This is a genomic window from Pseudomonas sp. URMO17WK12:I12 (genome assembly GCF_000514395.1).
GTDB classification, from domain to species: Bacteria; Pseudomonadota; Gammaproteobacteria; order Pseudomonadales; family Pseudomonadaceae; genus Aquipseudomonas; species Aquipseudomonas mucoides.
This window is the reverse complement of sequence record NZ_AZVV01000014.1, coordinates 1-115,343: the sequence shown is the minus strand read 5'-3', so window position 1 is coordinate 115,343 and position 115,343 is coordinate 1. Positions and strand designations below refer to the sequence as shown.

The 115,343-nt window shown below is 59.7% G+C and carries 101 protein-coding genes (1 of these 101 running past the window's edge); 53 read left to right on the top strand and 48 right to left on the bottom strand.

The window, feature by feature from the left end; all coding sequences use genetic code 11:
• The 5 genes from D882_RS0120285 to D882_RS0120265 all read left to right on the top strand — a co-directional run.
• Positions 1 to 840: the 3' portion of an ABC transporter ATP-binding protein gene (locus D882_RS0120285; protein WP_027924925.1), read on the top strand. The gene continues 198 nt to the left of window position 1, outside the view; 840 of the gene's 1,038 nt are visible here — the last part of the coding sequence; its start codon lies beyond the left edge, outside the window; it ends in the stop codon at positions 838 to 840.
• 1 nt (position 841) lies between these two features.
• Positions 842 to 1,789 (top strand): ABC transporter permease, encoded by a 948-nt coding sequence (locus D882_RS0120280; RefSeq protein ID WP_027924924.1) that lies wholly within the window; start codon positions 842 to 844, stop codon positions 1,787 to 1,789.
• Positions 1,779 to 2,588, top strand: a complete 810-nt coding sequence (locus D882_RS0120275) for an ABC transporter permease (RefSeq protein ID WP_027924923.1) — start codon at positions 1,779 to 1,781, stop codon at positions 2,586 to 2,588. The genes D882_RS0120280 and D882_RS0120275 overlap by 11 nt, the downstream gene beginning before the upstream one ends.
• 165 nt (positions 2,589 to 2,753) lie before the next feature.
• Positions 2,754 to 4,178 carry a gamma-aminobutyraldehyde dehydrogenase gene (locus D882_RS0120270; RefSeq protein WP_027924922.1) on the top strand — a complete coding sequence of 475 codons (1,425 nt, stop codon included), beginning with the start codon at positions 2,754 to 2,756 and terminating at the stop codon, positions 4,176 to 4,178.
• Between the two features lie 242 nt (positions 4,179 to 4,420).
• The gene (locus D882_RS0120265) at positions 4,421 to 5,905 is read left to right on the top strand and encodes an APC family permease (protein ID WP_027924921.1); all 1,485 of its coding nucleotides are present in this window, start codon (positions 4,421 to 4,423) and stop codon (positions 5,903 to 5,905) included.
• 101 nt (positions 5,906 to 6,006) lie between these two features.
• Here the strand turns inward: D882_RS0120265 and D882_RS0120260 are convergent, their stop codons facing one another.
• Entirely contained in the window at positions 6,007 to 6,192 is a 186-nt protein-coding gene (locus D882_RS0120260) for a hypothetical protein (protein ID WP_027924920.1), read from the bottom strand.
• Positions 6,193 to 6,584: 392 nt separating this feature from the next.
• Here D882_RS0120260 and D882_RS0120255 point away from each other — a divergent pair, with 392 nt between their 5' ends.
• The gene (locus D882_RS0120255; RefSeq protein ID WP_027924919.1) at positions 6,585 to 8,210 is read left to right on the top strand and encodes a glucan biosynthesis protein D; all 1,626 of its coding nucleotides are present in this window, start codon (positions 6,585 to 6,587) and stop codon (positions 8,208 to 8,210) included.
• A 206-nt stretch (positions 8,211 to 8,416) separates the two neighbouring features.
• Here the strand turns inward: D882_RS0120255 and D882_RS0120250 are convergent, their stop codons facing one another.
• The 3 genes from D882_RS0120250 to D882_RS0120240 form a co-directional block, all read right to left on the bottom strand.
• Positions 8,417 to 9,523: an NADH:flavin oxidoreductase/NADH oxidase gene (locus D882_RS0120250; protein ID WP_027924918.1), complete on the bottom strand. Its 1,107-nt coding sequence runs from the start codon at positions 9,521 to 9,523 to the stop codon at positions 8,417 to 8,419.
• A 251-nt stretch (positions 9,524 to 9,774) separates the two neighbouring features.
• Positions 9,775 to 11,484, bottom strand: a complete 1,710-nt coding sequence (gene recJ, locus D882_RS0120245) for a single-stranded-DNA-specific exonuclease RecJ (RefSeq protein WP_027924917.1) — start codon at positions 11,482 to 11,484, stop codon at positions 9,775 to 9,777.
• A 55-nt stretch (positions 11,485 to 11,539) separates the two neighbouring features.
• Positions 11,540 to 12,082 (bottom strand): YaeQ family protein, encoded by a 543-nt coding sequence (locus D882_RS0120240; protein ID WP_027924916.1) that lies wholly within the window; start codon positions 12,080 to 12,082, stop codon positions 11,540 to 11,542.
• 147 nt (positions 12,083 to 12,229) lie between these two features.
• Between D882_RS0120240 and D882_RS0120235 the strand changes: the two genes are divergently transcribed.
• On the top strand, positions 12,230 to 13,429 hold the full coding sequence (locus D882_RS0120235) for a CaiB/BaiF CoA-transferase family protein (protein ID WP_027924915.1): 1,200 nt from the start codon (positions 12,230 to 12,232) through the stop codon (positions 13,427 to 13,429).
• Positions 13,410 to 14,336, top strand: coding sequence for a TIGR02285 family protein (locus D882_RS0120230; protein WP_027924914.1), 927 nt, complete (start codon positions 13,410 to 13,412; stop codon positions 14,334 to 14,336). Before D882_RS0120235 ends, D882_RS0120230 begins: the two co-directional genes overlap by 20 nt.
• 170 nt (positions 14,337 to 14,506) lie before the next feature.
• On the opposite strand, the gene D882_RS0120225 is transcribed toward D882_RS0120230, so the two are convergent.
• The 6 genes from D882_RS0120225 to xerD all read right to left on the bottom strand — a co-directional run bounded on the left by D882_RS0120225 (position 14,507) and on the right by xerD (position 21,224).
• Positions 14,507 to 14,794 carry a DUF3509 domain-containing protein gene (locus D882_RS0120225; protein WP_027924913.1) on the bottom strand — a complete coding sequence of 96 codons (288 nt, stop codon included), beginning with the start codon at positions 14,792 to 14,794 and terminating at the stop codon, positions 14,507 to 14,509.
• A 163-nt stretch (positions 14,795 to 14,957) separates the two neighbouring features.
• On the bottom strand, positions 14,958 to 16,310 hold the full coding sequence (locus D882_RS0120220) for a transporter substrate-binding domain-containing protein (protein ID WP_027924912.1): 1,353 nt from the start codon (positions 16,308 to 16,310) through the stop codon (positions 14,958 to 14,960).
• Positions 16,311 to 16,431: 121 nt separating this feature from the next.
• Complete coding sequence (gene thrC, locus D882_RS0120215; RefSeq protein WP_027924911.1) at positions 16,432 to 17,841, bottom strand: threonine synthase; 1,410 nt, start codon at positions 17,839 to 17,841, stop codon at positions 16,432 to 16,434.
• 109 nt (positions 17,842 to 17,950) lie between these two features.
• On the bottom strand, positions 17,951 to 19,255 hold the full coding sequence (locus tag D882_RS0120210; protein ID WP_027924910.1) for a homoserine dehydrogenase: 1,305 nt from the start codon (positions 19,253 to 19,255) through the stop codon (positions 17,951 to 17,953).
• A 133-nt stretch (positions 19,256 to 19,388) separates the two neighbouring features.
• Entirely contained in the window at positions 19,389 to 20,120 is a 732-nt protein-coding gene (gene dsbC / locus D882_RS0120205) for a bifunctional protein-disulfide isomerase/oxidoreductase DsbC (protein WP_010462985.1), read from the bottom strand.
• Between the two features lie 207 nt (positions 20,121 to 20,327).
• Entirely contained in the window at positions 20,328 to 21,224 is an 897-nt protein-coding gene (gene xerD / locus D882_RS0120200; RefSeq protein ID WP_027924909.1) for a site-specific tyrosine recombinase XerD, read from the bottom strand.
• Between the two features lie 106 nt (positions 21,225 to 21,330).
• Between xerD and D882_RS0120195 the strand changes: the two genes are divergently transcribed.
• The gene (locus D882_RS0120195; protein ID WP_027924908.1) at positions 21,331 to 23,142 is read left to right on the top strand and encodes a sodium:proton antiporter; all 1,812 of its coding nucleotides are present in this window, start codon (positions 21,331 to 21,333) and stop codon (positions 23,140 to 23,142) included.
• Positions 23,143 to 23,200: 58 nt separating this feature from the next.
• Here the strand turns inward: D882_RS0120195 and rplS are convergent, their stop codons facing one another.
• The 5 genes from rplS to ffh form a co-directional block, all read right to left on the bottom strand.
• The gene (gene rplS / locus D882_RS0120190; protein WP_003175895.1) at positions 23,201 to 23,551 is read right to left on the bottom strand and encodes a 50S ribosomal protein L19; all 351 of its coding nucleotides are present in this window, start codon (positions 23,549 to 23,551) and stop codon (positions 23,201 to 23,203) included.
• Positions 23,552 to 23,596: 45 nt separating this feature from the next.
• Positions 23,597 to 24,370, bottom strand: coding sequence for a tRNA (guanosine(37)-N1)-methyltransferase TrmD (gene trmD / locus D882_RS0120185; protein WP_154503229.1), 774 nt, complete (start codon positions 24,368 to 24,370; stop codon positions 23,597 to 23,599).
• Positions 24,352 to 24,888: a ribosome maturation factor RimM gene (rimM, locus tag D882_RS0120180; protein WP_008014731.1), complete on the bottom strand. Its 537-nt coding sequence runs from the start codon at positions 24,886 to 24,888 to the stop codon at positions 24,352 to 24,354. The genes trmD and rimM overlap by 19 nt, the downstream gene beginning before the upstream one ends.
• Positions 24,889 to 24,893: 5 nt before the next feature.
• Positions 24,894 to 25,145 (bottom strand): 30S ribosomal protein S16, encoded by a 252-nt coding sequence (gene rpsP, locus D882_RS0120175; protein ID WP_007944872.1) that lies wholly within the window; start codon positions 25,143 to 25,145, stop codon positions 24,894 to 24,896.
• Between the two features lie 251 nt (positions 25,146 to 25,396).
• Entirely contained in the window at positions 25,397 to 26,773 is a 1,377-nt protein-coding gene (ffh, locus tag D882_RS0120170; RefSeq protein ID WP_027924907.1) for a signal recognition particle protein, read from the bottom strand.
• Between the two features lie 195 nt (positions 26,774 to 26,968).
• On the opposite strand from ffh, the gene D882_RS0120165 reads away from it, so the two are divergent.
• The 3 genes from D882_RS0120165 to D882_RS0120155 all read left to right on the top strand — a co-directional run bounded on the left by D882_RS0120165 (position 26,969) and on the right by D882_RS0120155 (position 30,553).
• Positions 26,969 to 27,781 (top strand): inner membrane protein YpjD, encoded by an 813-nt coding sequence (locus D882_RS0120165; protein WP_027924906.1) that lies wholly within the window; start codon positions 26,969 to 26,971, stop codon positions 27,779 to 27,781.
• Positions 27,782 to 27,793: 12 nt separating this feature from the next.
• Positions 27,794 to 29,029: a transporter associated domain-containing protein gene (locus tag D882_RS0120160; protein ID WP_027924905.1), complete on the top strand. Its 1,236-nt coding sequence runs from the start codon at positions 27,794 to 27,796 to the stop codon at positions 29,027 to 29,029.
• A 210-nt stretch (positions 29,030 to 29,239) separates the two neighbouring features.
• Positions 29,240 to 30,553 carry an MFS transporter gene (locus tag D882_RS0120155; RefSeq protein ID WP_027924904.1) on the top strand — a complete coding sequence of 438 codons (1,314 nt, stop codon included), beginning with the start codon at positions 29,240 to 29,242 and terminating at the stop codon, positions 30,551 to 30,553.
• 86 nt (positions 30,554 to 30,639) lie between these two features.
• Here the strand turns inward: D882_RS0120155 and purT are convergent, their stop codons facing one another.
• From purT to D882_RS0120130, 5 genes are all read right to left on the bottom strand, one after another.
• Complete coding sequence (purT, locus tag D882_RS0120150) at positions 30,640 to 31,821, bottom strand: formate-dependent phosphoribosylglycinamide formyltransferase (RefSeq protein WP_027924903.1); 1,182 nt, start codon at positions 31,819 to 31,821, stop codon at positions 30,640 to 30,642.
• Between the two features lie 99 nt (positions 31,822 to 31,920).
• The gene (locus tag D882_RS0120145; RefSeq protein WP_027924902.1) at positions 31,921 to 32,388 is read right to left on the bottom strand and encodes a VUT family protein; all 468 of its coding nucleotides are present in this window, start codon (positions 32,386 to 32,388) and stop codon (positions 31,921 to 31,923) included.
• Positions 32,389 to 32,485: 97 nt separating this feature from the next.
• Complete coding sequence (locus D882_RS0120140) at positions 32,486 to 32,701, bottom strand: DUF1289 domain-containing protein (protein WP_027924901.1); 216 nt, start codon at positions 32,699 to 32,701, stop codon at positions 32,486 to 32,488.
• A complete protein-coding gene (locus D882_RS0120135) occupies positions 32,698 to 33,222 on the bottom strand; it encodes a gamma carbonic anhydrase family protein (RefSeq protein ID WP_027924900.1) in 525 nt (174 codons plus the stop codon). The genes D882_RS0120140 and D882_RS0120135 overlap by 4 nt, the downstream gene beginning before the upstream one ends.
• A gap of 53 nt (positions 33,223 to 33,275) precedes the next feature.
• The gene (locus D882_RS0120130) at positions 33,276 to 33,875 is read right to left on the bottom strand and encodes a CoA pyrophosphatase (RefSeq protein WP_027924899.1); all 600 of its coding nucleotides are present in this window, start codon (positions 33,873 to 33,875) and stop codon (positions 33,276 to 33,278) included.
• Positions 33,876 to 34,021: 146 nt separating this feature from the next.
• On the opposite strand from D882_RS0120130, the gene D882_RS0120125 reads away from it, so the two are divergent.
• From D882_RS0120125 to nagE, 7 genes are all read left to right on the top strand, one after another.
• Positions 34,022 to 34,573 carry an NUDIX hydrolase gene (locus tag D882_RS0120125; RefSeq protein ID WP_027924898.1) on the top strand — a complete coding sequence of 184 codons (552 nt, stop codon included), beginning with the start codon at positions 34,022 to 34,024 and terminating at the stop codon, positions 34,571 to 34,573.
• 46 nt (positions 34,574 to 34,619) lie between these two features.
• Complete coding sequence (locus tag D882_RS0120120) at positions 34,620 to 35,123, top strand: murein L,D-transpeptidase family protein (RefSeq protein WP_027924897.1); 504 nt, start codon at positions 34,620 to 34,622, stop codon at positions 35,121 to 35,123.
• Between the two features lie 313 nt (positions 35,124 to 35,436).
• On the top strand, positions 35,437 to 36,168 hold the full coding sequence (locus D882_RS0120115) for a GntR family transcriptional regulator (protein WP_027924896.1): 732 nt from the start codon (positions 35,437 to 35,439) through the stop codon (positions 36,166 to 36,168).
• A 30-nt stretch (positions 36,169 to 36,198) separates the two neighbouring features.
• Positions 36,199 to 37,305, top strand: a complete 1,107-nt coding sequence (gene nagA / locus D882_RS0120110) for an N-acetylglucosamine-6-phosphate deacetylase (protein WP_027924895.1) — start codon at positions 36,199 to 36,201, stop codon at positions 37,303 to 37,305.
• Positions 37,286 to 38,308 carry an SIS domain-containing protein gene (locus D882_RS0120105; protein ID WP_027924894.1) on the top strand — a complete coding sequence of 341 codons (1,023 nt, stop codon included), beginning with the start codon at positions 37,286 to 37,288 and terminating at the stop codon, positions 38,306 to 38,308. The genes nagA and D882_RS0120105 overlap by 20 nt, the downstream gene beginning before the upstream one ends.
• A 152-nt stretch (positions 38,309 to 38,460) precedes the next feature.
• Positions 38,461 to 40,977: a phosphoenolpyruvate--protein phosphotransferase gene (gene ptsP, locus D882_RS0120100; protein ID WP_027924893.1), complete on the top strand. Its 2,517-nt coding sequence runs from the start codon at positions 38,461 to 38,463 to the stop codon at positions 40,975 to 40,977.
• Positions 40,978 to 41,023: 46 nt separating this feature from the next.
• Positions 41,024 to 42,739 carry an N-acetylglucosamine-specific PTS transporter subunit IIBC gene (gene nagE, locus D882_RS0120095; RefSeq protein WP_027924892.1) on the top strand — a complete coding sequence of 572 codons (1,716 nt, stop codon included), beginning with the start codon at positions 41,024 to 41,026 and terminating at the stop codon, positions 42,737 to 42,739.
• 304 nt (positions 42,740 to 43,043) lie between these two features.
• On the opposite strand, the gene D882_RS0120090 is transcribed toward nagE, so the two are convergent.
• Both D882_RS0120090 and purL read right to left on the bottom strand, forming a co-directional pair.
• On the bottom strand, positions 43,044 to 43,355 hold the full coding sequence (locus D882_RS0120090; protein WP_027924891.1) for a YqfO family protein: 312 nt from the start codon (positions 43,353 to 43,355) through the stop codon (positions 43,044 to 43,046).
• 5 nt (positions 43,356 to 43,360) lie between these two features.
• On the bottom strand, positions 43,361 to 47,257 hold the full coding sequence (gene purL, locus D882_RS0120085) for a phosphoribosylformylglycinamidine synthase (RefSeq protein WP_027924890.1): 3,897 nt from the start codon (positions 47,255 to 47,257) through the stop codon (positions 43,361 to 43,363).
• A gap of 273 nt (positions 47,258 to 47,530) precedes the next feature.
• Here purL and mltF point away from each other — a divergent pair, with 273 nt between their 5' ends.
• Complete coding sequence (gene mltF, locus D882_RS0120080) at positions 47,531 to 48,991, top strand: membrane-bound lytic murein transglycosylase MltF (protein ID WP_027924889.1); 1,461 nt, start codon at positions 47,531 to 47,533, stop codon at positions 48,989 to 48,991.
• 63 nt (positions 48,992 to 49,054) lie between these two features.
• Here the strand turns inward: mltF and pdxJ are convergent, their stop codons facing one another.
• The 8 genes from pdxJ to lptF all read right to left on the bottom strand — a co-directional run bounded on the left by pdxJ (position 49,055) and on the right by lptF (position 57,478).
• Positions 49,055 to 49,798 carry a pyridoxine 5'-phosphate synthase gene (pdxJ, locus tag D882_RS0120075; protein WP_027924888.1) on the bottom strand — a complete coding sequence of 248 codons (744 nt, stop codon included), beginning with the start codon at positions 49,796 to 49,798 and terminating at the stop codon, positions 49,055 to 49,057.
• Positions 49,799 to 49,845: 47 nt separating this feature from the next.
• Positions 49,846 to 50,535: a DNA repair protein RecO gene (recO, locus tag D882_RS0120070; RefSeq protein WP_027924887.1), complete on the bottom strand. Its 690-nt coding sequence runs from the start codon at positions 50,533 to 50,535 to the stop codon at positions 49,846 to 49,848.
• A 171-nt stretch (positions 50,536 to 50,706) separates the two neighbouring features.
• Positions 50,707 to 51,609 (bottom strand): GTPase Era, encoded by a 903-nt coding sequence (era, locus tag D882_RS0120065; protein WP_027924886.1) that lies wholly within the window; start codon positions 51,607 to 51,609, stop codon positions 50,707 to 50,709.
• On the bottom strand, positions 51,602 to 52,291 hold the full coding sequence (gene rnc / locus D882_RS0120060) for a ribonuclease III (protein WP_027924885.1): 690 nt from the start codon (positions 52,289 to 52,291) through the stop codon (positions 51,602 to 51,604). Before rnc ends, era begins: the two co-directional genes overlap by 8 nt.
• A gap of 184 nt (positions 52,292 to 52,475) precedes the next feature.
• Positions 52,476 to 53,330 carry a signal peptidase I gene (gene lepB, locus D882_RS0120055; RefSeq protein ID WP_027924884.1) on the bottom strand — a complete coding sequence of 285 codons (855 nt, stop codon included), beginning with the start codon at positions 53,328 to 53,330 and terminating at the stop codon, positions 52,476 to 52,478.
• A 5-nt stretch (positions 53,331 to 53,335) separates the two neighbouring features.
• A complete protein-coding gene (gene lepA, locus D882_RS0120050) occupies positions 53,336 to 55,135 on the bottom strand; it encodes a translation elongation factor 4 (protein ID WP_027924883.1) in 1,800 nt (599 codons plus the stop codon).
• A gap of 170 nt (positions 55,136 to 55,305) precedes the next feature.
• On the bottom strand, positions 55,306 to 56,367 hold the full coding sequence (lptG, locus tag D882_RS0120045) for an LPS export ABC transporter permease LptG (protein ID WP_027924882.1): 1,062 nt from the start codon (positions 56,365 to 56,367) through the stop codon (positions 55,306 to 55,308).
• Complete coding sequence (gene lptF / locus D882_RS0120040) at positions 56,360 to 57,478, bottom strand: LPS export ABC transporter permease LptF (protein ID WP_027924881.1); 1,119 nt, start codon at positions 57,476 to 57,478, stop codon at positions 56,360 to 56,362. The genes lptG and lptF overlap by 8 nt, the downstream gene beginning before the upstream one ends.
• Before the next feature lie 308 nt (positions 57,479 to 57,786).
• Here lptF and D882_RS0120035 point away from each other — a divergent pair, with 308 nt between their 5' ends.
• From D882_RS0120035 to rlmF, 5 genes are all read left to right on the top strand, one after another.
• Positions 57,787 to 59,277, top strand: coding sequence for a leucyl aminopeptidase (locus D882_RS0120035; protein ID WP_027924880.1), 1,491 nt, complete (start codon positions 57,787 to 57,789; stop codon positions 59,275 to 59,277).
• Positions 59,278 to 59,337: 60 nt separating this feature from the next.
• The gene (locus tag D882_RS0120030; protein WP_027924879.1) at positions 59,338 to 59,766 is read left to right on the top strand and encodes a DNA polymerase III subunit chi; all 429 of its coding nucleotides are present in this window, start codon (positions 59,338 to 59,340) and stop codon (positions 59,764 to 59,766) included.
• A gap of 8 nt (positions 59,767 to 59,774) precedes the next feature.
• Positions 59,775 to 60,164, top strand: a complete 390-nt coding sequence (locus D882_RS0120025) for a hypothetical protein (protein WP_027924878.1) — start codon at positions 59,775 to 59,777, stop codon at positions 60,162 to 60,164.
• A 223-nt stretch (positions 60,165 to 60,387) separates the two neighbouring features.
• Positions 60,388 to 63,234, top strand: coding sequence for a valine--tRNA ligase (locus D882_RS0120015; protein ID WP_027924877.1), 2,847 nt, complete (start codon positions 60,388 to 60,390; stop codon positions 63,232 to 63,234).
• A gap of 266 nt (positions 63,235 to 63,500) precedes the next feature.
• Positions 63,501 to 64,523 (top strand): 23S rRNA (adenine(1618)-N(6))-methyltransferase RlmF, encoded by a 1,023-nt coding sequence (gene rlmF / locus D882_RS0120010; RefSeq protein WP_027924876.1) that lies wholly within the window; start codon positions 63,501 to 63,503, stop codon positions 64,521 to 64,523.
• A gap of 110 nt (positions 64,524 to 64,633) precedes the next feature.
• On the opposite strand, the gene D882_RS0120005 is transcribed toward rlmF, so the two are convergent.
• Positions 64,634 to 64,915: an HU family DNA-binding protein gene (locus D882_RS0120005; protein ID WP_007905514.1), complete on the bottom strand. Its 282-nt coding sequence runs from the start codon at positions 64,913 to 64,915 to the stop codon at positions 64,634 to 64,636.
• A 394-nt stretch (positions 64,916 to 65,309) separates the two neighbouring features.
• Between D882_RS0120005 and yejK the strand changes: the two genes are divergently transcribed.
• Together yejK and D882_RS0119995 are read left to right on the top strand one after the other, a co-directional pair.
• Complete coding sequence (gene yejK / locus D882_RS0120000) at positions 65,310 to 66,314, top strand: nucleoid-associated protein YejK (protein WP_027924875.1); 1,005 nt, start codon at positions 65,310 to 65,312, stop codon at positions 66,312 to 66,314.
• Positions 66,314 to 66,664: a glutaredoxin family protein gene (locus tag D882_RS0119995; RefSeq protein ID WP_027924874.1), complete on the top strand. Its 351-nt coding sequence runs from the start codon at positions 66,314 to 66,316 to the stop codon at positions 66,662 to 66,664. The genes yejK and D882_RS0119995 overlap by 1 nt, the downstream gene beginning before the upstream one ends.
• A gap of 99 nt (positions 66,665 to 66,763) precedes the next feature.
• On the opposite strand, the gene D882_RS0119990 is transcribed toward D882_RS0119995, so the two are convergent.
• From D882_RS0119990 to D882_RS0119975, 4 genes are all read right to left on the bottom strand, one after another.
• Positions 66,764 to 67,699: a glutathione S-transferase family protein gene (locus D882_RS0119990; RefSeq protein WP_027924873.1), complete on the bottom strand. Its 936-nt coding sequence runs from the start codon at positions 67,697 to 67,699 to the stop codon at positions 66,764 to 66,766.
• Positions 67,700 to 67,787: 88 nt separating this feature from the next.
• On the bottom strand, positions 67,788 to 68,108 hold the full coding sequence (locus D882_RS0119985; protein ID WP_027924872.1) for a GIY-YIG nuclease family protein: 321 nt from the start codon (positions 68,106 to 68,108) through the stop codon (positions 67,788 to 67,790).
• 39 nt (positions 68,109 to 68,147) lie between these two features.
• Positions 68,148 to 68,618: a nuclear transport factor 2 family protein gene (locus D882_RS0119980; RefSeq protein ID WP_027924871.1), complete on the bottom strand. Its 471-nt coding sequence runs from the start codon at positions 68,616 to 68,618 to the stop codon at positions 68,148 to 68,150.
• Between the two features lie 110 nt (positions 68,619 to 68,728).
• The gene (locus tag D882_RS0119975) at positions 68,729 to 69,361 is read right to left on the bottom strand and encodes a response regulator transcription factor (protein WP_027924870.1); all 633 of its coding nucleotides are present in this window, start codon (positions 69,359 to 69,361) and stop codon (positions 68,729 to 68,731) included.
• A gap of 352 nt (positions 69,362 to 69,713) precedes the next feature.
• Between D882_RS0119975 and D882_RS0119970 the strand changes: the two genes are divergently transcribed.
• The 7 genes from D882_RS0119970 to D882_RS0119940 all read left to right on the top strand — a co-directional run bounded on the left by D882_RS0119970 (position 69,714) and on the right by D882_RS0119940 (position 76,958).
• Complete coding sequence (locus D882_RS0119970; protein WP_017340646.1) at positions 69,714 to 70,343, top strand: DUF1120 domain-containing protein; 630 nt, start codon at positions 69,714 to 69,716, stop codon at positions 70,341 to 70,343.
• A gap of 66 nt (positions 70,344 to 70,409) precedes the next feature.
• Positions 70,410 to 71,030, top strand: a complete 621-nt coding sequence (locus D882_RS0119965) for a DUF1120 domain-containing protein (RefSeq protein WP_027924869.1) — start codon at positions 70,410 to 70,412, stop codon at positions 71,028 to 71,030.
• Between the two features lie 50 nt (positions 71,031 to 71,080).
• Positions 71,081 to 71,797, top strand: a complete 717-nt coding sequence (locus tag D882_RS0119960) for a fimbria/pilus chaperone family protein (protein WP_027924868.1) — start codon at positions 71,081 to 71,083, stop codon at positions 71,795 to 71,797.
• A gap of 120 nt (positions 71,798 to 71,917) precedes the next feature.
• A complete protein-coding gene (locus D882_RS0119955; RefSeq protein ID WP_027924867.1) occupies positions 71,918 to 74,383 on the top strand; it encodes a fimbria/pilus outer membrane usher protein in 2,466 nt (821 codons plus the stop codon).
• Between the two features lie 10 nt (positions 74,384 to 74,393).
• A complete protein-coding gene (locus D882_RS0119950; protein WP_027924866.1) occupies positions 74,394 to 75,530 on the top strand; it encodes a DUF1120 domain-containing protein in 1,137 nt (378 codons plus the stop codon).
• Positions 75,531 to 75,612: 82 nt separating this feature from the next.
• Positions 75,613 to 76,233, top strand: coding sequence for a DUF1120 domain-containing protein (locus tag D882_RS0119945; RefSeq protein ID WP_027924865.1), 621 nt, complete (start codon positions 75,613 to 75,615; stop codon positions 76,231 to 76,233).
• A 74-nt stretch (positions 76,234 to 76,307) separates the two neighbouring features.
• Positions 76,308 to 76,958, top strand: a complete 651-nt coding sequence (locus D882_RS0119940; RefSeq protein ID WP_027924864.1) for a DUF1120 domain-containing protein — start codon at positions 76,308 to 76,310, stop codon at positions 76,956 to 76,958.
• A 1-nt stretch (position 76,959) separates the two neighbouring features.
• Here the strand turns inward: D882_RS0119940 and D882_RS0119935 are convergent, their stop codons facing one another.
• Positions 76,960 to 78,270, bottom strand: coding sequence for a CynX/NimT family MFS transporter (locus tag D882_RS0119935; protein WP_027924863.1), 1,311 nt, complete (start codon positions 78,268 to 78,270; stop codon positions 76,960 to 76,962).
• Complete coding sequence (locus D882_RS0119930; RefSeq protein WP_027924862.1) at positions 78,260 to 78,919, bottom strand: FadR/GntR family transcriptional regulator; 660 nt, start codon at positions 78,917 to 78,919, stop codon at positions 78,260 to 78,262. The genes D882_RS0119935 and D882_RS0119930 overlap by 11 nt, the downstream gene beginning before the upstream one ends.
• 324 nt (positions 78,920 to 79,243) lie before the next feature.
• Here D882_RS0119930 and D882_RS01000000131285 point away from each other — a divergent pair, with 324 nt between their 5' ends.
• The gene (locus D882_RS01000000131285) at positions 79,244 to 79,654 is read left to right on the top strand and encodes a type II toxin-antitoxin system MqsA family antitoxin (protein ID WP_081743984.1); all 411 of its coding nucleotides are present in this window, start codon (positions 79,244 to 79,246) and stop codon (positions 79,652 to 79,654) included.
• Between the two features lie 57 nt (positions 79,655 to 79,711).
• Here the strand turns inward: D882_RS01000000131285 and D882_RS0119920 are convergent, their stop codons facing one another.
• The 4 genes from D882_RS0119920 to D882_RS0119905 all read right to left on the bottom strand — a co-directional run bounded on the left by D882_RS0119920 (position 79,712) and on the right by D882_RS0119905 (position 83,873).
• Complete coding sequence (locus D882_RS0119920; RefSeq protein ID WP_010463090.1) at positions 79,712 to 80,476, bottom strand: amino acid ABC transporter ATP-binding protein; 765 nt, start codon at positions 80,474 to 80,476, stop codon at positions 79,712 to 79,714.
• A gap of 10 nt (positions 80,477 to 80,486) precedes the next feature.
• Complete coding sequence (locus tag D882_RS0119915) at positions 80,487 to 81,584, bottom strand: amino acid ABC transporter permease (protein WP_027924861.1); 1,098 nt, start codon at positions 81,582 to 81,584, stop codon at positions 80,487 to 80,489.
• Between the two features lie 10 nt (positions 81,585 to 81,594).
• Entirely contained in the window at positions 81,595 to 82,776 is a 1,182-nt protein-coding gene (locus tag D882_RS0119910) for an amino acid ABC transporter permease (RefSeq protein ID WP_027924860.1), read from the bottom strand.
• A 65-nt stretch (positions 82,777 to 82,841) separates the two neighbouring features.
• Positions 82,842 to 83,873 carry an amino acid ABC transporter substrate-binding protein gene (locus D882_RS0119905; protein WP_027924859.1) on the bottom strand — a complete coding sequence of 344 codons (1,032 nt, stop codon included), beginning with the start codon at positions 83,871 to 83,873 and terminating at the stop codon, positions 82,842 to 82,844.
• Positions 83,874 to 84,340: 467 nt separating this feature from the next.
• Here D882_RS0119905 and D882_RS0119900 point away from each other — a divergent pair, with 467 nt between their 5' ends.
• The 5 genes from D882_RS0119900 (at position 84,341) to D882_RS0119880 (ending at position 89,647) form a co-directional block, all read left to right on the top strand.
• Positions 84,341 to 84,997 (top strand): alpha/beta hydrolase, encoded by a 657-nt coding sequence (locus tag D882_RS0119900; RefSeq protein WP_027924858.1) that lies wholly within the window; start codon positions 84,341 to 84,343, stop codon positions 84,995 to 84,997.
• Between the two features lie 84 nt (positions 84,998 to 85,081).
• Positions 85,082 to 86,569 (top strand): ATP-dependent RNA helicase RhlB, encoded by a 1,488-nt coding sequence (rhlB, locus tag D882_RS0119895; RefSeq protein ID WP_027924857.1) that lies wholly within the window; start codon positions 85,082 to 85,084, stop codon positions 86,567 to 86,569.
• 138 nt (positions 86,570 to 86,707) lie between these two features.
• Positions 86,708 to 87,655 (top strand): ornithine cyclodeaminase family protein, encoded by a 948-nt coding sequence (locus tag D882_RS0119890; RefSeq protein ID WP_027924856.1) that lies wholly within the window; start codon positions 86,708 to 86,710, stop codon positions 87,653 to 87,655.
• A gap of 147 nt (positions 87,656 to 87,802) precedes the next feature.
• Complete coding sequence (locus D882_RS0119885) at positions 87,803 to 88,930, top strand: FAD-binding oxidoreductase (RefSeq protein ID WP_027924855.1); 1,128 nt, start codon at positions 87,803 to 87,805, stop codon at positions 88,928 to 88,930.
• A gap of 90 nt (positions 88,931 to 89,020) precedes the next feature.
• Positions 89,021 to 89,647: a transcriptional regulator gene (locus tag D882_RS0119880; protein ID WP_027924854.1), complete on the top strand. Its 627-nt coding sequence runs from the start codon at positions 89,021 to 89,023 to the stop codon at positions 89,645 to 89,647.
• Positions 89,648 to 89,774: 127 nt separating this feature from the next.
• Here the strand turns inward: D882_RS0119880 and D882_RS0119875 are convergent, their stop codons facing one another.
• The 6 genes from D882_RS0119875 to D882_RS0119850 all read right to left on the bottom strand — a co-directional run bounded on the left by D882_RS0119875 (position 89,775) and on the right by D882_RS0119850 (position 95,126).
• Entirely contained in the window at positions 89,775 to 90,551 is a 777-nt protein-coding gene (locus tag D882_RS0119875) for an ABC transporter substrate-binding protein (protein WP_027924853.1), read from the bottom strand.
• Between the two features lie 307 nt (positions 90,552 to 90,858).
• Entirely contained in the window at positions 90,859 to 91,311 is a 453-nt protein-coding gene (gene moaE, locus D882_RS0119870) for a molybdopterin synthase catalytic subunit MoaE (RefSeq protein WP_027924852.1), read from the bottom strand.
• A gap of 3 nt (positions 91,312 to 91,314) precedes the next feature.
• A complete protein-coding gene (moaD, locus tag D882_RS0119865) occupies positions 91,315 to 91,557 on the bottom strand; it encodes a molybdopterin converting factor subunit 1 (RefSeq protein WP_027924851.1) in 243 nt (80 codons plus the stop codon).
• Positions 91,554 to 92,027, bottom strand: a complete 474-nt coding sequence (moaC, locus tag D882_RS0119860) for a cyclic pyranopterin monophosphate synthase MoaC (protein WP_027924850.1) — start codon at positions 92,025 to 92,027, stop codon at positions 91,554 to 91,556. The genes moaD and moaC overlap by 4 nt, the downstream gene beginning before the upstream one ends.
• A gap of 234 nt (positions 92,028 to 92,261) precedes the next feature.
• Entirely contained in the window at positions 92,262 to 93,656 is a 1,395-nt protein-coding gene (locus D882_RS0119855) for a PhoH family protein (protein ID WP_027924849.1), read from the bottom strand.
• Between the two features lie 345 nt (positions 93,657 to 94,001).
• The gene (locus tag D882_RS0119850) at positions 94,002 to 95,126 is read right to left on the bottom strand and encodes a polysaccharide deacetylase family protein (RefSeq protein WP_027924848.1); all 1,125 of its coding nucleotides are present in this window, start codon (positions 95,124 to 95,126) and stop codon (positions 94,002 to 94,004) included.
• A 238-nt stretch (positions 95,127 to 95,364) separates the two neighbouring features.
• Here D882_RS0119850 and yaaA point away from each other — a divergent pair, with 238 nt between their 5' ends.
• The 13 genes from yaaA to D882_RS0119785 all read left to right on the top strand — a co-directional run bounded on the left by yaaA (position 95,365) and on the right by D882_RS0119785 (position 113,634).
• Positions 95,365 to 96,144, top strand: a complete 780-nt coding sequence (gene yaaA, locus D882_RS0119845) for a peroxide stress protein YaaA (RefSeq protein WP_027924847.1) — start codon at positions 95,365 to 95,367, stop codon at positions 96,142 to 96,144.
• Positions 96,145 to 96,969: 825 nt separating this feature from the next.
• A complete protein-coding gene (locus D882_RS0119840; protein WP_027924846.1) occupies positions 96,970 to 98,286 on the top strand; it encodes a nucleotide sugar dehydrogenase in 1,317 nt (438 codons plus the stop codon).
• A 152-nt stretch (positions 98,287 to 98,438) separates the two neighbouring features.
• Positions 98,439 to 99,920, top strand: coding sequence for a mannuronan synthase (gene alg8 / locus D882_RS0119835; RefSeq protein WP_032833612.1), 1,482 nt, complete (start codon positions 98,439 to 98,441; stop codon positions 99,918 to 99,920).
• 35 nt (positions 99,921 to 99,955) lie between these two features.
• Positions 99,956 to 101,125 carry an alginate biosynthesis protein Alg44 gene (locus D882_RS0119830; RefSeq protein WP_027924844.1) on the top strand — a complete coding sequence of 390 codons (1,170 nt, stop codon included), beginning with the start codon at positions 99,956 to 99,958 and terminating at the stop codon, positions 101,123 to 101,125.
• Positions 101,126 to 101,140: 15 nt separating this feature from the next.
• Positions 101,141 to 102,646: an alginate biosynthesis TPR repeat lipoprotein AlgK gene (algK, locus tag D882_RS0119825; protein ID WP_305809466.1), complete on the top strand. Its 1,506-nt coding sequence runs from the start codon at positions 101,141 to 101,143 to the stop codon at positions 102,644 to 102,646.
• Positions 102,643 to 104,130 carry an alginate export family protein gene (locus tag D882_RS0119820; protein ID WP_027924842.1) on the top strand — a complete coding sequence of 496 codons (1,488 nt, stop codon included), beginning with the start codon at positions 102,643 to 102,645 and terminating at the stop codon, positions 104,128 to 104,130. Before algK ends, D882_RS0119820 begins: the two co-directional genes overlap by 4 nt.
• Positions 104,131 to 104,156: 26 nt before the next feature.
• Positions 104,157 to 105,746 (top strand): mannuronan 5-epimerase AlgG, encoded by a 1,590-nt coding sequence (gene algG, locus D882_RS0119815; RefSeq protein ID WP_027924841.1) that lies wholly within the window; start codon positions 104,157 to 104,159, stop codon positions 105,744 to 105,746.
• Between the two features lie 10 nt (positions 105,747 to 105,756).
• Positions 105,757 to 107,205 (top strand): alginate O-acetyltransferase, encoded by a 1,449-nt coding sequence (locus D882_RS0119810; RefSeq protein WP_027924840.1) that lies wholly within the window; start codon positions 105,757 to 105,759, stop codon positions 107,203 to 107,205.
• 8 nt (positions 107,206 to 107,213) lie between these two features.
• Entirely contained in the window at positions 107,214 to 108,338 is a 1,125-nt protein-coding gene (locus D882_RS0119805; RefSeq protein WP_027924839.1) for a mannuronate-specific alginate lyase, read from the top strand.
• 211 nt (positions 108,339 to 108,549) lie between these two features.
• Positions 108,550 to 110,115 (top strand): MBOAT family protein, encoded by a 1,566-nt coding sequence (locus D882_RS0119800; protein WP_027924838.1) that lies wholly within the window; start codon positions 108,550 to 108,552, stop codon positions 110,113 to 110,115.
• Between the two features lie 11 nt (positions 110,116 to 110,126).
• Positions 110,127 to 111,302 carry an alginate O-acetyltransferase gene (locus D882_RS0119795; protein WP_027924837.1) on the top strand — a complete coding sequence of 392 codons (1,176 nt, stop codon included), beginning with the start codon at positions 110,127 to 110,129 and terminating at the stop codon, positions 111,300 to 111,302.
• Between the two features lie 14 nt (positions 111,303 to 111,316).
• Positions 111,317 to 111,973, top strand: coding sequence for an alginate O-acetyltransferase AlgF (locus D882_RS0119790; protein WP_027924836.1), 657 nt, complete (start codon positions 111,317 to 111,319; stop codon positions 111,971 to 111,973).
• A 209-nt stretch (positions 111,974 to 112,182) separates the two neighbouring features.
• The gene (locus D882_RS0119785) at positions 112,183 to 113,634 is read left to right on the top strand and encodes a mannose-1-phosphate guanylyltransferase/mannose-6-phosphate isomerase (RefSeq protein WP_027924835.1); all 1,452 of its coding nucleotides are present in this window, start codon (positions 112,183 to 112,185) and stop codon (positions 113,632 to 113,634) included.
• A 94-nt stretch (positions 113,635 to 113,728) separates the two neighbouring features.
• Here D882_RS0119785 and D882_RS1000000133225 read toward each other — a convergent pair.
• Positions 113,729 to 115,343: RHS repeat-associated core domain-containing protein (locus D882_RS1000000133225; protein ID WP_256218439.1), on the bottom strand; the 1,615-nt coding region annotated here is incomplete at its 5' end.

Here is a 115,343-nt window from a genome sequence, read left to right as displayed (position 1 = left end):
GAAGCCGCCGGGCTGCCGCCGTATGAGCGTGACGTCAACACGGTATTTCAGGATTACGCGCTGTTCCCGCACATGAACGTCCTCGACAACGTCGCCTACGGTTTGAAAGTCAAAGGCGTTGGTAAAGCCGAACGGCAGAAACGCGCCGAAGAAGCCCTCGACATGGTCGCCCTCGGCGGCTACGGCGAGCGCAAACCGGTGCAACTGTCCGGTGGTCAGCGCCAGCGTGTGGCTCTGGCCCGCGCGCTGGTCAATCGCCCGCGTGTGCTGCTGCTCGACGAGCCGTTGGGCGCCCTCGACTTGAAGCTGCGCGAGCAGATGCAAAGCGAGCTGAAGAAACTGCAACGCCAACTCGGCATCACCTTCATCTTCGTCACCCACGACCAGACCGAAGCGCTGTCGATGTCTGACCGCGTAGCCGTGTTCAACAAGGGCCGCATCGAACAGGTCGACACCCCGCGCAATCTCTACATGAAACCGGCCACGACCTTTGTCGCCGAATTCGTCGGCACCTCGAATGTGATTCGCGGCGATCTGGCGAAGCAGTTGAGTGGCAACCCACAGCCGTTTTCGATTCGCCCGGAACACGTGCGATTTGCCGAAGGCCCGTTGGCCAGCCACGAGATAGAAGTCAGCGGTTTGCTCCACGACATTCAGTACCAAGGCAGCGCCACGCGCTACGAGATGAAACTGGAAAACGGCCAGACCCTGAACATCAGCCAGGCCAACAACCAATGGCTGGACGTCAGCGCCCAGCACCAGACCGGGCAACGCATCAGCGCTCGCTGGGCACGGGAAGCGATGATCCCGCTGCACGACACCGTTGTCGGCGGGGTGTGAGATGAACACCGTGGCTATCCCTCAAACCCCGGCCAACGGTTCGCCGTTGCGCAGGTTTTCCAACCTGTTGTATCGCCGGCCGAACCTGTACCTGTCGATGCTGCTGGTGCCGCCGCTGCTATGGTTCGGCGCTATTTACCTCGGCTCGTTGCTGGTGCTGTTGTGGCAAGGTTTCTACACCTTCGATGACTTCACCATGGCGGTCACACCCGACCTGACCCTGGCGAACTTCGCGGCGCTGTTCCAGCCGTCGAACTTCGACATTATCCTGCGCACCTTGAGCATGGCCGTCGTCGTCTCCATCGCCAGCGCCATCGTCGCGTTCCCGATCGCCTACTACATGGCGCGCTACACCACCGGCAAGACCAAGGCGTTTTTCTATATCGCGGTGATGATGCCGATGTGGGCCAGTTACATCGTCAAGGCGTATGCCTGGACCTTGCTGCTGGCCAAGGGCGGTGTCGCACAGTGGTTCGTTCAGCACTTGGGGCTGGAGCCGGTGTTGCAGTTTGTGCTGGGCATTCCGGGCGTGGGCGGCAGCACCTTGTCGACCTCGCATCTGGGTCGCTTCATGGTGTTTGTCTACATCTGGCTGCCGTTCATGATCCTGCCGATCCAGGCGTCGCTGGAACGTCTGCCGCCATCGCTGTTGCAAGCCTCGGCAGACCTCGGCGCCAAACCGCGCCAGACCTTCATGCAAGTGATTCTGCCGCTGTCGATTCCGGGCATTGCCGCCGGTTCGATCTTCACCTTTTCCCTGACCCTGGGCGACTTCATCGTGCCGCAACTGGTCGGCCCACCGGGCTACTTCGTCGGCAGCATGGTGTACGCCCAGCAAGGCGCGATCGGCAACATGCCAATGGCGGCGGCCTTCACCCTGGTGCCGATTGTGTTGATCGCCATCTACCTGACTATCGTCAAACGACTGGGGGCCTTCGATGCACTCTGAGAAAGCCTCTTTGGGCCTGAAAATCGCAGCCTGGGGCGGGTTGGTGTTTCTGCACTTCCCGATCCTGATCATCTTCCTCTACGCCTTCAATACCGAAGACGCCGCGTTCAGCTTTCCTCCCAAGGGTTTCACCCTGAAGTGGATCGGCGTGGCGTTCTCGCGGCCGGACGTGCTGGAAGCAATCAAGCTCTCGCTGGAGATCGCCTCCATCGCGACCTTGATCGCCATGGTCCTTGGCACCCTCGCTTCAGCGGCGTTGTACCGCCGGGACTTCTTCGGCAAACAAGGCATCTCGCTGATGCTGATCCTGCCGATTGCGTTGCCGGGGATCATCACCGGGATCGCATTACTGGCGACCTTCAAGACGCTGGGGATCGAGCCCGGGATGTTCACCATCATCGTCGGCCACGCGACCTTCTGCGTAGTGATCGTCTACAACAACGTCATCGCCCGTTTGCGCCGCACTTCGCACAGTTTGATCGAAGCCTCGATGGACCTCGGTGCCGATGGCTGGCAGACCTTCCGCTACATCGTCCTGCCGAACCTCGGCTCGGCGTTGCTGGCTGGCGGCATGCTCGCGTTTGCCCTGTCGTTCGACGAAATCATCGTCACCACCTTCACCGCCGGCCATGAACGCACCCTGCCGCTGTGGCTGCTCAACCAGCTCAGCCGCCCTCGGGACGTGCCGGTGACCAACGTCGTCGCGATGCTGGTGATGATGGTGACCATGCTGCCGATCCTTGGCGCCTATTACCTGACCCGGGGTGGCGAGAGTGTTGCCGGGAGCGGCGGTAAGTAAACAACTCACAGACAACAATTATCTCTGTGGGAGCGGGCTTGCCCGCGATGACTGACTGACATTCAACACATGTGTCGACTGTAAAACCGCTATCGCGGGCAAGCCCGCTCCCACAGGGCCTGATTTCCACAGAAGAACAACAATAGTTTTGAAGAGGACAGAACCATGCAAACCAAACTCTTGATCAACGGCCAACTGATCGACGGCGAAGGCCCCGCCCAACCCGTATTCAACCCGGCCCTCGGTCGCGTGTTGGTGGAAATCAATGAAGCCAGCGAAGCCCAGGTCGATGCGGCCGTGCGCGCCGCCGATGCTGCCTTCGACAGCTGGTCGCAAACCCCACCGAAAGAACGTTCTCTGCTGCTGCTCAAACTCGCGGACGCCATCGAAGCCCATGGCGAAGAGCTGGCCAAACTGGAATCGGACAACTGCGGCAAACCCTACAGCGCCGCGCTGAACGACGAGATCCCGGCCATTGCCGACGTGTTCCGTTTCTTCGCCGGCGCCAGCCGTTGCATGAGCGGTTCGGCGGGCGGGGAATACCTGCCGGGCCACACCTCGATGATCCGCCGCGACCCGGTCGGCGTGATCGCCTCCATCGCGCCGTGGAACTACCCGCTGATGATGGTCGCCTGGAAAATCGCCCCCGCCCTGGCCGCCGGTAATACCGTGGTGCTCAAGCCGTCGGAGCAAACCCCGCTGACCGCCCTGCGTCTGGCCGAACTGGCGTCGGACATTTTCCCGGCCGGCGTACTCAACCTGGTGTTTGGTCGTGGTCCATCGGTTGGCAGCCCATTGGTCACCCACCCGAAAGTGCGCATGGTGTCGCTGACCGGCTCGATTGCCACGGGCTCGAACATCATTTCCAGCACCGCCGACAGCGTCAAACGCATGCACATGGAATTGGGCGGCAAGGCCCCGGTGATCATCTTCGATGACGCCGACATCGACGCCGCCGTGGAAGGCATCCGCACCTTCGGTTTCTACAACGCCGGCCAGGACTGCACCGCCGCGTGCCGCATCTATGCGCAGGCTGGCATCTACGAAAAATTCGTCGAGAAACTCGGCGAGGCGGTCAGCAGCATCAAGTACGGTTTGCAGGATGATCCATCGACCGAACTGGGGCCGCTGATCACCGCGCAACACCGCGACCGTGTGGCCGGGTTTGTCGAGCGCGCTATCGCGCAACCGCACATTCGCCTGATCACCGGCGGCAAGGTTGTGGAAGGCAACGGGTTCTTCTTCGAGCCGACCGTGTTGGCCGATGCGCATCAGGATGACGAAATCGTTCGCCGCGAAGTGTTCGGGCCAGTGGTGTCGGTGACCCAATTCACCGATGAAGCGCAGGTGCTGGGCTGGGCCAACGATTCGGACTACGGCCTGGCGTCGTCAGTCTGGACCGCGGATGTCGGCCGCGCCCATCGGATGTCTGCTCGCTTGCAGTACGGGTGCACGTGGGTGAATACGCATTTCATGCTGGTCAGTGAAATGCCGCATGGCGGTCAGAAACTGTCCGGTTACGGGAAGGACATGTCGATGTATGGCCTGGAGGACTACACCGTCGTCCGGCATGTGATGTTCAAGCACTAAAAGCATCGCAGGCAAGCCAGCTCCCACAGGGATTGCGCAAGACCTGTGGGAGCCGGGCTTGTCGGATCGCCGCACCGCCGCGATGGCATCACCGCAAACTCAAGGAAGAAACCGGCACTTAGCATCACCCAGGTTCCACCCCAAAGAAGCCAAAACAATAACCACCGATCCGGGCAGCGCCTCACGGCTCCGCCACGGTTTCGGACATCCGAAATCTGCCGATTTTCCGGAGCTGACACACTATGAGTACAACACCCGAACTCGCTGTAGCCGTCGCCGACAGCGACGCCGAGCAGTTACGCAAACTGGGTTACACGTCGAACTTCAATCGCAGCATGAGTCTGTGGGAAAACTTCGCCCTGGGCTTCACTTACCTCTCGCCGGTCGTAGGGGTTTATACCCTCTTCGGCCTGTGTCTGGCCGCAGGCGGGCCACCGATGTTCTGGGCCTATTTGCTGGTCGGTTGCGGCCAGTTGCTGGTGTGCCTGATCTTCGGTGAAGTGGTTTCGCAATTCCCGATTTCCGGTGGCGTCTACCCGTGGGCCCGCCGCTTGGTGGGCAAACGCTGGGCGTGGATGGTCGGCTGGATCTACTCCATCGCCCTGTGCGTCACCATCGCCGCCGTTGCCGTCGGTGCCGGTCCGTACCTGGCCGCCATGATGGGTTTTGAGCCGAGCAACAACACCAACATCATCATCGCCCTGTTCCTCACGCTGTTCGCCACCCTGGTCAACCTCAGCGGCACCAAGGTACTGGCGCGTATCGCCATGTTCGGTTTTCTGTGCGAGCTGGTCGGCGCGGTGATCGTCGGCGTTTACCTGCTGGTGTTCGAGCGTCATCAGCCGCTCAGCGTGTTGTTCAACACCTTCGACATCAGCGTCGACGGCTCGTACTTGCCCGCCTTCCTCACCGCTTCGCTGGCGGGGATGTTCCTGTACTACGGCTTCGAGGCCTGCGGCGATGTGGCCGAAGAAACCCCGAACCCGAGCAAGAAAATCCCGGTGGCCATGCGCATGACCATCTACATCGGCGGCATCGCAGCGATGTTCGCCTGCCTGGCGCTGATCCTCGCCGTGCCGGACATGCAAGCCGTGATCAACGGCACCGACAAAGACCCGGTCACCACCATCCTCAACAACGCCTTCGGCCCGGTCGGTTCGAAAGTGGTGATGGGCGTGGTGATGATTTCCTTTATCTCCTGCGTCATCAGCCTGCAAGCGGCGGCGAGCCGTCTGCTGTACTCCTACGCACGCGATGAAATGATCATCGGCAGCTCACTGCTGAAAAAGATCTCTACAGCCACTCAGGTGCCGGTAGCGGCGCTGTTCGTCTCCGGTGTCCTGCCGGCGCTGATCATCATCCTCGGCTTCTTCCTGCAGGATGCAGTGGCAACCATCGTCAGCTTCGCGGCGATCGGCATCTACCTGGCCTTCCAGATGATCGTGCTCGGGGCCCTCTATGCCCGCATGAAAGGCTGGAAACCGAGCGGCAAATTCACCCTCGGTGCCTGGGGCTGGCTGGTAAACATCGGCGCGCTGGCCTACGGCGTCGGCGCGATCGTCAACATGGCCTGGCCACGCACACCGGATGCAGCGTGGTACATCAACTACGCCATGGTGCTGAGCACGGCGATCGTGATTGGTTTGGGCTTGTTGTACATGTGGATGGCCAAGCCGTATGACCACGGGACTGCGCCTTCGGGGGACGCTTGGAAGGCTAGTCGGTAAACATACTTGCTCAGCCCGCAGCGATGCGGGGTAAAAGATGAAAAAGGGGCAGACTTCACAGTCCGCCCCTTGGCTTTCCAACAAGACTTAATCTCCAACCCTCAAAACCGCGAAACAGTCCGCATCGCATCCACCAGATACCGCATCGCAATCCGGTCGCTCTCCGACAGCTCTCGATACCGTTCCAACAACTTCATTTCGTCCGGGCTGAGTCGGCGCCTTCGCCGGCCGCTGGCCAGGCAAGGAAGAATGCCTAACATTTCGGTGATGCCTTGTACTTTTGTCATCGACGATGTCCTTCTATAAGACCGAGAAAACTTCAAAAACCGCATCGCCCTCTCCTTTTTGTTTGTCGCCGGCCTTAAGGGCTGAAGCCGGTCATGAGCACAGAATAGGAACATTCCCGGCACTGAAAAGCGGTTTTTAGAGTAATTAGTCAAAAAAAGCAGAAATGCCCTATAAATCAGAAGGCGCTGTCAGAAAAATGAACCGAAATGTCTTGTTTCATTGCCGAACCATCAAAGTGCTATCCATCAATTTTGGTCTGTGATCGAACGGTTTAAGCTATTTGGCATCTCTTTACAGTCCGTTGCGTTTGGTCGAAGGCATGTCCGAACCGTTATTTTTGATCCAGCACGTGCCAGGAACGGCGCGGGATTGCTCACGACAGGTTGTACTTATGCATCGCAGGAATTTGCTCAAAGCGTCCATGGCCATCGCGGCCTACACCAGTTTGTCCGCCACCGGCCTGTTGGCCAGCCGTGCCTGGGCGGGCAACGGTACGGCGGATGGCGAGGCTCAAGCGTTCGATTTTGAAGCGCTGAAGATTCAGGCCAAGCAGCTCGCCGGCAACCGCTATCAGGACACCAAGCAGGTGCTGCCGCCGACGCTGGCGACCATGACGCCGCAGAACTTCAACGCGATCCGCTACGACGCGAATCACTCACTGTGGAAGGATTTGAACGGTCAGCTGGACGTGCAGTTTTTCCACGTCGGCATGGGGTTCAAGCAGCCGGTGCGCATGTACAGCGTCGATCCCAAGACGCGTCAGGCGCGGGAGGTGCATTTCCGCCCTTCACTGTTCAACTATGAAAAAACCACGGTCGACACCAAGCAGCTGACGGGCGACCTGGGGTTTTCCGGGTTCAAGCTGTTCAAGGCTCCGGAGCTGGACCGGCACGATGTGTTGTCTTTCCTCGGCGCGAGTTACTTCCGTGCGGTAGACGCCACCGGCCAGTACGGTCTGTCGGCGCGCGGGTTGGCGATTGATACGTACGCCAAGAAGCGCGAGGAGTTTCCGGACTTCACCAAGTTCTGGTTCGAGACGCCGGACAAGGACAGCACCCGTTTCGTGGTCTACGCCCTGCTGGATTCGCCGAGCGCGACCGGTGCTTACCGTTTCGACATCGATTGCCAGGCCAGTCAGGTGGTCATGGCTGTCGATGCCCACATCAACGCGCGTACCGCCATCGAGCAACTGGGCATCGCGCCGATGACCAGCATGTTCAGCTGCGGCACCCATGAGCGGCGCATGTGCGACACCATTCACCCGCAGATCCACGACTCGGATCGTCTGGCGATGTGGCGCGGCAACGGTGAGTGGATCTGCCGCCCGCTGAACAACCCCGCGACACTGCAATTCAATGCCTTTGCCGACACCGATCCGAAAGGTTTCGGCCTGGTACAGACCGACCATGAGTTCGCCAGCTACCAGGACACCGTCGATTGGTACAGCAAGCGTCCGAGCCTGTGGGTAGAACCGACAACGGCGTGGGGCGAAGGCTCTATCGATCTGCTGGAAATTCCTACCACCGGCGAGACGCTGGATAACATCGTCGCGTTCTGGACCCCGAAAAAACCGGTCGCGGCCGGTGATTCCCTGAATTACGGCTACAAGCTCTACTGGAGCGCGCTGCCTCCGGTCGGCACGCCGCTGGCGCGGGTCAATGCGACCCGTTCGGGCATGGGCGGCTTCACCGAAGGCTGGGCGCCGGGCGAGCATTACCCGGAAGTCTGGGCGCGGCGCTTTGCGGTGGACTTCACCGGTGGCGGTCTGGATCGCTTGCCGGAAGGCGCAGGGATCGAGCCCGTGGTGACGTGCTCGAACGGGCAGGTGAAGGATTTCAATGTGTTGGTGCTGGACGACATCAAGGGTTATCGCATTACCTTTGACTGGTTCCCGACCAATGACAGCGTGGAGCCGGTAGAGCTGCGGTTGTTCATCCGGACCAATGACCGGACGTTGAGTGAGACCTGGTTGTATCAGTACTTTCCGCCGGCGCCGGATAAGCGTAAGTACACCTGAAGTTAAGGGTTGTCTGGGCGGGCCTCTTCGCGGGCAAGCCCGCTCCCACAAGGATCGGCTGTGTTGCACAAAAGGAGTGAACTCTACTGAACCCTGTGGGAGCGGGCTTGCCCGCGAAGACGGCCTGACAGGCGACAAATGTTCCCGCCCAGAAACGCAAAAGCCCCGATCACATCGATCGGGGCTTTTTGGTTTTACAGCCGCATTCAGTCACGCAAATCCGACTCATGTATCGGCTGATCCCGGTGCGTCGCCCGCTGGTATTGCGCAGGCCAGATAGCCTTGCGCCCGCCTAAATCATCATCGGCATGCAGCGGCCAATACGGATCGCGCAGCAGTTCTCGCGCCAGGAAGATGATGTCCGCCTGGCATGTGCGCAAGATATGTTCGGCCTGGGCCGGCTCGGTGATCATGCCGACCGTGCCGGTGGCAATGCCCGACTCCTTGCGCACGCGCTCGGCGAAGCGGGTTTGATAACCGGGTCCTGTCGGAATTTCGGCATTGGCCGCCGTACCGCCCGAGGACACGTCGATCAGGTCCACGCCCAGCCCTTTGAGGCGGCGCGCCAGCTCCACGGTTTCATCCGGGTTCCAGCCATCTTCCACCCAATCGGTGGCCGATACCCGCACGAACAGCGGCAGTTCTTCAGGCCATACCGCACGCACCGCTTCGGTGACTTGCAGCACCAGTCGGATGCGATTCTCGAATGAACCACCGTATTGATCGCGGCGCTGATTGCTCAGGGGCGACAGAAATTGATGCAACAGGTAACCGTGGGCGGCGTGGATTTCGACCACTTTGAATCCGGCGGTCAATGCACGCTGGGCAGCAGCGACAAAAGCCTGAATGACCTCAGCGATCTCGCTTTCTTCGAGTTGCCTTGGGTGCGTGTGCTGCGGGTCGAAAGCAATAGTCGACGGGCCTACCGGCACCCAGCCGCCGTCTTCGGGTTTAACGCTGCCATGTTTGCCGAGCCACGGCCGATGAGTGCTGGCCTTGCGCCCGGCGTGTGCCAACTGGATGCCGGCCACAGCGCCCTGAGCGGCGATGAAGCGGGTAATGCGTTGCAGGGGTTCGATCTGCTCGTCAGTCCACAGGCCAAGGTCTTGAGCGGTGATGCGCCCGTCGGCGGTGACGGCGGTTGCTTCGGTAAACACCAGGCCGGCGCCACCGACCGCACGACTGCCGAGGTGGACAAGGTGCCAGTCATTGGCCAGCCCATCGACGCTGGAGTACTGGCACATCGGGGAGACCGCGATACGGTTGAGCAGGGTCAATTGACGCAGGGTATAGGGTTCAAGCAGCAGACTCATGGGGCACCTCTCGAATCAGTGGGCAGGCTCCAGGGTTCTGTTTGAAAAGTCGACGAGTGACAGGAAAAAGGCGCAGCACCCGCCCCCGCGGGCAAAAAATTCGACAAGACGTCACAAGGATAATCAAGCAGTGCTTAGAGCCTAGTCGACATCGGGGGATGAGGGAGGGTTCCTGGGATATTTGGCGCCAGGAAGATCGCTATCGCGGGCACGCCATGCGCCTGTAGGAGCAAGGCTTGCCCGCGATGGGGTCACCGCGGTTCGATGTGGGCAATCATCAACTGCACGGTTTCGTTACCGCGAAACTCGTTGAGGTCGAGTTTGTAGGCCAGTTCCACCCACTTGATGGTCGGGTTCGGCCAGATATCACGGTCGATGCCGAAAGCGATGCCGTCGAGTTTCACCGAACCGCATTCGCTTTTCAGTACCACTTTCAGGTGGCGTTCACCGACAACGCGCTGCTCAACCAGTTGGAACACGCCATGGAACAGCGGCTCCGGAAAGTGCTGCCCCCAAGGACCGGCATGACGCAGGGCCCGCGCCAGTTCGAGGTGGAACTCTTCGACCGCCAGCGTGCCGTCCGACAGCAGCCGGCCGGTCAGGTCTTCTTCACGCAATTGCCGACGCACTTCCGCATCAAAGGCCTCGGCAAACAGCGGAAAATTCGCTTCCGGTAGCGTCAGCCCGGCCGCCATCGCGTGGCCGCCGTACTTGCTGATCAGGTTGGGATGTTGCGCGGCCACCACGCTCAGCGCGTCGCGAATGTGGAACCCCTGAACCGAACGCCCCGAGCCCTTGAGCAAGCCGTCACCGGCATCGGCAAAGGCGATGGTCGGGCGGAAATAGCGCTCTTTCATCCGTGAAGCAAGGATGCCGATGACACCCTGGTGCCACTCGGGATCGAACAGGCACAAACCGAACGGCATCGACTCGACCGGCAAATCCTTCAGTTGCGCCAGCGCTTCGCGCTGCATGCCCTGTTCGATGGATTTGCGGTCCTGGTTCATGCCGTCGAGTTGCACGGCCATTTCCCGCGCCAGCCCCGCGTCGTCGGTGAGCAGGCATTCGATGCCCAGGCTCATGTCGTCCAGCCGCCCTGCCGCGTTAAGGCGCGGGCCGACAATGAAGCCCAGATCGGTAGAGGTGATGCGCGCCGGCTCACGCTTGGCGACTTCGAGAATCGCCTTGATCCCCGGCCGCGCACGCCCGGCGCGAATCCGTTCCAGACCTTGATGGACCAGAATCCGGTTGTTGGCATCCAGCGGCACCACGTCGGCGACGCTGCCCAGCGCCACCAGGTCCAGCAACTCGCCAATGTTCGGCTGCGGCTTGCTCTCGTACCAGCCAAGGCTGCGCAAACGCGCACGCAGCGCCATCAGTACATAGAAAATCACCCCGACACCGGCCAATGCCTTGCTCGGGAAATCACACCCTCGCTGGTTCGGATTGACGATGGCATCGGCCAGCGGCATTTCATCGCCGGGCAAGTGGTGGTCGGTGACCAGCACGTTGAGACCGGCCTTTTTCGCCGCCGCCACGCCTTCGACACTGGAAATTCCGTTGTCCACGGTGATCAGCAATTGCGGCGTACGGGTCAACGCGACTTCGACAATTTCCGGCGTCAGGCCATAGCCGTACTCAAACCGGTTTGGCACCAGATAGTCGACGTGAGCCGCACCCAGCAGGCGCAAGCCCAACACGCCCACGGTACTGGCCGTGGCACCATCGGCGTCAAAGTCGCCGACGATCAGAATGCGCTGGCGCTGTTCCAGCGCCGTCACCAGCAAATCCACGGCGGCATCGATGCCCTTGAGCTGCTGGAACGGAATCAGCCGCGCCAGGCTCTTGTCCAGTTCAGCCTCGGTCAGCACGCCCCGCGCCGCGTACAGGCGGGTCAGCAGCGGCGGCAAATCACCGAGAAATGGCAGGGTGTCGGGCAACAGGCGAGGTTCGATACGCATGGGGTGACGGAAGCTTCTCTTGATTACGTGGGATGAGTCTGTTGCCAGCGCAGTATTAGCCGCGCTCGCCTTGCAGCCATTGCAACTGGACTTCGTGCTGACCACGGTCGTCGGTGACGAAAATCGTCCCTTCGCTGATCATCACGTCCCACTTGATCACCCGTGGCATGTCTTTGGCCAGGGTTTCCAGGATTTCCTGAGGCACGGCAGCAATGTGCACGTTCTTCAGGTTTTTGATCGCAGGGATCACTTTGGTTTCCCAGACGCGCAGGCTGCCATAAGCCAACAGGCTGGTGCGTTCGGTGCGACGCGAGCACCAGGTCAGGCGATCGGCGTCTGGCTGGCCGACTTCGATCCAGTGCAGGACGCGGTCGTCCAGGCTCTTTTCCCACAGGGCAGGTTCATCCACGTCTGACAGACCACGACCGAATGACAGCTGCTCGTTGTACCAGAAGGCGTAGGCCAACAGCCGCACGGTCATGCGCTCTTCGGTTTCCGAAGGGTGACGGGCGATGGTCTGCTTCACGGTCTCGTAGATGCTGCGGTCGAGGTCGGTGAGGTTCAGTTCAAACTTGTAGGTCGTGGACGGCTGGGCCATGAACGGGCTTCTTGATACGAGGAAAGGCGGCAAGTCTAACCGATGCTGTAGGCAATCATCGAACTGAAGGCGATTCTGCTTGCTCGTCTGACGTTCGGCTATGTTAAAACGCTATCTCTGCTCAGCCTTTGTCCTACAGGATCCCGCATGCCGCTCACCGGAAAACCGCTCTCAGGTCTGAAAGTCATCGAATTGGGTACGTTGATCGCCGGGCCGTTTGCCTCGCGCATTTGCGGCGAGTTTGGCGCCGAAGTGATCAAGATCGAATCCCCCGACGGTGGCGATCCATTGCGCAAATGGCGAAAACTGTACGAAGGCACCTCGCTGTGGTGGTTCGTCCAGGCGCGCAATAAAAAGTCCCTGACCCTGAACCTGAAACACCCGGATGGCCTGGCGATTCTGAAAAAACTGCTCGCTGAAGCGGACATCCTGATCGAGAATTTTCGCCCCGGTGTGCTGGAAAAGCTCGGCCTGGGTTGGGACGTCCTGCACGCGTTGAACCCGAAACTGGTGATGGTACGTCTCTCCGGTTTTGGTCAGACCGGGCCGATGAAGGACCAGCCAGGTTTCGGCGCGGTCGGTGAGTCCATGGGCGGCTTGCGCTACATCACCGGTTTCGAAGACCGACCACCGGTGCGCACCGGGATTTCCATCGGTGACTCGATTGCAGCACTCTGGGGCGTAATCGGCGCGCTGATGGCCCTGCGTCATCGCGAAGTGAACGGCGGCCTCGGCCAAGTGGTCGACGTGGCGTTGTACGAAGCCATCTTCGCCATGATGGAAAGCATGGTGCCGGAGTTCGATGTGTTTGGTTTCATTCGCGAACGCACCGGCAACATCATGCCGGGCATCACACCCTCTTCGATCCACACCAGCGCCGACGGCAAACATGTGCAGATCGGCGCCAACGGTGATGCGATTTTCAAACGGTTCATGCTGATCATCGGCCGCGAAGACCTGGCCAATGACCCGGTACTGGCCAGCAACGACGGACGTGACAGCCGTCGTGACGAGATTTACGGCGTGATCGATCGCTGGGTCAATTCACTGCCGCTGGATACCGTGATCGAACGGCTGAATCACGCTGACGTGCCGGCCAGCCGGATCTTCAGTGCCGAAGACATGTTCAGCGACCCGCAATACCTGGCCAGGGAAATGTTCCTGCAGGCCAAGCTTCCGGACGGTAAAGATTTCAAGATGCCGGGCATTGTGCCGAAACTCTCAGAGACACCTGGCACTTCGGAATGGGTCGGGCCGCAGTTGGGCGAACACAATGCGCAGGTACTGCACGATCTTGGTTACGACAAGGTACAGATCGAAAAGCTGCGTGAAGACGGAGCCATCTAAGCTGAAGCGCCTGCTTTCATCAGCCCTCCACGCCCCCCGCAACGGGTGCGCAATGGCGGCTTTCTGGCTGTTGGCCGGGCTGGCACTCCCCGTCTCGGCGCAACCTAAAGAGACGCTGATCTGGTTGCTGCGTGATTTGCCACCGACGATGATCTTCGAGGGCCCGAAAAAAGGTCAGGGGATCATCGATCAGATGCTGCCGCTGTTGATTGCCGGCATGCCGCAATACGAACACATCCTGATGCGGGTCAACCGCGCCCGCGGTATGCAGATGCTTCACGAACCGTCGTTTACCTGCGATCCCTCGCTGGTCTGGACCAAGGAGCGGGAACAGTGGATCGCCTTTTCGATTCCAGCCTTCCGCGCCGTGAGCAATGGACTTGTGGTTCGCAAGGAAAATCGACCCGTGCTGGAACCGTTTCTGAGCGATGGTGAAGTCGATTTGGCAGCGCTGTTGGCCGGCAGTGGCAAGAAAGTCGGCGTGGTGGCCGAGCGCAGTTACGGACAAGTCCTCGATGCATTGCTAAAGCAGGCACCGGCCGGTGCTCTGACGCCTCACTACGGCAACGATGCGCTCGGCAGCCTGTTGCAGATGCAACGTCTGGGACGATTGCAGGTGGTGCTGGGTTACTGGCCAGAAATTCGCTACCTGGCTCGTCAAGAGCACATTTCCGATGATGAACTGGCGTTTTATCCGATCAAGGGCACGGGCAAATACATGTCCGGGCACATCGGTTGCACCAATACAGACCAGGGACGCCAGGCGATCAGCAGAATAAACCAGCTATTGCGCACACTGCCTCATGAGCGACTGGACCCGTTGTATGCCGACTGGCTCGATCCCGAAAGGCGTAAGGATTATCTGGCAGAAACCAAGGCGTTTTTCGAGCATCAGGCCGAGCACTGACAAATCGCGGGCAAAAAGAAACCCCGAGAAGTGGGGAGACGACTCGGGGTTAAACGTGGCCTACATAAAGACCAGTAGCAGCAAGCTACAAGCACCGGAGCACAATGCTTGATCCTGCTGTTACATGGTCTGACTGACCTAAGCGCAGGAAGGTTCCCACAACAATCACGTCAATTTCTGCGAGCCAGCATTTTCTCCTGGGCTGCATTACGCAACGCCGCGATAACACAGGGCTCCAGCCGTCCTTCGGCAATGAGCACGTCGCGGTGCAATCCGTCGACGACATCGGTCAGCAGACGCTTGTCGGTCAACTGAGCCTGATTGAAGGCGCGTTCCACCACTATCGCGCCGGTCGCATTCTTCAACGTCACCAGGCATTCGCCATGGGCACCCGACGGGGTCAGCGTGACCTGATACGGGCTCAGTGCCTCACCGAGCAATAGACTGATACTTTCCATCTCGATCACCACTCAATAGTCCGAAAACAAAGTGCCTGGGGCGTGCTCACAGTTAATGACCACTGGCCCGAGAAGAAAGTTCTGGATTTCCAGGCGCAGGCGCGTCGGCGCCTCTGGTCGATAGAGCATGCACGGCAAAGATGACAGGGAAAAAACAGCCGCATCACTTACCCCGCCGCCTGTCTTTATCCGTCCAGCCTCCGAGTAGACCGCGCAATTGGCCATCGCCGCTGTAGAACGGCACCGTCCACTGATAGATATCCCTGACACCGTGCTTGAACTCCAATTGACGCTCAACGAACCGGGGCTTGCGTGTACTCAACAGGGTAATGAACTCTGCATGCAAGCGCTCTGCCGTCACTTTGGGCAGGAGATCGAGTTCGATCAACTGTCGCCCCTGAATCTGGTCGAAACGGGTTGCCAGACTCTCTTCATAACTTTTGTTGCACATGATCAAACGCCCTTGCAGATCACGTACAAACACCGGATCGGGCATGGCATCCATCAAGGCATGCTGGAAGGCGAGTTGATCGTTGAGGTTCATCTCGTCGTTCAGGTGTTGCTGGTTCAAGCCGGCCAGGCGTCGGTTCCAGAGCAATGAAAGCAGACCAAAAAGACCGACGACAACCAAGCCCCAACACCCCCAATCGCTAAGCCGCTGCCAGAGGGTGGGCGTCTTCATTGATCCGATTCCGCTGAGCCACGTCAAGCGAATGGCCCGCAACTCGGCAGGTGGAAAGGCCTCAAGCGCCTTGTTGAGGATGCTCAGCAACGGCGACTGACCTTTGCGTACGGCCAGATGATCGGCCTCCCATTTGCCCTCCACCGCACGCCCGACCTTGAGTTGCCCCAGCGGATACAGCTGCGCCCCGATTTCATTTTCGATGGTGGCAAAGGCTTCACCGCTTTCAACCAATGCCCTGGCTTCGGCATAGGTTTTGACCGAGCGCAGTTCGATCGCCGGATAGTCGTGGCGAATCGTACCTTCGAGTGCATGCCGGGTCGGCAGCACCAGGACTTTTTTCGACAACTGCTCGAGGGACTGCACCAGAGGTTCTTCTGCCCGCCCCACGAACACCCAGCCAGCACCACCAAAGGCATGACTGAAATCCAGAAAGCCTTTGCGTTCGTCATTCACTGCCAGTGTCGTGCTCATGTCCGCGGCGCCGCTTTCCAGACGCCCGAGCATCTGATCAGTGGAAAACGATTCTTCGTGAACAAACTTCAAGCCTGTCATGGCACTGATGCGATTGAGCAGATCGTTGTTCAAGCCACTCCATCGGCCGTGCTCATCCTTGAACAGATACAACGGGTACTGCACCGATGCGACGGTGACTTGCGGGTGCTCGGCAATCCATCGCAATTCCTCTGCGTCGAGTTTGATCGTCGCATCGACAACCGCCTCCTTCGCCTCGGAATTCACCCATTGCGCTGCCAGCGCCGCGTGGGTAAAGCCCATGACACTGACTAAAAACATCCAGCACACGGCTGGTCCGAGCCTTTTGAAAAACTGCATTACCACTTCCTTCGCGATCAACTCGCCCGTCCTTCATGGGGCGAAAACGCAACAAGTGTGGCACGCAGAAATGAGAAAGCCCGTCAGGAGACGGGCTTCAAAATGTGACAGCTTTTAGCGGTTACAACGGCTTGCCACGGTTGCCATGCTGACTGACAAAGGCCTGCACGGCTTTCAGGTCGTTTGGCAACACGGTGCAACGCTCATCTCTCTCAAACAAATCAGAAAGATGTGTAGGGAGTTCAAGCGCTTTTCCTACACCCGCTTTCTGCACGGCATCCGGGAATTTGACCGGATGGGCCGTCCCAAGGATCACCATTGGAATGTCCAGACTGCGACGGCACTCGCGCGCAGCCTTCACGCCGATGGCGGTGTGCGGGTCCAGCAGCTCGCCAGTTTGTTCGTACACTTCGGCGATGGTTTCGCAGGTCTGTGCGTCATCCACGGCCAGGGAATCGAACAGCTTGCGGGCTTCGGTCCAGCGTTCCTGTTCGACGCTGAAACCGCCACCCTGCTTGAAGCTGTCCATCAGCCCGGCAATCGCTGCGCCGTTGCGACCGTGGAGGTCGAACAGCAGGCGCTCGAAGTTCGACGAGACCATGATGTCCATCGACGGCGACAGCGTGGCGTGCAGGGTTTCCTTGACGTACTGATTGCCGCTCATGAAGCGGTGCAGGATGTCGTTGCGGTTGGTGGCGACGATCAACTGATTGATCGGCAGGCCCATGTTGCGCGCCAGGTAACCGGCGAAGATGTCGCCGAAGTTACCGGTCGGCACCGAGAACGATACCGAACGCGCCGGGCCACCCAGTTGCAGCGATGCATAGAAGTAGTAAACGATCTGGGCCATGATCCGCGCCCAGTTGATCGAGTTCACCGCGACCAGGCGTGTGCCTTTGAGGAAGCTCTGGTCGGCGAAGCTCGCCTTGACCATTTCCTGGCAGTCATCGAAGTTGCCTTCGATGGCGATGTTGTGGATGTTCTCGCCGAAGATGGTAGTCATCTGGCGACGCTGCACTTCGGACACACGGTTGTGCGGGTGCAGGATGAAGATGTCGACGTTTTCGCAGTGCTTGCAGCCTTCGATGGCGGCCGAACCGGTATCACCGGAGGTGGCGCCAACGATTACCACGCGTTCCCCGCGCTTTTCCAGCACGTAGTCGAGCAAACGACCGAGCAGTTGCAGGGCAAAGTCTTTAAACGCCAGGGTCGGGCCGTGGAACAGCTCCAAAACCCATTCGTTGCCGTTCAGCTGACGCAGCGGCGCAACGGCGCTGTGCGAGAACACACCGTAGGTTTCTTCGAGGATTTTTTTGAAATCGGCGTCCGGGATGCTGCCGGTAACGAACGGGCGCATCACCCGGAAAGCCAGCTCGTGATACGGCAGGCCGGCCCACGAAGCGATTTCTTCCTGGGTGAATCGTGGCAGGTTTTCCGGGACGTACAGACCGCCTTCGGTGGCGAGACCGGCCAGCAGGACGTCTTCGAAATTCAGGGCCGGTGCCTGGCCGCGGGTACTGATATAACGCATAGGGGCAAACCTTTGGTTTGAGCTTCAAGTTTCAAGCTACAAGCTGCAAGTAAAAGCCGGACTGCCTTTGACTTGCCGCTTGGAGCTCGCAGCTTGCCGCTGCTTTTGTTTAGTTCAGGTGCTCGACGCGGATCCGTACAACCGGACCGACCACACCCGTCAACGCTTCAAGGGCGGCAATCGCGTCGTTCATGTGCTGTTCCAGCACACGGTGCGTCAGCAGGATCATCGGCACCAGACCGTCATGCTCTTCCACTTCTTTCTGCATGATCGATTCGATGTTGATGCCGCGCTCCGAGAGGATGCTCGCCACCTGGGCCAACACGCCCGGATGGTCCTTGGCCTGAATGCGCAGGTAGTAGGCGCTTTCGCAGGCTTCGATCGGCAGGATCGGATGCGCCGACAACGAATCCGGCTGGAAGGCCAGGTGCGGTACGCGGTTTTCCGGGTCGGAGGTCATGGCGCGAACCACGTCCACCAGGTCGGCGATCACCGACGAAGCAGTCGGCTCCATGCCGGCACCTGCGCCGTAGAACAGGGTCGAACCGGCAGCATCGCCATTGACCATGACGGCGTTCATCACGCCGTTGACATTGGCGATCAAACGATCGGCCGGAATCAGCGTCGGATGCACACGCAACTCGATACCGGCCGCAGTGCTGCGAGCCACGCCGAGGTGCTTGATGCGGTAGCCCAGCGCTTCGGCGTAATTCACGTCAGCGGTGGTCAGCTTGGTGATGCCTTCGGTGTAAGCCTTGTCGAACTGCAGCGGGATACCGAACGCGATGGACGCCAGGATCGTCAGCTTGTGAGCGGCATCAATACCTTCAACGTCGAAGGTCGGATCGGCTTCGGCGTAGCCCAGGGCTTGCGCCTCGGCCAGCACGTCTTCGAAGGTGCGACCTTTCTCACGCATTTCAGTGAGGATGAAGTTGCCGGTGCCGTTGATGATGCCGGCGACCCAGTTGATGCGGTTGGCGGACAGGCCTTCACGGATCGCCTTGATCACCGGAATGCCACCGGCCACAGCCGCTTCGAACGCCACGATCACGCCTTTCTCGCGAGCCTTGGCGAAAATTTCATTACCGTGAACGGCAATCAATGCCTTGTTCGCGGTGACCACATGCTTGCCATTCTCGATGGCCTTGAGTACCAGCTCGCGGGCAACGGTGTAGCCGCCCATCAGCTCTATAACGATGTCGATCTCAGGGTTCGTGGCCACTTCGAAGACATCGTTGGTAATCGCAATACCGGTCGTCTGGAACTGAGGCTTTGGCGTGCGCATGGCAATTTGTGCCACTTCGATTCCACGCCCGGCACGACGAGCAATTTCCTCGGCGTTGCGCTGAAGTACGTTGAAGGTACCGCCACCGACGGTTCCTAACCCACAGATGCCTACTTTGACCGGTTTCACTGTGAACTCCCCATAAAACGGCCGACTCAAGGTCGGCCGTGAAAACAGCCGCGTGCTCGCGGCTCTCTATTAATGGCCTGGCGATGACGCTGCCGGACCACGATCGTCAATGGCTGACCGTGACGATGCGAATTTACTTCGCGCCCAATGCCAGTTTGGCGACTTGTGGCGCAGGCTGGTAGCCCGGAATGACCTGACCGTCGGCCAAAACGATGGCCGGTGTGCCGTTCACGCCGATCGACTGACCGAGGGCGAACTGTTTGGAAACCGGGTTATCGCACTTGGCGGCCTTGATTTCCTTGCCGTCGACCATTTTGTCCATGGCCGCTTTCTTGTCTTTCGAGCACCAGACCGCTTGCAGTTGCTCGTCACCCGGCGAGCCCAGGCCCTGACGCGGGAACGCGACGTAGCGCACTTCGATGCCGCGCTTGTTCAGCTCAGGCACTTCGGCGTGCAGTTTGTGGCAGTACGGGCAGGTGGTGTCGGTGAACACGGTAATGTGCGACTTGGTTTCACCGATGGCCGGGTAGACCACAGTTTCCGCGACAGGGATTGCGTTGACCAGTTTGGACACGCCCAGGCGTTCGGTCTTCTCGGTCAGGTTGACCGGTTTGCCGTCCTTGAGCTGGAACAGGTAGCCCTGAACCACATATTGGCCATCGGCGCTGGCGTAGAGCACGCGGCTGCCTTGCAGTTTGACTTCGTACAGGCCCGGCAGCGGACTGGCAGAGATGCTTTCTACCGGTACTTCGAGCTGGAGGTTTTCCAGGCTTTTACGAATGGCTTTGTCGGCCGCGTCATCGGCGACGGCAAAGGTGCTGACCAACGCAATGGCGGCGGCGGCGAAAATCTGGGTCAGACGCATGAGAACTCCTGAAGGCGGACAAATGGGACGATCAGAACGCCCGTGCCGAAACACCGGGTCATAACCGCCCATCGTACAAACCGGCAAAGCCTACCACATAAGGTCCGTGTGGCCGAATGCGCCTGATGCACGACATTTCGCTCACGGTGCACGACGCTTTATGTAGCGGCTGGCGCAGCCTGCGTCCGGCTGCTACAGAGTCCTGTGTTAACCGCGGGGGTGATGTTTGGCATGCAGGTCTTGCAAGCGCGCCCGGGCGACGTGGGTGTAGATCTGGGTCGTCGACAAATCGCTGTGGCCGAGCAGCATTTGCACCACACGCAGGTCGGCGCCGTGGTTGAGCAGATGCGTGGCGAAGGCATGGCGCAAGGTGTGGGGCGACAGCGACTTGCCGATCCCGGCGACCTTGGCCTGGTGCTTGATGCGGTGCCAGAAGGTCTGGCGGGTCATTTGCTCGCCGCGCTGACTGGGAAACAACACATCACTGGGACGACCACCGAGCAGCTCGCCACGGGCGTCGCGCATGTAGCGTTCGACCCAGACAATCGCCTCCTCCCCCATCGGCACCAGTCGCTCCTTGCTGCCCTTGCCCATCACCCTGAGCACACCCTGGCGCAGGTTGACTTGCTCCAGCGTCAGGCTGATCAGCTCGGTCACTCGCAAACCACAGGCGTAAAGCACTTCGAGCATGGCGCGGTCACGCTGGCCGATGGCCTCGCTTAGATCCGGCGCCTTGAGCAAGGCTTCTACGTCGGCTTCCGACAGGGATTTAGGCAACGGCCTCCCCAACTGAGGCATGTCGACGCGCAAGGTCGGGTCGACGGCGATCAGTTTTTCCCGCAGCAGATAGCGATAAAAGCCACGCACACCTGAGAGAAATCGCGCGGTGGAACGGGGTTTGTAGTTCTGCTCGAGACGCCAGGCCAGGTGATCGAGGATCAACTCGCGACCGGCATTGACCAACTCCAGGCCCTTCTCCTGCAGCCAGCCGTTGAACAGGGCCAGGTCACTGCGGTAGGCATCGCGGGTGTTGTCGGAAAGACCTTTCTCCAGCCACAGGGCGTCGAGGAATTGGTCTATCAGGGGATGATCGATAGCAGGCATGATCGCTCTAGACACGCAGTCTTGAGACAGCGTGCGAAAAAAGGGTGAACGGAATAAATGGCCGCTAGTCTTTCATAGCCCGCTACTTCAAGGAACAGGAGCTTCAATGAACGAACAGCAGATTCTGTTGGCGATTGGCGGTATCGGCGCAGCGGCGTTGGGTTGTCAGTGGCTGGCGTGGCGCCTGAAATTGCCGGCGATTCTTTTCCTGCTGCTCACCGGCATTCTGGTGGGGCCGATTCTGGGCTGGCTCGACCCGCAGGCCATGTTCGGGCCGCTATTGATGCCGCTGGTGTCGCTGGCGGTGGCGCTGATCCTGTTTGAAGGCAGCCTGACGCTGCACCTGTCGGAATGGCGCGAGATAGGTAGCGTGGTGCATCGACTGGTCACCATCGGCGCGCTCTCGACCTGGGTGGTCATCGCCGTCGCGACCCATTACCTGCTGGGTTTCGACTGGTTGCTCGCCATCTTGTTCGGCAGCCTGACGCTGGTCACCGGCCCCACGGTGATCGTGCCGATGTTGCGCGTGGTGCGGCCCAAAGCGTCGATCGCCAACATCCTGCGCTGGGAAGGCATCGTCATCGACCCGATTGGTGCCTTGCTCGCCGTGGTGGTCTACAGCTTCATCATCGCCAGCGCCGCGGGTGAAGGCTTGAGCCATAGCTTGCTGACCTTTGGCGGCGTGATTCTGTGCGGCGGCGTGTTCGGGGTGGCCGGTGGCTGGGTGCTCGGCATGATCATTCGGCGCCAGTGGCTGCCGGAGTACCTGCACAATCTGGCCGCGCTGGCCGCGGTGCTGGGCATTTTCATTACCGCCAACGAAGTGATGCACGAGTCCGGACTGCTGGCCGTGACCTTGATGGGCATGTGGCTGGCCAACATGAAAGGGGTGGATGTGCGGCATATCCTGCACTTCAAGGAAAACCTCAGCGTGCTCCTCATTTCGGGGCTGTTCATCTTGCTGGCGGCGCGCCTCGATCTGAACGCCATGATCGGCCTCGGGCCGCTGGTGCTGATTCTGCTGCTGATCATTCAGTTCATCGCACGTCCCTTGAACGTGACGCTCTCCACCCTCGGCTCGAATCTGAGCTGGCGCGAACGGGCGCTGCTGTCGTGGATAGCCCCGCGCGGGATTGTCGCGGCGGCCGTGTCAGCGATTTTCGCGATTCGCCTGCATGAGGCCGGTCACCAAGGTGCCTTGCTGCTGGTGCCGCTGACGTTTGCCGTGATCATTGGCACGGTGGTGCTGCAAAGTGCCACAGCGCGACCGTTGGCGCGCTTGCTGAAAGTGGCTGAACCGGCGCCCAGCGGCTTTCTGATCGTCGGGGCCAACGCTCCGGCGCGAACCTTGGGCAAAGCCTTGCAACAACTGGGCAGTCGAGTGCTCCTGACGGACTCGAGCTGGGAAAATATTCGAGCGGCGCGCATGGAGGGCTTGCCGACGTACTTCGGCAATCCGGCGTCGCAGCATGCGGACGCGCACCTGGACCTGGTCGGACTGGGACATTTGCTGACGCTATCGCCGTCCGGCGAACTGAACACACTGGCGTCGATGCGCTTTCGTCATGACTTTGGTCATCAACGCTTGTTCGGGCTGGCCAGCGGTCAGGAGAGCCGACGCACCGACAAGCATCGCGCCAGCCATGAGCATCGCGGGCGTTTGCTGGGCAATGAGGAGTTAACTTACGTAAAACTGGCCAATCAGCTGCATCAGGGGGCGGAGCTGTACAGCACGCATCTGACCGAGGGCTTTGGCTGGGAGGAGTATCAGGCGTTGCATGGTGAGCGGGCGACGTTACTGTTTGCTCGCGATGACAGCGGCTGGGTGCATGTGGTGACGCCGGACAGTGCGCTTAAACCTTCGGCAGGGTGGACGGTGTTGGCATTGATTCAGCCTGAAGATAGCGCGGCAGCGTAAATCGCAGGCAACAAAAAAGCAGCCCGAAGGCTGCTTTTTTCTGCATCGGAAGCTGGACTTAAGCCAGTTTTTCCTTGATGCGAGCTGCTTTACCGGACAGGTCACGCAGGTAGTACAGCTTGGCTTTACGTACGTCACCGCGACGTTTAACGGCCATGCTGTCGATTTGCGGGCTGTAGGTCTGGAAAGTACGCTCTACGCCAACACCGTTGGAGATTTTACGAACGGTGAATGCACTGTTTACGCCGCGGTTACGCTTGGCGATAACAACACCTTCGAACGCTTGCAGACGCGAACGGTCGCCTTCCTTCACTTTCACCTGAACGACAATGGTGTCGCCCGGGGCAAAGGTAGGGATCTCTTTGGTCATCTGCTCTGCTTCGAGTGCAAGGATGATTTTGTTAGTCATGCTGTGCTCCTAAGGTAAATCGTCGGATCTACCATCGATACGTTGTTAACTATCGTCCCGCTCGCGGATGTATTCCTCGAGCAGCTTCTTCTCTTCTCCAGAAAGCGAGCGGCTTTCCAGAAGATCGGCGCGTCGTTCAAAGGTCCTACCAAGGGACTGCTGTAAACGCCAACGCCGGATATGCGCGTGATTGCCACTTAGCAACACGTCGGGAACACGCTGATCCGCATACACCTCCGGTCGGGTGTAGTGCGGGCAATCCAGCAAACCATCCGTAAAGGAATCTTCCTCAGCGGAGTCCGCATGCCCTAAAGCTCCAGGCAGCAGTCGTGTAACCGCATCGATCAGGACCATCGCCGGCAGCTCGCCGCCAGACAGTACATAGTCGCCAATCGACCACTCTTCATCGACATGAGCTTCAATAAATCGCTCGTCAATGCCTTCATAGCGGCCGGCAATCAGGATCAATGCATCCAGATTCGCCAACTCGCGCACCGCCGACTGAGTCAGTTGACGGCCTTGGGGGGACAGGTAAATTACCTTCGCCGCCTCCCCGGCTGCTGCTTTGGCCTGAACCAGAGCATCTTCCAGGGGCTTGATCTTCATCACCATGCCCGGACCACCGCCAAATGGGCGATCATCCACAGTGTGATGTCGATCCGTCGTGTAGTCTCGCGGGTTCCAACAGGTGAGCTGCAAGAGCCCCTGTTTCACCGCCCGACTGGTGATGCCGTACTCGCTGATGGCGGAGAACATCTCGGGAAACAAACTGATCACTTCTACGCGCAAGTTAGCCACGCTTAGAAGTCCGCATCCCATTCCACCTTCATCTCGCCTGCGGCAAGGTCGACGGCCAACACGCATTGCTCCGTATAGGGCAACAGGCGTTCGCGATCATCCAGGCTGCCAGCGCAAGGCTTGACCACCATTACATCATTGGCGCCGGTTTCCAGAAGATGATCGATTTTCCCGAGCAATTGCCCGAGTTGATCAATAACCTTCAGACCTTCCAGCTGGTACCAGTAGTACTCGCCGTCGGTCAATTCAGGGAACAGGTTGCGCGGCACACAGATCTCGTAACCGGCCAGAAGACGAGCTTCTTCACGATCATCAAGACCCTTGAGCTTCGCGACCAGGAACTTGTCGTTCCCACGTCCGCTGACCAGCTCGACCTGTTTCACATTGCCTTCGCGCTTGAGCGTCCAGGTTTTGTACTGCAACAGGTTTTCTGTCGGATCAGTAAAGGAATACACCTTCACTTCGCCGCGAACGCCATGAACCGAATAAATTTTGCCGATAACGATCAAATCATCAGCAACAGCTGGCGTCGCGTTCATATTGCTCAGGCCGCAGCCTTAGCCGCGTCCTTCAACAACTGAGCAACACGCTCAGAAGGTTGTGCACCAACGCTCAGCCAGTAGGCTACGCGCTCTTGGTTCACGGACAGACGGACTTCTTGACCACGAGCAACAGGGTTGAAGAAACCAACCTGTTCCTTGTGCGAACCGTCGCGCGGGTTGCGGCTGTCGGTTACGGTCAAGTGGTAAAACGGGCGCTTTTTGGAGCCGCCAAGGGCAAGACGGATTGTTAGCATGTGAACATCGTTCCTGTAGTCGGTGCTGCAAATCTAAAGGCACAGCGGGCATAGGTGCCCGAAAGGCCGCATATTCTAAGGAATATCCGGACTTTTGCAAATGACTTTTTCCGGCGGCCTATCGGACGCCATCCAGATTTGCTATAGAGCCGTCGTTGAAAACGGCCAGTCAGCTCCCGCCAAGTGCGGGTTTGCTGGAGATCCCACTTCCGTGTGGGGGTTGCGCCGACATGACTGCCGACGCGAATTCTTTACATCTTTGGCATGCCGCCGCCGGGCAACATACCGCCCATGCCGCGCATCATCTTGGCCATTCCGCCTTTCGCGGAGAATTTCTTCATCATCTTCTGCATCTGCTTGTGTTGCTTGATCAAGCGACCAATGTCCTGCACCTGAGTGCCGGAACCCATGGCAATCCGGCGCTTGCGCGAACCGCTGATCATCTCAGGGTCGCGGCGCTCGGCCGGGGTCATGGAGTTGATGATGGCTTCCATCTGCTTGAATTGCTTTTCTGCCGCACCCTGGGCATTGCCCATTTGCGCCAGGTTGACGCCGCCGATGTTCGGCAGTTTGTCCATGAGGCCGCCGAGGCCGCCCATGTTTTTCATTTGCTGCAACTGATCGCGGAAGTCTTCGAGGTCGAAGCCTTTGCCTTTCTTCAGTTTCTTGGCCAGTTTGTCGGCCTTGTCCTTGTCGAGGGTGGCTTCGGCCTGTTCGATCAGGCTGAGCACGTCGCCCATGCCGAGGATGCGCGAAGCAATACGCTCAGGGTGGAACGGATCGAGCGCGTCGCTCTTCTCGCCCATACCGATGAACTTGATCGGCTTGCCGGTGATGGCGCGAACCGACAGTGCGGCACCGCCACGGGCATCACCGTCGACCTTGGTCAGGATCACGCCGGTCAGCGGCAGTGCATCACCAAACGCCTTGGCGGTGTTGGCAGCATCCTGGCCGGTCATGGCGTCAACCACGAACAGCGTTTCGACCGGGTTGATCGCGGCGTGCAGCGCCTTGATCTCGCCCATCATCTCTTCGTCGATGTGCAGACGACCGGCGGTGTCGACGATGACCACGTCGATGAATTTCAGTTTTGCTTCTTTAATAGCCGCTTGCGCGATGTCGACCGGCTTCTGGCTCAGGTCGGACGGGAAGAAGGTCACACCGACTTCACCGGCAAGCATTTCCAGCTGTTTGATCGCCGCTGGACGGTAAACGTCCGCGGACACGACCATGACCGACTTCTTCTTGCGCTCTTTAAGGAAGCGCGCCAGCTTGCCGGCGGTGGTGGTTTTACCGGCGCCCTGCAAACCGGCCATCAGGATCACGGCAGGTGGAACGGCGCTCAGGTTCAGGTCTTCGTTGGCTGCGCCCATCAGGCTTTCGAGCTCGGCCTGGACGATCTTCACAAAGGCCTGGCCCGGCGTCAGGCTGCGCGACACCTCGGTGCCGACAGCGCGCTCCTTGACCGAATTGACGAAGTCTTTGACCACTGGCAAGGCGACGTCGGCTTCGAGCAACGCCATGCGCACTTCGCGCAGGGTGTCTTTGATGTTGTCCTCGGTCAGCTTGGCCTTGCCGGTGACATGGCGCAGCGTCTGCGAGAGACGGTCGGTTAAGTTTTCAAACATTGCGCGATCCTTTCAGGCCCTGTGTAGACCGGGATAATGGCGGCCCAGACCGGAATAAACATGTGCTCGGCGAGCCTGCGGCGTGGGCAGGTCGCGGATTATAGCGAAGACTGCGTCTGGCGGACACCTCACACTTTCGTGCAGCGGGGGTTCTATGCCAAACTCAGCGCCTTTCGGGCTTGCCTAACAGGATTTATGCTCCCCTTGTCACCCAGTTTGCTTACCACTCTCGCCGCCGCCTGCTTATATGCCGCTGCGACTCTATATCAGGGCTCTCGTCTGGCCACCGGCGCCAAGGCGAACAAGCGCCTGCTGGTCACGCTCGGCGTGCTGGCCGTACTGGCCCACAGCGCCAGCCTGTTCACCCACCTGCTGACGCCGATCGGCCTGGGCCTGGACTTTTTCAGCGCCGCCAGCCTGATTGCCGCAGCGGTCATCGCATTGACCCTGCTGGCCTGCTCGCGAATCCCGGTGGAAAACCTGCTCATATTGCTGTTCCCGTTGGGGGCCGCGACCGTGCTGCTGGCGCAGTTTGCGCCGGCCGGCACCGTACAGGTCATTGACGAAGAGCCGGGCATCCTCGCCCATATCCTCTTGTCGATCCTCGCTTATGGCATGTTCACCATCGCGGTGTTCCAGGCGCTGCTGCTGCTGGTTCAAGACCACCAGCTCAAGCACAAGCATCCCTCAGGGCTGATCAAGAACTTCCCGCCGCTGCAAACCATGGAAAGCCTGTTGTTCGGTTTCCTGTGGGCCGGCTGGACCCTGCTATCGTTGTCATTGATCTCCGGCTGGCTGTTTGTCGACAACCTGTTCGCCCAGCATCTGGTGCATAAAACCTTGCTGGCGTGCCTGGCCTGGATTGTCTTCAGCGTGCTGCTGTGGGGCCGTAACCGACTCGGCTGGCGTGGACACAAGGCGATTCGCTGGACTCTCGCCGGTTTCTGCCTGCTGATGCTGGCGTATTTCGGCAGCAAGCTGGTTCGTGAATACATCCTGCATATCTGACGAGCGGCATTAATGGACGACTTGCCCATAGGGCCGATGCTCGCTGTATTGGCCCTGCTGATTTTATGGTCGGGGCTGTTTACCGCCATCGAAGTGGCACAACAGCATTTGCTGGCCCAGCGCACCGCCTCGCGCTCAAGCGACAAACCGGTGGCGAAGCTGAGCTTTCCGCTCAACAGCCTGATTTTCTGCAATACCCTGTGTCGCGCGCTGGTCATGGTCATCAGCACCTTGCTGGCGATTTTCACTTGGTCGGCCAATGGTCCGTGGGCTGCCTGCATCGGTGCTGGCGCCGCACTGCTGATATTCGCCGACTACCTGCCGCGCACCTTCGCGACTCGCTACCCTGACGCCGTGCTGAACCTGGGCAACACCTTGCTCGGTGTTCCTCTGAAAATCATCTACCCGGCCGCCTGGCTGCTCAACGCCATCAGCCAATTGCTGATGCGACCGTTCGCCCGCAAAGTCAAAGTGGTGCAGCAGAGCGAAGATGAAATACCCGGGGATCGCCACGACGATCACGACCACAGTGTCTGCCGCCCGCACCCGCTGTCCGGCATCCACGCGCTGGACAACATCACGGTTAACGACATTCTGGTGCCGCGCAGTGACGTCGACGGCATCAACCTCGACGACCCGATCGAGGAAATCATCGAGCAATTGCGCCACAACAAGCGCACGCGCCTGCCGGTCTTCCACAGCGACATCAACCAGGTTGAAGCGGTGCTCAATACCCGGCACATTCGTCATTTGCTACCGGATGCCAGCCTGACCATGGAGGCGCTGATGGCGGCCAGCCATGACCCTTATTTCGTCCCGGAAAGCACCCCGCTGCAGCTGCAATTGCTGAATTTCCACAAGCAGCAGCGCCGCTTGGGCATGGTGGTCGACGAGTACGGCGAAGTGCTTGGCATCGTCACCCTGGAAGACATTCTGGAAGAAATCGTCGGCGAATTCGAAAGCCAGCACAGCCTGGACAATCCGCACATCCATCCGCAGGCCGACGGGCGCCTGGTGATCGATGGTGCGGCGTCAATTCGCGATCTGAACAAGAGCCTCGGTTGGCATCTGCCTAGTGACGGTCCGAAAACCCTTAACGGGTTGGTGACCGAAGCGCTGGAAACCATTCCGGACAGCGCGGTCTGCCTGAAGATCGGGCGCTACCGGCTGGAGATTCTGGAAACCGAAGATAATCGCGTCACGCGGGTGCTGATCTGGCATACCAGCTCGGTGCCAGCCATCCTCTAATCACCCCGCCCTCCCCCTGTAGCAGCTGCCGAAGGCTGCTACAAGGATTTGCGCTTGTTTGATCGTTAGGCGCCTTCCTATAATCGGAGCGCTTACCCAAGCCCCGCCCCACCCCTGTGCTACCCGCACTCCGCATCAAAACCCACATCCCTGGGTGTTCGACCATAATAATTCGCTCCACTGGGGCACATGACTGTCAGGGATAACCGCATGACGACCAGCACGACTTATACCGAAACCACGCCTGCGCCGACGAACTCCGCCACTCGGGTGGCCACCGCGAGCTTCATCGGCACCGCCATCGAGTTTTACGACTTCTACGTCTATGCCACTGCGGCCGCACTGGTGATCGGGCCGGTGTTTTTCCCGCAGACCTCCGGCACCGCGCAAATGCTGTCGGCGTTCCTCACCTTCGGCATCGCCTTTCTTGCGCGACCGCTGGGTTCAGCGTTATTCGGCCATTTCGGTGACCGTATCGGGCGAAAATCCACCCTCGTGGCCTCGCTGCTGCTGATGGGCGTCTGCACCACGTTGATCGGCGTGTTGCCGGGTTACGACAGCATTGGCGCCTGGGCACCGATCCTGCTGTGCGTGCTGCGCTTTGGCCAAGGCCTGGGACTGGGCGGTGAATGGGGCGGTGCGGCGTTGCTGGCGACCGAGAATGCGCCCAAGGGCAAACGCGCCTGGTTTGGTATGTTTCCGCAGCTTGGCCCTTCGATTGGTTTTCTGGCGGCAAACGGGCTGTTCCTGACCCTGGCCATGACCCTCAATGACGAACAATTCCGCTCGTGGGGCTGGCGGATTCCGTTCCTGCTCAGTGCCGTCCTGGTGATGGTCGGGTTGTACGTGCGCCTCAAGCTCCACGAAACCCCGGTATTCGCCAATGCCATGGCCCGTCAGGAACGGGTGAAAATCCCGCTGGTCGAGCTGTTCAGCCAATACTGGGCACCGATGCTGCTGGGCGCCGGGTCGATGGTGGTGTGCTACGCGCTGTTCTACATCTCGACGGTATTTTCGCTGAGTTATGGTGTGTCGACCCTCGGCTATACCCGTGAAACCTTCCTCGCCCTGCTGTGCTTCGCCGTGCTGTTCATGGCCGCCGCAACGCCGCTGTCGGCATGGGCCAGCGACCGTTATGGACGCAAACCGGTACTGATCATCGGTGGCGTGTTGGCGATTCTGTCCGGGTTCTTGATGGAACCGCTGCTGACTCACGGCTCGACCTGGGGTGTAGCGCTGTTCCTGTGCATCGAACTGTTTCTGATGGGCGTGACGTTTGCGCCGATGGGTGCGTTGCTGCCGGAGCTGTTTCCAACTCACGTTCGCTATACCGGTGCGTCGGCTGCCTACAACCTGGGCGGGATCGTCGGGGCCTCGGCGGCGCCATTCTTTGCGCAGAAACTGGTAGCGATGGGGGGTTTGAGTTATGTCGGAGGGTATGTGTCGGGGGCGGCGGTGCTGAGCTTGATTGCGGTGCTGTGCCTGAAGGAGACGCGTCACAACGATTTGAATCGGGTGGCCTGATAGATCGCCATCGCGGGCAAGCCCGGCGCCTACAGGAACCGCGTTCCCTGTAGGCGCCGAGCTTGCTCGCGATAGTCGCGCCTCGGTTACAGCTCTACAACAACAGCCTGAGCAGCACGGGTCGCTTTAGCCCGAGCCAATTCAATCGACTCATCCCGCGCCAACGCCACACCCATCCGGCGCTGACCATTCACTTCAGGCTTGCCGAACAAACGCAACGCCGTGTCCGGCTCGCTCAATGCCGCACCCAGGTTAGCGAAAGCGGTCTGGGTCGATTGCCCCTCCACCAGAATCACCGCCGAAGCCGAAGGCCCGAACTGACGGATCAACGGGATCGGCAGGCCCAGAATTGCCCGCGCGTGCAGCGCGAATTGCGACAGGTCCTGGGAAATCAGGGTCACCAGGCCGGTGTCATGCGGACGCGGCGAGACTTCGCTGAACCACACCTGATCCCCTTTGATGAACAATTCAACGCCAAACAGCCCACGACCACCCAAGGCTTCGGTCACGGCTTTGGCAACGCGCTCGGACTCAGCCAAGGCAACCGGGCTCATGGCTTGCGGCTGCCAGGATTCCTGATAGTCGCCCTTCTCCTGACGGTGACCGACCGGCGCGCAGAACGTGGTGCCGCCGACATGGCGTACGGTCAGCAGGGTAATTTCGTAGTCGAAGTCGATGAAGCCTTCGACGATCACGCGACCTTTGCCGGCACGACCGCCTTCTTGCGCGTAGTCCCACGCGGTTTTGACGTCATCGGCGCTGCGCAACAGGCTCTGACCCTTGCCCGACGAGCTCATCACTGGCTTGACTACGCACGGGAAGCCGAGGTCTTCAACGGCTTTGCTGTAGTCCTCGAAGGTGTCTGCAAAGTGGTACGGCGAGGTCGGCAGGTCCAGCTCTTCGGCGGCCAGGCGGCGGATGCCTTCGCGGTTCATGGTCAGTTGCGCGGCGCGCGCGGTCGGGATCACGTTGAAGCCTTCGGCTTCCAGTTCAACCAGGGTGGCGGTGGCGATGGCTTCGATTTCCGGCACGATGAAGTGCGGCTTCTCGGCTTCGATCACGGCACGCAGGGCAGCACCGTCGAGCATGTTGATCACGTGGCTGCGATGGGCGACTTGCATGGCCGGCGCGTTGGCGTAGCGATCCACGGCAATCACTTCAACGCCCAGGCGTTGCAGCTCGATCACCACTTCCTTGCCCAACTCACCACAGCCACACAGCAATACGCGGGTCGCGGTTGGCGACAATGGAGTTCCGATACGGGTCATCTCAGGTCCTCAAGAAGCGGATCATCGAGGGATGCGGCGCCTGGCGCGCTTCCCATGGGGAGAAAGCGCGGCATTTTACATGAACCGAAGGCTTTGGCTTCAGCTGACGACGGCCTGTTTGCGCAAGCGCCAGGCCATGATCAGCCACACGGCGGTCACGCCGGCGAACTTCGAGCCCATGGCGGTGAGGATCACGCCCGGGGTGAAGGCGTCGATCATGCCGAAGAAGATGAAGGTATCGAGAGGAATGCTCAGCGCCGAACTTATCCACAGGCGATCGTGCAGCGGGCGCTTGGTGATGCTGAACACCAGCCAGTCGATGCACTCGGACACCGCGAATGCCGTGGCGCTGGCCAATGCGATGGACGGATCGGAAGTGACGTAGGACAGCACCAGCGCGGCCAGCATCGCGGCGATGGCGCCGTGGCCGAAGCGGGTTTGCACCATGTCGCGCAGCACGAACACCAGCCCACCCCAGGCCGACCAGATAATGTCGAGGTGCGGGGCAGTGGAAAAGGCGTAGTTGATCAGCACGACGCTGCAGATGTAGGCGATCAGGAAGAGCATGGGGCGTGGGGATACCTGTCAATTTGGCGCACAGATTACTTCAGCCCTGCCCAACAACCAAACCCGACGCAAACCCTGTAGCAGCGGCCGAAGGCTGCTACAGGTCTGGGGTTTTGCCGATCATCCAGAGCAGGCCGCTGGATTTGGCCCGCTCATGACACAACCCCAACACCGCGCGGCGCTCGTCGTTGGTCATTCGGCTCCAGCGGGTGATCTCTTCCACCGTGCGCTGACACCCGGTGCAAATGTCATCGTCGTCCAACGCGCAAATATTCACGCAGGGCGATAGCACCGGCCGTTCTGTGGCGCTCATTCTTCCTGCTCGGCCAGATCGCGGGCGTAGCGCTGCGAGTTATGCACATAGTGGGCGGCGCTGGCCTCGAGCATCTTTTTCTGCGGTTCGGTCAATTCCCGCACCACTTTGCCCGGCGACCCCATGACCAGCGAACCGTCCGGGATTTCCTTGCCTTCGCCGATCAGCGAATTGGCGCCGATGATGCAGTTCTTGCCAATCTTCGCGCCGTTCAAAATGACCGCATTAATACCGATCAAGCTGTAATCGCCCACGGTGCAGCCATGCAGCATGGCGTTGTGGCCGATGGTCACGCCGGTGCCGATGGTCAGCGGGTAGCCCATGTCAGTGTGCATCACGGTGCCGTCCTGGACGTTACTGTTCTTGCCGATCAGGATCAGTTCGTTGTCGCCGCGCAGCACGGCGTTGAACCAGACGTTGGCGCCCTCCTCCAGTTTGACCTTGCCCACCAGCACGGCATTGGGTGCGACCCAGCTCTGCGGATGGGTTTCGACGCGGGCGTCGCCCAGGCGATATTTCATCTTGTTGTCCTCAAGGCCAGGCAGGCTCGGTTCACGCCATACGAACGATGGCTTCAGGTGTTGATAAAACTCTTGGGCGGTTGATGCAGGCTGATTTTGGCGTCATAGAGCAGGTTGATCAACTCGACGATCATAATCGCCGTCAGGCCCCAGATCTTGTATTCGCCATAACGATAACTCGGCACGTACCAGCTACGGCCCTGGTAATCGATGCGGTGGGTGTGTTCGCGTGGATCTTTACGGAAGAATTCGAGCGGCACGCTGAACACCGCGGCGATCTCGGCATCGTTGGCCCGGTACTCGACGAAGTCCGGAATCACGCCGACATAGGGCGTGACCTTGATGCCGTGCAGGGAGATCAGCGGGCTGAGCGGGCCGATGACTTCGACCAGGCCCGGCGGCAGGCCGATTTCTTCTTCGGCTTCACGGAGCGCGGTGAAAATCAGGTCGGGGTCTTCGGGGTCTCGGCGTCCGCCGGGGAAGGCGACTTCGCCGCCATGGGTCGAGAGCCCGCTGGCGCGCAGGGTCAACAACAGTTCCGGTTCATCACTGCGAGTGATGGGCACCAGAACCGCGGCTTCGGGGAAACGTTTATCGGTTTCCAGCGTTGTCGGCGTGTGGTTGCTTACCCGATGAAGTAGCTCGTCCAGCATGAGTGTTCTCGATCTGTGCCTTACCCTGCATCATGCACCAATCGAACCGACCGCCCAACCCCATAAACACGGCATGTCGCTAAACGACAACTTGCCGACAGACACCGCCGCACGCCAAGATAGGCGCAGCATTCAGGAACCCAAGCATGAAATTTTGCAGTCAGTGCGGCAACCCGGTGACCCAGCGCATTCCCGAAGGCGATTCACGCCTGCGGTTTGTCTGTGACAGCTGCGATACGATTCATTACCAGAACCCCAATATCGTCGCCGGCTGTGTCGCGACCTGGGGTTCGAAGGTGTTGCTGTGTCGACGCGCCATCGAGCCACGGCGCGGTTACTGGACCCTGCCGGCCGGTTTCATGGAAAACGGCGAAACCATCGAGCAGGCGGCCATTCGTGAGACGGCCGAAGAAGCCTGCGCCCGGGTACGCAACCTGAGCATCTATACGCTGATCGACGTGCCGCACATCAGTCAGGTGCATGTGTTCTTTCGTGCCGAGCTTGCGGACCTGGACTTTTCAGCCGGCCCCGAGAGCCTGGAAGTGCAGCTTTTCGAAGAAGCCGACATCCCTTGGTCCGACCTGGCTTTCCGCACCGTGGGTCGTACCTTAGAATGCTTCTTCGCTGACCGGCGGACCGAGGATTACCCTGTGCGGTCCGAGTCGATCCCGCCACTTGCTCAGCCTGCCATCACTTAAAACATCTATAACTAAAATAGCCGACACCTCTAGGGATATCGTTTCAATGCGCTGGTTGCTTGCCGTGTTCTGTTTGTCGTTCGTCGCAATGTCGCAGGCTTCCGTAGCGGAAACCCTGGACGGCAAAGCCATCGAAAAAGTCCTGATTCTCAAGTCCGCCCACCAATTGCAATTGATCAATGGCGGCAAGCCGCTCAAGACCTATCGCATTTCCCTGGGCAAACATCCCAAGGGGCCGAAGCTGATGGAGGGCGATAAACGCACGCCAGAAGGCCTCTATTGGGTGGACTGGCGCAAAGTCAGCGACCGCTTCAATCTGGCGATGCACATCTCCTACCCGAACATCAGCGACTCCGCCCGTTCGCGGCGTGAAGGTGTCGATCCCGGTGGCATGATCATGATCCACGGCACCCCGGACACGGAAGATACCCCTGAAGACCTGTTCCACACCCTGGACTGGACCGACGGCTGCATCGCCATGCGCAACATGGACATGCGCGAAGTCTGGAACCTGGTACCGGACGGCACGATGATCGAAATCCGCCCGTAAACTCCGCCCCCCTCGCCACAAACGGCTACCTTCGGTCGCCAGCAAAAAATAATCTCAAAAGATCGCAGCCTGAGACAACGCCTGCCGGGGTGATACCAATTCCCCGCGCAAGCGTCACCACAGACTGCGATCTTTGCGTTCAAAAGCCCCCTCGTTAATACCACTTCAATCCACCCGCCTATAAGTCCGCCTATCAGGGCAGGTTTTTCCACGCCCACAGCCAAGTACTGGCATTGACATGGTATTTAAGTGGTATTAATTTTCAGCCCATTCACGGGCGACAACATTCCAATATCCGCCCCGGACTCCTGCCATGAACGATCTCCAGGCCCTGCGCCCCGACGACACCCAACCCACGCCGTTGTACCTGCAACTGGCGCGCAATCTGGAAGCGGCCATCCATGCCGGCCAGTGGAAAGCCGAACAGGCCATGCCGTCGGAGCGAAGCCTCAGCGAAAGGCTCGGCATCTCCCGCGTCACCGCACGCAAGGCGCTGGAAGTGTTGTTCGAGCAAGGCCTGATCCGCCGCCATCAGGGTTCCGGCACGTTCATTACCCCACGCCTGGAACAACCGCTGTCGCGTCTTTCGGGATTCAGCGAAATGCTCCGGCTCAAGGGCTTCGTTCCGGGGTCGCAATGGCTGGAACGTGAAATCACCCCGCCGACCCACGAAGAACTGATCCGCCTCGGTCTGTCGCCCAACGACAAGGTCGCGCGTCTCAAACGCCTGCGCAAAGCCGACGACACCGTGATGGCGATCGAGATGAGCACCCTGCCCGCCTCGATCATTCCCAAACCGCAGGCCGTGGGCGACTCCCTCTACGAATACCTCGACGGCATCGGCAAACCGGTCGTGCGCGCGCTGCAACACATCCAGGCGATCAACGCCTCGGACGAATTCGCCGCCCTGGTCGGCATCGCCCCTGGCACCGCCATGTTGTTGATGACGCGGGTCGGTTACCTGGAAGACAACACCCCCATCGAAGTCACCGACACCTATTGCCGCAACGATTACTACGACTTTGTCGCAGAGCTTCGTCGATAAAGAACTGCGTCACCAAGACCGAGAACCGAAATGTCCGAAGACAACATCCTCACCGCCCACGGCTGGGTTCGCGGCCGGCTGATTCACCAACACGGCAAGGTCGTGTCGATCGAAGGCCAACCGTGCGATCCGGCAGATAACGACCTGCCTTATCTGCTGCCGGGTTTCATCGACCTGCATGTGCACGGCGGCGGTGGCAAAGACATCATGGAAGGCGCCTCGGCCTTCGAAACCATCACCAAAACCCACGTGCGTTTCGGCACCACGTCGCTACTGGCGACCACCATGACTGCGCCCAGCGCAGAGATTTCCAGCGTGCTCAAAGCGGTCGGCGAGTTCTGCGAGACGCGCCCGAAAGGCAGCGCCCGGGTACTCGGCGTGCACCTCGAAGGCCCGTACATCAACCCTGGCAAACTCGGCGCCCAACCGAATTTCGCCCACACCGCGCTGATGGCCGAAGTCGAAGAATATCTGGCGCTGGCGCCGATCCGCGTGATCACCATCGCCCCGGAAATCGCCGGCCATGACGCCTTGATCCGCGCCCTCAGCGCTCGGGGCGTGCGCATGCAAATCGGCCATACCCTCGGCAGCTACGAGGAAGGCGTCGCAGCGCTGGCGGCGGGTGCGAGCAGTTTCACTCACCTCTACAACGCCATGAGCCCGTTGCATCACCGCGAGCCGGGCATCGTCGGCGCAGCACTGGCCCACGCCAAATACGCCGAGCTGATTCCGGACCTGCTGCATGTGCACCCCGGCGCGATCCGCGTGGCCCTGCGCTCGATCCCGTGCCTGTATTGCGTGACCGACTCCACCGCCGCCGCCGGCATGCCCGACGGTGAATACAAACTCGGCAGCCACACCGTGACCAAATGCCTGGGCGGCGTACGCTTGCCCGACGGCACCCTCGCCGGCAGCACCCTGACCATGGATCAAGCGTTGCGCAATCTGGTGAAGATCGGTCTGCCGATTGCCGAGGCCTCGCAACGCCTTTCGCAATTCCCCGCCGATTACCTCGGCCTTGAAGAACGCGGCCGCCTCACACCGGGCAGCTGGGCCGACTGCGTGCGGCTGGATCGCTCACTCACACTGACCGCCGTCATGGTCGAAGGAGAAGACATTGACTTCAAAAATGCTTGAAGAGGCGCTGTCCTCGTTCGAGGCCGTGCAGGCCCAATTGCAACAGCTCGACCCGCAGATGATCGAGATCGCCGGACGCCTGCGCCGTCAGCCGCCGCAAGTGGCAATGACCGTCGCCCGTGGCAGCTCCGACCATGCCGCCAGTTACTTCGCCTACCTGACCATGCAACTGCTGGGCATTCCGGTGGCGTCGTTGCCGATGTCAGTGGTGACCATGCAGCAAGCGCCGCTGAAGGTCAGCGGCCAGGCGGCGTTTGCCTTCTCGCAGTCCGGGCAGAGTCCTGATCTGGTGAACAGCCTGCGCCTGCTGCGCAAGCGTGGTGCCCTGAGCATTTCCATGGTCAATGCCGAAGGTTCGCCACTGGAAGCAGCCTGTGAATTCAGCCTGCCGCTGTTGGCCGGCACCGAAAGCAGCGTCGCCGCGACCAAGAGTTTTATCGCCACGCTCAGCGCCAGCGCTCGTCTGATCGCGCACTGGAAAGAAGATGTAGAAATGCTCGAAGCCGGCAACGCCCTGCCGGAAGGTCTGCGTGACGCCGCGCAACAGGATTGGAGCATGGCCATCGACGCCCTGCGCGATTGCCAACGCTTGATGGTGATCGGTCGCGGCGCCGGTTTCGCCATCGCCCAGGAGGCGGCGCTGAAATTCAAGGAGACCTCGGCGATTCAGGCGGAGGCGTTCAGCAGCGCCGAAGTCCGCCACGGCCCGATGGCCTTGATCGATGAACACTATCCATTGCTGATCTTCGCCCCACGCGGTGCCGAACAGGCCGGTTTGCTGAGCCTCGCCGCCGACATGCGCCAACGCGGCGCCTGTGTATTGCTGGCCGCGCCTGATGACATCGCCGAACGCGACCTCACCCTGACCCGCGCCGAACACCCGGCCCTTGATCCGATCCTGGCGATCCAGAGTTTCTACGTGATGGCTGCCGGTTTGGCCGTCGCTCGTGGCATGGACCCGGACCAACCGCGTCATTTGAGCAAAGTCACGCGTACCCATTGATCGAACGGCAACGAATAACCCCGTAGCCGCTGTCGAGCGCAACGAGGCTGCGGTCTTTTGATCCTGCTTTGAACTGATCGCAGCCTCGTTGCACTCGACAGCGGCTACAGGGCGAGATGATCCGAACTGTTGTTTTTTAATGAGACCGAGCCATGCAGAACAACAATAAAGAGCTGACCCTCAGCGCCCCGCTCAGCGGCCCGGTGCTCACGCTCGCCAAGGTCCCGGACCCGGTGTTCGCCAGCGGCGCCATGGGCGACGGGATCGCCATCGATCCACTGAACGACACCCTTCATGCCCCTTGCGCTGGCCTCGTTGTGCACGTGGCCCGAACCGGTCATGCGATCACCTTGCGCGCCGACAACGGCGCCGAACTGCTGCTGCACCTGGGCCTCGACACCGTCGAGTTGCAGGGCGAAGGCTTCTCGATGCTGGTCAAGGAAGGCGCGCGGGTCAGCAATGGCCAGCCGCTGTTACGCTATGACCTGGACAAGGTTGCGCAGCAGTGCAAAAGCCTGGTCAGCCTGATGATCCTGACCAACAGCGGGGATTTTCAAGCACGGCCGATCACTCTGAAATCGGTCAAGGTCGGCGAGCCTTTGCTGCACATCATTCGCCGGCAGGCTTGCGGAGCCCAGGTCGAAACCGACGCCTCAGGCATCGAAGTTAACGGGCATGTTCAGGTCGCCTTTCGCGGAGGATTACATGCGCGTCCTGCGGCGCTGATTCGCCAGACCGCGCAAGGTTTCAAGAGCAAATCGCAGCTGCATTTCGGTGGTAAATCGGCGACCTGTGACAGCCTGATCGGGCTGATGGCGCTGGCGGTCGGCGAGCAGGATGAAGTGCAAGTCAGTTGCCGGGGCGTGGACGCCGAAGCGGCGCTGCAATCTTTGTTGACCGCGCTGTCCACCGCCCTGGCCGAAGACAGCCACGCTGCCGCGCCAACGCCGATTGCCCAACGCAATCGTCCGGCCGAAGCCGGTGTGCTGCACGGTGTTTGTGCCGCGCCAGGTCTGGTGGGTGGGCCACTGTTTCGATTGCACGCCATCAGCCTGCCGGTTGACGCCGGCGGTCATGATTCCGAGCAGCAACAAGATGCGCTCGATACCGCGCTGATCCTCGTGCGCAGCGAAATCGAGCACACCCTGGCCCAGGCCAAAAAGCACAAGAACACCGACGAAGAAGCGATTTTTGCGGCACACCTGGCGCTGCTTGAAGATCCGGCACTGCTGGACGCGGCGAATACCGCCATCGTCCAAGGCGCCGCCGCGACCCACGCCTGGAGCCAGTCAATCGACGCCCAGTGCGAAGTCCTGCAACAACTCGGCAGCCCGTTGCTGGCCGAGCGAGCCAATGATTTGCGCGACCTCAAACAACGCGTGTTGCGCGCCTTGCTCGGCGAAGCCTGGCAGTACGACGTGCCGGCGGGCGCCATTGTCGCGGCGCACGAACTGACCCCATCCGACTTGTTGCAACTCAGCCAGCAAGGCGTCGCCGGGTTGTGCATGGCCGAGGGCGGCGCGACCTCCCACGTGGCGATTCTTGCGCGTGGCAAAGGCTTGCCTTGCATGGTGGCACTGGGCTCGACGCTGCTGAATCTTGAGCAAGGTCAATCGGTGGTGCTGGACGCTGACGGTGCTCGTCTCGAACTGGCACCGACAGCCGAACGCCTGGCCGACGTGCGTCAGGCGCAACTCGATCATCAGCAGCGCCGCGCTTTTCAACAGTCTCAGGCGCACACCCGTGCACTGACGCTCGATGGACTGCACATTGAGGTGGCCGCCAACGTCGCGTCCAGCACAGAAGCGGCCGACGCGCTGGCCAATGGCGCCGATGGCGTCGGCCTGCTGCGCACCGAGTTTCTGTTCGTGGATCGCAACACCGCGCCGGATGAACAGGAACAGCGCCTCGCCTATCAGGCCGTGCTCGATGCGATGGGCGACAAATCGGTGATCATCCGCACCATCGACGTCGGCGGCGACAAGCAACTCGATTACCTGCCCCTGCCGGTCGAGGCCAATCCGGTGCTTGGCCTGCGCGGCATTCGCCTGGCTCAAGTGCGCCCGGAATTGCTCGATCAGCAGCTGCGCGCACTGCTGCATGTTCACCCGATATCGCGCTGCCGGATCCTGCTGCCAATGGTCACCGAGGTCGACGAGCTGCTGCACATTCGCAAGCGCCTTGAGGCGTTGTGTTCTGAACTCGGCGTGAGTGAAGGCCCGGAGCTTGGGGTGATGATCGAAGTCCCGGCCGCCGCATTAATGGCCGAGCACTTGGCCGAACATGCAGATTTCCTGTCCATCGGCACCAACGACTTATCGCAATACACCCTGGCCATGGACCGCGACCACGCGGGCCTCGCTTCACGCGTCGACGCCATGCACCCGGCGCTGCTGCGCTTGATCGCACAGACCTGCGCGGGCGCGGCGGTGCATAACCGTTGGGTTGGCGTCTGCGGTGCACTCGCGTCCGACCCGCTGGCGACGCCGGTGTTGATTGGCTTGGGGGTCAGCGAGTTGTCGGTGAGCCCGGTGCAAATCGGCGAAATCAAAGACCGCGTGCGCCACCTCGACGCCGCCGAATGCCGACGCATCAGCCACGACCTGCTCAAACTGAGCAGCGCTGCGGCCGTGCGTCACACCTGCCACCAGCAATGGCCTCTGAGCTGAACAACAACTACAACTCTCAAATAAAAAGAGCACAGGGAGAACCGCCATGTACCAACACTTCATCGAAGGCCTGCAGCGCCTCGGGCGCGCATTGATGCTGCCGATCGCGATCCTGCCGATTGCCGGGTTATTACTTCGCTTGGGCGATACCGATTTGCTGAACATCGCGATCATCCACGACGCCGGCCAAGTGATCTTCGCCAACCTGGCGATGATCTTCGCCATCGGCATCGCGGTCGGTTTCGCCAAGGACAACAACGGCACCGCAGGCCTGGCCGGGGTGATTGGTTACCTGGTGATGATCTCCACCCTCAAGGTGCTGGATGCGAACATCAACATGGGCATGCTCGCCGGGATCGTCAGCGGCTTGATGGCCGGTGCTCTGTACAACCGCTTCAAGGACATCAAGCTGCCGGAGTATCTGGCGTTCTTCGGCGGCCGGCGCTTTGTGCCGATCGTCACCGGGTTTGCCGCCGTCGGCCTGGGCGTGATCTTCGGGTTGATCTGGCCACCGATCCAGCAAGGCATCAACAGCTTCGGCGCACTGATGATGGAGAGCGGCAGCTTCGGTGCTTTCGTCTTCGGCGTGTTCAACCGCCTGCTGATCGTCACCGGCCTGCACCACATCCTCAACAACATGGCGTGGTTCGTCTTCGGCAACTTCACCGACCCGACCACGGGCGCCATGGTCACCGGCGACCTGTCACGCTACTTCGCCGGCGACCCGAAGGGCGGCCAGTTCATGACCGGCATGTTCCCGATGATGATCTTCGGCCTGCCCGCCGCCTGCCTGGCGATGTACCGCAACGCCCTGCCGGAGCGGCGCAAGGTCATGGGCGGGATTTTCCTGTCGATGGCCCTCACCTCGTTTCTGACCGGCGTGACCGAACCGATCGAATTTGCCTTCATGTTCCTCGCGCCATTCCTGTATTTACTGCATGCGCTGTTGACGGGGTTGTCGATGGCAATCACCAACGCGCTGAACATTCACCTCGGGTTCACCTTCTCCGGTGGGTTCATCGACATGATTCTCGGCTGGGGGAAATCCACCAATGGTTGGTTGGTGGTTCCTGTAGGGCTGGCTTATGCGGTGATCTACTACGTGGTGTTTGATTTTTGTATTCGCCGTTTCAATCTCAAAACGCCGGGGCGTGAAGAAGTGCCGACGGGCGACAAGGTGGTGGTCGCCGAGAACGAACGGGCCGGGGCTTACATCAAGGCGCTGGGCGGCGCGCAGAATTTGATCACGGTGGGCGCCTGCACGACACGGTTGCGACTGGACATGGTGGATCGCAACAAAGCCAACGATGCCGAGTTGAAAGCGCTGGGGGCGATGGCGGTGGTGCGTCCGGGGAAAGGCGGAAGTTTGCAGGTGGTGGTTGGGCCAATGGCGGACAGCATTGCGGATGAAATTCGCTTGGCGATGCCGGCGTTGGGGCGAGCGATTGTGTCTTCACCGGCTGCGGTAATCGATGCTCCGAAGCCTGCTGCTGTGGCGACTTCAGAGGCGCAGCAATGGCTGAATGCCTTGGGCGGAGGCGAGAATGTGCTGCAGATGGACTGCATTGCCATGACCCGGATTCGGTTGCAACTGGCCGATGGCAAGGCGTTGTCGGAATGTGATTTGAAGGCGCTGGGGTGTCAGGGGGTTAGCCAACTTGAGGGCGGCGTTTGGCATCTGCTGATCGGCGACAAGGCATCGAGTTTGGGTGATGCGCTGGAGGTGTTGGTGAATCGTAGTGAGGTGAGTGCCAAGGTTTAGATCGTTGGTACCTGATAGTCAGTCTTCGCGAGCAGGCTCGCTCCCACATTTTTGATTGGGCACATCTGGTAGAGATAGGTCGGCTATCAGGCCGCCATCGCTGGCAAGCCAGCTCCCACAGTTGGATTGGGTGTATCTGGTGGAGATTGGTCGGCTGACAGGCCGCCATCGCTGGCAAGCCAGCTCCACAGTTGGATTGGGTGCATCTGGTAGGGATCGGTCGGCTATCAGGCCGCCATCGCAGCCAACAAAAAACCCGCTGAACGCAAATTCAGCGGGTTTCTCATTTCAGCAGCCAGGAAGATCAGAAATCCTCCAACCGCCACACCTCATAAGCCGGCGTCTCATAGGGATGGCTCTCTTTCAAAGCCACCAACACCGCGCGAATCAACTCATCGCTGACCACAAGCTCAACCTTCCATTCCTCAACCTGCTCGACCTGCCCCGCTTCGCCAATGAACGGCTGACTGCCATCCAACGGGCGAAACTGGCCTAGGCCGAGCACCTGCCACGCGCAATGATCATAAGCGCCGATCCGTCCGCCACCGGCGGCGAATACGGCACTCTTGACCTGCTCCACATGACTGGCCGGAACAAAAAAGCTCAGCTTGTACACGACGCTTAGTTCACCCACACGCGAGCGTTACGGAACATACGCATCCAAGGTGCGTCCTCGTTCCAGTCTTCTGAACGCCACGAGTTCTGCACAGCGCGGAACACGCGTTCCGGGTGCGGCATCATGATCGTTACGCGACCGTCGCGGCTGGTCAAACCGGTGATCCCGCGCGGCGAGCCGTTCGGGTTGGCCGGATATTTTTCGGTGACCTTGCCGTGGTTGTCGACGAAACGCATCGCCACGCAACCCGACAGATCCGCTTCCAGCAACGCTTCTTCGCTGGCGAACTCGGCATGGCCTTCACCGTGAGCGATAGCGATTGGCATGCGCGAACCGGCCATACCCTGCAGGAAGATCGAGTTCGACTCCTGGACCTGAACCATCGCCACGCGCGCTTCGAACTGCTCGGAGCGGTTACGTACGAAGTGCGGCCAGAATTCGCTGCCCGGGATCAGCTCGTGCAGGTTGGACATCATCTGGCAACCGTTGCACACGCCGAGGGTGAAGCTGTCGGTACGTTCGAAGAAACCCTGGAACGCATCGCGAGCACGGCTGTTGAACAGTGCGGACTTGGCCCAGCCTTCGCCGGCACCGAGGACGTCACCGTAGGAGAAACCGCCGCAAGCGACCATACCTTTGAAGTCGTTCAGGTCGACACGGCCGGCCAGAATGTCGCTCATGTGCACGTCGATCGCGTTGAAACCGGCGCGGTCGAACGCGGCCGCCATTTCCACCTGACCGTTGACGCCCTGCTCACGCAGTACGGCAACCTGTGGGCGAATGCCTTTCTTGATGTAAGGCGCGGCGACGTCCTGGTTGACGTCGTAGCTGAGCTTGACGCTCAGGCCCGGGTTGTCTTCTTCCAGCAGCACGTCGAACTCTTGCTCGGCGCAGTCGGCGTTGTCACGCAGACGCTGGATCTGGTAGCTGGTTTCGGCCCACTGACGTTGCAGCAGACGACGCTGACCTTCGAACACGGTTTCGCCGTTGAAGGTGATGTTGATCTGGCCGTTGTTCATCGGCTGACCGATCACCGACACGCAGTCGCCCAGGCCGGCCGCGCTGAACTGCGCAAGGATGTCCGGGGTCGCGTCCTGACGAACCTGGATCACAGCACCCAGTTCTTCGTTGAACAGGATCGCGGCGATGTCGGCGGAAGTTTCTGCCAGGCCATCGAGGTTCAGGCTCAGACCGCAGTGACCGGCGAAGGCCATTTCCACCACACTGGTCAGCAGACCACCGTCGGAACGGTCGTGGTACGCCAGCAGGTGACCGTCGGCATTCAGGCCTTGGATCACCGCGAAGAAGGCCTTGAGGTCTTCGGAATCATCGACGTCCGGCGCTTGCGAGCCGAGCTTGCCGTGCACCTGGGCCAGGATCGAGGCGCCCATGCGGTTCTGGCCACGGCCCAGATCGATCAGGATCAGGTCGGTGGTGCCCTTGTTCATGCGCAGTTCCGGGGTCAGGGTCTGACGGATGTCAGCCACTGGCGCGAAACCGGTCACGATCAGAGACATTGGCGAAGTGACCGTCTTGTCGACGCCTTCGTCGCTCCAGCGCGTGGCCATGGACATGGAGTCCTTGCCCACCGGGATGGTGATACCCAGCTCAGGGCACAGTTCCATACCGACCGCTTTCACGGTGTCGTACAGACGCGCGTCTTCACCCGGGTGACCGGCAGCGGACATCCAGTTCGCCGACAGTTTGATGTCAGAGATCTTGTTGATGCGCGAAGCGGCAATGTTGGTCAGGGTTTCGCCGATGGCCATGCGGCCCGACGCCGGAGCGTCCAGCAGTGCCAGCGGAGTACGCTCGCCCATGGCCATGGCTTCACCGGTGTAGACGTCGAAGCTGGTGGCGGTGACGGCAACGTCGGCCACCGGAACCTGCCACGGGCCGACCATTTGGTCACGGGCCACGAGGCCGGTGATGGTGCGGTCGCCGATGGTAATCAGGAAGCTTTTGCTCGCCACGGCCGGGTGATGCAGAACGCGCTCTACGCAGTCTGCAATCTCGAGCGTCGACGGATCGAAGTCGTCGCCCAGTTCGTTTTCACGAACGGCCGAACGGTGCATGCGCGGGGCTTTGCCCAGCAGCACTTCGAGTGGCATGTCCACCGGACTGTTGCCGAAGTGGCTGTCGGTGACGGTCAGTTGCGGCTCGGCAGTGGCTTCGCCAACCACGGCGAACGGGCAACGCTCACGTTCACAGATCGCCTGGAAGCGTTCGAAGTCGGCCGGGCCGACCGCCAACACGTAGCGTTCCTGGGATTCGTTACTCCAGATTTCGTGCGGGGCCATGCCCGGCTCGTCGTTTGGAATGTTGCGCAGTTCGAAACGGCCACCACGGTTGCCGTCGTTGACCAGTTCCGGGAAGGCGTTGGACAGACCGCCCGCACCCACGTCGTGGATGAAGCTGATCGGGTTTTTGTCACCCAACTGCCAGCAACGGTCGATGACTTCCTGGCAGCGACGTTCCATCTCAGGGTTTTCACGCTGTACGGAAGCGAAGTCCAGGTCAGCCGAGCTGGTGCCGGTGGCCATGGAGGAAGCCGCGCCGCCGCCCAGACCGATCAACATCGCCGGGCCGCCGAGCACGATCAGCTTGGAGCCAACAGTGATCTCGCCTTTCTGTACGTGTTCGGCACGGATGTTACCCATGCCGCCGGCCAGCATGATCGGCTTGTGGTAACCACGAACTTCGTCGCCACGCGGGGTGGTGATCGACTGTTCGAAGGTACGGAAATAACCGGTCAGGGCCGGACGACCGAATTCGTTGTTGAACGCGGCGCCACCCAGTGGGCCTTCGATCATGATGTCCAGCGCGGTGACGATGCGCTCAGGCTTGCCGTATGGCACTTCCCACGGCTGTTCGAAGCCCGGGATTTGCAGGTTGGACACGGTGAAGCCGGTCAGGCCAGCCTTCGGCTTGGCGCCACGACCGGTCGCGCCTTCGTCACGAATCTCACCGCCACTGCCGGTGGATGCGCCCGGGAACGGGGCAATCGCAGTCGGGTGGTTGTGGGTTTCGACTTTCATCAGGATGTGCACCGGTTCCTGCACCGCGCCGTACTGGCGGGTTTCAGGGTCCGGGAAGAAACGGCCGGCGACGTTGCCGACGATCACTGAGGCGTTGTCCTTATAAGCCGACAGAACGCCTTCGCTGTGCATCACGTAGGTGTTCTTGATCATGCCGAACAGGCTTTTTTCCTGGCTCTGACCGTCGATGTCCCAACTGGCGTTGAAGATCTTGTGACGGCAGTGCTCAGAGTTCGCCTGGGCGAACATCATCAGTTCGATGTCATGCGGGTTGCGCTTCAAGCCGACGAAGGCATTGACCAGGTAGTCGATTTCGTCTTCGGCCAAGGCCAGGCCCAGCTCGGTGTTGGCTTTTTCCAGCGCGGCGCGACCGCCACCCAGCACGTCGATCGCAGTCAGCGGCTTCGGTTCGGCGTGGCTGAACAGGCCGGCGGCCTGTTCGAGGTTGGCCAGAACGATTTGCGTCATGCGGTCGTGCAGACCGTCCGCAATCAGTTGCGCGTCGGCGTCGCTGAACTGACCGGCTACATAGAACGCGATGCCGCGTTCCAGGCGCTGGATCTTGCTCAGGCCGCAGTTGCGAGCGATGTCGCTGGCTTTACTGGACCACGGCGAGATGGTGCCGAACCGGGGCAACACCAGGAACAGACGACCGGTCGGCTCTTGTACCGGAACACTTGGGCCGTACTTCAGAAGGCGCGCGAGCACCTGCTGTTCGTCGCCGGTCAGGACGCCGGTCACTTCGGCGAAGTGAGCGAATTCAGCATACAAGCCACTGACAGCCGGAACTTTCTGGCTCAGTTGCTCAAGGAGTTTGCTGTGGCGAAAGGCAGAAAGGGCAGGAGCGCCGCGCAGGATCAACATCTTCGGGACAGCCTCGGGAGGGGTGTGCTTTGAGGCCGTGCATTCTAGCCTAAACCGCCCGCGACATCACCCGAAACGGTACAGGCGGCTGCACCCAAGTGTCGGACCGGGGATCCAGGCCTGAGAATGGCGCTCAAAAAGGGTTATTTTTTCTGTCACAAAATGCGGTTCGGGCCCATTCCTGCGGGCTCCGGAGCGGTTTTCAATTGCCTAGCAGACAAGCCCTCCTCTGTCGAGATATGGCGGCCGTGGTCCTTTGCGTATACTGCGCAGATGTTTTCCCCAACGGCTTTGCGTCCGCGGTACGCCAAATGGCTGATCGCAACCGGACTCTTCCTGATGCTCAGTGGCTGTGTTGATAAACCCAACACGCTGGAGCGCGTAAAGGAGGATGGCGTGCTGCGGGTGGTTACCCGAAACAGCCCCGCTACCTACTTTCAGGATCGTAACGGTGAAACCGGCTTCGAATACGAGCTGGTGAAGCGCTTCGCCGACGATCTGGGGGTGGAACTCAAGATCGAGACCGCCGACAACCTCGACGACCTGTTCAATCAGGTGGGCAAGCCTAACGGCCCGGTGCTGGCTGCTGCCGGCCTGGTCAGCAGTGAGGAACGCAAAAAGCAGGTGCGGTTTTCCCACTCCTACCTGGAAGTCACCCCACAGATCATCTACCGCAACGGCCAGTCACGGCCGACCGATGCGGGCGACCTGGTCGGCAAGAAGATCATGGTGCTCAAGGGCAGCACCCACGCCGAACAGCTGGCAGAGCTGAAAAAGAAATACCCCGGCATTGAATACGAAGAATCCGACGCGGTTGAAGTCGTCGACCTGCTGCGCATGGTCGATGAAGGCCAGATCGACCTGACGCTGGTCGATTCCAACGAAGTCGCGATGAACCAGGTGTACTTCACCAACATACGGGTCGCCTTTGACCTCGGCGACGCCAGCAACCAGAGCTGGGCCGTGGCCGCCGGCGAAGACAACAGCCTGCTCAACGAAATCAACGCCTACCTCGACAAGGTGCAGAAAAATGGCACCCTGCAGCGCCTCAAGGATCGCTATTACGGGCATGTCGACGTCCTCGGCTACATGGGCGCCACCACGTTCGCCCAACATTTGCAGCAGCGGCTGCCCAAATACGAACAGCACTTCAAGGCGTATGCCAAGAAGGAACAAGTCGACTGGCGCCTGCTGGCCGCGATCGGCTATCAGGAGTCGTTGTGGCAACCGGCGGTGACGTCCAAGACCGGCGTGCGCGGCCTGATGATGCTGACCCAGAACACCGCACAGGCGATGGGCGTGTCCAACCGCCTCGACCCCAAGCAGAGCATCATGGGCGGCGCCAAGTACCTGGCCTATATGAAGGATCAACTGGACGAGTCGATTCAGGAGCCGGATCGCACCTGGTTTGCCCTGGCGGCTTACAACGTTGGCAGCGGCCACCTGGATGACGCGCGCAAACTGGCGGCGAAGGAAGGGCTGAACCCGGACAAATGGCTGGACGTGAAGAAAATCCTGCCGCGCCTTTCCGAGAAAAAGTGGTACAGCAAGACACGCTATGGCTACGCCCGAGGCGGCGAGCCGGTGCATTTCGTGGCGAACATCCGTCGTTACTACGACATCCTGACGTGGGTCACGCAGCCACAGCTTGAAGGTGACCAGGTGGCCGAAGGCAATCTGCATGTGCCGGGGATCGACAAGTCGAAACCGGCTCAGGAACCTGCGCCGCTCTAACAGCCCCCCAAACCAATGTGGGAGCGAGCAAGCTCGCTCCCACATTGGTTTTGTGTCTGGGCTTTAGGCTTTTGCGGCGGCCAGGATCAGCGCTTTCATTTCCGACACCGCCGACTTGAAGCCAACAAACAACGCATGCGCCACCAGCGCGTGGCCAATGTTCAGCTCGTTGATGCCTTTGATCGCCGCCACGGCTTCTACGTTGTGGTAGTGCAAACCGTGCCCGGCGTTGACGATCAACCCCTGAGCCAGGCCAAACGCTACACCATCGGCTACGCGCTTGAGCTCTTCGGCCACGTCAGTCGGTGTTTCGGCATCGGCGTAACGCCCGGTGTGCAGTTCGATCGCCGGCGCACCCACACGACGGGAGGCCTCAATCTGGCGTTCATCCGCGTCGATAAACAGCGACACTTCGCAACCGATCTTCGACAAGCGATCCACGGCGGCTTTGATCCGTGCTTCCTGCCCCGCTACATCCAGACCACCTTCAGTGGTCAGTTCCTGACGGGTTTCCGGGACCAGGCAAATGTGCGCCGGGCGAATGTGCTCGGCGAACAGCATCATTTCTTCGGTGACGCCCATTTCGAAGTTCATGCGGGTTTGCAGCACGTCCTTGAGCAGCAGAACGTCGCGTTCCTGAATGTGCCGGCGGTCTTCGCGCAAATGCACGGTGATGCCGTCAGCGCCCGCCTCTTCCGCGTCCAGTGCCGCCTTGACCGGATCCGGATAGCGAGTGCCCCGGGCCTGACGCAGGGTGGCAACGTGGTCAATGTTCACGCCAAGAAGAATGCGATTGCTGGTGGTCACGGAAGCGCTCCTGAATTTAAAGATTCGGCGCACAGCATACGGGGAGACTACGGCTTGCGAAACAGCTCGCGGCTGACTAAAGGACGACCGCCCAAATGCACGGCCAATGCCTGGCGCATCAGCCGCTTGGCAGCGGACAGTGCACCGGGCGCGGACCAGTCAGCATCGGCCATGGCCAACAGTTCGGTGCCATTGAACAAACCGGGTTGCAGCAGATAGACCTGCTCCAGCCCCGCATCCACCTGCAAACGGTAGAGACCGTCCGGCGCGATGGGTTCGCCGTGGATGTCCATGGTCAGCGCAAAGCCGTAGCCGAGGTCGTCCAGCAGGCGCCATTCGAACGAGCGCAACAACGGCTCCAAGGGTCGACCTTCGGCCAGCGCGAGCAGAGTCGCGGCGTAATGATCGAATACCCCGGGATGGGGGTCTTCGGAAGGCAATAGACGGATCAACAGTTCGTTGAGGTAGAGGCCGCTGAACAACGCCTCACCGCTGAGCCAGGTGGAGACGCCGGCACTTTCCATGCGCCCGACGTTCTTCAGCTCGCCACGCCCGCGAAACTCGACTTCCAGCGGCACGAACGGCCGCGCCAACGTCCCCGCCTTGCCCCGCGCACTGCGCAACACCGCCCGCAGCCGACCTTGCGGCGTGAGGAAATCCACCAGCGCACTGTTTTCGCGGTAGGCGCGGGAATGGAGGACGTAGGCGGGTTGGCCGATGGGTGGGGTTTGGGACATGGAAGTCAGCGTTCTCAATGAGTGAGCACAGATTTATAAACTACCCAAAACCAATGTGGGAGCGAGCTTGCTCGCGATGAGGGCCTGGCATTCAACATTGATGTTGACTGGCAGACCGCTATCGCGAGCAAGCTCGCTCCCACAGGGTGCTTCGGTGTATCTGGAACAGGTTTACAGGTCGCCGTAACCCAGCGAACGCAACGCGCGCTCGTCATCAGACCAGCCGCCTTTCACTTTCACCCAGAGGTTGAGCATGATCTTGGAGTCGAACAGCAGCTCCATGTCCTTGCGCGCCTCGGTGCCGATGCGCTTGATGCGCTCGCCCTTGTCGCCAATGATGATCTTCTTCTGGCCGTCGCGTTCAACGAGGATCAAGGCATGAATGTGCAGGGTTTTGCCCTGCTGCTTGAACTCTTCGATTTCCACGGTGATCTGGTACGGCAGCTCGGCGCCCATCTGGCGCATGATTTTCTCGCGTACCAGTTCGGCGGCGAGGAAGCGGCTGCTGCGGTCAGTGATCTGGTCTTCCGGGAAGAAGTGATCGTTTTCTGGCAGGTAACCGGCGATCACACGCTCCAGCGCTTCGAGGTTGTGCCCGTGCTGGGCCGAGATCGGCATGATCTGCGCGTTCGGCAGCTGTTCCTGCAACCAGCTCAGGTGCGGCATCAGCTCGGCTTTGTCTTCGATGCGATCCGTCTTGTTCAGTGCCACGATCAGCGGACCGGTCACGTACTGGACGCGCTCGAGAACCATCTGGTCTTCGTCGGTCCACTTGGTGCGGTCAACCACGAAGATCACCACGTCGACGTCTTTCAACGCCGCCGAAGCGGTCTTGTTCATGTAGCGGTTCAACGCCTTTTCGCCGCCCTTGTGCATGCCCGGGGTGTCGACGTAGATCGCCTGCACGGCGCCTTCGGTCTTGATGCCCAGCATGTTGTGGCGGGTGGTTTGCGGCTTGCGCGAGGTGATCGCCAGTTTCTGACCCAGGATGTGGTTCAGCAGCGTGGACTTGCCCACGTTGGGACGGCCGACGATGGCAACATAGCCACAGCGAGTTGCGTTTGTATCAGTCATTGCCATTCTCCACACCCAGGGCAATCAGTGCTGCGGCGGCCGCTACCTGTTCGGCAATACGACGACTCACACCCTGACCTCGGCTTTTTTCATTCAGTAGGGTGATTTCACATTCGACGAAGAACGTCCGGCAATGCGGCTCACCCTGGATATCCACCACTTCGTAACGTGGCAGCTCACAACCACGCGATTGCAGGAATTCCTGCAGGCGGGTTTTTGGATCTTTGTTGGTGTCGACCAGCGTCAGGCCTTCGAACTCACCGGCCAGCCAGGCCAACACACGCTCGCGCGCCATGTCCATGCCGGCGTCGAGGTAGATCGCACCAATCAGCGCTTCCAGGGCATCGGCCAGAATCGACTCGCGACGGAAGCCGCCGCTTTTCAGTTCGCCAGAGCCCAGGCGCAGGTAGTCGCCCAGATCGAAACCGCGGGCCAGTACGGCCAGCGTCTCACCTTTCACCAGGCGTGCGCGCAAACGCGACAACTGGCCTTCGCGGGCCAGCGGGAAGCGATCGAACAGCGCCTCGCCAGCGACGAAGTTAAGAATGGCATCACCGAGGAACTCCAGGCGTTCGTTGTTACGCCCGGCAAAGCTGCGGTGAGTCAGGGCCAGAACCATCAGTTCCTGGTCCTTGAAGGTGTAGCCGAGCTGACGCTCGAGACGACTTAAGGAGACGCTCACGGTTTACCCACGCTGAGTTCGTGGTTGGATTCCACCGCCATCGCCGTGATACGGCGCAGGCCTGGGACAATTAACGCTGTGTTCAAAAATAACGTCCTGAATATCATTGGCTTCATGCTGCTGGCGCCGATTGTGCCGACTCCAGAAAAGCATTCGGCGCTGTGTTCAACAGCGCCGTGTGTGATTACTTGATCAGGCCAACCCGCGAGAAATTCGGCAGGTGACTGAGTTTGGGTTCCGGCCAGCTCATCCAGACTGCGAAGGCCTTGCCGACGATATTCTTGTCGGGAACCATGCCCAGCAGATCCTTGGGAATGCTTGGATCATCCCAGTAGCGACTGTCGTTGGAGTTGTCGCGGTTGTCGCCCATCATGAAATAGTGCCCGGCGGGCACGGTCCACGAATGGTCCGGCGTGGCGCGATAGCGGCTCATTTCCTTGCGGATCAAGTGCTCGGCAACGCCGAGTTTTTCCTTGTAGAGCTCAGCGCTGCCCAGCGTGCCCGGCTCGGAGCCGACCAGTTGCTCGGCAATCGACTCGCCGTTGACGAACAGACGCTTGTCGGCGGTGTAGCGAATCGTGTCGCCCGGCAGGCCCACTACACGCTTGATGTAGTTGACGTTCGGATCGCTCGGGTAACGGAACACCATCACATCGCCGCGCTGCGGATCACCGACTTCGATGACTTTCTTGTCGATCACCGGCAGGCGGATCCCGTAAGAAAACTTGTTCACCAGAATGAAGTCGCCCACGTCCAGGGTCGGTTTCATCGAGCCGGACGGAATCTGGAACGGTTCCACCAGGAACGAACGCAGGACCAGCACGATGAACAACACCGGGAAGAACGACTTGCCGTATTCGACCAGCAGCGGCTCTTTGTTCAGTTTCTCGATCACCACCCCGTCAGGCTGGCTGACGCTGCCCTGATAGGAGGCAATGGCAGCACGCCGACGCGGCGCCAGGAAAACCAGATCGAGCAACGCCAACAGGCCGCAGACGAACACGGCGATGACCAGCAACAGCGGGAAATTTAGTGACATAGGACCTAACTATCCAACCTGAGCACTGCAAGGAAGGCTTCTTGTGGAATTTCCACGTTGCCGACTTGCTTCATGCGTTTTTTACCGGCCTTTTGCTTTTCAAGCAGTTTCTTCTTACGGCTAACGTCACCGCCGTAGCATTTGGCCAATACGTTCTTTCTGAGAGCCTTGACGGAGGTTCGCGCAATGATCTGCCCGCCAATGGCGGCCTGGATCGCAACGTCGAACATCTGGCGCGGAATCAGTTCTTTCATCTTCTCGGTCAGCTGGCGACCTTTGTAGTGCGCGTTATCCTTGTGCACGATCAGCGCCAGAGCGTCGACCTTGTCACCGTTGATCAGCACATCCAGTTTCACCAGACTAGCCGATTGATAACGATCGAAATGGTAATCGAGCGACGCATAACCACGGCTGGTCGATTTCAGACGGTCGAAGAAGTCCAGGACCACCTCGTTCATCGGCAAATCGTAGGTCACCTGGACCTGGGAACCGAGGAACAACATGTCGTGTTGCACGCCACGTTTTTCGATGCACAGGGTAATGACGTTGCCCAGGTGCTCTTGCGGCACAAGAATATTGGCCCGCACGATCGGCTCACGCATGTCTTCGATCGAGGACAGGTCCGGAAGCTTCGACGGGTTATCGACGTAAATCGTTTCACCGGTTTTCAGCAACAGCTCGAAAATTACCGTCGGCGCCGTGGTGATCAGGTCCAGGTTGTACTCGCGCTCCAGGCGCTCCTGGATGATTTCCATGTGCAGCATGCCGAGGAACCCGCAACGGAAGCCGAAGCCCAGGGCGTCAGAGCTTTCCGGGGTGTACTGCAGGGACGAGTCGTTGAGCGTGAGCTTTTGCAGGGCTTCACGGAAATCTTCGAAGTCGTCGGAGCTGACCGGGAACAAACCGGCGTAAACCTGCGGCTGAATGCGTTTGAAACCTGGCAGCACGTCAACGTCTGGCGTCGAGCTCAAGGTCAGGGTGTCACCCACTGGCGCACCGTGAATGTCCTTGATGCTGGCGATGATGAAGCCTACTTCACCGGCCTTCAGGTCAACCGTCGGGGTGTGTTTCGGGTTGAAGACACCGACGCTGTCCACCAGGTGGATCTTGCCGGTGGATTTGACCAGGATCTTGTCGCCCTTCTTCACACGACCGTGACGCACACGCACCAGGGAAACAACGCCCAGGTAGTTGTCGAACCAGGAGTCGATGATCAACGCTTGCAGCGGATCTTCGTAGTTGCCGGTCGGCGCAGGAATGGTCGCGACCAGGCGCTCGAGCACTTCGTCGACGCCCAGACCGGTCTTGGCCGAGCACTCGACCGCATCGGTAGCATCGATGCCGATGATTTTTTCGATTTCTTCTTTGACGCGGTCCGGATCGGCCTGTGGCAGGTCGATCTTGTTCAGGACCGGCATGACTTCCAGGCCCTGCTCGATCGCCGTGTAGCAGTTGGCAACCGACTGCGCTTCAACGCCCTGACCGGCATCGACCACCAGCAACGCACCTTCACAGGCCGCCAGCGACCGGCTGACTTCATAGGTGAAGTCAACGTGGCCGGGGGTGTCAATGAAGTTCAGCTGGTACTTGATGCCATCGCGAGCGGTGTAATAAAGGGTGACGCTGTGGGCCTTGATGGTGATCCCGCGTTCACGCTCCAGGTCCATGGAGTCCAGTACCTGGGCTTCCATTTCGCGCTCGGCAAGGCCGCCGCACATCTGGATGAATCGATCAGCCAGCGTCGACTTGCCATGGTCAATGTGGGCGATGATGGAGAAATTGCGGATATGACTCAAATCACTCACGGATCAACACTCAAAAAGGCTGCAGGCATAGCCCGCCGAAAAATAGCCGGGAATTGTACCTGATCCACGGCGCAAGCGTCACGTTCGCAGGTCAGACGGCACGTACAAAAACGCCCCGGTCTTGCGACAGGGGCGATTCAGATGGCGACGGGGTCAGGAAAAACCCCCGATCAACCGGCCCGGCGCAACAGCCAGACGCCGGCCAGGGCACAGACACCGGCCGGAATCAGCACCGCAAACAGCGGCGAGAAACCGAACACCAGGCTCGAAGGCCCCAGCAAATCCTGGACGATACGGAAGGTGAAGCCCACCAGAACGCCGGTAAACACCCGCTGGCCGAGGGTCACAGAACGCAAAGGACCAAAGATGAAGGAAATCGCCATCAGTACCAGCGCCGCCGTCACCAGTGGCTGCAACACCTTGACCCAAAACGCCAGCCAGTAGCGGCCATTGCTCAGGCCCTGATCCGCCAGATAGTGGATGTAACCCCACAATCCGCTGATCGACAGCGACTCGGGCGCCATCACCACGGTGTCCAGCAACTGCGGGCTCAGGGCAATATCCCAGCGCTCGACGGGGGTGGTGACCACTTCGGTGCTCTTGTCATGGAACACCGTGGTCGTGACGTCGCTGAGCTGCCAGTGATCCTTGTCGAACTCGGCACGCTTGGCGAAGCTTGACGACAGCATGTGCCGCTCCTTATCGAAGCGATAGCGGGTCACACCGTAAAGAATGCCGTTGGGCTGCACCGAGTTGACGTGGATGAACTCATCACCCTGGCGGTGCCACAAGCCATGCTTGGCGCTCTGCGCATCGCCACTGCCCTGGGCCAGCGAGCGGTTGGCTTGTGCCGTGACTTCGGTGGCCGGCGCCACGTATTCGCCGATCAGCACGCCCACGACCATCAGGATCAGCATCGGCTTCATGACCGCCCAGACGATACGACCGATCGACACACCCGCGGCGCGCATGATGGTCAGCTCACTGTTGCTGGCCAGACTGCCCAGGCCAATCAGGCACCCGATCAGTGCCGCCATTGGCAACATGTCGTAAAGACGGCGCGGCGCCGTCAGCAAGACGTAACTGGAAGCATCCATCAGCGTATAGGTATCGCTGACTTCGCTCATCTCGTCGATGAAGGCAAACAGTGTCGCCAGGCCGAGAATGATCCCCAGTACCGCCAGGATGGCCATGAATACGCTGCTACCGATGTAGCGATCGAGCTTAACCACGAGCCACCTCCAGCGCGCTGCGGCGACTCGCCATCTTCAGGCGCAACGGCTCCCAGTAAAGCAACCCGAGTCCAATGATCAGAAACACCCCGTGAACCCACCACAACCCAAGGGCCGGCGGGATCTTGCCCTTATCGAGGGCGCCACGGGCGGCAATCAGGATGGTCAAGTAAGCCATATAAAGAAGAATCGCCGGCAGCAGCTTGAGGAAACGGCCCTGGCGCGGGTTGACCCGCGACAACGGCACCGCCATTAGCGTCACGATGAACACCAGCAACGGCAAGGACAGACGCCATTGCAACTCGGCGCGCAAGCGCGTGTCCTCGGTCCCCATCAAGGAACGAGTGCTCATCGCATCACGGTCGGTCACTTCGTCACTGACGTCCGGCTTTGGCAGCAATACCCCGTACTCGTCGTACTTGATCGCGCGATAGTCGGCCTGCCCCGGATTACCGTCATAGCGATAACCGTTGTCGAGAATCAGGTAGCGGTTGCCGTCCGGGCGGATTTCCTGGCGGCCCTTCTCGGCCACCAGCACGGAAATCCCGCGATCCTTCTGGTCAGAGTTGGTGTTCTTCTGCGAAATGAACACACCTGCCAGATTGACGCGATCATCGGTCAACTGTTCGGTGTAGGTCACCCGGGTCCCGTCACGCAACGCCTGGAAGCGACCCGGCTCGAGGGTATCGAACTCGGTCAGCGCATCCTGTTTATTCAGCAGCAGCTGGAACTGATTGGCACCTTGTGGCGCCAGGCTCAGGCTCAGCCAGGCCACGATCAACGCCACCAGCGTGGCCGGAAACAGGGTAATGACAAACAGTCGCTGCTGGCTCATGCCGGTGGCCGACAGCACGGTCATTTCGCTTTCGAGGTACAGGCGACCGTACGCCAGCAGGATCCCGAGAAACAGGCCCAGCGGCAGAATCAGCTGCAGGAAACCCGGCAGGCGAAAGCCCATGATCAGGAACAGCGAGCCCGGATCCAGCAGGCCCGAGGCCGCCTGGGCGAGGTATTTGATGAAGCGACCGCTCATGATGATGACCAGCAGCACGGCGCTGACTGCGCTCAAGGTCAACAGGACTTCGCGGGACAGATAACGGAAGACAATCAAACCAGACACTCCAGGGTTGTCAGGCTAAGGCGGCCAAACAAGCAAACGTATCAGACAGCCTGCAGGGCAGAGCCGCCGAAAAAGATGGCGCATTATCCTGTGAATGAGTGCCCCTGTCACTGCGCATGCTCAAGCTGGCGTTCAATGCGTTGAAGATCGTACAACCGAGGGTTGTCAGGCGCAGGGAGCGAGGTTCAAACTGCGGCCTTTGTCGCGGGCCGTGACCTGCGTCTTACCATCTATATAAGCAAGCGTCTGTGCGTCGCCGTTTTGCCCACGCACGTTGACCATTATTCAGGGACCCGGACATGGAACTGGTTGTAAAAAGCGTTAGCCCAGAAACGTTGAAGACCGCCACGCTGGTCGTCGCCGTCGGCGAAGGCCGCAAGCTCGGCGCCGTGGCCAAACAACTGGACGAACTGAGTGGTGGTGCGATCAGCGCTGTGCTCAAGCGCGGCGACCTCGCCGGCAAAGTCGGCCAGAGCCTGTTGCTGCACAGCCTGCCGAACCTTAAGGCTGACCGCGTTCTGCTGGTTGGCGTGGGCAAGGACGAAGAGCTGGGCGACCGCCCGTTCCGCAAAATCATTGCCGGCGTACTCAACACCCTGAAAGGCCTGGGCGGCACCGACGCCGTGCTGGCGCTGGACGAAATCGTGGTCAAGGGCCGCGACAGCTACGGCAAGACCCGCCTGCTGGCTGAAACCCTGGTGGACGGCGAATACACCTTCGACCAGTTCAAGAGCCAGAAAGCGGAACCTCGCGCCCTGAAGAAAGTCACCCTGCTGACCATCAAGGCTGCGCAGGCTGAAGTCGAGCGCGCCGTGACTCACGCCACCGCTATCGCCAACGGCATGGCCTTCACCCGTAATCTGGGTAACCTGCCGCCGAACATCTGCCACCCGACGTTCCTCGGCGAGCAGGCCAAGAACCTCGGCAAAGAATTCAAAACCCTGAAAGTAGAAGTTCTTGATGAAAAGAAAATCAAGGAACTGGGCATGGGTTCGTTCTACGCCGTAGGCCAGGGCAGCGCCCAGCCTCCGCGCCTGATCGTCATGCAATACAACGGCGGCAAGAAATCCGAGAAGCCGTATGCCCTGGTCGGCAAAGGCATCACCTTTGACACCGGCGGCATCAGCCTGAAGCCGGGCGCCGGCATGGATGAAATGAAGTACGACATGGGCGGCGCTGCCAGCGTGTTCGGCACCCTGCGTGCTGTGCTTGAGCTGAAACTGCCGATCAACCTGGTGTGCATCCTGGCGTGCGCCGAGAACATGCCGAGCGGCAACGCTTCGCGCCCTGGCGACATCGTCACCACCATGAGCGGCCAGACCGTGGAAATCCTCAACACCGACGCCGAAGGCCGTCTGGTGCTGTGCGATGCCCTGACCTACTCCGAACGCTTCAAGCCGCAAGCCGTGATCGACATCGCGACCCTGACCGGCGCCTGCGTCGTGGCCCTGGGCGCCCACACCTCGGGCCTGCTGGGTAACAACGACGAACTGATCGGCCAACTGCTGAGCGCCGGCCAGACCGCTGACGACCGCGCCTGGCAATTGCCGCTCTTCGATGAGTACCAGGAGCAGTTGGACAGCCCGTTCGCCGACATCGCCAACATTGGCGGGCCGAAAGCCGGGACTATCACCGCAGCCTGCTTCCTGTCGCGCTTCACCAAGAACCTGAACTGGGCGCACCTGGACATCGCCGGCACCGCATGGACCAGCGGCGGCAAGGACAAGGGCGCCACTGGCCGTCCGGTTCCATTGCTGACCCAATACCTGCTGGACCGCGCCAAAGCCTGAAACCGATGAACCGGGGTGGCGTTGCCTTTGGGTGACGCCGCGCCTGGCTCAGGAACCGCAATGACCAAAGTCGACTTCTATATCCTGCCCAGCGCCGATCCTTCGGCACGCCTGGATTTCGCCTGCAAGCTCACCGAAAAAGCCTGGCGCATGGGCCACCGCATTTACCTGCATTGCAGCGATGCTAGCCAGCGCGACGACCTTGCTGCGCGCCTTTGGGCGTTCAAGGGCGAAAGCTTCGTCCCTCATGGGCCCGCCGACAGTGAACCGGACGGTTTGATTGTGCTGGGACTGGGTGAAGACTGCGGTCAGCACCAGGACCTGCTGGTCAATCTCGACCTGAAAGTGCCGGTATTCGCCAACAAATTTGCCCGCGTGGCGGAAATAGTGGTGGAAGATCCGACGATTCGTGCGGCTGCGCGGGAGAGTTTCCGTTTCTACCGCGAACAGGGCTATCCTCTGCAAGACCACCGTTTACAGCGACTCTGAGCATTCCGATGGACACTCCGAAACCGCAGCAAAAGTCCGCGCACCTGCTGGACGACCTCGAGTCGATCCGCCAATTGCTCGGCGATGACAACCTGCAACCTCCGCTGCTGACCGACACGGTCATCGACGGTGATCAGGAACAGATTCCCATGTTGTTCGAGTCTGTCGGCAATGTGCCGCAGCCGGTCGAACCGACACCACCGCCCGCCCCTGCCGCGCAACCCGCGCCGAACACCAGCAAAGGCCCCGACGCCCTGCTGCACCTGGACGGCGAACTGCGCGCTGCTGCGATGTTGATCATGCAAGACGTGATCGACGACTTCGCCCCGCATATTGAAACCGAAATCAAACGTCGCCTTGAAGCGCGGATGGAACGGCTTCTCAGCCAATACGAATAACCAGAATCCCCCCAATCCCTGTGGGAGCGAGTTTGCTCGCGATGAGGCCATAACCTTCAACATCCATGTTGACCGACCGACCGCCATCGCGAGCAAGCTCGCTCCCACAGTAGATCAGCGCTGGATTTGACTGCGCCCTGTCCGCACCTGCTCGCCCTGCGCCCCATGCCCCGCTATACTTGCCGGCTTTTCCTGAATAAATGCCAATAGGGTCCCGCCGCGCATGGATAAGACCTACCAGCCGCACGCCATTGAAACTTCCTGGTACAACACTTGGGAGTCTGAGAATTACTTCGCCCCGCAAGGCGCGGGCGAGTCCTACACCATCATGATCCCGCCGCCGAACGTCACCGGCAGCCTGCACATGGGTCACGGCTTCAACAACGCGATCATGGACGCCCTGATCCGTTTCCGCCGCATGCAGGGTCGCAACACCCTGTGGCAGCCGGGCACCGACCACGCCGGTATCGCCACGCAGATGCTGGTGGAGCGTCAACTCGAAGCCAAAGGCCAGAGCCGCCACGACCTGGGTCGCGAGAAATTTCTCGAGAAAATCTGGGAATGGAAGGATGAATCCGGCGGCAACATCAGCCGTCAGATCCGTCGCCTCGGCTCGTCCGTCGACTGGAGCCGCGAGCGCTTCACCATGGATGACGGCCTCTCGGAATCAGTGAAAGAAGCCTTCGTGCGCCTGCATGAAGACGGCCTGATCTACCGCGGCAAGCGTCTGGTCAACTGGGACACCAAGTTGCACACGGCGATTTCCGACCTCGAAGTGGAAAACCACGACGAGAAAGGTTTCCTGTGGAACCTCAAGTACCCGCTGGCCGACGGCGTCAAAACCGCGGAAGGCAATGATTACCTGATCGTCGCGACCACTCGCCCGGAAACCATGCTCGGCGACGCCGCCGTCGCGGTTAACCCGAACGATGAACGCTACAAAGCCCTGATCGGAAAATTTGTCGAGCTGCCGCTGGTCGGCCGCCGCATCCCGATCATCGCCGACGATTACTGCGACCCTGAATTCGGCACCGGCTGCGTGAAAATCACCCCGGCCCACGATTTCAACGACTACGAAGTCGGCAAACGCCACAACCTGCCACTGCTGAACATCTTCGACAAAAACGCTGCCGTACTGCCGGCCTGCCAGGTGTTCAACCTCGACGGCACGCTGAACGAAAGCATCGACGGCAAGATCCCGGCCGAATACGCCGGCCTCGACCGCTTTGAAGCCCGCAAGCAAATCGTTGCTGCATTCGACGCCGCCGGTCTGCTGGTCAGCGTCAATGATCACGCCCTGAAAGTGCCGAAAGGCGACCGCTCCGGCACGATCATCGAGCCATGGCTGACCGACCAGTGGTACGTGTCGACCAAGCCGTTGGCCGAGCCAGCGATTGCAGCCGTTGAAGATGGCCGCATCCAGTTCGTGCCCAAGCAATACGAAAACATGTACTTCTCGTGGATGCGCGACATCCAGGATTGGTGCATCAGCCGTCAGTTGTGGTGGGGCCACCGGATTCCGGCCTGGTACGACGAGTCGGGCAAAGTCTACGTCGGTCGCGACGAAGCCGAAGTGCGCGCCAAGAACAATCTCGGTCCGGACATTGCGCTGCAACAGGACAACGACGTTCTCGACACCTGGTTCAGTTCGGGCCTGTGGACCTTTTCCACGCTCGGCTGGCCTGAGCAAACCGAATTCCTGAAAAAATTCCACTCCACCGATGTGCTGGTGACCGGTTTCGACATCATTTTCTTCTGGGTTGCCCGGATGATCATGCTCACCATGCATTTGGTGAAGAACGAAGACGGCACGCCGCAGGTTCCGTTCAAGACCGTTTATGTGCACGGCCTGGTGCGTGATGGCCAAGGCCAGAAGATGTCCAAGTCCAAGGGCAACGTCCTGGACCCGCTGGACATCATCGACGGTATCGAACTGGAAGAGCTGGTACAGAAACGCACCTCCGGCCTGATGCAGCCGAAACTGGCGAAGAAGATCGAGAAGCAGACCCGCGACGAGTTCGCCGACGGTATCGCCAGCTACGGCACCGACGCCCTGCGCTTCACCTTCTGCTCGCTGGCGTCCACCGGTCGTGACATCAAGTTCGACATGGGCCGCGTTGAAGGCTATCGCAACTTCTGCAACAAGATCTGGAACGCCGCGCGTTATGTTCTGGACAAGGGCGAAGACTGCGGCCAGAACGGCGAAGCCTACGAACTGTCCCTGGCGGATCGCTGGATCATCTCGCAGCTGCAACGCACCGAAGCCGAAGTGACCCGTCAACTCGACCAGTTCCGTTTCGACCTGGCGGCGCAAGCCCTGTACGAGTTCATCTGGAACCAGTATTGCGACTGGTACCTGGAACTGTCCAAGCCTGTGCTGTGGGACGAAAACGCGCCGGTCGAGCGTCAGCGCGGCACCCGCCGTACACTGGTTCGCGTCCTGGAAGTGGCGTTGCGTCTGGCGCACCCGTTCATGCCGTTCATCACCGAAGAAATCTGGCAGCGCATCGCGCCGCTGGCCGGTATTCAGGGCAAGACGATCATGCTGCAACCTTGGCCAGTGGCCAATGAAGAGCGCATCGATCCGGCCGCCGAAGACGACATCGAATGGCTCAAGGAACTGATGCTCGGCACGCGTAACATCCGTGGCGAAATGAACATTGGTCCTGGCAAACCGCTGCCGATCTACCTGAAGAACGTCAGCGCTGAAGACCAGCGCCGTCTCACCGAGAACGAAGCACTGCTGAAGAAGCTGGCTCGTCTTGAATCGATCACGGTGTTGGCTGCCGGCGAAGAAGCACCGCTGTCCGCCACCGCACTGGTGGGCGAGATGGAAGTGCTGGTGCCGATGGCTGGCCTGATCGACAAGGACGCCGAACTGGCGCGCCTGGACAAGGAAATCCTGCGTCTGCAGGGCGAAGTCCAACGCGTCGGTGGCAAGCTGTCCAACGCTGGTTTCGTCGACAAAGCTCCGGCTGAAGTCATCGAGAAAGAGCGCGCCAAACTGGCCGAAGCCGAACAGGCTTTGGGCAAGCTGGCCGAGCAGCATGCGCGGATTGCCAGTCTGTAACGGCACATCGCAATGAAAGAGGGAGGCCCGTAACGGCCTCCCTTTTTTGTGCCTGCCCCTTTCCCTCAAACGCCGAATGCCCCCTGTAGGAGTGAGCCTGCTCGCGATAGCGGCCCATCAGTCGACATCATCGTTACTGACACGCAGCCATCGCGAGCAGGCTCACTCCTACAGGGGGAATGTGGTGTTTGTCACAATTGGGTTCACAACGGCTGGATGTGGGACAATACCCGTCACTTTTAGCCATACCCGAATCGACAACGCCCATGAACGCCCCCCGCACACCAAGACCTGCGCGCAAAAAGCCTGACACCGCCACCCCGGCCAAAGCCGTGGAACCGCGTGAAAAAGCCAACCTGCACCCGCGCAACCGCCATCAGGGTCGCTACGACTTCCCGGCACTGATCAAAACCACGCCGGAACTGGCGAAGTTCGTGATCATCAACCCGTACGGCAAGGAAAGCATCGACTTCGCCAGCCCCGACGCGGTGCGTGTGTTCAACCGGGCGTTGCTCAAGTCGTTTTACGGCATCGCGCATTGGGACATCCCGGCGGATTACCTCTGCCCACCGGTTCCGGGGCGTGCCGACTACGTGCACTTCCTCGCCGACTTGCTGGCCAGCGTCAATGACGGTGAAATCCCTCGCGGCGCGCCGGTCAAAGTGCTCGACATCGGCATGGGCGCCAACTGTGTCTATCCGTTGATCGGCTACAGCGACTACCGCTGGCACTTCCTCGGTTCGGAAATCGACCCGACGGCCGTCGCTGCCGCCAAAGCCATCGTGCAGTCCAACGGTCTGAACAAAGCCATCCAGTTGCGTCAGCAAAATAATCCCAAGCACATCCTGCTGGGCTTGCTGGAGCCGGGTGAACGCTTTGACCTGACCATGTGCAACCCGCCGTTCCACGCCTCGATGGACGAAGCGACCAAGGGCAGCGAGCGTAAATGGCGTGCCCTGGGCCGTGCCGACCCGAAACGTAAATTGCCGGTGCTGAACTTCGGTGGTCAATCGGCTGAGTTGTGGTGTGAAGGCGGCGAAGCGCGGTTTGTGACGCAACTGATCGCCGAAAGTGCGAGTTTCCAGCATAAAGTGCTGTGGTTCAGCACGCTGGTCTCGAAGGCCTCGAACCTGCCTGCAATCCAGACGGCACTGAAAAAAGCCGGTGTGCTGGAAAGCCAGGTGGTGGAAATGTCCCAGGGCCAGAAGCAGAGCCGCTTCGTGGCCTGGACCTTCCAGACCAAATCCGAGCAGCAGGTCTGGCGCGAACGCTGGGTTCGCAAGAGCTAAGCAGGCTCACTCCTGCGTTGGTTCAGCGGTGGTGCAGGACAATCGCTGAATCGCAGACATAAAAAAACCGTGTCCGGATTGCTCCGGAGCACGGTTTTTTTTAACAAGTCTTACTTGTTAACAGCGTCGGTCAGGCCTTTGGCCACAACCAGCTTGATAACTTTCTTGGCAGCGATTTCGATGGCAGCGCCAGTCGAAGGGTTACGGCCAGTACGGGCAGGACGCTCAGTCACTTTCAGTTTGCCGATACCTGGCAGAGTGATTTCGCCGCCGTTTTCCAGCTGATCAGCAACGATTTGGCCCAGTTGGTCCAAAGCGTTACGCGCGGTGGTTTTTGGCGCGTCGATAGCTTCAGCGATGTCGGCGATCAGTTGGTCTTTAGTAAGAGCCATGTAGTGTTCCTTCCCTATCAAATTCATATGGATTGCAGAGTGCAGTGTCAGCCATCGAGCCCGATCTTCTGGATCTGGCACCCTCGGCCAATAACCACTGGATCGGGGTTATAGATACCGAAATCAGGGTTTGGTTCGACCTGACAAATGCTGAATGCACGCTTAACGCAGTGACTTCGCGCAAGACGGGGCAAAACTAGCACAGAGACGGGGAAATATCCGCCTCTAGCTACCCATTTGGTCAGCTTTATTGCTCTAAAACGGGAAAAAAACGCATAAGCGCCGCCGGTCGCCCCGGATTTACCCTTCATGCCGCGCCAAAACCAGTGGTTGCGGTACACTTGGCACTTTTTCGGGGAGCACGCCCTCCTCTCTTCAATCAGCCGAGAAGCCCATGCCGATCCGTCATTGCATCGTCCACCTGATCGACAAAAAACCCGACGGCACACCTGCAGTTCTTCACGCCCGCGACTCTGAACTTGCCGAGTCGAGCGCCATCGAGAACATGCTTGCCGACCTTAACGAGAGCTATAACGCCAAACAAGGCAAGGCCTGGGGTTTCTTCCATGCCGAATCCGGCGCGCACCCGTTCAGCGGCTGGCTGAAGGAATACTTCGAGGGCGGCAAGGACTTCACGTCGTTCAGCCGGGTGGCAGTGGAACATCTGCAAAAGCTGATGGAAGAGTCAAACCTCTCAGTAGGCGGCCACGTGCTGTTCGCCCATTACCAGCAGGGCATGACCGATTACCTGGCGATCGCGCTGCTACACCACAGCGAAGGCGTTGCTGTGACGGATCAGCTGGACGTGACCCCATCCCGCCACCTGGACCTGGGCCAATTGCACCTGGCCGCGCGGATCAACGTGTCCGAATGGCAGAACAACAAACAGTCCAAGCAGTACATTTCGTTCATCAAAGGCAAGAACGGGAAAAAGGTTTCGGAGTATTTCCGCGACTTCATCGGCTGCCAGGAAGGCGTCGACGGCCCGGGGGAAACCCGCACCCTGCTCAAGGCGTTCAGTGATTTCGTGGAAAGCGAAGATTTGCCGGAAGAATCCGCCCGCGAGAAAACCAAGACCCTGGTCGATTACGCCAGCAGCCAGGCCAAGCTCGGCGAACCGATGGGCCTGGAAGAACTCTCCGAGCTGATCGACGAAGAACGTCCGAAAGCGTTCTACGATCACATCCGCAACAAGGATTACGGCCTGTCGCCAGAGATTCCGGCAGACAAACGCACCCTGAATCAATTCCGCCGCTTCACTGGCCGCGCGGAAGGCCTGTCCATCAGCTTTGAAGCGCACCTGTTGGGCTCGAAGATCGAGTACGACGAAGAAGCCGGCACACTGATCATCAAGGGCTTGCCAACTCAGTTGACCGACCAGCTCAAGCGACGCAACTGATGCTGAACGGCATCCTGAAGAAATTCCTGCTGATTCTGCTGGTCGTTGTGGTTTACCAGAACTGGGGCAAGATCGAGCGGGTGTTCAACCCTTCGCAAGTGGTGTCGGAGCAGGCACAGGCCAAGGCCAACGTCGTGCTCTATGCCACCGACTGGTGCGGTTACTGCAAACTGACCCGGCGTTTTCTCGATCAGAAAGGCATTCCGTACAAGGAATTCGATATCGAGAAGGATGCCCAGGCGCGTACGGCGTATGAGGCGTTGGGGGGTGGCGGGATTCCGATCATCGATGTGAACGGGACGCTGATTCGCGGGTATGACCCGGACGCAATCCTCGCGGCCCTGAAATAACAACTGTGGGAGCTTGCTCGCGGTAGCGGTGCATCAGTCGACATCATCGTTAACTGACACGCAGCCATCGCGAGCAAGCCCGCTCCCACAGTTTGTACGTCAATGCTTCTCGATGCGGAACCCAAAGCGCGGAAAATGCACATGCACCACGCCGCCACATTCGTCTTCACGGCGCAGAATCAATTCCTCACTGCCCGCAAACAGTAATTCACCCACCACCGGATCAACGCCGTAATCGATGGCCGCGATCTTCACCTGCTCGCCAGGTTCAAACCCGTTCGGTTCTTCGAACTGCTCATCCGGCAAAGCCGCTGGCGTGGCATTGCGCGCCACCTCCAGTGCCTCCGCGGACGTCATCTCGCTGGACGCACCATGCCCGAAGCCCATCACCCGCCCAAACCAGGCCGACACAGCCGGATAGGCATCAACCAGCGGTGAAGTGACCGGCGTCGCCTTGAGGAACCACAGTGAATGGACCAGAGCAAAGTCGGCAATCGACGGCTCGCCAAGCAGGAAGTCACCCTGCTCGCGTTGCAACTGTTGTTCCAGCCGCGCCATGATCGTCGGCCATTGATGTTTCGCCTGCTCGGCGGACAACCTGGAAGCGCTGCCACCGCTGAACAACCCGGCGCGGTCGGCGAGGAATGCCTTGATCGCCTCCGGCGACAATTTGCCGAAACGCACCGCCACCGATTCCGGCTGGAAGACCAGGCTGACCGCATGCTGGAACACCACCGAGTCCGCCCAGGCCGCAAAGGTCGCGGCAATCATTTCCTGGCCTTCCGGGAAAAACGCCGGCAAGGCTTTTTCCTGCTCCAGACGACGGGCAATCAACGACGTGTCGCAATAGATATCCGCGCCGATCTGCAAAACCGGCGTCCTGCGATAGCCACCGGTCAGCGCAGTCAGATCGGGTTTTGGCATCACCGGCGAAATGTTCACCGAGCGCCAGGACAACCCCTTGAAGCCCAACAGCAGGCGGGCTTTTTCGGCAAAAGGGGACGTCGGGTAATGATGAAGAATCAACTCGGACATGCTCGGCTCCGCCGCACGGATAAGGAATCCGCAGCTTAGCGCGCAATCGACAAGCGGCCTACAGATCTGCCTGATAGGAACTTATCAGTCAGGTTGATAAGCCCGCAGCGGCGCTCGCGACCAGACATTCCTTGGCGCTTTTCCTGAGTTTTTTGATCAGCCGTTCCTGCCGTAGCGCTTCGCTCTTATCGCGACAGACTTCTGTGTAAACGAGTGCCACGGCCGGGCTGGAGAGGAAGAACCGCGCACCTTTGCCGCTCTGGTGAGTGGCGAAGCGCCGCACGGGGTCGTCGCTGATGCCGCAGTAAAGCGAACCATTGGCGGCGCGAACGAGATAGACGAACCAGGGTTTGCTGACGGGCAGCACCGGTTCGGCGGCAGTGTCGGAAGATTCGCTGAGGGTGCTCACGTGACGATCATGGCTTGTAGGAAACAAGCCGCGATCTTATCAGCGACTGGCCTGGAATGCCTTCAGCCCCTTGAGGGCTTGAGCACGAACGGCGTTTCTGACCAGAGGCGTCCACCCCAGTATCAGCCCTTTGAAACCCAGCGCCTGCCGCGACCAGGCCCACAGGTCGAAGTTGTCGTGGTGCTCGCAGATCTTGCCGTCGCGAAACACGAAGCGCGCCTGAATATCGTTGACCACAACGTTGCCGGTCTGGCTGAACAGGTACGTCGCGACCCAGTGCGCACCGCCCGTGCGATCGTCGGCCCGCACGTTGTCGAAGGTCAGGGAGAAGTCCTTGGCCCGAGTGGTGAGCATGCGCCACATGTCGCCGGCGTCGCGACCGCGCAGTTCGCCGAACGCCGGATCACTGAACACCACATCGTCGGTGTAACAGGCGCTCATGGCCTCGGCATCCAGACGCTGAAAAGCCTGGTAGAACCGGGTGATCAATGCGTTGTGGGCATCACTCATGGGCAAACTCCGTACGTTTGAAGGATTGCCTGCACGATAGTCTGCAAAGACGGGGAAGACCATGGGCATTCGTGGCGGGAATATCGGGACTGCCCGAGTGCATTGCGAACCTAATGCACCATGCCACTCTCACGGGCATAGGCAAAAAGGTCCACATCCGTGGAAATGCCCAGCCGCTGCATCGCCATGCTTTTCTGTTTGCTGATGGTCGAAACGCTGCGTTTGAAGTGACCAGCGATCTCACTGACGGTCATGCCACTGGCGAGCATTCTGACCACTTCGTGCTCTTTTGCGGAAAGCACAGCGGAACTCGACTGCCCCTGGGCATCTGCCTGAAGTAGCGCGGTGCGCAACGACTGGCTGATATAACGGAGCCCTTCACCCACCGATTTGATCGCCAGGGGCAGTTCCTTTGCCGACGCGCCTTTGTCGATGATCGCCCCCACGCCCAGTGCGAATGCCGCCCTCAGCGTGGTGACGCTGGCAAACATCGTGACCAGAATGATAGGCATCGTCGGGTAGCCACGTCGCACCCGGCTCAGCATTTTCAGCCCATCGGCCTGCAAGTTGCCCGGCATGCAAAAGTCGGTGATCAACAGATCACAAGGCGTCGTGCACAGCAGACTCAACAGACTGTCGGGACCATCCGCCTCCCCTACCACCACACATGTCCGGTTCAGATCGACGAGCATTCGCATGCCGATACGAACGACCGGATGGTCGTCAGCAATGATTACGCGCATTGTCGGATTTATCCTGTTAGGTGACTGGAATGCGCGAAAAATAGCGCCGTCCGGGTCCTACCACAACGCCCTTTCCCGAGCGTAAAACCACCTCACCCAATGTAATCGGGAGCCTGGTTTTTCTCCCACGAAACAAAAAGAACCGCCCTACATTTATAAGCTACATCGGCTACACAGAAGGACTACAGACAACGCTACGCAGCAGGGCGATTTTTAGTCCGCAACACCCTTTCGTACACCGATCCCTCCGTTTTCGTATTAGTTGCATTCCGCATGGCGACCTCGACCGATAGATTGCGCCCTGTCCGTATCGGGCAACTCCCAATCATCGCTCATCAAGGAAGAGCCATACATGAACACGCGTTTATCCCTTCTGACCGCTGCCTTGCTGCTGACCGTTTCCTCATCCGCCTTTGCTGCCTCCAGCACGGACCTGACCGTGAAAGGTCTGATCACTCCGAATGCATGCACGCCAGTACTGGCCGGGGGCGGCATCGCCGATCACGGCAAGTTTTCCGTACAAGACCTCAATCCCGACAAACACACTTACTTGCCTGAAATAATCATGCAAATGACAGTGAACTGCGATGCGGCTACGCCGTTTGCCATAAACCCGATTGATAACCGTGCAGGCACAAGCACTGCGGGCAATTACTTTGGCCTGGGGCTGATCAATACCCACGAAAAGCTGGGCCACTTTCGCGTTGTTCCGCGCAATGTGATGGCGGACGGCACCCACGCTCAAGCCATTCTCTCCACTGATGGTGGCGAGACCTGGCTTAAGGAAGGGTCTGCGGCATTCTGGGGGGCCAACAACATCTGGAGTGTCGGTGCTCCGGGTGCCGTCATTGCTCCCATCGCGATGAAGGAGTTGAACCTTGATCTCCATGTGCGTACCGGCATCGCCCCCGCCAACAGCCTGACCCTGACCGACGAAGTCACACTCGACGGCTCCGCAACCCTCCAGATCAAGTACCTGTAACCCTCCGTCATCAACGAGCAACGCCTGGCACACAGCGTTGCCCGCTCACTCAAAGGACGACCCATCATGGAAAGATGCTCCTTCGCTCTATTGGCTCCACTGTTGTTCGCCTGTGCCCCCATGGCCCTCGCCTCCAGCAGCACAGAAATGAGCGTCACCGGCCTGATCACCCCCAGCGCCTGCACACCCAGCCTGTCCGGCGGCGGCATCGTCGACCATGGCAAAGTCACGGTGAAAGACCTGAGACCGGACCAGCCCACAGCCCTGGAAAACGGCACGCTGTATCTGGAGGTGAATTGCGATGCCGCCACGCCGTTTACCCTGACGACGATCGACAACCGCGAAGGCACGTCCGCCATTCACCCCAATAGTCACGGGCTGGGCGTCATCAACGACGACCAGAACCTGGGCAGCGTTGCACTGGGCCTGTTCGATACGGTGGCCGATGGGGTTGCGGTGAAAACCATCATTTCCCTCAACGACGGTGCCACTTGGCGAGTGTCCTCCTACCTGGGGCACGCCGGCCGGACCGCGTTCGCGGCATTGAACGACCTCGGCACACCGATCGCCATCAAGAATTTGCGCGCACGGCTCACGGCATTCACCACCATCGTGCGCGCAAATGACCTGACGCTGACCGATGAAATCCCCATCGACGGGTACGTCACCCTGCAACTGAATTACTGATCGACCGGTATTCCCGGCTCCATTTTTTCGAACAATCAACGAGACACGTCATGACGATGTTTTCCAATGTCACCCGTCATCTGTTCCATTCGGGCATCGGCGCATTCGCCCTGCTGCTGACTGCAAACGCCCAGGCCGACGGCATGGTGCCGAACACTTCGGTGGTCATCATCAACGAGGCCGACGGCGAAGCGTCCGTGTCCGTGACCAACACCGATGCCAACCTGGCGTTGATGCACGTCACCCTCGAAGACATTGCCGAAGACAGTGAGTCGCTGGTGTTCGTGACACCACCACTGGCGCGCATCGAAGCGGGTAAAACGCAATTGGTGCGGTTCATTCTGCAATCGGATAAACCCCTGCTCACTCAGCGTTTGAAGCGCGTGATCTTCGAAGGTATCCCACAAGGCAAAGCCGCCGCCGAGGCGGGGCAGGCACGGGTGGGCGTGACAGTGCGCCAGAACTTGCCGGTGATCCTGCACCCCAAAGGACTGGCCCCCAATCGCACGCCATGGACCGACCTTCAATGGTCGCTGAAGGACGGTCAACTGACCGTTCGCAACGACACGCCTTATGTGGTGCGTCTGGGCCAGGAAGTGCAGTTGTTGCCGGCGGCGGGCAACGCGATGCTGCCAAAAACCTACGTGCTGCCCGGTGAACACATCAGCATCAGGGTCGCCGTGGGCGCCGCCACACAGGTGCGTTTTCAACCGGCGACGGTCTACGGCTTTGCAGTACCGCATTACGAGGCGCCCATCCAGTCCTGAACCCCCTGACGGCGTCATCAAGGAACATTGAGCGCCAATGTTTCAGGGCGACGGCCACTTGGCCGTTGCCACAGGCGCGTCTGTAACCGCACGCACGCCGCGATAACCCAAGTGATCCTGATGAACACAGTATCGAATTACCGTGATGGCGAAGCCGTGCCCGTTATTCGGGACGGCGCTCGCCCTCATCCATGGCAGCGAACCACATTGGCCTTGCTGCTGAGCAACGCACTGATGATGCTCGACGCCTACGGTGAAGTGTCGATGCCCGCGTCGTTCGACAAAGACACGTTATTGCAGCGCGGCATCGATCCGGCGCTGGCGACGCTGCTGATGCAGGCGCCGCAGTTCACGGCCGGCCGCCACCCGGTCACGCTCATCGTCAACGGCCAGCGTCATGGCCGGGTCGATATCACGTTCGATCGCGAAGGTGCGTTGTGCTTCGATCGCGCACTGCTCGATGCAGCGAACCTGAAGGTGCCCGATCGTTTGCTGGACGATGGCCCATGCCACGATTTTCTGGGCAGCGCTTCGCAGACCGTCATCGAACCCGACCCCGCGGCCCTGGCCCTGTCGTTGATCGTGCCCACCGATGCGATACGCCCCAGTGCCCGGGATTTTTCAGGCTATCAAACCGGTGGTGTCGCCGGTTTGATCAACTACGACGTCACCGGTTTGCACGGCCGTTCTGCCAACAGCACCAGCCGCTACGCCTCGGCCAACACTGAACTCGGCTTCAATGCCGGTGACTGGATCGTGCGCAGCCGTCAGGTGCAGACCTGGCAGGACGATGTGTCCACAACGACTCATATTGCGGCCTACGCCCAGCGTACTTTCGCCAGCCAGGAAGCAGTGCTGCAGGCGGGTCAGATCAACCTCTACAACCCAGTGCTCGCCGGCGCGCAGATCACCGGCGTGCAAGTGCTGAATGAACAAGCACTGCAGGTCGAAGGGCAAAGCGCGGTCATTGAAGGGATCGCCAACAGTCAGGCCCAGGTCGAGGTCCGGCAAAACGGTTCACTGATCCATTCCACGGTGGTACCCGCCGGCCCGTTCGCGCTCACCAATGTGCGGCGGCTCAACACGCGCTCCGACGTGGAAGTCACGATCAAGGAGACCGATGGCAGCGAGCGCAATTTTACCGTGCCGGCCGCGATGTTGGGGGTCGGCTTGCCTGCACCCGGTTATTCGCTGGGCGCCGGTCAGGTGCGCAATGTCGGTGACGCGCAGGGTGGCGATCCCTGGGTCATCAGCGGCGGCTGGAGCGGCGCGTTCACCCCGCAAGTGTCGCTCAGCGCCGGCCTGACCGGTGCCGCCGACTATCGCGCGGCGGGTGCCAGCGTCGGCCTGTCGCCCTCACGTGTCACCCAGGTGCAAGCCACGCTCGCTGGTGCGCAGGCCAGCGGCAGACAAGCCAGTCAAGGGCTTCAAGCTGACCTGAGCGTCTCGCATCGGCTAAACGAGCAATGGGCGCTCAATGCCGGCAGTTCTTACCGAACCCTGGGTTACCGGGAACTGGAAGAGGCGGTGTTCGCCAACACGTCCGACAACAGCCAATCCCGTTACCGCGATCAGCAAAGCGCGGCCCTGTCATGGTCGCATCCATGGCTCGGCGCCTTCAGCAGCGGCTTCAGCCGGTCCAGTTCGTTCGACGGTCAAAGCAGCAGCCGCGCGCTCGCGTCCTGGGGCACCAGCATCGCGGGTGTATCCGTCTCGGCGACCGCCGAATGGCAGCTCAGCGGTTCGAACGGCAACGATGACAGCGTCTACCTGAACCTCAGCATTCCGCTGGGCGAAAACCGCCGGGCACGCAGCTGGGTGCGCAGTTCCGCCGGCGAATACCGCAGCGGCGTGGGCTTGAGTGAACGGGTCAACGATCAACTGGGTTACCGGGTAGGCGTCGAACACGACACGCGCGACAAACAGGTGCAATCCACGGCCGGCGTTTCGCTGCTGCCGCGCTACACCCAGCTCGATCTCAATTACACCCGCGCAGATGCCGAGCGCTCCAGCTACCAGGCCAGCGCTCGCGGTGGCGCCGTGCTGCACGGTGGTGGCGTGACGCTGTCGCCGTACCCGGTGAGCGACACCTTTGCATTGCTGTCGGTCGGTGACATGGGTTCCATCAAAGTGTCGACGCCCAGCGGTCCGGTGTGGACCGACTGGCAAGGTCAGGCGGTGATCCCGCAAGTAAGGGCTTACGGCAAAAGCCCGGTGGAAGTCGACACCAAAACCCTGCCCCGCAACGCCGACATTAACAACGGCCTGGCGGTGATTTCGGCCGGTCGCGGCGCCGTCGACAACGTTGAATTCGGCATCACGATGACCCGTCGGGCCTTGCTCAAGGCCACTACCGCCAATGGCGCGCCCCTGCCGCGCGGTGCCTCCGTGAACACCGCGGATGGCGAATTCGTGACCTTGGTGCAGGACGGCGGCCTGGTGTTTTTGCCCAACGCTCTCGACCGCCGTGCGCTGTGGATCAGCGCGCCGGGGCTGGAGCGCTGCGAACTGCGCTTCGAACTGCCCACCGACGCCGACGCCAACGCGTACTACGAAACCGCCCCTGCCAAGTGCCAAGCACTCTGAGGATGACTTCATGACCCTGTCTCGCTACCTGCTATTGACCCTCGCCCCCCTGGCACTGAGCGGATTCACGCCACTGGCCTCGGCGTCCACGGACGACTGCCAGTTCAACCTGAGCCAGCCGGAGCTCGATTACGGGCTGATGAACCGGTCGATACGGCCTGATGCGGCATCCGAACGCAACCTTGGTGAACGCCAGCTCAGCCTGACCTTGAGCTGTGCGCAGCCCATCGACATGAGCCTGTTCTACCGGGCGATGGCCGCGACCGCCGGACGCTTTCACTTTGCTGAACGCGGCAGCTATCAGATGCGTATTCACGATGCCGTGCTCGATGGCCAATCGGTCGATATCGGGTTGATTGCCGGGGGCGGACAGCCGCCGGCAGAAACGGCGTCGAGCCTGATCTGGCGACCGGAGCACGGGGTCGTTCCGGTGCAAGCCGGCGTGCCGGTGCAGGGGCGCAGTTTCTCGGCGCAGCTTGAGCTGACGGCCTGGGTTCAGGAGCAAGGCATGCAGGTGCGTGACGCGGTGACCTGGGAGGCCTTTGGGGTATTCGACGCCGCCGGACTCACCCGTGAGGCGACCTTGCGCGCCCGATTCGCTCCGGCGGCCTGCGAACCGGTGCTGTCCAACGGCGGTGTGGTCGACTTTGGCACCCTGTCGAAAAAAGACCTGCACGCCGACAAGGACACACACCTGTCGCCCAAGTCGTTGACGCTGAGGGTCGGCTGCGACGCGCCGACGACCTTCGCCTTGATCATGCATGACAACCGCTCAGGCTCGGCAACGCTCGACAGCGAGATCGACTACGGCCTGGGCAAAGACAGCCGCGGTAACAGGATTGGCCGTTTTTCACTGCGCGTAGACCCGGCCGACGCCCATGCCGACGGCTTCGCCCGCCTCTATCGAACCGACTCCAGCATCGCCGGTACGGCCTGGAGCACCGGCAGCGCCAACCCGATCGCCATCGGTAAAAGCCGTTACCTGGCGTTCACCGACAACACCGACAGCGGCGCTGGCCCGGTGCTGATCCAGAACCTCAGCAGCACGGTGACTGTCGATGCCGTCATCGCCCCCACCAACAGCCTCGACCTGAGCAGCGCCATCGAGCTCGACGGCGCGGGGACGATCGAGATTATTTACCTGTAACACCCAGCCCGATCCTGCTGGATTCGGGGCGCACTTGAGCGGCTCGGGGCAGTCAGGACACAACCCTAGAAGTGAGCAAATAATGATCAAAAAGTACTTGGCAGCACTCTCCGCCACCGCACTGATTGGCGTTGCGCCTTATGCAGTGGCGGCTTCGAGCATTGACCTGACTGTCACAGGTCTCATCACGCCGAGAGCTTGCACTCCTTCGTTGTCCGATGGAGGAACGGTCGACGTCGGCCAGGTGCAGGCAAAAGACCTCAACCTGACAAGTGACACGATAGTAGGCAGTCATCCGATGCAGCTGACGGTCGCGTGTGACGCGTCAACGCCATTTGCACTTAACGGTATTGATAACAAAGCCGGAACATCATCGTCCAACCTGTATTTCGGATTGGGCCTGACCAGCAATAACGAAAAAATCGGTTATTTCACGCCAGCGATCCAAAGCGCGCTTGCGGACGGACAACCTGTGCACTCGATCCGATCAACTGATAACGGTGCGAGTTGGACGCGCATCTATCAGATCCTGAAGGATAACCTCACATCGGTAAGCGCTGTCGGCACTCTCACGCCAATCTCCGTGAAAGACCTCACGATGGAACTGATGATCTACACCTTCATTGCCCGCGCCGATAGCCTCACCTTAACCGACGATGTCACTATCGACGGTTCAGCCACATTTGAAATGAAGTACCTGTAAGCCGTGCACCTTGCCCGAGGTCCTGCTTCGGGCAAGGACTGATTCCGCTCACCACACACAGCGAAACCTGTCCCATGAAAAAGACTCCACACGCGCTGACGATGGCGATCTTCGTCCTGATGTCGCCGCTCACCTTGGCCACCTCATCGACAGACCTGAGGGTCACAGGCCTCATCACCCCACTTGCCTGCACCCTGATGCTGTCCAACAGCGGCCTCGTCGATTACGGAAAAATCTCCCGGCAAGACCTGAACGTCGACAAGCGCACTCGACTGCGCGACCAGACACTCGACCTCAACATTCAGTGCAATGCGCTCACGCGTTTTGCTCTGCTGATGCGCGACAACCGCGACGGCTCGGCCATCGTCAACAGCGAGATTTACTACGGCCTGAACCACGACCACAGCCACAATAAAATCGGCTTGTATTCGCTGAACTTCGATCCTGCCAGCACGGTGGTGGACGACCTGACGCAGGTCTATCGAACCGACTCGACCACGGGGGGCAAAGCCTGGAGCCCGTCGAACAGCCAGCCCATCCCGATGGGTTCCCGAAGCTATCTCGGCTTTACCGACAGCGCAGGCAGCAGCGCCGGCCCGATAGCCATCCGCAACCTGACCAGCCGGGTGACGGTCGAAACGGTCATCGCGCCCACCTCCGAACTGGACCTGAGTGCCGAAGTGCAACTCGACGGCTCGGCGACCCTGGACATTGTTTACCTGTAGTTCAGACCTTTTCGCTGACGACCTGAACGTACAGCGAACGTCCGGCGCCGAGGCCGGCAACGATTGCACCGAGGCCAATGACACCGAAAATCCAGCCCAGCGCCGTCCAGCCGCCGGTCCAGTCATGCACGATGCCGACCGCGAACGGCCCCATCGAGGCCAGGGTGTAGCCGAACCCTTGGGCCATGCTCGACAGGTTGGCCGCGACATGCGAGTCCCGCGAGCGCAGTACGATCAGGGTTAACGCCAGGCTGAAGGTAGCGCCCTGCCCCAGACCGAGCAGAATCGCCCAGCCCCACAGACCTTCGATCGGTGCGTAGAGACAGCCGAACAGACCTCCGAGGGTCATCAGCATCACCACCACAATGGCCAGTCGCTGATCCTTGCCGCGTGTCGCCAGCCAAGGCGCCGCGAGAGAACTGGCCAACTGGACGATCACTGATCCTGACAGCACCAGACCGGCCTCGACCGGTGTCAGCCCGCGACCGATCAGGATCGACGGCAACCAGCCGAATACGATGTACGCCAGGGACGATTGCAGGCCCATGTACAACGTCACTTGCCAGGCCAGCGGATCGCGCAGCAGTCCGCGAACACGGTAGGCGACGTTGTGTGCGCCCTGTTTGTGCCCACCCACTTGCGGCAGCCAGAAAATCGCCGCGACCACCGCCGGCAGCACCCAGAAGCCCAGGCCCATGGCCCAGCTCTGGTCGAAATGCTCACTCAACGGCACCGTGGCGCCGGCGGCCATTGCGGCGCCCAGGCACAACGCCATAGTGTAGACACCGGTCATGGTGCCGGCCTGTTTCGGGAAGTCGCGTTTGACGATGCCTGGCAACAACACACCGATCACACCGATGCTCGCACCGGCCAGCACGCTACCGGCAAACAAGCCAATCTCGCCAAATGAACTGCGCAAAATGATCCCGCCCGCCAGCGTCAGCAGAATCCCCAACACCACACGCTCGGCGCCAAAACGGCGCGCCAGCACCGGTGCCAGAGGGGCGAACAGGCCGAGGCAGAGCACCGGCAATGTCGTCAACAAACCGGCCTGGGCCGCCGACAATCCGAGGGTCTTCGAGACCTCGCCAAGCATCGGCGCCATGCTCGACAGCGCCGGACGCAGGTTCAACGCCACCAGGATCAAGCCCAGTAACAACAGCCATGGCCGGCGCAGGATCGGGTGACGTTGCTGGACTTGCTCATCATCCGCTTCAGCGTCGATCAGCAACTCTTCGAGCTCCGCCGTGCGCTTGGGTTGCGTGAAATTACTATCGCTGCTGGACATGGAGTTCTCGGTTTCAAGGTTCATTGATCAACTGCCTCGACAGGGCTTTGGCCCGTTCCGGGTCACGTTGCTCGACGGCATCCAGCAGTTCGATGTGCAGGTCGAACACTTCCTGGCGTCGCGGGGTGATGTTCAAGGTCTGGCGCAATTGCGCGCCGATGACGCTCGAGAAATAGCGATACAACTCACTCAGTGTCGGGTTGTGCGCGGCATCGACCAGACGGCGGTGGAACACCAGATCGCAGGCGATGTAGCTGTCGAGATCGCCGTGGTAGTGGCTGCCGCTGACGCCGAGCGCTTCGCGCAACGCCACCAGGTCTTCGTCTGTCCGGCGCAGTGCCGCGAGGCCAATGGCTTCGACTTCAAGGATGTGCCGCGTCTCACGGGCCTGCTCATGGGTGCAGCGGGACAAGGCTTTCATGGTGTCCAGCGGATCGATGACGGCCCGCAGGTAGCTGCCGTCGCCCTGACGGATTTCGATCAAGCCGGAAAACGCCAACACGCGCATGGCTTCACGCACGGTATTGCGGCTGATGCCCAGCTCGGTAGCCAGTTCCGGCTCGGTGGGGAGACGTTGGCCGACGACCCAGACACCTTGCGTGATACGAAGGCGCAGCTGGTCCAGCGCTTGGTCGACCAAAGATCGCTTGGTCAATGGAGAAATGTCTGACATGGAATTCGCCCTTTCATCCAATCATAGGATGAATTTTCTGACATGTTAGTCAGCTACCTGTAGGACGGCAACCGCCTACGGTCAGAGAGAAGGAAATGGAGCGGGATTATCGATGAGTCAAAATTACCCTTTAAGGGTAATTTCAGGGATAGGGTTCACAGCTTCTTATGGAAAAGAACACACCCCACTACAACCTAACGGTGATCAAGGACGATGTCAGGCGGCTTGGGAAAAATGCATTTACCGCAACCGCGCGGAAAAACGGCCGGGACCTGGGTTTAACCCTCGAGGAAATGCAGCCACTTCGAAGGTCGCGGTGAAACCATGAGCGTGAAAGGAATGGAGCGCCGGATTGATGATTTGTCTGGATGGGAGTGCCAGGCATGCGGGGAAGTCATACTCGACCCCGGCTGCTCGGAGCGCTATTCGGATGCCGGCGACGAGTTAGTCCTCGCCGGCAGACAAATGATCGGCAGCGAGATGAAGCGCATCCGCCGCAAACTGCACCTGTCGCAAAAAGAAGCCGTTCTGCTTTTGTCCGGAGGCGGACATAACGCGTTTTCTCGTTACGAGCGCGGCGAACTGCTTCCACCTAAAGCATTGATGGTGCTGATGCGCTTGCTTGATCGCTATCCCCATTTGCTCACCGATGCGCGAAGTTTTGGCGAAGGCGCAGACTTGAGGGGATTCAAGGACATCGTTCACAAAGAACATGAAACGCTCACTGTGACCTGAACAGCACACACAAAAAACCCGGCACAGGGCCGGGTTTGTTTTACCTGTCAGCCGACATCAATGCAGAATCTGGCTCAGGAACATCTTGGTCCGATCATTCTGCGGGTTATCGAAGAAGTCGTTCGGCGCAGCCTGTTCGACGATTTCGCCCTTGTCCATGAAGATCACACGGTTGGCCACGGTGCGGGCGAAGCCCATTTCGTGGGTGACGCAAAGCATGGTCATGCCGTCTTCAGCCAAGCCGATCATGGTGTCCAGCACCTCTTTCACCATCTCGGGGTCGAGTGCCGAAGTCGGTTCGTCGAACAGCATGATTTTCGGTTTCATGCACAGCGCGCGGGCAATCGCTACACGCTGTTGCTGGCCACCGGACAGTTGCCCCGGGAATTTATGCGCCTGCTCCGGAATGCGTACGCGTTCCAGGTAATGCATGGCGATTTCCTCGGCCTGACGCTTGGGCATTTTGCGCACCCACATTGGCGCCAGGGTGCAGTTCTGCAGGATGGTCAAGTGCGGAAACAGATTGAAGTGCTGGAACACCATGCCGACTTCACGGCGCACCGTTTCGATCTGCTTGAGGTCGTTGGTCAGCTCCACGCCATCGACGACGATGCGGCCCTGCTGATGTTCTTCCAGTCGGTTGAGGCAACGGATAGTGGTGGACTTGCCGGAACCCGACGGGCCGCACAACACGATACGCTCGCCCTGTTTCACGTTCAGGTTGATGTCTTTCAATACGTGAAACTGGCCGTACCACTTGTTCACGCCCTGCATCTGAATAATGCCTTCAGGGCTCACAGGCTTTTTGATTGCTTCGCTCATTACAAAACTCCTAACGCTTGTGGCCAGTGTCGAGCTTGCGTTCCAGATGCATGGAATAGCGCGACATACCAAAACAGAAAATCCAGAACACCAGGGCCGCGAACACATAACCTTCAGTGGCCATGCCCAGCCATTTCGGGTCGGCGGCGGCTTGTTTGACGCTGTTGAGCAGGTCGAACAGGCCGATGATGATCACCAGGCTGGTGTCCTTGAACAGCGCAATGAAGGTGTTGACGATGCCTGGGATGACCAGCTTCAGGGCTTGCGGCAGGATCACCAGGCCCATGCTGCGCCAGTAGCCGAGGCCCATCGCGGCAGCCGCTTCGTACTGACCTTTTGGAATCGCTTGCAGACCACCGCGCACCACTTCGGCGACGTAGGCCGACTGGAACAGGATCACGCCGATCAGTGCCCGCAGCAGCTTGTCGAAGCTCATGCCTTCGGGCAGGAACAACGGCAGCATCACCGACGACATGAACAGCACCGTAATCAACGGCACGCCGCGCCAGAACTCGATGAAGGTCACGCAGACCACACGAATCGCCGGCATGTTCGAACGACGCCCCAGCGCCAGGACGATACCCAGTGGCAACGCGCCGGCGATACCGACGGTGGCGATCACCAGGGTCAGCATCAAGCCGCCCCATTGACTGGTCGCCACCTGAGTCAGGCCAAAGATGCCGCCATGCAGCAGGAAGTAGGCAATGATCGGGTACAGCACCAGAAAGCTCAGGCCATACACCGCTTTGCGGTGAAAGCGCGACATGAACAACGGTGCGATACCGATGACCGCCAGCCACACGGTCAGGTCGACGCGCCAGCGCAGTTCAGGCGGGTAGTAGCCGTACATGAACTGGCCAAACCGCTGTTGGATGAACACCCAGCAGGCGCCCTCCTTCGTGCAGTCGGCGCGCGTGGTGCCGACCCAGTTGGCGTCCAGGATCGCCCAATGCAGGATCGGTGGCACCACCAGGTAAATCAGATAAAACGCGAACAGGGTCAGCAAGGTATTGAGCCAGCTGGAGAACATGTTCGCGCGCATCCATGCAATCACACCGATGCTGCTGCTCGGTGGAGGCATGTCTGGTTTGAAAGTATGAGTACTCATGCGCTATTCCTTACCGCTCGATCAGCGCAATGCGCTTGTTGTACCAGTTCATCAGCAGGGAAATGCTGATACTGATCGCCAGGTACACACTCATGGTGATCGCAATCACCTCGATCGCCTGCCCGGTCTGGTTCAGCACCGTACCGGCAAACAACGACACCATTTCCGGGTAACCAATACCGGCCGCCAGCGAGGAGTTCTTCGCCAGGTTCAGGTATTGGCTGGTGAGCGGTGGAATGATCACGCGCAGGGCTTGCGGGATGATCACCTTGCGCAGGGTCGGACCGTTACGCAGCCCGAGCGAGTGCGCCGCTTCGGTCTGGCCGTGGCTGACCGACTTGATGCCCGAACGCACGATCTCGGCGATGAACGCCGCGGTGTACACCGTCAGGGCCAGGGTCAATGCCAACAGTTCCGGGATCAGTACCCAGCCACCCACGAAGTTGAAGCCCTTGAGCTCCGGCATTTCCCAGTGCAGCGGCGCGCCGAAGATCAACGCGCACAGCGCCGGGATCACCAGGAACAGCGCCAGGCCAACCCAGAATTTGTGGAACGGAACGCCGGTCTCTTCGAAGCGTTTGGTGGCCCAGCGGCTCATCAGCACGATGGCGACAATGGCCACGACAATGCTCGCCACAAACGGCCAGAACCCGTCCGCCGCCAACGCGGCCGGCATGTTCAGGCCACGGGTGCTGACGAAGAAGGTGTCGCCGAAGTTATGGCTGTTGCGTGGCCCCGGCATGGTCAGGAAGACCGCGAAGTACCAGAACAGGATTTGCAGCAGCGGCGGAATGTTGCGGAAGACTTCCACATAAACAGTCGCCAGTTTGCTGATGATCCAGTTCTTCGACAGTCGTGACACGCCGACGATGAACCCGAGGATCGTCGCCAGGATCACGCCGATGAACGTCACCAGCAGCGTGTTGAGCAGGCCGATGACAAACACCCGGGCATAGCTGTCCGATTCGGTGTAGTCGATCAGGTGTTGAGCGATGCCGAAACCGGCACTGCGCTCCAGAAAACTGAAACCGGAAGTAATACCCCGGTGTTGAAGGTTGGTCTGCGTGTTATCGAACAGATACCAGCCCATCGAGACCACCGCCACAATGGTGATGATCTGAAACAGCCACGCACGCACTTTGGGATCGCTGAGGCTGAGCCTCTGCTTTGGTGCGCCGATTGAATTTTGCATGAAGTGCCCCGGATGTAATGGAACAGAACATCACCCGGTGGTTGGCCCACCGGGTGATAGAACCATCAGCGCACTGGTGGTGCGTATTGAATGCCGCCGTTGGTCCACAGGGCGTTCATGCCACGGTCGATTTCCAGCGGAGTGCTCTTGCCGAGGTTTTTCTCGAAGACTTCACCGTAGTTGCCGACCTGGCTGACGATCTTGACGACCCAGTCCTTCGGCAGTTTCAGGTCCTTGCCGTACTCGCCATCAGCGCCGAGCAGACGAGCAACGTCTGGGTTTTTAGTCGACTTGGCTTGTTCAACCACGTTTTTGGAAGTCACGCCTGCCTCTTCGGCGTTGAGCATGGCGTAGCCAACCCAACGAACGATGGCCAGCCACTCGTCGTCGCCGTTACGCACGACTGGACCCAGAGGTTCTTTGGAAATGGTTTCCGGCAGAACCACGTAGTCTTTCGGCGAAGCCAGCTTGCTGCGCTGTGCGTAGAGCTGGGATTTGTCGGAGGTCAACACGTCGCAACGACCGGATTCCAGCGACTTGGCGCTTTCATCGGAGGTGTCGAAAGTGATCGGGGTGTACTTCAGGTTGTTGGCACGGAAGTAGTCGGATACGTTCAGCTCGGTGGTGGTACCGGCTTGAATGCAGATGGTTGCACCGTCCAGTTCCTTGGCACTTTTCACGCCCAGCTTGCTGTTGGCCAGGAAGCCCACGCCGTCGTAGTAAGTGATGAAGCCAGGAAACTTCAGGCCCATGCCCGCGTCACGGGAACTGGTCATGGTGGAGTTGCGCGACAGCATGTCGATTTCGCCGGATTGCAGAGCGGTGAAACGCTCCTTGGCATTCAACTGGCTGAATTTGACTTTGTTTGCATCGCCGAACACTGCAGCCGCCACGGCGCGGCAGTAGTCAGCATCGATACCAACGATCTTGCCGGTGGAGTCTGGAACCGAGAAGCCCGGCAGACCATCACTGACACCGCACTGTACGAAACCTTTCTTCTGCACTGCATCCAGGGTTGCACCCGCCTGAGCGAACCCACTGATACCGAGTACTGCGGTTGCAGTCACGATAGCCAGGGTGGATTTCAACATCTTCATTCAAACCTCCAGTTTTGCTCTTGTTGTGTCGGAGCTTGAGTCCTGCCGCACCCTTTTGAGGCGTAATCGACCCGAGTTGGCTTTTTTTGGGGTCAACCGACGTAGGACCTGCGCTATGAGTCTAGTAGGAGAAAATCCACATCATGGATAACTCACTTCTCACCAATCGGCCGAACGGGCTGTAGCCCTTTCACGTTCGCGAAGCCCGTAACGGCCACTGGCGAACATCCATCACCGGATTCTTTGCTATCTCGCCGTCAGCAGTACACTGATAGTGTTACCGCAAGAGGCGAGATGGGTTGCACCGCTTTCCCATAGCAAAGCCCGTACCAGACCGCTGGCTGAACCGATTGCGCGACAGGTCAATAGCAAAACTTGTAGCCTTGCGACATCTTCTTAACTGATCAACCTGAGGCGCACTGGGATCTCGCACCCAATAAGAGCGCACGCACAACAATGGAGCAGCCATGACCGAGCCCCTTATTCTTGAACCCGTAAAGCCCGTAGACGCTTGCGTTATCTGGCTGCACGGCCTGGGCGCCGACCGCTACGACTTCCTGCCGGTGGCCGAAGCCCTGCAGGAAAGCCTGTTGACCACACGCTTCGTCCTGCCTCAGGCGCCGACCTGCGCCGTCACCATTAATGGTGGCTACGAGATGCCGAGCTGGTACGACATATTGGCCATGAGCCCGGCGCGCGCGATCAACCGCGAGCAACTGGAGGAGTCAGCGCAACGGGTCATTAAATTGATTGAAGTACAGCGAGCCGTTGGAATAGACGCCTCGCGGATTTTTCTCGCAGGCTTTTCGCAGGGCGGTGCCGTGGTATTACACACGGCCTTCCTGAAATGGCAGGGGGCGTTGGGTGGCGTACTTGCCCTCTCCACCTACGCGCCGACGTTCAGCGATGCACTCGAGCTTTCCGCCAGCCAACAGCGTATCCCGGTGCTGTGCTTGCACGGTCGGTACGATGACGTGGTGCAAAACGCCATGGGCCGTTCTGCGTATGAGCATTTAAAGCAGCGTGGTGTCACCGTGACATGGCAGGAATACCCAATGGGCCACGAAGTGTTACCCGAAGAAATTAGCGATATTGGCACCTGGCTCGCCGAGCGCTTGCGTTAAAAGCCTTCCTTTGATCATCCCGCTACGCCGCGCCCGTTTCTTGCATTACACTGGCCGGCGTACATTCCTTAACCAATTGATGAGATGACCGTGCTCAAAGCACTCAAAAAGATGTTCGGTAAAAGCGAGGTTGAGCAGCTCGCCCCAGTCGCCAGCGCTCCGTCTCACATCCCCAGCCACCGCACCGACGGTCATCAGCCTGGCCGGACCGCTGCCGTAGCGGCACCGAAACACGAGCCAGTGACCACACCGGCCGCCCCTCCTGTCGAGGTCATCGCAGCGGAACAACCGCTCAGCGAAGCCCCGAAACCTGCAAAACCACGTCGTGAACCGAAGCCAAAAGCGCCAGTTATCCCTTGGAAACTCGAAGACTTCGTCGTCGAACCCCAGGAAGGCAAAACCCGCTTCCACGATTTCAAACTCGCCCCAGAACTGATGCACGCCATCCAGGACCTGGGCTTCCCGTACTGCACGCCGATCCAGGCGCAAGTGCTTGGCTTTACCTTGGCGGGCAAAGACGCCATCGGTCGCGCCCAGACCGGCACCGGCAAAACGGCCGCGTTCCTGATTTCGATCATCACCCAACTGCTGGAAACCCCGCCGCCGAAAGAGCGCTACATGGGTGAACCACGGGCGCTGATCATCGCGCCAACCCGCGAACTGGTGGTGCAGATCGCCAAAGACGCGGCCGACCTGACCAAGTACACCGGCCTCAACGTCATGACCTTTGTCGGCGGCATGGACTTCGACAAGCAGCTCAAGCACCTCGAAGCCCGTCACTGCGACATCCTCGTGGCCACCCCGGGCCGCCTGCTCGACTTCAACCAGCGCGGCGACGTGCACCTGGACATGGTCGAAGTGATGGTGCTGGACGAAGCCGACCGGATGCTCGACATGGGTTTCATCCCACAAGTGCGTCAGATCATTCGCCAGACACCGCCGAAGAACGAGCGTCAGACGCTACTGTTCTCCGCGACCTTCACCGAAGACGTGATGAACCTCGCCAAGCAATGGACCACCGACCCGTCGATCGTCGAGATCGAGTCGCAGAACGTGGCCAGCGAAAACGTCGAGCAGCACATCTACGCCGTTGCCGGTGCCGACAAATACAAACTGCTCTACAACCTGGTCAACGACAACGGTTGGGAACGGGTAATGGTGTTCGCCAACCGCAAGGATGAAGTGCGCCGCATCGAAGAACGCCTGGTGCGCGATGGCGTCAACGCCGCGCAACTGTCCGGCGATGTACCGCAACACAAGCGCATCAAGACGCTGGAAGGATTCCGCGAGGGCAAGATTCGCGTGCTGGTCGCCACCGATGTCGCCGGTCGCGGCATTCACATCGACGGCATCAGCCACGTGATCAACTTCACCCTGCCGGAAGTTCCGGACGACTACGTACACCGTATCGGTCGTACCGGTCGCGCCGGTGCCGATGGCGTGTCCATCAGTTTTGCCGGTGAAGACGACTCCTACCAGCTACCGTCCATCGAGGCGCTGCTGGGCCGCAAGATCAGCTGTGAAACACCGCCGACGCATCTACTGCGGGCGGTTGAGCGCAAACGCCCGTAACCGGGAATTGTCAGAAAGAGGCGCAGCCGGAAACGGACTGCGCTTTTTTTTCGCCCCGCTTTTTTACAAGCGCTTGCCCAACGCAACTAAAAGTCCATAATAGACAAATTAGTTTACTTGCAGCTTCCGGAGCCGACCATGTCCAGTACGCCTTATGTGATCACCCAGCCTCAGGCCCGCGAACTGCTGGCGAAGGTCGACGTGCCGCAAATCCTGCGTAAGCTGTTTCGCGATCTGGCGGCCGGGCAAGCGGTGCAACCGGCGCAGCAACTGGTGGAATTCCCTCAGGGTGCGGGCGACTTCATCAACTACCTCGGCGTACTGGCGCAAGATGGCGTCTACGGGGTTAAAACCTCACCGTACATCGTGCGCGAACAAGGCCCGCTGGTGACTGCCTGGACGCTGCTGATGTCGATGCAGACCGGCCAGCCGCTGCTACTGTGCGATGCCGGTGAATTGACCACCGCACGCACGGCGGCAACCACCGCTGTCGCTGTTGATGCACTGGCGCCTTTGACGGCGCAGCGCCTGGCGATCATCGGCAGCGGCAAAGTCGCCCAGGCGCACTTGCACTACGTCAAAGGCCTGCGCGACTGGCAAAGCATCAGCCTCTACTCGCCGAGCCTGAGCGAGCAAAACCCCGAAGTATTGGCGCAGCTCCAGCGTCTCGATCCTCGTCTGACCATTGTCGACAGCCGCGAAGCGGCCATTCAGAACGCCGACGTGATCATGCTGTGCACCTCTTCCGCCGGCCCGGTGATCGACCCGGCTATCTTGAGCAAACCGGCGCTGATCACCTCCATCAGCACCAACGCCCCGCGCGCCCACGAAGTACCGCCGCAGAGTCTCAATGACATGCAGGTGTTCTGCGACTATCGTCTGACCACGCCGGGTTCGGCGGGCGAGATGCTGATTGCTGGCGAGCGGCATGGCTGGGACAAGCACTCGATAGTCGGCGACCTGCCCGACCTGCTGAGCGGCAAGGTACAACGCCCCGACTACCACCGGACGGTGTTCTTCCGCTCCATCGGCCTGGGACTGGAAGACATCGCACTGGCGAATGCCATCTATCACCTACAGCATTAACACCACGCCCCCTTGTGGGAGCCGGGTTTGCCCGCGATGCAGGCGCCACGCTCTGTCAGGCACACCGCGGCGATGCAATCGCGGGCAAGCCCGGCTCCCACAGGGTTCCTATCTATCAATGGCATTTGCGCCCTACAGGAGACGTTCATGAGCCAGGCAGACTTCATCATCATCGGCGGCGGGATTGCCGGGGCTTCCACCGGTTTTTGGCTGTCGCAGCAGGCCAGGGTGATTGTGCTCGAACGCGAATCCCATCCGGCCTATCACTCCACCGGACGCTCCGCCGCGCTCTACACCGCCGCCTACGGCACACCCCAGGTTCGCGCGCTGACCCAGGCCAGCCGCGACTTCTTCGACGCGCCGCCTGCCGGCTTCTGCGAACACCCACTGCTGACACCGCGCGGCGAGATGACCGTGGACTTCACCGGCGACCCGGCCGAGCTCAATAATCAATACCTCAGCGCCAAAGCCACGGTGCCCGAGATGCAACTGCTCAGCGCCGATGACGCTTGCGCGCGCCTGCCGATCCTGCGGCGGGAAAAAGTCCACGGCGCGATCTACGACCCGACCGCCAGCGACATCGACACCGATGCCCTGCACCAGGGTTACTTGCGCGGCATCCGACGCAACAAAGGCGAAGTCATTACCGACACCGAAGTGCTAAGCCTGACCCGCGATGCTGACGGTGTGTGGCAAGTCACCACCAATGGCCAGACCTTCAGCGCCCCCGTCATCATCAATGCCGCCGGTGCCTGGGCTGACAAAATCGGTCAGCTGGCGGGTGCCAAACCGCTGGGCCTGCAACCGAAACGGCGTGCCGCCTTCATCTTCGCCGGGCCCGAGGGCGTGGACATCCACCATTGGCCGATGCTGGTCAGCCTCGACGAGTCTTTCTACATGAAGCCCGACGCCGGTATGTTCCTCGGCTCGCCCGCCAACGCCGACCCGGTGGAACCGCATGACGTACAGCCGGAGGAACTGGACATCGCCATGGGCATTTACCAGATCGAAGAAGCCACCACCCTGACCATTCGCCGCCCGACCCGCACCTGGGCCGGGTTGCGCAGTTTTGTCAGCGACGGCGATTTACTGTCCGGCTTCGACCCGCAGGTCCCGGGCTTATTCTGGGTGGCGGCACAGGGCGGCTATGGCATCCAGACTTCGCCGGCCATGGGCCAGGCCAGCGCAGCGCTGGTACGCGGTGAACGCTTGCCCGAGCAGCTCACGCGTTTCGGTCTGGACGCCGACATGCTTTCCCTGGCTCGCCTCGGCTGATCGCCTGTTCAGGTGACGTGTCGCCACGATTACGGCAAACTTCCAGCGCCCGTTTTTACCGGGCGCTGACGCTGCCTGGAGCTCCACTGTATGAACGCACCTGAAAAAGACCCGGCGCTGGACAATTACCGAGCGATCGCCGATGCCATCGCCACGCTGTTCTTTCCTCATGCCGAGGTGGTGCTGCACGACCTGCGCACGCAGAAGATCGACTACATCGCCAACAACCTGTCGAAACGGGAAATCGGCGATGACGCGGCGCTGGAGGACATGCTCAGCGACGATGTCAGCGAAACCAACATTGGGCCGTACGAAAAGCTCAATTGGGACGGCCAGAAGATTCGCAGCTTGAGCACTGTATTGCGCGATAGCGAAGGTCATCCGCTGGCCGTGTTGTGCGTCAACCTGAACATCTCGCTGTTCGAGAATGCCAAGGCGGCGCTCGACCTGTTCCTGTCACCGAGCAAGCTGATCCCGCAACCGGATTCACTGTTTCGTGATGACTGGCAGGAGCGGATCAATACTTTCCTGCATGCCTGGCTGCGTGAGCGCCAGCTGAGCCTGAACCTGCTGACACGCGACCATAAACGCGAACTGGTGCTGGCGCTGCACGCCGAAGGCGCTTTCAAGGGCAAGAGCGCGTCGAACTATGTGGCCAATGTACTGAACATGGGCCGGGCGACGGTTTACAAGCATTTGAAGGAACTGAAGGGCTGAGATTGTGTTGGCTGGTCGGGCCCTCGAATCGTCGCACCGCCGGCTCCCACAGAGGATTTGTGTTTGACACAGACCCCATGTGGGAGCCGGCGGTGCGACGATTCGACTTGCCCGCGATGACGGACTATCAGTCGCCGTAGATATCGGACTTGAAGTACTTGTCCGAAATCTTCTGATACTCGCCACTCGCCCGAATGCCATCAATCGCCGCGTTCAATTCACTGACCAATTCAGTGTTGCCCTTGCGCACCGCAATCCCCGCGCCCTCGCCCACGTATTTCGGGTCCTTCAACTCCGGCCCGACAAACGCGTAACCCTTGCCACGCGGCATCGACAGGAAGTCATTCAGCGGGATGGTGTCGGCAAAAATCGCATCGAGGCGACCGGCGGCCAGGTCCATGTAGATTTCTTCGTTGTTGCCGTAGCGCTTGACGTTGATGCCCTTCGGTTCGAACACCTCGGTGGCATAACGGTCGGTGGTGGTCGCGCGCTGCACGCCAACGGTTTTGCCTTTGAGGCTGGCGTATTGGTCATCGACCACCGCGCCGTCCTTCATCACCAGGCGCGACGAAGTGAAGTAATACTTGTGGGTGAAGTCCACCGACTTCTTGCGGTCTTCATTGATGGTCATGGACGACAGCGCCATGTCGATTTTCTTCACTTTCAGGGAAGGAATCAGACCGTCGAATTCGCCTTCGACCCACACACACTGGACCTTCATTTGTGCGCACAACGCGTTGCCGATGTCGTAGTCGAAACCGACAATTTTGCCCTCGTCGGTTTTCGAGGCGAACGGCGGGTAAGCGGCTTCGATACCGATGCGCAGGGCTTTCTCGGTGGCAAACACGCTGGTGCACGCCAACAGGCTCAGGGCCAGACCGGTGATGAGGGGGAATTTCTTCATGTTCGTTCTCTCGCGGGTTGTTGTTGGTTTGGCAAGACAGAAGAAAGAGCAGAAACAGGGGACGCCTTTTTTGTACTTATAATTCCATACTGGACTTTAATGTACAAAGCGTCAATCGGGTGTGCGCAGTTCGCTGCGGCCGGTGGTCGGGCAGTGAATCAGGGCGTTTTGCGGTGGAGCTGATAGCCCCTTCGCGAGCAGGCTCACTCCTGCAGGGGATCTGGATCGTACACAAACAGTGTGTTCATGAAGATCAACTGTGGGAGCGAGCCTGCTCGCGAAGACGGGCTTGAGTACGCTGCAGGAACTACTTCTTCCAGCGATCCGCCGCCGCATGATCGCTGTCACGCCCCTCAACCCAACGCGGGCCATCGCGGGTATTTTCCTTCTTCCAGAACGGCGCACGGGTTTTCAGGTAGTCCATGACAAAGGCGCAGGCATCGAACGCGGCCTGGCGGTGGGCGCTGGCGGCGCCGACGAAGACGATCGGTTCGCCCGGTTCCAGGGCGCCGATGCGGTGCAGCACTTCCAGCTTCAACAGCGGCCAGCGCTGCTCGGCCTCGAGGGCAATCTTGCCGAGGGCTTTTTCGGTCATGCCCGGGTAGTGCTCAAGAAACATCCCGGCCACATCGAGTCCGTCATTGAAGTCGCGCACGTAGCCGACAAAACTCACCACCGCGCCCACGCCGACATTGGCAGCGTGCATGGCGTTGACTTCAGCGCCCGGATCGAACGCCGTGGACTGCACGCGAATCGCCATGGATCAGCCCCCGGTCACGGTTGGAAAGAACGCCACTTCATCGCCATCGCTCACCGGCTCGTCGAGCTGGCAAAGGTCTTCATTGCGGGCGCACATCAGGTTCTGCTCGTTCAATACGTCGGCACCGTCGCGCTGGGCCAGCAGCGCACGCACGTCGTCGACCGTGGCGAAATCCCCCTCAACCTTGACCGAATCCACGCCGAGCGTTTCACGGTAGCGCGCGAAAAACTTCACGGTAACGTTCATGGCTGATCCGCCTGGAAATGACCGCTCTTGCCGCCGACCTTCTCCAGCAGGCGCACGCTTTCGATGGTCATGCCGCGATCCACGGCCTTGCACATGTCGTAGATGGTCAGTGCCGCCACGCTGGCAGCAGTCAGCGCTTCCATCTCGACGCCCGTCTGCCCGGACAACTTGCAACGCGCGACGATGCGCACGGTATCGTCACCTTCGGCACTGAGCTCGACTTTGACGCCGGTCAGCATCAGCGGATGGCACAGTGGAATCAGATCGCTGGTTTTCTTCGCCGCCTGAATGCCGGCGATACGCGCCACGGCGAACACATCACCCTTGGGGTGACCGCCGCTGACGATCATCTGCAACGTTTCGGGCAACATGCGCACCAGCGCTTGGGCCGTCGCTTCACGGAACGTCACGGCTTTTTCAGTGACGTCGACCATGTTGGCGCGCCCTTGGGAATCGAGATGAGTCAGCACAGGGTTACTCCTGATCAGGAGCGTCGATTGTAAACCTGTGGGTCAATTTTCCGCACGTTTGATTGCAAGATCACATTGAACCTTGTGGGAGCGCGGCTTGCCCGCGATGGGATCAACGCGTTATGTCTGATGCACCGCGGTGTCTGCATCGCGGGCAAGCCACGCGCCTACAGGCTTGCATTCATCCATAAAAAACCGGGCGACCTTTGGGGCCGCCCGGTTTGGGTGGAGCAGTTACAAATGCGATTCAGCGTACTCGGCCAGAATCGAACGAGGCACCCCTTGCAGGGTGATGTGCACACCGTTGGGGAAGTCTTTGAAGCGTTCGGTCAGGTACGTCAGCCCGGAGCTGGTCGCGGACAGGTAAGGGGTGTCGATCTGCGCCAGGTTGCCCAGGCACACCACTTTGGAACCGGCACCGGCACGGGTGATGATGGTTTTCATCTGGTGCGGTGTCAGGTTCTGGCATTCATCGATCAAAATCAGGCTCTGCTGGAAGCTGCGGCCTCGAATGTAGTTGAGGGATTTGAACTGCAACGGCACTTTGCTGAGGATGTAGTCGACGCTGCCATGGGTGTTTTCATCATCCATGTGCAAGGCTTCGAGGTTGTCGGTGATGGCGCCCAGCCACGGCTCCATTTTTTCTGCTTCGGTACCGGGCAGGAAGCCGATCTCCTGGTCCAGGCCCTGCACGCTACGGGTCGCGATGATCCGGCGATAGCGTTTGCTGACCATGGTCTGCTCGATCGCCGCAGCCAGGGCCAGGATGGTTTTACCCGAACCGGCAGCACCGGACAGGTTGACCAGGTGGATATCCGGGTCCAGCAAGGCGTACAGCGCCAGGCTCTGATAGATGTCACGCGGTTTCAGGCCCCAGGCCTCCTGATGCAGCAGCGGTTCCTGGTGCAGGTCGAGAATCAGCAGCTTGTCTTCGTCAATTTCCTTGATCCAGCCGACAAAGCCCTGTTCGTCGATGATGAACTCGTTGATGTGCACAGCCGGCAGGTTGTCGATCATTCTCACCTGGTGCCAGGTGCGGCCGTGATCCTGGCGGGTTTCGACATTCTTGACGAGGTCCCAGAAGGAGCCGGTCATGTTGTGATAACCGTTGGGCAGCAGCGATACGTCATCAACCAGTTGGTCGGTGCTGTAGTCCTCGGCCGCAATCCCGCACGCCCGGGCCTTGAGGCGCATGTTGATGTCTTTGGTGACCAGTACGACGGGCAACGTGGGCGCGCGCGCGTGCAGGTCGATCAACTGGTTGATGATGATGTTGTCGTTCAGGTGTTCGGGAAGAATGATGTTCGGTTCGGCGCGTTTGCTCATCAGAATTGACAGCAAACCCTTGGGCCCACTTTTGCCACGCTGGATCGGTACACCCAGCTCGACGTCTTCAGGACTGGCATCGCCCAGCGTCTTGTCGATCAGGCGAATGGCCTGACGGCATTCCGCAGCCACGCTGTGATGCCCGCTCTTGAGCTTGTCGAGCTCTTCAAGGACGGTCATCGGGATGGCAACGTGGTGTTCTTCGAAGTTGAGCAGCGCGTTTGGATCGTGAATCAATACGTTGGTATCGAGTACATAAAGGATTGGCTGGTTGGAAGAAGAGCTACGTCCGTGATCATCCATACTCGGTCACCTTTGTGGGAGCCAGTAGACGCAATACCTTGGCGGTGCTGCGCCTCGAAGTGACTGCCGAATCTCACCTGCGGAGAGTCAAGTGACTGCAAACAAACGGGTCTTGGAAGACGCCACCTGTGTTGCAGGTTTCGGCGGTCTGTCTTCGTAATACTCCAAAACGTGTGACAGAAAAAAGTACTTTGACGCTTTTTTGAAGTTTATTTTTCAGAATGACCAATAGCACTTGGCGGACTGCCATCACCCCGTTAAAGTCGGAAGTCGGCCTGCATCGAAATCCCTCCCAAAAACGCCCCAAACCCAATGTTTACGGCGCTTGTGCCAATTCGCTGCTTTTCAGCGAAAACCGTCCTGACAGTCTTCCCAACCGATCCCGCTTTGCGCCGTTTGCGTGACGAGCCAGGGCATCGCCGTTTTCACCGCGTCCTGTTTCACATTGAAATTGATTACGCCGTGGCGCCACAGCAGCATCAGCGTCAACACCCGTTGCGCGCTCGGGTTGCCCTTGAGCTTGCCCGCCCCGTCCTGAGCATCGATATCCCACAACGCCACCTGCAAGCCCTGGGCATTGAAGAAGCCTTCGGCATCGGAGCGACGTTGGCCATCAGGTGGACGAAACAGTGGCACGTAGTTCTCCGGCAACTTGCTCTTGACCAGTTCGACGCTGCGTCGCACCGAGTCCTGCCAGTCCTGCCAATGGCTGTGAGAGCGGAACTCCCAGCCCTGCACGCCGATGCATTGCTGTGAATACATCGCTTGCAGGCTGGCCACCGAGTCGGCAGCCAGGCGCGCCTGAATGTCCTTGCCGAGAACGAAGAACGTGCCGCTCATGTTCATCTTGCGCAGGTACTCGGCAGCCCACCCGGTGTTGTCCGGCGCGATGTTGGCGGCGCTGTCGAAGGTCAACAAAAACAGCCGGTCATGCATGGCATCGCCATTGTGCTCATAGTCGCCAAAACGATCGACTTCGCTGCTGGTCTGCGGAAACAGGGCGGCCTTGCGCAGTTGCTCGTCCAGGTACTGCGCGTGGAACAACCGGCTCGGTTCGGCCCACTTGATGTAGTAGCTGTCGTCGCTGACCAGGAACTTGGCTGCTTGCCCGCGCAAGGTCTCCATGTCTTCGACCAGGAAACAGAAAGACGCATCCTGATCGCAGCTTTGCTGGGCGAAGTTGTAGTTGGTCAACAAGCGCTGCCACAGGCGCTGGCGCAGTTGGTTGACCGCTTCCAGATTGATTTTGCGCAACCCCAGGCGTTGGGCCAGTGCGGGTTCATCCAGCGATTCGCTGGCCAGCAATACTCGCGCAAACATGAGGATTTCGGCCCGCGATGCCACGTCGAACAGGGTCGGGCTGCTGAGTTTCTCAGGCCAGGTGCTGCGGTCCAGCGTCGCCAGATCACCGGGCGCCGCCAGGGCGCCAAAGCTCAATAGCCAGGCCGAGAAAAGAAAAACGATACGCAATGGGATGTCTCCATAACAAAACCCGCGGCGCACTATATATCGAGACGATCAAAAGAACGCAGCCTCGCGTTGCTCGACAGCTGCTACATTCCGATCCCAATCGGTCCCATAGCAGTTGTCGAGCAACGCGAGGCTGCGATCTGTCCCACTGACACCACCCATCACCTATGACACCCATAGCTGGAGTCATCCGCCTCTACCCCCTAGAATCGCGCCCACGATTAAAGGAGACGACTTCATGCTGATGGTGATTTCCCCCGCCAAGACCCTCGATTACGAAACACCGCCGGCGACCCAGCGCTTTACCCAGCCGCAGTACCTCGATCATTCCCAAGAGCTGATCATGCAGCTGCGCGACCTGACGCCGGCGCAAATCAGCGAATTGATGCACGTCTCGGACAAGATCGGCGGGCTCAACGCCGCGCGTTTCGGCAGCTGGACACCGGCGTTCACTCCGGAAAACGCCAAGCAGGCGCTGCTGGCCTTTAAAGGCGATGTGTACACCGGCCTCAACGCACAAACCTTCAGCGAAGCCGATTTCGATTACGCCCAGCAGCACCTGCGCATGCTGTCCGGCCTGTATGGCCTGCTGCGCCCGCTGGACCTGATGCAACCGTATCGACTGGAGATGGGCACCAAACTGGCGAATGCCCGTGGCAAGGACCTGTATGCCTTCTGGGGCACGCGCATCAGCGAATGGCTGAACGAGGCGCTGGCCGACCAAGGCGATGACGTGCTGCTGAACCTGGCGTCCAACGAATACTTCTCGGCGGTCAAACGCAACGCCTTGAACGCGCGCATCATCAATACCGACTTCAAGGACCTGAAGAACGGCCAGTACAAGATCATCAGTTTCTACGCGAAAAAAGCCCGCGGCATGATGAGCCGCTTCGTCATCGAAGAGCGCATCAACAACCCTGCCGACCTCAAGCAATTTGACGTTCAGGGTTACCGCTACAGCGCTGAACAGTCCAAACCGGACAACCTGGTTTTCCTGCGCGATCACGCCCCCGAATAAAAGCACCAACCCGGCGCACGACTCTCATAATCCTCGTCGTGCGCCGACGCCCGTTCGTCGAACAATCCCTCCTTCTTTCGTCGACTTATTGACGCCAATAAAACACCACATAATTTTCTAACTTTTGTTTCACTCGACTTCGGTGTTTTTTTTCAGTAGTGGCACTGAAAATTTTTATCGGTAGTGGCATAAAACTATCGAACTCGGTTAGCCCCCTATGTATCAAGGGTGAAACAGCAAGTGCCATCAATATGAAAGTAGTGCCATCTTTCTTAATATTTCAAGAAATTTCAGAATTCGCGATGAGCGGACTGGAACTATGTCCAAATGCGTAGCTCATACCACCGGTAACGATTATCAACGTGCTTGTACGAGATAACTTACGCAGACAAGCCATTCACATAGCGAAGTTGTCACATTAACTTCCGAACATGAGTCGCTTATTTGGGCAACACACGAAGGACAGGAGATACGCACCATTAATATCCCCTACAAGGCCAAGGCAGCGCCCCTATAAACGTGCTCTCCCGAGCACCCAACCGCTTGATTTACGGGCTTATTGCCTGGCATTGAGCGCGCAAAATCCTTGCACAAGCGTCCTCAGGCCAGAGGACCGGCTGCATAACAGGGCACGTCATAATAATAAGGCCTAGTTGCGCACATCTTGAGTGCACTTATTTAGACACTCGGAACTTAGTATGCCTGCACACGGCATTGTGGCGCCTGTAAGCCGCACTTTCGAGTGCACTATGACCGCTAAACACCTTTAACTCCGGCCATCTAATGGCTTGTGAATACAGTCTTGATAACAGTGAGGTAATTGCGATGCGCATCAGCATATTTGGTTTGGGTTATGTCGGCGCTGTCTGTGCCGGTTGCCTGTCTGCACGGGGCCATGACGTCGTTGGCGTCGATGTTGCCAAAGACAAAATCGATATGATCAATGCCGGCAAATCGCCGATCGTTGAACCGGGCCTGGGCGAACTTCTGCGCAAAGGTATCGATACCGGCAAACTGCGTGGCACGACTAACTTCGCCGAGGCGATTCGTGACACCGACCTGTCGATGATCTGCGTCGGTACGCCCAGCAAGAAAAACGGCGACCTGGAACTGAACTACATCGAAGCCGTGTGCCGCGAAATCGGTTTTGTCCTGCGTGACAAGACCACCCGCCACACCATCGTGGTTCGCAGCACCGTATTGCCAGGCACTGTGGCCAACGTTGTGATCCCGATCCTCGAAGATTGCTCCGGCAAGAAAGCCGGCATCGACTTCGGCGTTGCAGTGAACCCAGAGTTCCTGCGTGAAAGCACCGCGATCGCCGACTACGACCTGCCTCCGATGACCGTCATTGGCGAGTTCGACAAAGCATCGGGCGACGTTCTGCAGTCGCTGTACGAAGAACTCGACGCGCCGATCATCCGCAAGGACATCGCCGTTGCCGAGATGATCAAGTACACCTGCAACGTGTGGCACGCCACCAAGGTCACCTTCGCCAACGAAATCGGCAACATCGCCAAGGCAGTCGGCGTCGATGGTCGTGAAGTGATGGAAGTGGTCTGCCAGGATAAAACCCTGAACCTGTCCCAGTACTACATGCGCCCAGGCTTCGCGTTCGGCGGCTCTTGCCTGCCGAAAGACGTGCGTGCCCTGACCTACCGCGCCGGTTCCCTGGACGTGGAAGCACCGCTGCTGAACTCGCTGATGCGCAGCAACGAATCCCAGGTGCAGAACGCCTTCGACATCGTGTCCAGCCACGACAAACGCAAAGTCGCCCTGCTGGGCCTGAGCTTCAAGGCCGGCACCGACGACCTGCGCGAAAGCCCGCTGGTGGATCTGGCCGAAATGCTGATCGGCAAGGGTTACGACCTGAGCATCTACGACAGCAACGTCGAATACGCCCGTGTCCACGGCGCGAACAAGGATTACATCGAGTCGAAAATCCCTCACGTCTCGTCCTTGCTCAACTCCGACTTCGACGACGTGATCAACAACTCCGACGTGATCATCCTCGGCAACCGTGACGAGAAATTCCGCGCCCTGGCGCAGAACGCCCCGCACGGCAAGCAAGTGGTCGACCTGGTGGGCTTCATGACTAAAGCCACCAGCGTCAGCGGCCGCACCGAAGGCATCTGCTGGTAATACGGAATCCCGTCTCCGACACCGCGCTTATTGCGGATGAAACACCTGTAGGAGCCCGCCTTGCCGACGATGACGGACTTGAGATCGCCATCGCCGGCAAGCCGGGCTCCTACAGGGGCGCGGGGCTTGCAACTGACTTTAGGATTCCGATTATGCACAGGCTAAAGCACGGCCTACTTCAGGCCGCAGGTTGGCTGTTTTACCTAAGTTTATTGATGGGCATCGCCATGGCGTTGCCTGCGTCCACGTTCGACTCCGAGTCGAAGGACTTCATTTTCCTGATCGGCTTCATCGGGATCTGGCGTTACTCGATGGGTGCCACGCACTTTCTGCGCGGCATGCTGTTCCTGTACGTGGTCTACCCGCACCTGCGGCGCAAAGTGCGCAAACTGGGCAAAGCGGCGGACCCGTCCCATGTATTTTTGATGGTCACCAGTTTCCGTATCGACGCGCTGACCACCGCGCAGGTCTACGCCTCGGTGATTCGAGAAGCGATCGACTGCGGCCTGCCGACCACCATGGTCTGCTCCATCGTGGAAATGTCCGATGAGAAGCTGGTGAAGAGCCTCTGGTCGCGGATGAATCCGCCGGACCGGGTCAAGCTCGACTTCGTGCGCATTCCCGGCACCGGCAAGCGCGACGGCCTGGCCTACGGTTTCCGCGCCATCTCCCGCCACTTGCCGGACGACCGCGCCGTGGTCGCCGTGATCGATGGCGACACCGTGCTCGGCGAAGGCACCGTGCGCAAGACCGTGCCATGGTTCCAGCTGTTCGGCAACGTCGGCGGCCTGACCACCAACGAGTTCTGTGAAGTGCGCGGCGGCTACATCATGAGCGAATGGCACAAGCTGCGTTTCGCCCAGCGCCACATCAACATGTGCTCGATGGCCTTGTCCAAGCGCGTACTGACCATGACCGGCCGGATGTCGGTGTTCCGTGCCACGGTGGTCACCAACCCGGAATTCATCGCCGACGTGGAAAGCGACTCGCTGCAACATTGGCGCCTGGGTCGTTTCAAGTTCCTTACCGGTGATGACAAGTCGAGCTGGTTCAGCCTGATGCGCCTGGGTTACGACACCTTCTACGTGCCGGACGCCGCGATCAACACCGTCGAGCATCCGCCGGAAAAGAGCTTCATCAAGGCCAGCCGCAAGCTGATGTTCCGCTGGTACGGCAACAACCTGCGCCAGAACTCCCGCGCCCTGGGCCTGGGGATGAAACGCCTCGGCCTGTTCACCTCGGTGGTGCTGTTCGATCAGCGCGTGTCGATGTGGACGTCGTTGCTGGGCCTGACAGTCGCGCTGATTGCCAGCTTCAAATATGGCACCGCGTTCATCCTGGTGTACCTGCTGTGGATCGGCATTACCCGCCTGATCCTGACCGTGCTGCTGTCCCTTTCCGGTCACCGGATCGGCCCGGCCTACCCGGCGATTCTCTATTACAACCAGATCGTCGGCGCGCTGGTGAAGATCTACGTGTTCTTCCGCCTCGATCAACAGTCCTGGACTCGCCAGCCCACTTCTCTGACCCGTGATCTCGCCAGCTTTCAACGTTGGTTCAACACCTGGTCGTCTCGGACCATGACCTTCTCCGCCGGCAGCATTTTTGTCGCCGTGCTGCTGATGATGGTCTGACCCGCCCCTATTGAATTAACAAGGAAATCGCCCCTATGAATACCGCCGTCAACGCCAACGTAGTGCATGAATCTGAAGCCCAGCGCCAACACGCCCGAGTGAAAATCCCGGCCAAGCTGCGCTTCTTCGGTCCGGACCGGACGCCGGTTGAAGCCCGTGTGATCGACCTTTCCGCTGGCGGCCTGGCGTTCAACGCCGGTCAACTGCCGCTGAAGATCGGTGACGTGTACAAGGCTCGCCTGCAATTCGTCATCGACAACCTCGGCCTGGCCATGGACGTGGAATTGCAGGTTCGCTCCTTTGACCGCCAGACCGGCCGTGCCGGTTGCCAATTCCAGAACCTCGAACCGCAAGACATTTCGACCCTGCGTCACCTGATCACCTCTCACCTGGCCGGCGACATCGTCAGCATGGGTGAAGTGCTGGCGACCCTGCAGCGCGACAACTTCACCAAGGCGCGCAAGGTCAAGGACGGCGGCCACGGCATGACCGCGTTCGGTCGTCTGCGTGCAGTGACCTTCAGCCTGGGGATTTTCATCGTCGGCGTCGCGGCATTCGGTTTCATTTTCAAATCGGTGTACGGCATGTACTTCGTCAGCCACGCACAGGCCGGTCTGGTCAGCGTGCCGGGCATGAACATCACCATGCCGCGCGACGGCACCGTGCAGAGCCTGATCAAGGCTGACGGCGTGGCCGCCAAAGGCGCCCCGCTCGCCACGTTCAGCACCAGCATGCTCGACGTGCTCAAAGGGCATCTGGACGAAGACCAACTGCAACCGGCCAAGGTTGAAGAACTGTTCGGCAAGCAAATGACCGGCACCCTGACCTCGCCGTGCGATTGCACCGTGGCCCAACAAATGGTTGCCAACGGTCAATACGCCAGCAAGGGCGACGTGATCTTCCAACTGGTGCCGCGCAACACCGAAGCCAACATCGAAGCGCGCTTCTCTTATCGCCAGTTCCGTGACGTGCGTCCGGGTACTCCGGTCAGCTTCCAGATCGCCGGCGAAGACAAAACCCGCACCGGCAAGATCGTCAGCAGCACCAGCCTGAAAAGCGCCGACCTGTCGTCCGACATCCGTGTGCTGATCCAGCCTGACGAAGCCCTGGACAGCAGCCTCGCCGGTCGCCCGGTGGAAGTGAACAGCGATCGTGGCCCGAACCTGAACTGGCTGATCGACAAAGCCATGGCCGCCGGTCTTTAAGTCGAGGACATGCCCGTGACGATTATCAGTTTCCTGAAAACACCACAAACCCTGTGGGAGCGGGCTTGCCCGCGATGGGATCAACTCGGTTTATCTGATGCACCGCAGCGCCTGCATCGCGGGCAAGCCCGCTCCCATACTGGATATGCGGTGTGTGCAATCGCGTTGGCAGTGAGCCTGGCCGGTTGCGCCGGCCTGCCCGACCAGCGTCTGGCCAACGAAGCCCTCAAGCGTGGTGACACTGCGCTCGCGCAGCAGAATTACAAGCAACTGGCCGACCTCGGCTACAGCGAGGCTCAAGTGGGCCTGGCCGATATTCAGGTCGACAGCCGCGACCCGGCGCAGATCAAACAGGCCGAGGCGACTTACCGCGCGGCGGCCGATGTCTCGCCAAGGGCGCAGGCTCGCCTCGGTCGCCTGTTGGTGGCCAAGCCGGGATCTACTGAAGCCGAACAGCACGAAGCCGAAGGCCTGTTGAAAAAGGCCTCGGCCAATGGCGAAGGCAACACCCTGATTCCGCTGGCGATGCTGTACCTGCAATACCCGCACAGTTTTCCCAACATCGATGCGCAGAAGCAGATCAGCCAATGGCGCGCCGAAGGCAAACCGGAAGCGGGTCTGGCGCAAGTGCTGCTCTATCGCACCCAAGGTACTTACGACCAGCACCTGGACGAAATCGCCAGCATCTGCAAAGCCGCACTGAACACCACCGACATCTGCTACGTCGAACTGGCCACGGTTTATCAGAAACAGGCCAAGCCCGAGCAACAAGCCGAGCTGATCAAGCAGATGCAAGCCGCACACGCTCGCGGCACCGTCTCTGCGCAACGAGTCGACAGCGTCGCCCGTGTACTCGCGGACCCGACCCTGGGCAAGACCGACGAGAAAACCGCGCAGTCGCTGCTCGAACCTATCGCTCCAGGCTACCCGGCGTCGTGGGTCACCCTCGCGCAATTGATCTACGACTTCCCTGAACTGGGTGACGTCGACCAGATGATGAAGTACCTGGACAACGGTCGCGCCGCCGACCAGCCGCGCGCCGAACTGTTGCTGGGCAAGCTCTATTACGAAGGCAAAATGGTCCCGGCCGACGCCAAGGTCGCCGAAGAACATTTCCAGAAAGCCGTCGGCCGCGAAGTCGCCGCCGATTACTACCTCGGCCAGATCTACCGCCGCGGTTACCTGGGCAAAGTCTATTCGCAGAAGGCCCTGGATCACTTGCTGACCGCTGCGCGCAACGGCCAGAACAGCGCCGACTTCGCCATCGCCCAGCTGTTTTCCCAAGGCAAGGGCACCAAGCCCAACCCGCTTAACGCTTACGTCTTCAGTCAGTTGGCCAAGGCTCAAGACACCCCGCAAGCCACCGAGCTTGCGCAAACACTCGAAGCACAGCTGCCGCCTGCCCAGCTCGCCGAGGCCCAACGCCTGTTGAAACAAGAACAGGCCATTCGTGGGTCCTTGAGCCAGAACACGCTGGAACTGCACGCCCTGCAAGAAGAAGACGGCGAGGAATCCCTATGAAGTTGAATCCATTCATGAAGGCCGGCATCGGCCTCACGTTCGCGCTGATCTGGTCTTGCCCGACACTGGCCGCGATCACTGAAACCAAAAACTTCGGCCTCGAAGTGAAAGTCACCGGCCAGTCCGAGGACGACAGCGACCTCGGCACCCAGAGCGGCGGCGACGTCAATGGCGTCGGTCTCGACCTGCGTCCATGGATCTATGGCGAGAGCGGCGCGTGGAGCGCCTATGCCATGGGCCAGGCCGTGACCGCCACTGACATCATCGAAACGGACACCTTGCAAGGGACCGCCAGCGATGGCACCACGCCGACCACCAACGATGATCGCAAGACCAAGAAAAACTACTTGGCAATGCGCGAATTCTGGGTCGGCTACAGCGGCCTCACGCCGTATCCCGGCGAACAGTTGAAGCTCGGTCGCCAACGCCTGCACAACGCCGACGGCCAATGGCGCGACACCAACATCGAAGCCCTGAACTGGACCTTCGACACCACCCTGTTGCGCGCCAACATGGGCGTCGCCGAACGCTTCAGCGAGTACCGCACCGACCTCACGGAGCTGGCTCCAAAAGACAAGGATCGCCTGCACGTCTACGCCGATGCGGAGTATCAGTGGACGCCGGGGCAGTGGGCGGGCATTCGTGCTCATCACACCCACGATGACGGCAAGCTCGACTACCCGCAGCCGGGCGTACCCACCGATTCGCTGGACAAGAAACAGAACGGTGACCTCACCTGGCTGGGCCTGACCGCCGACAGCGACGCTTATAACTGGCGCAACACCAACACCGTCAATTACTGGGGCAGCATCACCGGCATGAGCGGCGACACCGACACGGTCAACCCGCTGAACGCCAATGGCACGCCTCCGACCGAAGCCAAACGCGGCCAAGACCTCAATGGCTGGGCCACGGATGTCGGCGTGCGTCTGCGCCTCGATCCGCAATGGCAAGTTGGTGCCGCCTATGCCCGCGCCAGTGCCGAGTACGAACAGAACGGCCTGGAAAGCAACCGCTCGAACTACACCGGTACCCGCTCGCGGGTTCACCGTTTCGGCGAAGCCTTCCGTGGCGAAATGCAGAACATGCAGACCGCTACCCTGTTCGGTTCGTGGATGCTCAACGACGAATACGACGCCAGCGTGATCTACCACAAGTTCTGGCGCGTCGACGGCAACAAGCCGATCGGCAGCAACGGCATCAACGCGGTCGAGAACAACACCGACGACCCGACCGGCGCGATTCTCTCCACCACGTCCCTGCCGCTGAACGATGGCGAAAAAGACCTCGGTCAGGAAATGGACCTGGTCGTCACCAAGTACTTCAAGCAGGGCCTGTTGCCGGCGGCGTTGAGCCAGTCGATCGACGAGCCTTCGGCCCTCGTGCGTTTCCGTGGTGGTGTGTTCAAGCCGGGTGATGCGTACGGCAAGGAAGTCGATTCGTACATGCACCGCGCATTCATCGACGTGATCTGGCGCTTCTGATGCGAACCGCGAAGGGAGTGCCCGACATGAACAATTCGAAGCGAGGTTCGATCTCCTTGCTGGCCGGCGCGATGCTGCTGGCCAGCGCGGCTGCCTTCGCCAATGTGGAACCGGTCGTGCCCGTGCAGAAAGGGCAACCGGAGACCATTGCCAAAGGTTTGCAACAGGCCAAGACCTACACCGTCAGCAGCGCACCGACCGCACCGCTGGAGCTGGCCAAGCCAAAGCTGCCGGACCTGTCCGGCTATACCGCCGAAGCCATCGCCGCAAAAATCGTGCGCACCAAGGCCGGCAAGATCAGCGTGCGCCGGATGATGCAGGAAGACGCCCTGAAGGACTTCATCGGTGGCGACAACAAGATGGCCGAGTGGGTGGTGCGTCAGCACGGTATCCCGCAGGCAATCTTTGTCGACGACGGCTACATGAACCTCAAGGACCTGGCGAAGAAGCTGCCCAAGCAGTACTTCAGCGAAACCTCGCCGGGGGTGTTCCTGGCGAAGTTGCCGATTGTGGTTGGCCGTCACGGCATCCTCGAAATCGACAAGCAGACCCAGGAACTGCGTCTGTCCCAAGAGGCCGGTTCGTTCCTGGTCAACGACGGCCAGCTGTTTGTGCGTGACACCAAGATCACCGGCTGGCGCGAGAAGGACAACGGCCCGGCGACGTTCACCTCGCCCAAGGAATTCCGTCCGTTCCTGCTGTCCTGGGGTGGCACCGAGACCTACATTGCCAACAGCAAGATCGCCAGTTTCGGCTACGCCAACAGTAAGTCCTACGGCGTGAGTATTTCCCAGTACACGCCGAACATGGCCAAGGTCTTGAAGCGACCTGAGCCGACCGGCTGGATCGTCGGTTCCGAGTTCTCGGACATGTGGTACGGCTTCTACTGCTACGAAACCCGCGACTTCGTGGTCAAAGGCAACACCTACAAAGACAACATCGTCTACGGCATCGACCCGCATGACCGTTCGCACCGTTTGATCATTGCCGACAACACCGTCTACGGGACCAAGAAGAAGCACGGGATCATTATTTCCCGTGAGGTCAACGACAGCTTCATCTTCAACAACCGCAGCTACGACAACAAGTTGTCGGGCCTGGTGATCGACCGTAACAGCGTGAACAACCTGATCGCCTACAACGAGATCTACAAGAACCACACCGACGGCATCACCCTCTACGAGAGTGCCGACAACCTGATCTACGGCAACAAGGTGATCAGCAACAAACGCCACGGCATCCGTATTCGTAACAGCGTGAACATCCGCCTCTATGAAAACCTGTCCCTGGCCAACGGCCTGACCGGCGTCTACGGCCACATCAAGGACCTGAGCGACACCGACCGCGACATCAAGCTCGACCCGTTCGACGCCGAAGTCTCGCTGATCGTGGTCGGCGGTGAACTGGCCGGCAACGGCAGTGGCCCGCTGTCCATCGACTCGCCGCTGAGCGTCGAGTTGTATCGCGTGTCCATGCTCGCCCCGACCAAATCCAGCGGCATCAGCTTCAGCGGGATTCTGGGCGAGCGTCAGGATGAAATTCTCGACTTGCTGGTGCGCCAGCAGAAAGCCGTGCTGATCGACCCTGTCGAACGCCAGACCGAAATGCGGGACTGAGGATAATTTTATGCACCCACACTTGATCAAATTACTCAGCCTGTCGGCCCTGACCGCCGGCATTCTCGCGGCCAGCGCTGGTGTTCGTGCGGACGACGCTCAAGCGCCGAAGTTTGCTGCCGAACCGTGCTGCAACCTGTGCCCCGAAGCCCATGACGCGAAGAATTACACCACGCGTTATCAACAGAACTTCACCACGTTGGTGCAGGCTCAGGGCGACTGGCTGTTCCGTACGCAAGAAGACTTGCGCACCGAATTCGACACCTCCCCCGCCGGCTACAAACGCATGAAAGAACTGCACGATGCGTTCAAGAGCAAAGGCGTGGAGCTCGTTGTTGTTTATCAACCCACTCGTGGCCTGGTGAACCGCAACAAGCTCAACCCGGAAGAAAAAGCCAAGTACGATTTCGACAAAGCATTGAAGAACTACAAGACCATGCTCGGGCGTTTCGCCGCCATGGGTTACGTCGTGCCGGACCTGTCGCCACTGACCAACGAATCGCTGCCCGACACCCTGCCCGCCCACGACTTCTACTTCCGCGGCGACCAACACTGGACGCCGTATGGCGCCCAGCGCACCGCGAAAATCGTCGCGGAAAAGGTCAAGCAGATTCCAGCGTTTGCCGGCATTCCGAAACGCGAATTCGAGACCCACAGGTCGGGTCGCATGGGCAAGACCGGAACATTGCACAACATGGCCGGTCAACTCTGTGGCACCAGCTACGCGATCCAGTACATGGATCAATTCACCACCGAGCCCAAGGGCGAAGCCGCCGACGGCGATCTGTTCAGCGACGCCGGCAATCCGGAGATCACCCTGGTAGGCACGAGCCACAGTGGCAAGAACTACAACTTCGCCGGTTTCCTCGAAGAGGCCATCGGCGCCGACATCCTCAACGTGGCGTTCCCCGGCGGTGGCCTGGAAGGTTCGATGCTGCAGTACCTGGGCAGCGAAGAATTCCAGACCAAGCCGCCAAAGATTTTGATCTGGGAGTTCTCGCCGCTCTATCGCCTCGACCAGGAAACCATCTACCGCCAGATGATGGCGCTGCTGGACAACGGTTGCGAAGGCAAGGATGCACAACTGTCCGGCAGCACCACGCTGAAGCCGGGCAAGAACGAATTGATGGTCAACAGCAAAAACCTGAACCTGCAAAACAGCAGCCACCAGGTCGACATCCGCTTCGCCGATCCGTCGGTGAAAACCCTGCAAGCCACCCTCTGGTACATGAACGGTCGCCACGAGGACATCAAAATCGAAAAACCGGAAACCTCCGACACCGACGGGCGTTTCGCCTTTGAGTTGCGCACAGACGAAGACTGGGCCTCGCAGAATCTGCTGGCCGTCGAAGTCCAGGGCCCTGAAGCCGGTGCCGCGCCGCAAAAAGTCGAAGCGAAAATCTGCAAACGCAACGTGTTCCCGAGTGCTGAGCAGCGAACTGCTCAGGCCGGGCAATGAGGTCTGCCATGCGAAACCGAACGTTGAAAAATCTGCTCGCGCCATCGTTACTGACCCTGGCGATGTTCGCTGGCGCCACCCAGGCTGCCGCGCCCCTGCGCCCGCCACAGGGTTACTTCGCGCCGATTGAAAAAGTCAAAACCGGCGACAGCAGTGAAGGCTGTGATGCGATGCCGACGCCGTACACCGGCTCGCTGCAATTTCGCAGCAAATACGAAGGCTCCGACAAGGCCCGTTCGACCCTGAACGTGCAATCGGAAAAAGCCTTCCGCGACAGCACCGCCGACATCACCAAGATCGAACGCGGCACCAGCAAGCGCGTGATGCAATTCATGCGTGACGGTCGCCCGGAACAACTCGAATGCACCTTGACCTGGCTGACCGCCTGGGCCAAGGCCGATGCGTTGATGTCCAAGGACTTCAACCACACCGGCAAGTCCATGCGCAAATGGGCACTGGGCAGCATGGCGTCGTCGTACATCCGCCTGAAGTTCTCCGACTCGCATCCGCTGGCCAACCATCAGCAAGAGTCGCAGATGATCGAAGCCTGGTTCAGCAAAATGGCCGATCAGGTGGTCAGCGACTGGGACAACCTGCCGCTTGAGAAAACCAACAATCACTCGTACTGGGCGGCCTGGTCGGTGATGGCCACGTCGGTCGCAACCAACCGCCGCGACCTGTTTGACTGGGCCGTGAAGGAATACAAGGTCGGCGCCAATCAGGTCGACGCGCAGGGTTTCCTGCCGAACGAACTCAAGCGCCAGCAACGCGCCCTCGCCTACCACAACTACGCGTTGCCGCCTCTGGCGATGATCGCCAGTTTCGCTCAGGTCAACGGTGTGGACTTGCGCCAGGAAAACAACGGCGCGCTGAAACGCCTGGGTGATCAGGTACTGGCCGGGATTAAAGACCCGGACATCTTCGAGAAGAAGAACGGCAAGGAACAGGACATGACCGATCTCAAGATCGACTCGAAATTCGCCTGGCTCGAACCGTTCTGCACGCTCTACACCTGCGCGCCGGATGTGCTGCAACAGAAACACAAGATGCAGCCGTTCAAGACCTTCCGCCTCGGTGGGGATCTGACCAAGGTCTACGACCCGGCCAATGAAAAAGGCAACAAGGGTTCCTAGGAAAAATACAAAACCTGTGGGAGCGGGCTTGCCCGCGAAGGCGGTCTGACATTCAACATTGATGTCGACTGACCCACCGCTATCGCGGGCAAGCGCGCTCCCACAGGTTTAGCGTCAAGTTTGAGTTTTGTGTGTTACGCCCTCCGGATTTCGGTGGGGGGTTTGGGGGGGCTGCGGCCCTTGACTGTTGGTTAAACATGGAGAGATCGGGATGGTATTTTCATCCAATGTGTTCCTGTTTCTGTTCTTGCCGATCTTTCTCGGCTTGTACTACTTGAGCGGAATACGCTATCGCAACCTGCTGCTGCTGATCGCCAGCTACGTGTTCTATGCCTGGTGGCGCGTGGACTTCCTCGCGCTGTTCGCCGCCGTCACGCTGTGGAACTACTGGATCGGCCTCAAAGTCGGTGCCGCGGGCGTGCGGACCAAACCGGCCCAGCGCTGGCTGCTGCTCGGCGTCGCCGTCGACCTGTGCATCCTGGGCTACTTCAAGTACGCCAATTTCGGTGTCGACAGCATCAACGCGATGATGACCTCAGTCGGTCTGTCGCCGTTCATCCTGACCCACGTGCTGTTGCCGATCGGGATCTCGTTCTACATCTTCGAGTCCATCAGCTACATCATCGACGTCTACCGTGGTGACACCCCAGCGACCCGCAACCTGATCGACTTTGCAGCGTTCGTGGCGATCTTCCCGCACTTGATTGCCGGCCCGGTCCTGCGTTTCCGCGACCTTGCCGACCAGTTCAACAACCGCACCCACACCCTCGACAAGTTCTCCGAGGGCTGCACGCGGTTCATGCAGGGTTTCATCAAAAAGGTCTTCATCGCCGACACCCTCGCCGTCGTCGCCGACCACTGCTTCGCCTTGCAAAACCCGACCACGGGCGATGCCTGGCTCGGCGCACTGGCCTACACCGCGCAACTGTATTTCGACTTCTCCGGCTACAGCGACATGGCCATCGGCCTGGGCTTGATGATGGGTTTCCGCTTCATGGAAAACTTCAAGCAGCCGTACATCAGCCAGTCGATCACCGAGTTCTGGCGTCGCTGGCACATCAGCCTCTCCACCTGGCTGCGTGACTACCTGTACATCACGCTGGGCGGTAACCGCAAAGGCACACTGATGACCTATCGCAACCTGTTCCTGACCATGCTGCTCGGTGGTCTGTGGCACGGCGCGAACATCACCTACATCGTCTGGGGTGCGTGGCACGGCATGTGGCTGGCGATTGAAAAAGCGCTGGGCCTGAACACCTCGCCGCGCAGCATCAACCCGATCCGCTGGGCGCTGACGTTCCTGCTGGTGGTGATGGGCTGGGTGATCTTCCGCTCGGAAAACCTGCACGTTGCCGGCCGTATGTACGGCGCGATGTTCAGCTTCGGCGAATGGTCGCTGTCGGAACTCAACCAGGCCAGCCTCACCGGCCTGCAGGTGGCAACCCTGGTGGTGGCTTACGTGACCCTGGCGTTCTTCGGCATCCGTGATTTCTACACTAACCGTCCGCCAGAGAAGACCAAGCCTGCCGTCAACGTCGAGACCGATGGTCCTGCCGCTGCGACCCCTGGAACGATCAAAGCCGTACCGGGCGACAACCCGGCCAGCATCCACCAACCGGGTTACACCGTTGGCGTCGAAGCCACCGTGCAACCGGCCTACTGGACCGCTGACTGGTCGCGTTACGTGATGCGCGCCCTGGTGCTGCTGCTGTTCATCGCTTCGATTTTCAAACTCTCGGCGCAAAGCTTCTCGCCGTTCCTTTACTTCCAGTTCTGAGGGATCTGACCATGACCCGCTCATTACGCATCTTCTACATCGCCCTGTTCCTGTTGACCCTGTTGGTCTTGGGCCTGTGGTCCACGCGCAGCTTCTTTGGTTTCAGCACCAGTGCCGACACCACGGTGCTCAACGGCCGCTGGACCAAAGCCGTGGAGACGCACTACGACGACGAGTTTCCGATCAAGCGCCTGGGCACCAACCTCTGGGCCGCGCTGGATTTCAAACTGTTCAACGAAGGTCGTCCGGGCGTCGTGCTCGGCCGCGATCAGTGGCTCTATAGCGATGAAGAGTTCAACCCGATCGTCAACGAAGAGCTGAACCTGCAAGGCAACTACGCGCTGGTCGAAGGCGTGCGCCAGACCCTGAAAGAGCAAGGCGTGCAACTGGTGATGGCGATCGTGCCGGCCAAGACCCGCCTGTACCCGGAACACCTGGGTGAGGTGAAGCCTTCGAGCATTCACGCCAACCTCTACAAGGACTTCCACGACCGTGTCGCGGCCGACAAGATCCTCGCCCCCGACCTGCTCGGCCCGCTGCAAAAGGCCAAGCAGAACGGTCAGCAAGTGTTCCTGCGCACCGACACTCACTGGACGCCGGAAGGCGCACAAGTCGCCGCCGAGACCCTGGCCAAAACCATCGCCGACAAACTCCCGCTGAGCGGCGAACCGCAAAACTTCGTCACTACACCTGCGGAGAAAGTCACGCACAAAGGCGACCTGCGCTTGTTCCTGCCGCTGGACCCGCTGTTCGAAAACCTGATGCCGGCGCAAGAACCGCTGCAGAAGCGCAACACCGTGGCGGCTGGCGATCAGCCGGCCGGTGACGACGCCCTGTTCGCCAACACTGAAGTGCCGGTGGCCCTGATCGGCACCAGCTACAGCGCCAACCCGAACTGGAACTTCGTCGGCGCACTGAAACAAGCGCTGCGCAGCGATGTGGTCAATTACGCCGAAGACGGCCACGGCCCGATCCTGCCGATGCTCAGTTACCTGAAAAGCGATGCTTTCAAGAACAGCCCGCCACAGGTGCTGATCTGGGAGTTTCCTGAACGCTATCTGCCTGTGAACAACGAAATCGGCGACGCCGACCCGCAGTGGGTCGCAGAGCTCAAAGAAGCCGGCGCCCGCCAACAAAACGTAGCCGCAAACACTAAATCCGAGACGCCCGACCGGGCGCAAAACTGAAAGAGAGGTACACCATGACTTTCACTACTACTCCTCGCCGTCTCGCTAAGACTTTCGCTCTTGTCGCTGGCATGAGCGTTCTGTCGATGCACGCCTTCGCCGGTGGCGACGCCGCACTCTACGGCCCGACCGCACCCAAAGGCTCGAGCTTCGTACGGGTCTACAACGCCGGTAATGCTGAAGTCAGCGCCACCGTCGGCACCACTAACCTGAGCGACGTCGCACCGCTGTCCAGCACCGACTTCAGCTTCATGCCGGGCGGCGACTACAGCGCCAAGGTCGGCAGCCAGACCCTGCCGGTGAAACTCGCCGGTGACCACTATTACACCCTGGTCAACAACGCTTCCGGCGCGCCGCAACTGATTGAAGAACCGCCGTTCAAGAACAAGCAGAAGTCCCTGGTGCGTCTGCAGAACCTGAGCGACAAGCCGCTGACCCTGAAAACCGCTGACGGCAAGACCGACGTAGTGCCAAGCGTGGCCGCCAAGGGCCGTGGCGAGCGTGAGATCAACCCGGTGAAAGTCAGCCTGGCGCTGTTTGAAGGCGACAAAAAAGTCGGCGATGTAAAACCGGTTGCCCTGGAACGCGGTGAAGCGGCCGTGCTGTACGTCACCGGCAACGGCAGCAGCCTGTCGCCAGTCTGGGTAAAACGCCCGGTGTCGACGCGCTAATCAATTCTCTGAACTGACCCGGCTCTCTGTGGGCGCTGGCTTGCCTGCGATGGCATCACCTCGGTGAATCTGAAAAACCGAGTCGTCTGCATCGCTGGCAAGCCAGGCTCCCACAGGGGCCGAGGTGAGCGTTCAGAACGAGACAACAACAAGAGTGAAACGACAGAACGTTCGTAGCTCTAACCAATCGATTTTAAAGGAGTAACAACATGATTCCGGTGATCTTGTCAGGTGGTAGCGGCTCACGTCTTTGGCCGCTTTCGCGTAAACAGTTTCCCAAGCAATTCCTTGCCCTGACCGGCGAACACACACTGTTCCAGCAAACCCTGGAACGCCTGGTGTTCGAAGGCATGGACACCCCTATCGTGGTGTGCAACAAGGACCACCGCTTCATCGTCAACGAGCAGTTGAGTAACCGCAAACTCGAAGCCCAGCGCATCCTGATGGAACCGTTCGGTCGCAACACCGCGCCGGCCGTGGCCCTGACCGCGATGATGCTGGTCAATGAAGGTCGTGACGAGCTGATGCTGGTGCTGCCGGCCGACCACGTGCTGGAAGACCAGAAAGCCCTGCAACGCGCCCTGGCCCTGGCCACCGTCGCCGCGGAAAACGGCGAAATGGTGCTGTTCGGCGTGCCGGCCACCAAACCGGAAACCGGTTATGGCTACATCAAGTCGACCAATGATTCGCTGCTGCCGGAAGGTGTCAGCCGCGTTTCGCACTTCGTCGAAAAACCTGACGTCAAACGCGCCACCGAATATGTCGAATCCGGTGGTTATTTCTGGAACAGCGGCATGTTCCTGTTCCGCGCCAGCCGCTTCCTCGAAGAACTGAAAAAGCACGACCCGGACATCTACGACACCTGCCTGCTGACCCTCGAACGCAGCGAGCAAGATGCCGACACCATCACCTTCGACGAAGCCACCTTCGCCTGCTGCCCAGACAACTCCATCGACTACGCGGTGATGGAAAAAACCCAGCGTGCCTGCGTCGTGCCGCTGACCGCTGGCTGGAGCGATGTCGGTTGCTGGGCGTCGCTGTGGGAAGTCAATGAAAAAGACGCCAACGGCAACGTCACCAAAGGCGACGTGGTCATCCAGGACAGCAAAAACTGCATGATCCACGGCAACGGCAAACTGGTGTCGGTGATCGGCCTGGAAAACATCGTGGTGGTCGAAACCAAGGACGCCATGATGATTGCGCACAAGGACTCGGTCCAAGGCGTGAAACAGATGGTCAACACCCTCAACGAACAGGGTCGCAGCGAAACCCAGAACCACTGCGAAGTCTATCGTCCGTGGGGTTCCTACGACTCGGTGGACATGGGCGGCCGCTTCCAGGTCAAGCACATCTCGGTCAAACCGGGTGCGTGCCTGTCGCTGCAAATGCACCACCACCGCGCCGAACACTGGATCGTGGTCAGCGGCACCGCTGAAGTGACCTGCGACGACAACGTGTTCCTGCTCTGCGAAAACCAGTCGACCTACATTCCGATCGCGTCGGTCCACCGTTTGCGTAACCCGGGCAAGATTCCACTCGAGATCATCGAAGTGCAGTCGGGCAGCTACCTGGGTGAAGACGATATCGAGCGGTTCGAAGATATCTACGGTCGCTCCACCCCGATCGAGCGCGGCGTGTCGGTGAAAACCATCGCGCAGTAAGCGTTCAGCAAAATAAAAGCCCCCGTCCAGCCCGCTGCGTCTCCTATCCGCAGCGGGTTGGGCGGGGGCTTTTTTCTGCCGATGTCATGCCAAATCACATTTTCAATGGATTTCTATTTTGCTTTGCAAAGGTTTTCCATTTGTCTAACAACTGGCTAGGTAACGGATTCAATCTGCCTGTCTGAAAATAGCCGCTTTGTAATTCGCTCCTTGTCACATGGCCGGAATCGATCATGAATTTAGCCATGTTCCCGCCCCAATGTTGAGCCTCGCCACCTACGCTCGTTGTGAAATAACCCGTTTTGTACAACGCTCCGGGGTACATATCATTGAAGACCTGATGGGCAAAGTAGTCGGTAATGTGTTCGTCATAATTACTGTTACTGACAGACGTATCCGTCTCTTGCTGAAAACCTATATGTCCGTGCGAAGAAGCATGCAAGGCTTCGTGAACAATCGTCGAGCGAATTTTATCTCTATCAAGCTGACCATTTTCAGAATAATCCGGTGCGGTTACTCCCATATAAATTATTCCGTCTGGCGACGTCCAGGCGGCAGGATTGGCACGCAGTTCTTCCTGGTTGAACTGCATCGTTTCATTGCCAGGAACAGACCTGATTTTTTCAAAAAGTTCTTCGTGTGTTACATCCACTACTTTTATAGGGCGAACCGATACACCAAATAGTTGACTGATCGTGTTGGCCAGCTGGGCCGTGTCGACATAGTCACCTGTTTTCCATGTCGTTGAGGCCTGATTCGCTGGCATTTGCGGACGCGCCAATACAATTGGCTCAAAAAGCCTATGAGCCTGCGCGGCTTGCCCAGACCCTGATGGCCCTGGCGGCACTGGGCCGAAACCAGGCGGTGGTGGAGGTGGCAGGGCTAGTGAAGGTGGCCTTGGAGGTGCGGGGGGGGTATTCGGTTTATCAGGCTTCCGTCCATCGATATCGATCAACGTGACAGGGTTATTTCTAACCATTCGATACAGGTTCAAACCATCCACCGCACCTGCCGGATCGGGATTTAGCCAACGCTGTAGCCACGGTATGTAGTACCGAAACCCATAATAATAAAGCCTCGTCGCATCCCGCTCCTTGCCTGAATACCGAATGGTTTTGTAGTCGACTGCAACGGCATCTGTGTCGGCACACCACGCGGTCTCACCGAAGGGATAAAAAACTTCCCGGCTGATGACTTGTGCATCGTCAGCCAGTTCCACCGTGCAGGAATTCAGGTGATCGACCAGGGTGTACCGATACTGATCGTTGATGCCGGGCGGTGGATCGCTTTCCCAGTGCAACACCCGAACGGAATTAAGGCCAGCCTGTGCGGTGATGACTTCCAGCCTCTCACCGGTGCCACTGTCGGTACGCAGTTCCAGCCCTGGCAAGTAACGCACTTCGGCTATCACGGTTCTGGCATGGGTCTGCAACGAGCGAATTTTTTGTACCCGTTGGCCACCGCCATCGTAGAGGTAGGACTCAACGTCATTGCGTCCGGAATCGCGCTCCACCGGGCTGACCGACTGCAACTGATTGCGCAGGTCCCACGTCAAAAAACGCCCCTGATCCAGCTCCAGCAAATTGCCCTTGGCGTCGAATGCCGTCGTGATTTGTTCTTCCGTGGGGGGCACGCCGTTACGCCAGGGCAAACAGCGATTGCTGTACTGCGCAGCTTTCAGATCACGTCCCGGACTTTGCGAGCCGACA

Excerpts from the sequence above, each read along its gene's own strand:
- D882_RS0120280 (WP_027924924.1), top strand. The coding sequence starts at position 842 with ATGAACACCGTGGCTATCCCTCAAACCCCGGCCAACGGTTCGCCGTTG.
- D882_RS0120275 (WP_027924923.1), top strand. The coding sequence starts at position 1,779 with ATGCACTCTGAGAAAGCCTCTTTGGGCCTGAAAATCGCAGCCTGGGGC.
- D882_RS0120270 (WP_027924922.1), top strand. The coding sequence starts at position 2,754 with ATGCAAACCAAACTCTTGATCAACGGCCAACTGATCGACGGCGAAGGC.
- D882_RS0120265 (WP_027924921.1), top strand. The coding sequence starts at position 4,421 with ATGAGTACAACACCCGAACTCGCTGTAGCCGTCGCCGACAGCGACGCC.
- D882_RS0120260 (WP_027924920.1), bottom strand. The coding sequence starts at position 6,192 with ATGACAAAAGTACAAGGCATCACCGAAATGTTAGGCATTCTTCCTTGC.
- D882_RS0120255 (WP_027924919.1), top strand. The coding sequence starts at position 6,585 with ATGCATCGCAGGAATTTGCTCAAAGCGTCCATGGCCATCGCGGCCTAC.
- D882_RS0120250 (WP_027924918.1), bottom strand. The coding sequence starts at position 9,523 with ATGAGTCTGCTGCTTGAACCCTATACCCTGCGTCAATTGACCCTGCTC.
- recJ (WP_027924917.1), bottom strand. The coding sequence starts at position 11,484 with ATGCGTATCGAACCTCGCCTGTTGCCCGACACCCTGCCATTTCTCGGT.
- D882_RS0120240 (WP_027924916.1), bottom strand. The coding sequence starts at position 12,082 with ATGGCCCAGCCGTCCACGACCTACAAGTTTGAACTGAACCTCACCGAC.
- D882_RS0120235 (WP_027924915.1), top strand. The coding sequence starts at position 12,230 with ATGCCGCTCACCGGAAAACCGCTCTCAGGTCTGAAAGTCATCGAATTG.
- D882_RS0120225 (WP_027924913.1), bottom strand. The coding sequence starts at position 14,794 with ATGGAAAGTATCAGTCTATTGCTCGGTGAGGCACTGAGCCCGTATCAG.
- D882_RS0120220 (WP_027924912.1), bottom strand. The coding sequence starts at position 16,310 with ATGCAGTTTTTCAAAAGGCTCGGACCAGCCGTGTGCTGGATGTTTTTA.
- thrC (WP_027924911.1), bottom strand. The coding sequence starts at position 17,841 with ATGCGTTATATCAGTACCCGCGGCCAGGCACCGGCCCTGAATTTCGAA.
- dsbC (WP_010462985.1), bottom strand. The coding sequence starts at position 20,120 with ATGCGTCTGACCCAGATTTTCGCCGCCGCCGCCATTGCGTTGGTCAGC.
- xerD (WP_027924909.1), bottom strand. The coding sequence starts at position 21,224 with ATGCCTGCTATCGATCATCCCCTGATAGACCAATTCCTCGACGCCCTG.
- D882_RS0120195 (WP_027924908.1), top strand. The coding sequence starts at position 21,331 with ATGAACGAACAGCAGATTCTGTTGGCGATTGGCGGTATCGGCGCAGCG.
- rplS (WP_003175895.1), bottom strand. The coding sequence starts at position 23,551 with ATGACTAACAAAATCATCCTTGCACTCGAAGCAGAGCAGATGACCAAA.
- trmD (WP_154503229.1), bottom strand. The coding sequence starts at position 24,370 with ATGGGATGCGGACTTCTAAGCGTGGCTAACTTGCGCGTAGAAGTGATC.
- rimM (WP_008014731.1), bottom strand. The coding sequence starts at position 24,888 with ATGAACGCGACGCCAGCTGTTGCTGATGATTTGATCGTTATCGGCAAA.
- rpsP (WP_007944872.1), bottom strand. The coding sequence starts at position 25,145 with ATGCTAACAATCCGTCTTGCCCTTGGCGGCTCCAAAAAGCGCCCGTTT.
- ffh (WP_027924907.1), bottom strand. The coding sequence starts at position 26,773 with ATGTTTGAAAACTTAACCGACCGTCTCTCGCAGACGCTGCGCCATGTC.
- D882_RS0120165 (WP_027924906.1), top strand. The coding sequence starts at position 26,969 with ATGCTCCCCTTGTCACCCAGTTTGCTTACCACTCTCGCCGCCGCCTGC.
- D882_RS0120160 (WP_027924905.1), top strand. The coding sequence starts at position 27,794 with ATGGACGACTTGCCCATAGGGCCGATGCTCGCTGTATTGGCCCTGCTG.
- D882_RS0120155 (WP_027924904.1), top strand. The coding sequence starts at position 29,240 with ATGACGACCAGCACGACTTATACCGAAACCACGCCTGCGCCGACGAAC.
- purT (WP_027924903.1), bottom strand. The coding sequence starts at position 31,821 with ATGACCCGTATCGGAACTCCATTGTCGCCAACCGCGACCCGCGTATTG.
- D882_RS0120145 (WP_027924902.1), bottom strand. The coding sequence starts at position 32,388 with ATGCTCTTCCTGATCGCCTACATCTGCAGCGTCGTGCTGATCAACTAC.
- D882_RS0120140 (WP_027924901.1), bottom strand. The coding sequence starts at position 32,701 with ATGAGCGCCACAGAACGGCCGGTGCTATCGCCCTGCGTGAATATTTGC.
- D882_RS0120135 (WP_027924900.1), bottom strand. The coding sequence starts at position 33,222 with ATGAAATATCGCCTGGGCGACGCCCGCGTCGAAACCCATCCGCAGAGC.
- D882_RS0120130 (WP_027924899.1), bottom strand. The coding sequence starts at position 33,875 with ATGCTGGACGAGCTACTTCATCGGGTAAGCAACCACACGCCGACAACG.
- D882_RS0120125 (WP_027924898.1), top strand. The coding sequence starts at position 34,022 with ATGAAATTTTGCAGTCAGTGCGGCAACCCGGTGACCCAGCGCATTCCC.
- D882_RS0120120 (WP_027924897.1), top strand. The coding sequence starts at position 34,620 with ATGCGCTGGTTGCTTGCCGTGTTCTGTTTGTCGTTCGTCGCAATGTCG.
- D882_RS0120115 (WP_027924896.1), top strand. The coding sequence starts at position 35,437 with ATGAACGATCTCCAGGCCCTGCGCCCCGACGACACCCAACCCACGCCG.
- nagA (WP_027924895.1), top strand. The coding sequence starts at position 36,199 with ATGTCCGAAGACAACATCCTCACCGCCCACGGCTGGGTTCGCGGCCGG.
- ptsP (WP_027924893.1), top strand. The coding sequence starts at position 38,461 with ATGCAGAACAACAATAAAGAGCTGACCCTCAGCGCCCCGCTCAGCGGC.
- nagE (WP_027924892.1), top strand. The coding sequence starts at position 41,024 with ATGTACCAACACTTCATCGAAGGCCTGCAGCGCCTCGGGCGCGCATTG.
- purL (WP_027924890.1), bottom strand. The coding sequence starts at position 47,257 with ATGTTGATCCTGCGCGGCGCTCCTGCCCTTTCTGCCTTTCGCCACAGC.
- mltF (WP_027924889.1), top strand. The coding sequence starts at position 47,531 with ATGTTTTCCCCAACGGCTTTGCGTCCGCGGTACGCCAAATGGCTGATC.
- recO (WP_027924887.1), bottom strand. The coding sequence starts at position 50,535 with ATGTCCCAAACCCCACCCATCGGCCAACCCGCCTACGTCCTCCATTCC.
- era (WP_027924886.1), bottom strand. The coding sequence starts at position 51,609 with ATGACTGATACAAACGCAACTCGCTGTGGCTATGTTGCCATCGTCGGC.
- lepB (WP_027924884.1), bottom strand. The coding sequence starts at position 53,330 with ATGTCACTAAATTTCCCGCTGTTGCTGGTCATCGCCGTGTTCGTCTGC.
- D882_RS0120035 (WP_027924880.1), top strand. The coding sequence starts at position 57,787 with ATGGAACTGGTTGTAAAAAGCGTTAGCCCAGAAACGTTGAAGACCGCC.
- D882_RS0120030 (WP_027924879.1), top strand. The coding sequence starts at position 59,338 with ATGACCAAAGTCGACTTCTATATCCTGCCCAGCGCCGATCCTTCGGCA.
- D882_RS0120025 (WP_027924878.1), top strand. The coding sequence starts at position 59,775 with ATGGACACTCCGAAACCGCAGCAAAAGTCCGCGCACCTGCTGGACGAC.
- D882_RS0120015 (WP_027924877.1), top strand. The coding sequence starts at position 60,388 with ATGGATAAGACCTACCAGCCGCACGCCATTGAAACTTCCTGGTACAAC.
- rlmF (WP_027924876.1), top strand. The coding sequence starts at position 63,501 with ATGAACGCCCCCCGCACACCAAGACCTGCGCGCAAAAAGCCTGACACC.
- D882_RS0120005 (WP_007905514.1), bottom strand. The coding sequence starts at position 64,915 with ATGGCTCTTACTAAAGACCAACTGATCGCCGACATCGCTGAAGCTATC.
- yejK (WP_027924875.1), top strand. The coding sequence starts at position 65,310 with ATGCCGATCCGTCATTGCATCGTCCACCTGATCGACAAAAAACCCGAC.
- D882_RS0119995 (WP_027924874.1), top strand. The coding sequence starts at position 66,314 with ATGCTGAACGGCATCCTGAAGAAATTCCTGCTGATTCTGCTGGTCGTT.
- D882_RS0119990 (WP_027924873.1), bottom strand. The coding sequence starts at position 67,699 with ATGTCCGAGTTGATTCTTCATCATTACCCGACGTCCCCTTTTGCCGAA.
- D882_RS0119980 (WP_027924871.1), bottom strand. The coding sequence starts at position 68,618 with ATGAGTGATGCCCACAACGCATTGATCACCCGGTTCTACCAGGCTTTT.
- D882_RS0119975 (WP_027924870.1), bottom strand. The coding sequence starts at position 69,361 with ATGCGCGTAATCATTGCTGACGACCATCCGGTCGTTCGTATCGGCATG.
- D882_RS0119970 (WP_017340646.1), top strand. The coding sequence starts at position 69,714 with ATGAACACGCGTTTATCCCTTCTGACCGCTGCCTTGCTGCTGACCGTT.
- D882_RS0119965 (WP_027924869.1), top strand. The coding sequence starts at position 70,410 with ATGGAAAGATGCTCCTTCGCTCTATTGGCTCCACTGTTGTTCGCCTGT.
- D882_RS0119960 (WP_027924868.1), top strand. The coding sequence starts at position 71,081 with ATGACGATGTTTTCCAATGTCACCCGTCATCTGTTCCATTCGGGCATC.
- D882_RS0119955 (WP_027924867.1), top strand. The coding sequence starts at position 71,918 with ATGAACACAGTATCGAATTACCGTGATGGCGAAGCCGTGCCCGTTATT.
- D882_RS0119950 (WP_027924866.1), top strand. The coding sequence starts at position 74,394 with ATGACCCTGTCTCGCTACCTGCTATTGACCCTCGCCCCCCTGGCACTG.
- D882_RS0119945 (WP_027924865.1), top strand. The coding sequence starts at position 75,613 with ATGATCAAAAAGTACTTGGCAGCACTCTCCGCCACCGCACTGATTGGC.
- D882_RS0119940 (WP_027924864.1), top strand. The coding sequence starts at position 76,308 with ATGAAAAAGACTCCACACGCGCTGACGATGGCGATCTTCGTCCTGATG.
- D882_RS0119935 (WP_027924863.1), bottom strand. The coding sequence starts at position 78,270 with ATGAACCTTGAAACCGAGAACTCCATGTCCAGCAGCGATAGTAATTTC.
- D882_RS0119930 (WP_027924862.1), bottom strand. The coding sequence starts at position 78,919 with ATGTCAGACATTTCTCCATTGACCAAGCGATCTTTGGTCGACCAAGCG.
- D882_RS01000000131285 (WP_081743984.1), top strand. The coding sequence starts at position 79,244 with ATGAGCGTGAAAGGAATGGAGCGCCGGATTGATGATTTGTCTGGATGG.
- D882_RS0119920 (WP_010463090.1), bottom strand. The coding sequence starts at position 80,476 with ATGAGCGAAGCAATCAAAAAGCCTGTGAGCCCTGAAGGCATTATTCAG.
- D882_RS0119915 (WP_027924861.1), bottom strand. The coding sequence starts at position 81,584 with ATGAGTACTCATACTTTCAAACCAGACATGCCTCCACCGAGCAGCAGC.
- D882_RS0119910 (WP_027924860.1), bottom strand. The coding sequence starts at position 82,776 with ATGCAAAATTCAATCGGCGCACCAAAGCAGAGGCTCAGCCTCAGCGAT.
- D882_RS0119905 (WP_027924859.1), bottom strand. The coding sequence starts at position 83,873 with ATGAAGATGTTGAAATCCACCCTGGCTATCGTGACTGCAACCGCAGTA.
- D882_RS0119900 (WP_027924858.1), top strand. The coding sequence starts at position 84,341 with ATGACCGAGCCCCTTATTCTTGAACCCGTAAAGCCCGTAGACGCTTGC.
- rhlB (WP_027924857.1), top strand. The coding sequence starts at position 85,082 with ATGACCGTGCTCAAAGCACTCAAAAAGATGTTCGGTAAAAGCGAGGTT.
- D882_RS0119890 (WP_027924856.1), top strand. The coding sequence starts at position 86,708 with ATGTCCAGTACGCCTTATGTGATCACCCAGCCTCAGGCCCGCGAACTG.
- D882_RS0119885 (WP_027924855.1), top strand. The coding sequence starts at position 87,803 with ATGAGCCAGGCAGACTTCATCATCATCGGCGGCGGGATTGCCGGGGCT.
- D882_RS0119880 (WP_027924854.1), top strand. The coding sequence starts at position 89,021 with ATGAACGCACCTGAAAAAGACCCGGCGCTGGACAATTACCGAGCGATC.
- D882_RS0119875 (WP_027924853.1), bottom strand. The coding sequence starts at position 90,551 with ATGAAGAAATTCCCCCTCATCACCGGTCTGGCCCTGAGCCTGTTGGCG.
- moaE (WP_027924852.1), bottom strand. The coding sequence starts at position 91,311 with ATGGCGATTCGCGTGCAGTCCACGGCGTTCGATCCGGGCGCTGAAGTC.
- moaD (WP_027924851.1), bottom strand. The coding sequence starts at position 91,557 with ATGAACGTTACCGTGAAGTTTTTCGCGCGCTACCGTGAAACGCTCGGC.
- D882_RS0119855 (WP_027924849.1), bottom strand. The coding sequence starts at position 93,656 with ATGGATGATCACGGACGTAGCTCTTCTTCCAACCAGCCAATCCTTTAT.
- yaaA (WP_027924847.1), top strand. The coding sequence starts at position 95,365 with ATGCTGATGGTGATTTCCCCCGCCAAGACCCTCGATTACGAAACACCG.
- D882_RS0119840 (WP_027924846.1), top strand. The coding sequence starts at position 96,970 with ATGCGCATCAGCATATTTGGTTTGGGTTATGTCGGCGCTGTCTGTGCC.
- alg8 (WP_032833612.1), top strand. The coding sequence starts at position 98,439 with ATGCACAGGCTAAAGCACGGCCTACTTCAGGCCGCAGGTTGGCTGTTT.
- D882_RS0119830 (WP_027924844.1), top strand. The coding sequence starts at position 99,956 with ATGAATACCGCCGTCAACGCCAACGTAGTGCATGAATCTGAAGCCCAG.
- D882_RS0119820 (WP_027924842.1), top strand. The coding sequence starts at position 102,643 with ATGAAGTTGAATCCATTCATGAAGGCCGGCATCGGCCTCACGTTCGCG.
- algG (WP_027924841.1), top strand. The coding sequence starts at position 104,157 with ATGAACAATTCGAAGCGAGGTTCGATCTCCTTGCTGGCCGGCGCGATG.
- D882_RS0119810 (WP_027924840.1), top strand. The coding sequence starts at position 105,757 with ATGCACCCACACTTGATCAAATTACTCAGCCTGTCGGCCCTGACCGCC.
- D882_RS0119805 (WP_027924839.1), top strand. The coding sequence starts at position 107,214 with ATGCGAAACCGAACGTTGAAAAATCTGCTCGCGCCATCGTTACTGACC.
- D882_RS0119800 (WP_027924838.1), top strand. The coding sequence starts at position 108,550 with ATGGTATTTTCATCCAATGTGTTCCTGTTTCTGTTCTTGCCGATCTTT.
- D882_RS0119795 (WP_027924837.1), top strand. The coding sequence starts at position 110,127 with ATGACCCGCTCATTACGCATCTTCTACATCGCCCTGTTCCTGTTGACC.
- D882_RS0119790 (WP_027924836.1), top strand. The coding sequence starts at position 111,317 with ATGACTTTCACTACTACTCCTCGCCGTCTCGCTAAGACTTTCGCTCTT.
- D882_RS0119785 (WP_027924835.1), top strand. The coding sequence starts at position 112,183 with ATGATTCCGGTGATCTTGTCAGGTGGTAGCGGCTCACGTCTTTGGCCG.